The organism is Planococcus sp. MSAK28401 (assembly GCF_018283455.1).
GTDB lineage: Bacteria > Bacillota > Bacilli > Bacillales_A > Planococcaceae > Planococcus > Planococcus alpniumensis.
In genome coordinates, this window is the sequence record NZ_JAAMTH010000001.1 from 959502 (window position 1) to 1074844 (window position 115343).

The window sequence follows — 115343 nt, forward strand, 5'->3', positions numbered from 1 at the left end:
AGTGTCGCAAGACGTCAACGCGGTCATCTGGAATAAACTATTCGTCAATGCCGCCTTCAACTCCGTTACAGCGTTAACACGCCTAAAAAACGGGGATATCCTTAATACGCCAGAAGGAGAAGACTTGTTGCGTGCGGTCACGGCAGAAGCGGTGCTCGTCGCCCGTGCGGAAGGAGTGGATGCGGACGTAGAGGCGGTCGTTGAAGAATGCTTGAGAATGGGCCGGCAGGATATCGGCGGCAATAAATCATCGATGCTCATGGATATCTTGAAAAAACGCCAGACAGAAATCGATGTCATCAACGGCGGCATCGTAAAACTGGGGGAAAAGCACGGAATCGAAACGCCTGTCAATGCCGCCCTGTCCGGGTTGATCCGCATTATCGAGCAAAATTATAAGCTGCGCGTCGACGAGCCGAGCATACAAAAATAAGCCAATTGCCGTAATTTCGGCAATTGGCTTTTCCTGTTAAGGCAAGTATTTATTAATAATGGGCTGTATCCGGAAACCGAACAAGCCGGCGAAAACAGCGAGCAGCACGTCCTTTGGAAGAGGCACTGCCATCCACGCCCATGCCATGCCGTAAGTGAAGCCTTCCGGTGCGGCAAACCAGAGTTTATAAGCGGCGTACATCCAGTTGGTGCCGAACACGTAATTGACGGCTGTCGCTACAAGAGCGGCGAAAATAAATCCTTTTTTGGAAGGCATTTTTTCCGCGATCCAGCCTGCCACAAAAGCGGTGAAGATGTAAGACAGGATAAAGCCGAATGTTGGCGAGATCAATGTGTCCATCCCCCCTGAAAACTTGGCGAAGACCGGGACGCCGGCAAGGCCAATCGCAGCATAGACGATCATCGCCGCAGCGCCGAGACGCTTGCCGAGCAGGATGCCGGCGAGCACCGCGAAGAACGTCTGCAAAGTGATCGGTACGCCCCCGACGATCAGGAAGGAAGAAATATTGGCACCAATTGCCATGAGAGCAGCGAACATGGCGATGTGCACGAGTGTTAAGGTACGCGAATGATTGCTGGATCTGCTTACTGAAGTTGTCATGAAAAACCCTCCACTTACTATGTACTAAAATTGAGTATAGTGAATGGGTTATTTTAAGTCAACTTATTTTTAATAAAGGTTTACTTAAAAAGTTCTGTGTTTCTTTTCCAATTTTCCGTATGATGAAAAGAAATGAATAAATCCTCAAGAAAGCAGGCGAGCAAATGACAGAGTGGTGGAAGAAAGCAGTTGTATATCAAATTTATCCGAGAAGTTTCATGGATTCCAACGGTGACGGAATCGGTGACATCCAAGGAATCATCAGCAAACTGGATTATTTGGCGGAACTTGGGGTCGATGTGTTATGGCTATCGCCTGTCTACGATTCGCCGAATGATGACAATGGCTACGACATCCGCGATTACCAAAAGATCATGCAGGAGTTCGGGACGATGGACGATTTCGACCGCATGCTTGAAGGCGTTCACGAGCGTGGGATGCGCCTTGTCATGGATTTGGTCGTCAATCATACGTCTGACGAGCATAACTGGTTCACGGAGCGCCCTGACTATTACATCTGGAAAAACCAGCCGAACAATTGGCGCTCTTTCTTCAGTGGTTCGGCATGGCAATTCGATGAAAAGAGGCAGCAATACTATCTGCATCTGTTTTCTAAGAAACAGCCGGACTTGAACTGGGAAAATGAGGAGCTGCGAAGTGAAGTGTATCAGATGATGCGCTGGTGGCTCGATAAAGGGGTCGATGGTTTCCGCATGGACGTCATCAATATGATTTCCAAAGACCAGAATTTCCCGGACGGCATCAATGGCGATGGTACGCCACACTTCTTCAACGGCCCGCGTGTCCATGAATTTTTGCAGGAGATGAACGAAAAAGTATTGTCCGATTATGACATTGTCACAGTCGGGGAAATGCCAGGTGCCGCAACAGAAGATGCCAAGCTGTATACAGGCCCTTGGCGCAATGAATTGAACATGATTTTCACTTTCGAACATATGAACCTGGACCAAGGGCCAAGCGGAAAATGGGAACTCCAGCCGTTGCACCTCCCGGATTTGAAAGAAAACCTGGAAAAATGGCAAGTGGAGCTTTTCGAAAAAGGCTGGAACAGCTTGTATTGGAACAACCACGACCAGCCGCGCATCGTCTCACGATTTGGAAACGACGGAAAGTACCGGAAGCAATCGGCGAAGATGCTTGCCACGTGCCTTCATTTCCTGCAAGGGACACCGTATATTTATCAAGGGGAAGAACTGGGCATGACCAATGTAGCGTTTATGTCGATCGATGATTACCAGGATATCGAGACCTTGAATATGTATAAAGAAAAGCGGGCCCAAGGTGTTGCGGACGAGGAGCTTATGAAAGCGATTCACGCAAAAGGCCGTGATAATGCGAGAACGCCGATGCACTGGGACGCTTCTGAAAATGCAGGCTTTACCAAAGGACAGCCGTGGATTTCCGTTAACCCGAATTACACGGAAATCAATGCACAAGACCGGCATGAAGAAGATTCTGTCTTTAGCTATTACCAGAAATTGATTACGTTCCGAAAAGACTTGCCAGTCATCACAGAAGGCAATTTTGAATTGTTGTATCGGGAAGATGAAGAAATTTTTGCGTACACACGGAAAACGGCAGATGAGCAATTGACGGTTTACTGCAATTTTTCCGAAACGCCGCGCGAATTGCCGGTTCCAAAGGGCAGGGTGCTGATCGGCAATTACCCGCCTCAAGAACATCGAGATGCGATGCAGCTTAGAGCATATGAAGCTGTGTGCTTCTATGATAACGACAGCAAAATGAATGAATGAGTGTAAGGAAGGATGGAGAGAATGAGCACAGTAATCGGAGTAGACATTGGGGGAACGAAAATCCGCATGGGGGTTATCGATAGAGAAGGGCGGATACTCGCAGAGCGGCAAGTAAAAACGGAATTTCCGCTGTATCCTTATTTAGAGAATCAGGTGTTGCTATTTTTACAGGAGCATCCTGACGTGTCAGCAATCGGCATCGGGACGCACGGATTTGTCGACCCGCAAGCAGGGCGCATTGTTTTCGCGGGGGATATGCTGCCGGGCTGGACAGGTACAGAAGTAAAAGCACCGCTGGAACAAGCGTCAGGACGACATGTTGAAGTGGAGAACGATGCCAATTGCGCAGCGCTCGCTGAAGCTAAATTTGGTGCTGCACGGGGGCTTGGCCGAGTCGTCTGCATCACGCTCGGGACGGGGCTTGGCGGCGGCATCATCTGGGACGGCAAGCTGTTGAGCGGCGGGACGCACAGTGGGGCTGCGGAACTTGGCCATATGATTTTGTATCCGAACGGCGCACGCTGCGCTTGCGGCCGGCTTGGCTGCGCAGAGCAGTATGTATCTGGCACTGCCCTCGTCCGGCGAATACGTGAAGCGGGTCTATCGGTGACGCCGCCAGAATTATTCGAACTGGCTAAAACAGATGCCGTGGCGGAAAAGCTGGTCGCTGAATTTACCGAAGACTTGGCGATCTACATCAGCAGCTTACAGGCGATCTTCGATATGGACATGCTGATCATCGGCGGCGGTGTATCGGAATCGGCTGCGGCTTGGATCGATGAATTGAATCGCCATTTGGCGAATGTGCTGCTGAATCCATTGCCGGTGGAAGTGGCGCAATTCGAAAATGATTCCGGCATGCTGGGGGCAGCGTTGCTCGTTCTAGAACGGTAAGTCTGTCTATGGTGAAAAGTTTCCAAGGCCCTGCAAACAATTTCTAAGATGAAAAGCTTTCGTTGGGCAAATGGGACGCATGATGGGGATAGTAAATACAAGTTTCAAAAAAACAGTTGAAAAATTTAAAAAATAGATTGTGCAAACGTTTTCATTATGATAATCTGTTATTAATTATTAGTTGGAAACGCTTTCCAAAGAGTTTCCATTTTTTTTGCTCTATCGTGCAATCGTTTGCACAACAACTCAAAGGGGGAGTTCAAGTGAAGGAATTAAAGTTCAGCAAGGGGTTATTGGCATCTGTTTTATTGTCAGCGGGGGCACTTGCAGCATGCAGTTCAGGGGATGAAGGATCGACTGCAGAAGGCGGCGGTGAGCAAGTAACAGTAGATATTTTCCAATTTAAAGTGGAGTTCAAGGACCAGTTTGAAGATGTGGTTGCGCAATACGAAGAAGAAAATCCTGATGTCAATATCGAAATCACGACAGTCGGCGGTGGGGAAGATTATGGCGCTGCGCTTCGTTCCCGTTTCGCTTCAGGCAACGAACCAGCCATCTTCAACATTGGCGGGCCCCAAGACGTAGCGGATTGGAAAGATAATCTGGTCGACCTATCCGATACAGGCGCAGCGGATGCGGCGCTTGACGGCACGCTTGATGGGGTAAAGGTCGAATCGGAAGTGCTCGGATTGCCGTATAACCAGGAAGGCTACGGATTCATCTACAATACACGCTTGTTCGAGGAAGCAGGCATCGATGCTGCTTCGATTACGGATTATGCGAGCTTGGAAGAAGCGGTGAAGACGCTCGATTCGAAAAAAGACGAACTTGGCCTTGAATCTGTCTTTGCTCTTCCAGGAAAAGAGACGTGGGTAACGGGGCTTCATTTGTCGAACACTTTCCTCGCGCCTGAATTCGATAATAATGTCTTGACGGCATACGATGCAGATACAGTGGAATTCGAATACGGCGAAGGGTTCAAGAAAATTCTCGATTTGCAAAACGAGTATTCAAAACAGCCAACTGTTAGCCTCGACTACTCACAGCAAGTAGAAGAACTATTCTCTCTTGAACGTGTGGCGATCATCCAACAAGGAAACTGGGTGTATGGTTCGATTGCAGGAATTGACCAGGAACTTGCGGATTCAGGCGTCGGCATGATGCCGATTCCGGTTGAAGGCTTGGAAGATGGCGGGTTGCCGGTCGGCGTACCGATGTATTGGGGCGTCAACTCGAACCAAGATGAAGAAGTCGTAACAGCAGCAAAAGATTTCCTCGATTGGCTCTACACGTCCGATACTGGAAAAACAGCTGTTTTGGAAGACTTTAAATTCATCCCGGCATACGAAGGTTATGACACATCGAAAATTACCGATCCAATGTCCAAAGCGATTTACGATGCTTCAGAAGCCGGCGAAACAATTGGCTGGGTCTTCATGGGCTATCCGACTGGATGGGGTGAAGATGAACTCGGCGCTGGCATCCAGAAATACTTGAGCGATGAAGTGAGCTGGGACGAAGTGGTCGATTCAGCGAAAGCGGCATGGGAAACGAGCCGCGGAGAGTAATTTGTCCATCAAACCAGAGCAGCCATTGTGCTGCTTTGTTTTGTTTCGGGGCTTAACTAGAAAGAGAGGCTAAACTATGCGTACACGGGATTTATCCTATTGGTTATTTTTAGCGCCTGTATTGTTGGCGCTGGCACTTGTCGTTGTGGTACCGATGCTGCTCGGTTTATTCTATTCATTTACAGCGTGGAACGGCATCCAGACAGGCGAATTTGTCGGTTTTCAGAACTACCTGAACTTATTTACTGATGAGCGTTTTCTCGATTCGCTTTGGTTCACGACGAAATTCTCTGTCGTATCCGTCATTTTGATTAATTTTATCGGCCTGTCGCTCGCTTTGATCGTCACATCAAAAATCAAGACGAGCAGCTTGCTGCGCACGACCTTTTTCATGCCCAACTTGATCGGCGGATTGATTCTCGGATTTATCTGGCAGTTCATTTTCCTGAAAGTGTTTGCGAGCGTCGGCGAAGCAGTCGGCATGGAGAGCCTGCAGGCATGGCTGTCGACAACCGAAACCGGGTTTTGGGGCTTGGTCATTTTAATGAGCTGGCAGATGGCCGGGTATATCATGGTTATCTATATCGCTTATTTGGAAGGTTTGCCAAAAGAGTTGATCGAAGCGGCTGAAATCGACGGGGCATCGACTCCCCAGCGTTTTCGCTACATCATCTTTCCGCTTGTTGCCCCAGCCTTCACTGTCAGCATGTTCTTGACTTTGTCGAATACGTTCAAATTATACGACCAGAACTTGTCGCTGACAGCGGGCGGCCCGTACAATTCGACGGAAATGGTCGCCATGGAGATTTTCAAGACAGCGTTTGTGCAAAATGCGTTCGCTTATGCGCAGGCAAAAGCGATCATTTTCTTCCTGATCGTCGCTATTATTGCACTCGTTCAAGTGTATATCAATAAACGCCGGGAGGTCGAAATGTAATGCGCAACCGCTGGAATATAAAAGTTGAAGTGCTCGGCGTCGCACTGGCGATTCTATGGTTATTGCCTTTTTACTTAATGTTCGTCAATTCCTTCAAATCAAAAAAAGAAATTTTCCTCGACACGACGAGCCCTCCGGAAGCGTGGAGCTTCGATAACTACATCGTGGCATTTCAGGAACTCGACTTTCTCAGAACTTTGTTCAATTCTTTATTGATCACGGTCATCAGCGTGGTGCTCATCGTCTTGTTTTCAGCGATGGCTGCGTATGCGTTGTCCCGGGCGAAAAGCAAGATTTCCACATTCCTGTTTTTCCTTTTCGTCTCAGCGATGCTCATCCCGTTTCAATCGGTGATGATCCCGCTCGTCACGGTGTTCGGCCAATTTGATATGCTGAACCGCGGCGGACTGATTTTCATGTATATTGGTTTCGGTGCGAGCCTGTCGATTTTCCTGTATCATGGTGCTTTGAATAATGTACCGAAATCGCTCGATGAAGCGGCGAAAATTGACGGGGCAAACCGCTGGCAAGTGTTTTGGCATATCATTTTCCCGATCCTCAAGCCGATCACGGTCACGGTCGCCATACTCAATATCATCTGGATTTGGAACGATTACCTCCTGCCATCGCTTGTTATCAACACGACCGGCAGTGAAACGATTCCGCTGAAAATGTTCTTCTTCTTCGGCGAATACACGAAACAATGGCATTTGGCGCTTGCCGGACTTACGCTGGCGATCATTCCGGTCATCATCTTCTATTTCTTTGCACAGCGCTCAATCATCAAAGGTGTCTCGGACGGCGCTGTAAAATAAGGGGGCAATCGCAATGGCGATCACAATTAAAGATGTCGCGAAACTGGCGGAAGTCTCGCCGGCGACGGTTTCCCGGGTTATTGCGGATCATCCTAAGATCACCCCGAAAACAAAGCGCAAAGTACGAACAGCCATGGAAGAGCTCGGCTATTACCCGAATTTCCAGGCACGCAATTTGGTGGCGCAAAAAAGCAAGGCAATCGGTGTCATCATGGAAAATTCCACGACGCTTGCTTTCCAGAATCCGTTTTTTCCAGAAGTGTTGCGCGGCATTTCCGTCAGCGCCCATCAAAGCCAGTATGGCCTGTATCTATCGACCAGCGCGACCGAGCAGGAAATCTACGAAGAAGTGGTGGCGATGACACAAGGCAAACGCGTCGATGGCATTATCTTGCTGTATTCGAAAATCGATGATAAAGTCATGGATTACCTGCTGGCGAACGGTATTGCGTTTTCGGTGGTGGGCCGGCCGTACACGCGCCCGGACGCCATTTCCTATGTCGATAATGACAATGTCGCCATTTCGAAAGAAGTGGTGGACCACTTGATTTCACATGGCCACCGGGATATCTCATTCGTCGGCGGCGCCTCCGATTTTATCGTCTCATCTGACCGCTTGAGTGGTTACACACAAGCACTCGATCAAGCGGGGATCCCGTTCAATCCGGATTACGTGGTCACACAGGAAGAAATGGAAGGCCATGAGCAGGAGGCAATCCGGCATTTGATGGAACAAAAGAATCCGCCGACCGCCATCGTCACGCACGATGACTTGGTCGCCTATGAAGTGATCAGTTATTTGGAGGATTTGAATATTGCCGTACCGGCCGATGTATCGATTGTCGGGTTCAACAACCATACTTTGTCAAGCCATTTAAAGCCGCCGCTCAGTACGGTGGATATCTCGATTTTTGACCTTGGAATGGAAGCGGCAAATCTGGTATTGGAAAAAATAAACGATGACAATGCACCTCCCCGGAACATCGTCGTTCCGGCTACATTGATTGAAAGAGGGTCTTGTCAAAGTCTTTGAAAGGAAACGATTATGAACAAAACATGGTGGAAAGAAGCAGTGGCGTATCAAGTTTATCCACGCAGCTTCAATGACTCGAATGGAGACGGTATCGGGGATATCAACGGTGTCACGGAAAAACTGGATTATTTGAAGGAACTGGGGATCGACGTCATCTGGATTTGCCCGATGTACAAGTCACCCAATGATGATAATGGCTATGATATCAGCGATTACCAGGAAATCATGAATGAACTAGGGACGATGGAAGATTTCGACCGTTTGCTCGAAGAAGTACACGCGCGCGGGATGAAATTGATCATCGACCTGGTCATTAACCACACGAGCGATGAGCATCCATGGTTTTTGGAATCACGCTCGTCACTCGATAACCCAAAACGCGACTGGTATATTTGGCGCGATCGCCCAACAAACTGGGAGAGCATTTTCGGCGGCCCCGCATGGGAGCTCGACGAGAAGACGGGACAATATTATTTGCACATCTTCTCGAAAAAGCAGCCGGATTTGAACTGGGAAAACCCGGAAGTTCGCAAGGCCTTATACAAAATGGTCAATTGGTGGCTCGATAAAGGCATTGACGGTTTTCGCGTCGACGCGATCAGTCACATCAAGAAAGATTTCAGCGATTTGCCGATCGAAGAAGGCAAGCCCTGGGTCCCGGCATGGGAGAAAATGATGAACGTCGACGGGATTCAGCCGCTGCTTGCGGAATTGCGCGATGAAACATTTGCGAAATACGACATCATGACGGTCGGAGAAGCGAATGGCGTCTATGCGGAAGATATCGATGAATGGATCAGCGAAGAAGACGGCAAATTCGATATGGTGTTTCAATTCGAGGATTTGACGCTGTGGGACAGCGATGTCAAACAAGGAATTAACGTCAATGACTTGAAAACCGTCCTGACGCGCTGGCAAAAAGCAGTCGACGGCGTCGGCTGGAATGCGTTGTTCATCGAAAACCATGACAAGCCGCGTGTCGTCTCGACATGGGGCAATGACGGCGAATACTGGCGCGAAAGTGCAACAGCGCTCGCTTGCATGTATTTCTTCATGCAAGGGACGCCGTTCATTTATCAAGGCCAGGAAATAGGCATGACCAATGCGCCATTTGAGGAAATTCATCATTATGACGATGTCCATACGCATAATTTGTATTTCTATAATTTGGCGGAAGGCATGGAACATGATGCCATCATGACCTTATTGAAATCGACGAGCCGCGACCATTCTCGCACGCCGATGCAATGGCACGCGGGAGAGAATGCCGGATTTACGACAGGCTCTCCGTGGCTGCAGATGAACCCAAATTTTGAATGGCTCAATGTCGAGAGTCAAATGCAGGATCCGACTTCCGTTTTATCGTTTTATAAGCAAATGATTTTCCTGCGCAAAAACATGGACGTGCTAGTCTACGGCAGCTACGATTTGGCCGAGACCGATTGTGAGGATGTTTATGCTTATACCCGTACGCAAGGGGAAGAACAAGTGCTGATCCTTTCAAACCTAGGAAGCACGACATGCACTTGGCTGGAACCTGAAGGCGCAGAGCTGTTGCTCGCCAATTACGAGGACCGTGACTTGCATCAATTAAAGCCGTATGAAGCACGGGTGTATAAGCTCGCCTAACGGTTGTGCAACAGGAACATTTATTTTTCTATTGAAAAACGCTTTTCCCGATTGGCCAGAAGGCTGGTCGGGAAAAGCGTTTTTTTTAGAATCCTGGTTTTTTTAACAGCTTGAAGATATTGTTCTTGTATTCTTCGACGCCCGGTTGGTCGAACGGGTTGATGCCAAGAAGATACGCGCTGTACGCGCAGCTCAACATGTAGAAATACAGCAAATGGCCGATCTCGGATTCATCGATGCGGTCCACGGTCAAGCTCAATTGCGGTACGCCGCCGGACAAATGGGCATTTGACGTGCCTTTATGGGCGATATGGTTGAATTCTTGCAAGTACAAACCGGCAATGTAATTCAATTCGTCGCCGTCTTCAGGTGTTTCGAAAATCTCCAGATCTTCCTGTGCTTCTTTTACCAGCAGGAAGGTTTCGAACAGGTTGCGCTGCCCGTCTTGGATGAATTGGCCAAGCGAGTGCAAGTCAGTCGTGAAAACGACCGATGCCGGGAAGATGCCTTTTCCTTCTTTCCCTTCACTTTCACCGAATAATTGTTTCCACCATTCCTGGACGAACGACAGCTTCGGCTCGAAGATGGCGTTCACTTCTGTCGTATAACCTTGGACATACAGGTGATGGCGGATTGCCGCGTATTGCATCGCCGGGTTATGGTCAGGGCCTGCCTCCCGGTAAGTTGTTTCTGCCTCTTTTGCGCCGTCCAACAGCTTGCGGATTGAATGTCCGGCAGCAGCAATCGGCAATAGTCCGACCGCAGTGAAGACGGAGTAGCGACCGCCGACATCGTCAGGTACGACAAAACGTTCATAGCCTTTTGTTTCCGCTAATTGGCGAAGCGCTCCTTTTTCAGCATCGGTTGTCACGATGATCCGTTCGGCCGCGCCGTCGCCGTAGCGTTTTTCCATATACTCGCGCAGGAAACGGAACGCGATGGCCGGTTCTGTCGTTTTGCCGGATTTCGAGATGACGTTGACAACGACTTCCTTGCCTTCAAGGTGTGCAAGCAATTGCTTCAAATATTCACCGCTTACTTGATGGCCCGCAAACAGCACTTCCAATTGCTCGTCTTTCGGGAAATAAGATGAGAGTGCAGAAAGGACGGCTTTTGACCCTAGATAGGAACCGCCGATTCCGATGACGACCAAGACGTCAGCCTTTTCGCGGATTGCTTTGGCGGTGTCTTCGATTTTTGCCAGAAAATCCTCCGGCAAAGAAGAGGGCCAGTCAAGCCAGCCAAGGAAATCAGAGCCGGCTCCTTTTTTCGCGTACAGATCCTCCTGAATTTGCTGTAAACGGGTTTTCATTTTAAGATCTACTGCAGACTCGATCGCTTGTGAATATGTTAAGTTGATCATAAACATCCTCCTATTCTATGATTACTGATTTTACCATAGTGGGGGAAACGATAGCATATCTAGCAATAAAAACTGCAAAGCGTTGAAAGCGAGTGAATCGGGTTTGCTTCGGTGCCACTTATTGGTAAAATAAAGAGAAACTTCAATTAGCTTGGGTGTTTCACGCAGTTAATGAAGTCACAGTGGCTATTTTTTTCCGTCCTATTAATTTTCCATTTAGATAAATAGGGATTTTGGCCAAATCAAGAGCATAATTTAGAAAGCTACAGGAGGTCATGAAAATGAAACGATACATAGCAATAGCAGCGGGCGCTGGCGTACTCGCGATGGCAGGATGCCAGCCGCAGCCGACGCCGGAAGACCGATTGGGTGAATACGTCGGCCATTGGAATGAACAAGATTTCACAGCGATGTACGAAGACTATCTGACACAAGGATCGAAAGAAGCTTTTCCCCCTGAAGCGTTCGGGGAGCGGCAGCAGCAATTGATTGAAGACCTCGGCATCGAAAACCTTGAAGTCAGCTATACCGCGCAGGAAGATGCGGAATGGGACGAAGCGGAGCCGGCCGAGTTTCCGCTTACTATCACGATGGAGACGCTTGCCGGGCCGGTTGAATTTGACCAGACGGTGTCACTGATCCACGAAGAGCAGGAAAGTGGAGAGAATTGGTTTGTCGAATGGGACCCGTCATTGATCTTCGAGGATCTTGAAGAAGGCGATGAAGTCGCAGTGCGGACTGAAGCTGCTGAGCGCGGGGAGATTGTGGACCGTGAAGGGCGTGGTTTGGCTATCAATGGCACCGGCTATAATCTTGGCGTGGTGCCGGACCGGCTGGAAGGAGACAGCGATATAGCTGAGGCTGCTGAACTTCTTGGGTTGACGGTGGAATCGATTGAAGAAAGCCTGAACCAAAGTTGGGTTCAGCCGGATCAATTCGTGCCGCTGACAAAAGCGTCGAAATCGGCGGAACAATTGATCGCTGACGTGGAAGCGAGCGATGTCGTGACTTATCAGGAAACGGCGATGCGCGAATATCCTTACGGCGAAGCATTCGGCCACTTGACCGGCTATATCGGCTCGATTACAGCAGAGCAATTAGAAGAATTAAAAGGCCAAGGCTACGGAGCAAATGACCTGATCGGCCGCCAAGGGCTTGAACGCCGTCTCGAAGAACAGCTGCGCGGCCAGAGCGGCGCGCGCATCCTGATCCAAAAACAGGCAGAAGGGGCTGAAGATATCGTCCTTGCTGAACAGGAACCGACAGCTGGGGAGGATGTGGAACTGACCATCGATGCTGAATTGCAGACAGCTGTCTATGATTCGATGCAAGGGGAACCGGGAAGCGCTGCTGCAGTGTCGCCTGAAAACGGCGAAACTTTGGCGCTCATCAGCTCTCCGGGATTTGACCCGAATGAATTCATCGCAGGCATCAGCGGAGAGCGCTACACAGAATTGTCGGAAGATCCGTTGAATCCGCTGTTCACGCGTTTTGCCGCAAGTTATGCCCCGGGGTCGACCATCAAACCGGTGACGGCGGCCATCGGCATGGAAGCAGGAACACTTGACCCGCAGCAAGGGCTCGAGATCAATGGCCAGACTTGGCAAAAAGACAGCTCATGGGGCTCCTACCGTGTGTCCCGCCTGCATCCCGAAGCGCCCAATCCGATTGATTTGAACCGTGCGCTCGTTTACTCGGACAATATTTATTTTGCGAGACAGGCGCTTGAGATGGGAACAGAAACATTTATTGACGGGCTTACTGCCTATGGTTTCGGGGAGGAATTGCCGTTTGCCATCGAGTTGGAGAGTTCTCAAATCTCTAATGACGGCACTCTCGGGTCTGAAGGGCAATTGGCGGATACATCATTCGGCCAAGGGCAGATGCTTGCCAATATCCTGCATCTCGCCTCGGCTTACGAACCATTCCTCAATGGCGGCACGATTTATGAGCCGACGCTTTATGCTAGCGAAGAAGCTGGGCAAGTATGGAAAGAGGGCTTGATCAGTGAAGGCAATGCGGCTGTGCTTCAAGAAAATCTCCGCAATGTCGTCACGGACGGCTATGCCAAATCGGCCGATATCGATGCTGTGCCGATTGCCGGAAAAACCGGCACCGCTGAATTGAAAGGCGCTCTCGGTGAAGAAGGGCAAGAGAACGGGTTCTTCGTTTCTTATCACGCTGAAAAGCAGGACTTCATTTTGGCGATGATGATCGAATCAATCGAAGACGATGGCGGCAGCGATTACGTCGCCGGCTTTTCGGCCAACGCTATGGAACAGTATTACTTGAATAATTGACCGAAACCGTCCGCATATCGCGGGCGGTTTTTATTATGTGGGCAAAGAGGAATTTCATGGAAAAAGGCGTATACTATATAAAAAAACAACGGTTGTCAGCAGTCAATGTGAGCACATCAATTCCGCAATAGCAGGAAGAGGGGGATGAGCTTGAGAAAGACATGGTGGAAAGAAGCGGTGGTTTATCAGATTTACCCACGCAGTTTTTTTGATACAAACGGCGACGGGGTCGGGGACTTGAACGGCGTCCGGGTAAAACTCGATTATCTGCAGGAGCTCGGTGTCGATATGATTTGGCTATGCCCGGTCTACAAATCGCCGAATGTCGACAACGGGTATGACGTCAGCGATTATCAGGCGATCATGGATGAAATGGGGACGATGGATGATTTTGATCGTTTGCTTGAGGATATTCACTCGCGCGGCATGAAGATCATGATGGATTTGGTATTGAACCATACGAGCGACCAGCACCCATGGTTTCTGGAATCAAAATCATCGCTCGACAATCCCAAGCGCGATTGGTATGTCTGGCGCGATAAGCCGACGAACTGGGAAAGTATATTCGGCGGGCCGGCTTGGACCTATGACCCAAAAACCAGGCAATACTATTTTCATTTGTTTTCCAAAAGCCAAGTCGACTTAAATTGGGAAAATCCCGAATTACGGCGTGCGCTATACGATATGATTCTGTGGTGGCTCGATAAAGGGATCGACGGTTTCCGTGTAGATGCCATCAATCATTTGAAAAAAGATTATACGGATATGCCAAATCCGGATGGACTGAATTACGTGCCGGCGTGGGAGAAAATGACGAATGTCCAAGGAATTCAGGAACTTCTGGCAGAATTGCGGCGCGAAACCTTTGACCGCTATGATGTGGTGACCGTCGGTGAGGCGAACAGCATCAGAGCGCATGAGATCAACGAATGGATCAGTGAAGAAGAAGGCAAATTCAATATGATCTTCCATTTGGAGGCGCATGAAGAAGCGTGGGATGAAGAAAGTGTGGGAGTCGATGTCGACGATTTGCGGATCGTCCTCGATCGTTGGCAGCGCAGTGCACAAGGGATTGCCTGGAATTCCTTGTACTTGGAAAACCACGATCGCCCGCGCACCGTTTCGACCTGGGGCAATGACCGGGAGCATTGGCGGGAAAGCGCCACAGCACTTGGGTGCATGTATTTTTTCATGCAAGGCACGCCCTTCATTTACCAAGGGCAGGAAATCGGAATGACCAATGCGCCGTTCGACGATATCGATATGTACAGGGACATCGAGACGAAAAATATGTATCGCTATCATCGCCAAAAAGGAGTTTCGCACAAAGAGTTGATGAAGACCATCAAGAAAATCAGCCGGGATCATGCAAGGACGCCGATGCAATGGAATTTTGGCGCAAACGCCGGCTTTACAGGGGGCAAGCCGTGGATTCCGGTCAATCCGAATTTCAATTGGCTCAATGTAAAAGCGCAGCAGAAAGATTCGCAATCGGTGCTGTCTTTCTATAAGAAGATGCTGCAATTGCGAAAGAAGCATGAAACTTTGGTGTACGGCAGCACGCATTTGGCATTTCTGGAATGTCCATATGTTTATGCGTATACGAGGGAATACGGGGCAGCACGCTATTTGGTCATTTCACATCTCGATGACGATACCTGTTCTTGGTGGGAACCGGAGGAAGGTGAATTGCTATTGTCAAATTACGATCGTCACACACACGGCAAATTGCAGCCATATGAAGCGCGTGTCTATCTATTGAAGTAAAAGCCGCAGCGAGCGGCTTTTTCTATTGTTCTCATTTCAAGGTATATTGTTATGGGTTCATAGGCCTATTTTGGAGAGTGGCTCCTTTCGATGGTACGGATTTTCCCAATTACGCAATCCCTTGTTCTCTGCTAGATTTAAAGCATGGCAACAGCCGCAGGACAACAGGCGGGACGCCGCTTGCTGCAACGAGCCATGAAAATCTATTCGGAAAAGGGGATTCGAAAGATGAAAAAATCAGCAAAATTCATTACCACAGCTATGTTGGCAGCGACAATGCTCGTACCGGCAATGGGAGTTTCCGCAAACGAAGCTCCAGATGCACAAAAAGCGAACGCAAATGAGACGATCCGTGTACTCGTCGATATGCCAGGGAAAAGTGACCTGAAGAAGGCAAAAGACCAATACGGCGTCCAGTGGGATTTCAATAGCGAGGGTTTCACAACCGATATGACCGAAAAGCAATACGAAGCTTTGAAGAAAAATAAAAACGTAACCATCGAAAAAGTTCCGGAATATACAGTAGAAACAACAACGCTCGAACCGCAGGCGCGTTATCAAACTATGGCTGCCTCCCAGTCCACGCCTTGGGGCATTAAAGCAATTTATAACAATAGTTCCATTACCAAGACAACTGGCGGTTCAGGCATCAATATCGCAGTGCTGGACACGGGCGTCAACACAAGCCACCCGGATCTTGCGGCGAACGTTGAACAATGTAAAGACTTTACAGTCGGAACAAGCATCCGCAACGGTTCCTGCACAGATCGTCAAGGGCATGGCACTCACGTTGCCGGATCGGCACTTGCAAACGGCAATGGCGGTTTGTACGGTGTAGCACCGCAAGCAGATCTTTGGGGTTATAAAGTGCTTGGCGATGATGGATCTGGTTCTGCCGATAATATTGCAAAGGCAATCCGCCACGTAGCTGACCAAGCTTCAGCTTTGAACCAAAAAACCGTTATCAACATGTCTCTTGGTTCTTCAGCAGAAAGCAGCTTGATCACGAATGCAGTCAACTACGCATACAGTAAAGGCGTGCTTGTCATTGCCGCGGCCGGAAACGAAGGCCCTTACCAAGGATCAATCGGTTTCCCAGGCGCATTGCAAAATGCTGTAGCAGTAGCAGCTCTTGAAAACGTGCAGCAAAATGGAACGTATCGCGTAGCGGATTTCTCTTCACGCGGCTATAGCCAATACGCTGGCGATTATTCCATCGGGAAATATGATGTAGAAGTTTCTGCGCCAGGCGCAAGCATTTACTCTGCTTGGTACGACGGTGGTTATGCAACAATCAGTGGCACATCGATGGCATCTCCTCACGCAGCCGGCCTTGCAGCTAAAATCTGGGCAGCAAACCCGTCTGCAACACATACGCAAATCCGTGGAGACCTTCAAAACCGTGCATCAAATAACGATATTTTATCCGGCTATTATGCAGGATCTGGAGACGACTCTGCTTCTGGATTCGGATTCTACCGCCTGCCATAAGAGTTCGCCTGAAAACAAGCCCGGCTGCAACAGCCAGGCTTGTTTTTTTGTGTTAATATTTATATATTCTGACAAAGAAAGGTGAGTTTATGAACATCGGTTCTGTGATTAAATATTATCGGCTCAAGCACAACCTCACACAGTCACAGCTCGCTGATGGCATTTGTTCCATATCGCATTTGAGCAAGATCGAATCCAATACCTATACGCCGCACGAAGAAACTTATGAAGCGCTGCTTTTGAAAATGGGCGTGCAATTAAAAAAAGAGCTGGAACACCAGAAGCGGCTTGAACAGCAATTGGGGCGTTTTATTGATTGCTCGCTTTATTATGATCTTACTACTATGGGGGATATGTACGAGGAGCTGTTCCAAGTTGACAATTATGTCCAATCGACAGCTCTCGTCAATCAATATGAACTATACAAATTCCGTTATTATTTGCATGTGAAACAATATGAAAAAGCCAATGAGCAACAGAAGTTGCTTGATAAGTTAAAGTCTTCTTTTACAGCGCCTGAATTATGGATGAGCCAATTCTTTAAGGCTATTCAATTCAGTTCTCTTGGTCAATATAAGGAAGCAATGGCACTCATGGATGAGCTGGATCATGGATTTCATAGCATTCCCCAAAAGCTCGAAGGAGAATTCTATTATCAAAAATCCCGTATTTTATTATTATTTGATCGTTTAGCGCTCTCTGCGTACTATGCGGAGCTGGCGGTGCGTGCATATGAAAAAGACCACAACTATATTCGCCTTTTACACGCACAGTTATTATTGGCGATTAATTACACGAGGCGAAATTTGGTCACCCAAGCTATAAATTTATATGAAGTAATTAAACGCAATGCCAAATTAACCCATCAAGAAGAGCTTTATCAGACGGTCCTTTACAATTACGCTGAGCTTTTACAAGAAGAGAAGCAAAATGAGCAAGCGATAGAGTTGTTCGAGGAGTTGAAAAAAGCACTGAAACAAGGAAGTTATCTTTATAAAGCAGTAGTGGTCAATTTATTGGAGATAAAAGCTACAGGCAAGGATGAGAAAGCTGGACTAATTGCCCAATTGCGCGTACCAGGGACCTCCAAGGAAAAGGAATACTTCAATATATACAGCGACTACTTTGAAAAACAGGAATTTTCCCAACAAGACCTTTTGAACTATAAAGAAGATAAAATGTTTCCATTTTTCAAAAAATATGGTTACATTAAAGACACAAGACAGCTATCCCAAGATCTTGCTGCTTATTATAAGCAACAAGGGAATTGGGAAAAAGCGCATTATTATCAAACTCAGTTTTTGGAAAATGGTGGTGAGTAGACGTGCACAAAAAGAAAGTATTAGCCGGCTTAGCATTGGCCCTAGTTCTTGCAGTATCCACAGGCTTTCCGCAATCAGGTTCAATCGCTGAATCAGCGGGTGGGGCAGTAACAATTAACGGCCCGCAAGTATTGCCTCCTCTATAAGATGAAAAAGACCTGCCGGCATGGCGGGTCTTTCTTTTGCCTAATTGACAATGCATGAGCACCTATCTCATGGCATTTTCCTCATTCATCCCATGCGTTGTCATGTGAAGAGCCGCCGTCTTCGGGTAAACTAAACAAAAAGAAAGGCGGCGACACAATGTATAAAAAACAGCAATACGTTTTCAAGGATGGTCGCCCGGTCATGGCAACCATCCGAACCTATACTGAAGAAGATTTTACAGGCTTGATCGAAGTGCAGCGCGAAAGCTTTCCACCGCCTTTCCCACCGGATTTGCTATGGAACGAGCAGCAGCTCCAAAACCATATCGTGCTTTATCCTGAAGGCGCAATTTGCGTCGAAATCGATGGCGAAATCGCAGGTTCCATGACGGGGATGCTCACGAAATTCGATCCTGCGCACCCTACACATAAGTGGGAACAAATGACCGATTCGGGATCGATCGGAACGCATGACCCGGAAGGTGAATCACTGTATGTCGTCGACATCGGCATCAAGCCGAAATTTCGCAAACTGAAGCTGGGCAAGCTCTTGATGGAAGCGATGTATGAGCGCGTCGTTGCGGACAGGCTCGAGCGGCTCATTGGCGGCGGGCGGATGCCGGGGTATCATCGATATGCGAACGAACTGTCTGCTGAACAATACATCGAAAGAGTGCTGGCCGGTGAACTAAGGGATCCAGTTATCAGCTTCTTGCTCAGCTGTGGCCGCATGCCTGTAAACTTAATGCCTGGATATTTAGATGACGAAGAATCGCATGATTATGCGTTATTGATGGAATGGAAAAACCCTTTCATTCACTGATGCGTTAGAGTATTCTGACATTTCCTTTTTTGAAGTGCTTGTTTTTGCTATACTGGCAGAAACCAACTAGGCGCGGAGGGGATGACATGCAGTTGACCGTGCAAGATGTTTTGGATTATGAATTGCTGGAAGGAGCGGTCGTCCGCACTGCCAAAGAATATGCACAGACGCGGCCTGTGCACTGGGTGTCTGTCATGGAAATGCCAGTGGAGAATTTCGTGCGCCGCAATGAGCTGGTGTTGACGACTGCGATGGGATGCAAAAATGATGTGGAAATCTTCCGGGGGTTCGTTCAGGATATCATCGACTCTGGGGCAGCCGCACTCATGATCGCGATGGGGCGGCATGTCTATGAAATTCCAAAAGAGATCGCCCAACTGGCTGAAGAGCATGCATTCCTGCTCGTTGAACTGCCGTGGGAGCTGCGCTTTTCGACGGTCATTGAAGAAGTGATGATCGATTTGAACGATCTGCACCGTCAAGAGCGGCAGCGTTCGGAACAAGTGCAGCAGGATTTATTGAAACTAATTTTGGCGGATGCGGAATTGGAGAAAATCGCTGCCTATATCCGCCGCGAGCTTGACAGTGCACTGCTTATTACGGACGCCCACGGGGCCGTGCAAGCAGCCGCCGGTTTTTCGCGTGCCAAACTGGAAGAATGGGAACAGCAGGTCAGCGAAGGGGTTTTCCCTATTCGCCAAGCAGCCCCGAAAGGAAATCGCGACCCGATGATCCAGAAATTCCGCAGCGGCGAATTGGGCGGCCGAAAGCTCGTCCAAGTCCCGGTGCTCCAAGTATCAGAGGAAGCTCAAGCTTATCTATTCGTCGAACTGCCGGAAAATGCAGGCGATGGGCGTCTTGATGTCTTTTCGGTTCACGTCCTTGAGCATGCCGCAACGACGATTTCCTTATGGCGCTCAAGGCAAAATGCAGTCGAAGAGACAAAAGCGGCGCTGCGCATGGATTTCGTCCGCGAACTGGCTAACGGGGAATTCGTAACCAAAGAGCAGGCGGCCTCCCGTGCCCGCGCGCTCGGCTATGATCTGGAGCTCCCGCATATCGGACTGGCTGGCAGCCCGGAGAATTTGCGTGAATTATTTGGACGGCGAAAGCCGGATCACAGTTCGTATACTGAGTGGTCGAAAAGCATGATTGCTTATATTGAAGAAGAAATTCATTACGCGGCCCATGCCATGAGACGTACGGTGATGACCGGTTATGTAGATGGATATTTGATTATCTTCCTCGAAAAGCCGCCTGAAAGCGGACAGGAAAACCAGATCAATTTCCTGGATTTAATCGAGCGGCGGCTGGGGAATTTATTGCCGGAAGTCGTTTTATCTTGGGGCATAGGTGATTATGCGGAGGGATTCGAAGGGTTCAGCAGCAGTTTCCAGCATGCGAAAGCGGCGCTTGAAATCGGGCGCACGAAAAAAGGGCCGGGGCACCGGATGGATTACCGCGACACCCGGGCAGACCGGTTGCTGCTGCAATTGGCCAAAACCGAGGGGATGAAAGACATCATCCAGTCAACGATCCAGCCGCTTGTCGATTATGACCAGCAGCGGCAAATGGATCTGATCGGCACTTTTTCGGCCTATAACCATTATCAAGGAAATGTCAGCCAGACAGCACGCGCCTTGAACTTGCATCGCCAATCGCTGCTGTACCGCTTGCGCAAAATCGAGTCATTGACCGGCTTATCACTTGTCGACCCGGACGATTTGTTTCTATTGGAATTATGCGTCCGCACCTATCGCATCCGTGCCACTGAACCGAATAACGCTTGAATGAAAGCCTTCTGCTCAAGAAGGCTTTTTTTATGTGGAAAAATTGACTAAAGGGCAGCGGACATTTTCATACACTATGACGGATGCAGGAAAAGAAGGCAGGCAGGTATAGTGAACATAAGGTTAATTAATAGACTATTCCGACTTTTAATTCGTGAACCCAAGGAGGGGATTCCCCATGTCGTTTGGAACAGCAGAATATCAGGGGCGTATCAGAAAAACAAAGCAACAGATGGCGGAAAAAGGTATTGAAGTGCTGCTCATCACCGACCCTGCCAATATGAACTATTTATCGGGCTATGATGCTTGGTCGTTTTATGTCCATCAAATGCTCATTGTCATTGAAGATGAAGACCAGCCCTTGTGGGTCGGGCGGATCATGGATGCGAATGGCGCCAAGATTACAACGTGGCTTTATCACGACAATATCATTCCATACCCTGAGATTTACGTGCAATCACAAACGCACCACCCGATGGATTTCGTAGCGGAGATCCTGACGCAGATCGGGCAGGACCGGCGTTCAATCGGCGTCGAAATGGAGAATTATTATTTTACGGCAAAATGCTACGAACGCTTGCAAAAAGGATTGCCGAATGCCCGTTTCCAAGATGCAACGCTGCTGGTCAATTGGGTCCGGCTGGTGAAGTCGGATACCGAAATTGCCTATATGAAACGCGCAGCTCGTTTTTCGGAAAAAGCGATGGCAGCAGGAATCGAGATGATTGCAGAAGGCGTGCGGGAATGCGATGTGGCGGCACGCATACTTGAAGTTCAGGTAAAAGGCACGAAAGAACACGGCGGGGATTACCCGGCAATCATGCCGCTGTTGCCGACAGGGGAACGCACCGCCGCGCCTCATCTGACATGGACCGATAAACGCTATAAGCAAGGGGAATCGGTGACCGTGGAAATCGCGGGCTGCTATAAACGCTATCATTCACCGCTGGCACGCACCGTGTTTATCGGGACACCAGATGCAGAACTGCAGCATCTTGCAGAAGTGACGACAGAAGGCATCAACGAATGCCTCGCGATGATCAAGCCGGGCATTTATTTGGAAGAAATATGTGCGACGTGGACCAAAACGATTGCCCGCTATGGCTTTGAAAAAGAAGCGCGCATCGGCTATCCCGTAGGATTGAATTACCCGCCGGACTGGGGCGAGCATACCGCAAGCATCCGCATGGGCGACCGCACCATACTCGAGCCGAACATGGCCTTCCATATGATTCCAGCGATGTGGTTCGATGATTCCGGTTTTGAAGTGAGCGAAACCTTCCGCGTGACGGAATCGGGCTGTGAAACGCTGGCGAATATGCCGAGGGGCTTGTTCACGAAAGGCCATTTAATCGGCTATCAGGGCGGGGCATGATCATTGGCAATTAAAAACTGAAAGCATTAAAAAATTTGAGGAGTGAGTTCATGACAAACAAAAAAATCCATCAATCCACACAAGCGGTCTGGGGCGGAGAAAAAGATTATCTGGCACACGGGGCATCGCAAGTACCGGTCGTCTTGAGCGTCGCCTATACGTATGACGATATGGATGAATGGTACGACGTCGCGATCGGCAAGAAGAAAGGACATATTTACGGGCGTAATACGAACCCTACGGTCCAGGCATTCGAAGACAAAGTGAAATTGCTAGAAGGCGCAGAAGCGGCGACCAGCTTCTCGACCGGCATGGCGGCCATCAGCAATACGCTTGCGACCTTCCTCGTGCCGGGCGACCGCATCGTGTCGATCAAAGATACGTACGGCGGGACGAACAAGATTTTCACGGAATTCCTGCCGCGCCAACAGATTGACGTCGCGCTCGTCGATACCGGAGACCATGAGGCGATCGAAGCAGAACTCAAAAAAGGCTGCAAGATCCTTTATTTGGAGACGCCGACCAATCCGACTGTCAAAATCACGGACATTGCACGTATGGCAAAAGCAGGTCACGCAGTAGGCGCGCTGGTCATCATCGACAATACTTTCGGCACGCCGATCAATCAAAACCCATTAGAAGATGGTGTCGACCTCGTGTTGCACAGCGCGACCAAATTCCTCGGGGGACACGCGGATGCACTCGGCGGTGTATTGGTCGGATCACATGAACTGGTCGAACAGGTTTATCATTACCGCGAAATCAATGGCGCGACGATGGATCCGATGGCGGCCTATTTATTGCTCCGGGGCATGAAGACCTTGCATTTGCGCATCCGTGAACAAAGCAAGAATGCTATGGTTCTCGCCAAGTACCTACAGACAAAAGACATCGTCGAAGACGTCTTTTACCCAGGGCTCGAGACGCATCCGAACCACGATATCGCGAAACGCCAGATGAAAGGCTTCGGCGGCATGCTGAGCTTTTCCGTAAAAGGCGGCGTCGACACTGTGCGTGACCTGCTGCCGAAACTCGAATACGCGAACCGTGCCGCAAACTTAGGGGCGGTCGAAACGACAGTCGGCCCGGCACGTACGACGAGTCATGTAGAGTGCACGCCGGAAGAACGCGCCGCGATGGGCATCCCGGAAGGCTTGATCCGCGTCTCGTGCGGCATCGAGGAAATCGAAGACATCATTAACGATTTTGAGCAGGCATTCCAGCACGTCGAAACGGTGATGAACGTCTAATCAGAAAGCCGGGTGAACAACATGCAGGACAAAGATGAACTTCTGAATGCAGCGGAAAAGATGAGCGGAAAGTTCAGCGAATGGCGGCGGACGCTGCATCAATTTCCGGAGCTGAGCTTCCAGGAATTCGAGACAGCGGATTTTATCGCATCGGTTTTGGCGACGATCGATGGCATCACAGTCAACCGTGGAATCGGCGTGCAGACGAGCGTGATCGCAACGCTCGGAACCGGGCAGGAACCGATGATTGCGCTGCGTGCGGATATCGATGCCTTGCCGATCGACGAAGCGAATACATGCGCTTACCGGTCGAAAATCCCAGGGATCATGCACGCCTGCGGACACGATGCGCATGCCGCCATCTTGCTCGGAGCCGCTTCGCTTCTTGCGGACTACTTCCGGGACAAGCCATTGGGCGGAACAGTCAAGTTCATTTTCCAGCCCGCAGAAGAAATGATCGACGAAGAGTCCAGGTCAGGCTCACCGTATCTGTTGGAAGCGGGTGCTTATGACGGCGCGCAGCTGGCGATTGCGCTTCACATGTGCCCGTGGCTATCGGTTGGGGAAGTTCAAATGCACGACGGCATCAGCATGGCGAACGTCGATGTCTTTCATGGCTCGATCCTGGGAACTGGCGGCCATGGTGCGTATCCAGAACTCGGCAGCGACCCGACTTGGATGCTCGGCCTCATTTTGCAGGCGCTGCATGGCATCGTGCCGCGGAAAGTATCCGCACTCGAACCCGCGGTCGTCAGTGTCGGGCAAATCCATGCAGGAACTGCCAGCAATATCATCCCGCACGAAGTTCAAGTGGAAGGCACTGTGCGAAGCTATTCAGCCAGCACGCGTGATCTGCTCGAAATGGAAATCCGCGATGCATTCGCACTCGCGAAACATCTGGGCGGCGATTATTCCTTCCATTACCAGCGGGGAGAGCCTGCGTTAATCAATGATCGGCATGTGAATGAACAGATCACAAAAGCTATCCAAAAAACGGATCCATCTATAAAGTTCATTCATCAGGCGTTCGGCATGGGAGGCGAAGACTTCGCTTATGTCACGCAACAGCTGCCGGGGGCGATGTTTTTCCTCGGCTGTTCGCTGGATGACGGAATCGAGCGTGATTTGCATACGCCGCATTTCGATGTCGATGAGCGCAGCCTGCCGCTTGGAGCCGCCATATTAGCCAATGCGGTAATCGGCTTTTTCACGCAAACAGGTTGGCAAGGAGAACAGGAGGAGCAGCATGACACATAAACTGGCATTTATCGGATTCGGCGTCGTCGGCCAAGGGCTCGCGGAAATCCTGCAAAACAAACGGCAAAGCCTGAAGGAGCAGGAAGGTTTCGAGGCGAAAGTCGTCGCGATATCCGATTTCAAGAAAGGCTCGTTATACCATCCGGATGGGCTCGATCTCGAAGCGGTCTTGGACGCTGTACAAAAGACCGGAAGTTTGGAAAGCTACCCGAAAAAAGAAGGGCTCGTCACGGGCTGGAATAGCCTTGAGACGATTCGGCAATCGAACGCTGACACGGTGGTGGAAGTCTCCTATACCGACGTGAAAACCGGCCAGCCGGCAATCGACCATTGCCGCGCAGCTTTCCAAAGCGGCAAGAATGTCGTCATGACTAATAAAGGGCCGGTTGCGCTCGCGTATCAGGAGCTCTCGGCGTTGGCAAATAAGCACAATGTCTCCTGGGGCTTTGAAGGTACGGTCATGAGCGGGACGCCTGCCTTGCGGATGCCGAAACTAACGCTTGCCGGAAATGACATCACTGAAATCCGCGGCATCTTGAACGGCACGACCAATTTTATGCTCATGCGCATGGACGAAGGTGAGACTTATGAAGCAGCGCTCAAGGAAGCACAAAAGCTCGGCTATGCAGAAGCGGACCCGACGAGCGATGTCGAAGGGTTCGATGCGCGCTATAAGATTGCCATCCTTACGCAGCATGTCATGGGTATGCCTTTATCCGTCGAAGACATCGAATGCACAGGCATTTCGAAAATGACGCCGGAACTGATCGAACAAGCACGCGTTGAAGGCAAGCGCTGGAAGCTGATCGCTTCGGCAAAGAAAGAAAACGGGCTGGTTTCAGCGAAAGTCGCGGCGGAAAAAGTGCCGCTGGATGACCCCCTTGCTGGTGTTTCAGGAGCATTCAATGCCATCACTTACGAGACCGACCTGCTAGGGCCGGTCACCTTGAGCGGCGCAGGAGCAGGCAAAACAGAAACCGGCTTTTCCTTGCTCATCGACTTATTGACGATCGCGAAAGCCAGGAAAGCGGTGCGGTCATGAAAGGAGGAAGAATAGATGGCAACACATGTTGAAGGACGGAAAATGTTTTTGGCAGGTGAATGGGTAGACGGAAAACAATGGATCGATGTCATCGATCCTCAAGATAGCACGCTTGTCGACCGGGTGCCTGCCGCAACGAAGGAAGATATGGAGGCGTGCATCGAGGCAGCCAAATCAGGCGCACAAGTTGCTGCGCGGATGCCGGTCGTTGAACGCATGCAAATTATCGGGAAAGCAGCGGATTATATCGAAGCAAATGCAGAACACTATGCGCGCACCATCTCTAAAGAAAGCAGCAAGACCATTCGCGAAGCGCGAAAAGAAGTGGGCCGGGCAGTTGAAACTTTGCGCTTGAGTTCAGAAGAAGCGAGGCGCATCACCGGTGAAACGATTCCGTTCGACCAATCGCCCGGCGGAATCGGTAAAGTCGGCTATTATCGGCGCTTTCCGCTCGGCATCATCGGGGCAATCACACCGTTCAACGATCCGCTGAACCTGGTAGCGCATAAAGTCGGCCCAGCGATTGCATCGGGCAATGCCATCATCGTCAAACCGGCAACTGTCACGCCGCTCAGCGCGCTGTTATTGGCGCACGCCTTTTCGCACGCCGGGTTGCCGGAAAAAATACTTTCCGTCATTACCGGAAGAGGTGGGGAAATCGGAGATGTATTAGTCGAACATCCCGCCGTCCGGATGATCAGTTTTACCGGAGGCGTCGAGACCGGGCTTGCGATCACCAAAAAAGCAGGGCTGAAAAAAGTGGGCATGGAACTCGGATCGAATTCGCCGGTCATCGTCCTACAAGACGCCGATTTGGAAGATGCGGTGGCATCAAGCGCTTCCGGCGCGTTTTGGGCAGCTGGGCAAAACTGCCTCGGCGTACAGCGGGTCTATATCGAAGACCGCGTATTCGATTCGTTCAAAGAACAATTCGTCGAGCAAACTGAACGCTATATCGTTGGCGATAAGCAATCCGAAATGACGGATATGGGTCCTTTGATCACGGAAAAAGAAGCGCAGCGCGTCGAACGGCTGGTTGCGGAAGCGCTGGATAAAGGCGCCACACTCGAGACTGGCGGCGAACGGGACGGTGCATTTTATTCGCCGACTGTGCTCACGGATGTGCCAGAAGACTGTGCGCTCGCAGCAGAAGAAATCTTCGGCCCTGTCGTATTGCTCTATCGAGTGGCTGATTTGGATGAAGCGATCAAACGGGCAAATGCCGTCGATTATGGGCTGCAAGCCGGGATCTTTACGAAAAATCTCGATCACGCCCATCGTGCGATCGAAGAACTCGAAGTTGGCGGTGTCATGATCAACGACAGCAGCGATTTCCGCATCGATGCCATGCCGTTCGGCGGTGTTAAGCAATCAGGGCTTGGCAGAGAAGGCGTTAAATTCGCTATCCAGGAAATGACCGATACGAAAGTGGTCTGTTTTAAATTGGGATAGCTGAAGGACGAAGCGCATAGCAGATGAGCTATGTGCTTTTTAATTGTTATAGCGTACTAGGTAAAATTGGACCTTTAATAAGACAGAGAATAGGTGGAATGCTTTTATACCGTGTGAAAGCGGATACATATAGAATATCTGTGACGAATTGTAAAATATCATTATTAATTATCGTTTTATTCATTGAATTCTGAAAAATGTCCTCTATAATAAAGAGAAACTCAAATCAGCCGGAAAATTATTTCCTGGCTGTTGGCTAGTCACTCTTCCGGGCCGGTCAAATTCATTGAGTGCCCTGTGAATCCAAGGAGCAGATACATAGAAAAGAAAGGATAGGATACGTATGAAGAAGGATTTGCGCATCAAGAGTAAGGTTTTCAGCGAAGGACCGATGAAAGCCCCGAACCGGGCCATGCTGCGGGCGGTCGGAGTGACAGATGAAGGCTTCGAGCAGCCAATGGTCGGCATCGCGAGCACATGGAGCGAAGTCACGCCCTGTAATATACATATCGATGAATTGGCGAGAGCCGCGAAAAAAGGCGCTCAAGGAGCCGGGGCTGTCCCGTTTATCTTCAACACCATCACCGTTTCTGACGGAATTTCGATGGGCACGGAAGGCATGAAGTATTCACTATCGAGCCGCGACGTCATCGCGGATTCCATTGAAACTGTTGTCGGTGCGGAAAGCCTGGACGGGCTTGTGGCAATCGGCGGCTGCGATAAAAACATTCCCGGCTGTTTGATTGCCATCGCCAATTCCGAAGTGCCGGCCGTATTCGTCTACGGCGGCACCATCGCAGCAGGGCGCTATAATAGCCAGGATATCGACATCGTTTCCGTCTTCGAAGGCGTCGGCCAACATAATAACGGCACCATCGACGATGCGGCGCTGCGCAAAATCGAATGCAGTGCATGCCCTGGCGCAGGTTCATGCGGCGGCATGTATACGGCGAATACCATGGCGTCAGCAGCTGAAGCGATGGGCATGAGTTTGCCTGGAAGTTCTTCGAATCCGGCAGTGTCTGAGTACAAGGAAGCGGACTGTGAAGCTGCAGGTGCTGCAGTGCATAATCTGCTGGAGCTTGGCATCTATCCGAAAGACATCATGACCAAAGAAGCGTTCGAAAACGCCATCACGGTCGTCATGGCGCTTGGCGGATCTACCAATGCCATCCTTCACTTGCTTGCGATTGCACACGCTGCGGAAGTGGATTTGACGATCGATGACTTCAACCGCCTTCAAAAAACGGTTCCACATATTGCGGACCTGAAACCGAGCGGCAAATACGTCATGCAGGACCTCCACCGCGTAGGAGGCGTTCAAGCTGTCATGAAGGTGTTATTGGAAGCGGGCTATTTGCATGGCGATTGCATGACGGTCACCGGAAAAACTGTCGCACAAAACTTGCAGGAAGCACCGAGCCTGACAGAAGGGCAAGACGTCATCATGCCGTTCGACAATCCGAAACGAAAAGACGGCCCGTTGATCGTCCTGAAAGGCAATCTATCTCCGACAGGCGCCGTCGCCAAAGTGTCCGGCGTCAAAGTCAACCGCCACACAGGACCAGCCCGCGTCTTCGATAATGAAAAAGAAGCGACTGCAGCGGTCATGGCGAACGAAATCAACGATGGCGATGTCTTGGTCATCCGTTACGTTGGCCCGAAAGGCGGTCCGGGCATGCCGGAGATGCTGTCGATTTCAGCGATCCTCGTCGGAAAAGGCATGGGCGAATCCGTTGCGCTCCTGACCGATGGAAGGTTCTCGGGCGGCACGCACGGCCTGGTCGTCGGACACATCTCACCGGAAGCGCAGTCAGGCGGCCCGATTGCCTTGCTCAAAGAAGGTGATATGGTGACGATCGATTCGGATCTGCAGGAAATCTCCATGGACGTTTCCGAAGAAGAACTTGAAAAGCGCAGAAGCGAATGGGTCGCACCACCGCTTCACCGCAAAGGCGTTCTCGGCAAATACGCGCATAATGTTTCCTGTTCTTCCAAGGGAGCCGTCACGGATTATTTGAACCGATAATTGAAATCAGCAGCGCCGATCCGGGCATAGAACCGGATCGGCGCTGCTTTTAAATCATGCAGGAATTGGAAAAGGGCTGTCCTCAAATGAGAACAGCCCTTTGTTTATTAGGTAACAATCATGTGTTTTGACTTAAATATTAACCCGTAACGAACGGGGAATCATTTCCATTGAAAGTGTTTGCTTTCATTGCCGCGGTAATAGTTCCACTGGGTGCTTTAAACTTAAGCAACGTAAACCCTACCTTCTTTTACGTCCTTGCGATCCTGTAATCGCGCCAGTGTGAATAAGTATCTTCAAAAACATTGCGTAGAATGCCAGTCATCAAAATTTATATGTTACCTCGTAGTTAACTCTGAATACTATCTCATATTTTTGGGTATATGTCAATGATAGGGCCTATTCGTGAATTCATTATCTTATAAAATAAGAAATTTGATGTATAATGATAGTCATTACCGTGGAAGAAGGGGATTTTTGTGGAAACGCGTTATGCAGATGATAGCTTGGCATTACATACCGATTTATACCAAATCAATATGGCGGAAACCTATTGGGCGGATGGAATGCACGAACGGAAAGCGGTTTTTGAATTGTTTTTCCGGAAATTGCCATTCGGCAATGGTTATGCCACATTTGCGGGGCTTGAGCGAGTACTCGATTATTTAAAAAACTTCCATTTTTCGGAAAGTGATATTACATATTTACGAGATGAACTCGGTTATCAAGATGATTTCCTTGATTATTTAAAAGAAGTTCGCTTTACAGGAGATGTCTATTCAGTCGTCGAAGGCGAGCTTGTTTTTCAGAATGAACCGCTGATTCGCATCGAAGCGCCTCTTTTGGAAGCGCAATTGGTCGAGACGGCATTGCTTAATATCGTCAATTACCAAACCTTGATTGCCACCAAAGCGAGCCGCATCAAACAAGTCGTTGGCACAGAACGCGTCATGGAATTTGGCACACGTCGCGCACAGGAAATGGATGCAGCGATTTGGGGCACCCGTGCCGCATATATCGGCGGCTTGGAAGCGACGAGCAATACACGTGCCGCCAAATTATTTGGCATTCCAGCAGCCGGCACACATGCCCATTCCATGATTCAGGCCTATAAGGACGAATATGAGGCGTTCCATGCATATGCAAAGCGCCATCGTGAATGTGTCTTTTTGGTCGACACATACGATACCTTGAAGTCTGGCTTGCCCATCGCCATCCAAGTGGCGAAGGAGCTCGGGGACAAAATCAATTTCCGTGGCATCCGCCTAGACAGCGGCGATATCGCCTTTTTATCGAAAGCAGCACGTAAAATGCTCGATGAAGCAGGGTTCCCTGACACCGAAGTGGTCGTTTCCAACGATTTGGATGAATACACGATCCTCAACTTGAAAGCACAGGGAGCACGCGTCGATGCATGGGGAATCGGGACGAAGCTTATCACTGCCTATGACCAGCCGGCGCTAGGCGCGGTATATAAACTCGTCTCGATTGAAAACAGTGCAGGCGAAATGGAAGACACCATCAAGATTTCCGGCAATGCGGAAAAAGTGACGACGCCCGGGTTGAAAAACGTTTACCGGATTATAGATAGGGAAAATGGAAAATCAGAAGGTGATTACATCACGATGCACGACGAAAACCCGGCTTCTGAAGAACGTTTGAAAATGTTCCACCCAGTCCATACATTCGTCTCGAAGTTCGTCACCAACTTCGATGCCGTCAATATTCATCAACAAGTCATCAAAGCAGGCCAAGTCGTCTACGAAAACCCGCCGCTTGAGGAAATACAGAAGTATGCGGTAGGAACGCTCGATTTGCTTTGGGAAGAGTACAAACGGTCACTTAACCCGGAAGAATACCCGGTCGATTTAAGTGAAAAATGTTGGAACAATAAAATGCAGAATATCCAGGAAGTACGGGAATCGGTTCAGGAATTCACCAACAAATAAGGGGGATCCATATGTCGACATTACAACAGCAGATTATCAATGAATTGAAGGTAGCACCTTCCATTAATCCACAGGAAGAGATCAAGCGCACGGTCGAATTCCTCAAAGAATACTTAAAGCACCATTCATTCCTAAAAGGTTTTGTGCTCGGTATTTCCGGCGGGCAGGATTCGACGCTTGCCGGCAAACTGGCACAAATGGCCGTTGATGAACTGAATGAGGAAACAGGCGACCAAATTTATAGTTTTTACGGTGTGCGCCTGCCATACGGCGTCCAAGCCGATGAGCACGATGCTCAGGATGCCATCAAATTTATCCAGCCGACGAAAGTCTATACCATTAACATCAAAGAAGCTGTCGATGGCAGCGACCGCGCGCTAGAGGCGGAGGGCATCAAGCTGACCGATTTTGCAAAAGGCAACGAAAAAGCGCGTGAACGCATGAAAGCCCAATATTCGGTGGCGGCAATGCACAATGCGGTCGTGCTCGGTACTGACCATGCAGCTGAAGCGATTACCGGTTTCTATACGAAATATGGCGATGGTGCGGCTGATGTGGTGCCTTTGTTCCGGTTGAACAAGCGGCAAGGACGTGAAATGTTGAAGGCGCTCGGCTCACCGGAGCATTTGTATACGAAAGTACCGACAGCCGACTTGGAAGAAGATAAACCGGCCATTCCGGATGAAGTCGCGCTTGGCATCACTTACGAGCAGATCGACGATTATCTGGAAGGCAAGGAAATTGCCGATGATGCGCGTGAAAAACTGGAAGGCTATTACTTGAAAACCCAGCATAAACGCAATCTGCCGGTGACGATCTTCGATGACTTTTGGAAAAATAATTAAATAAGATCAGTGGGCGGGAAAAGCATGTGCTTTTCCCGTTTTTTTATTTTAAGCGGCAGTTCAAAGGAATCCGTTAAACCGGCCTGCCGTGATGGCTCAGTTGAGTTATCGCCTGGAATCCGATATGATGGCAGTAAGATTGTGATAATTCAAAACCTTTTTCACTTATATGGGAGGAACCGATATGAAAGCGACAGAACGATTAGGAAAAGTCATAGATAATATCGAAAAAGTGATTATCGGGAAACGTGAAATCGCCGAGTTGAGTTTGGTCGCTTTGTTATCGCACGGCCATGTTTTGCTTGAAGATGTTCCAGGTGTCGGTAAGACAATGCTTGTCCGGGCGCTGGCAAAATCAGTTGGAGCGGATTTCAAGCGCATCCAGTTCACCCCGGATTTGCTGCCTTCAGACGTAGTGGGTGTCTCCATCTACAACCCGAAAGACATGCAATTCCATTTCCGGCCAGGCCCAATCATGGGCAATATCGTCTTGGCGGATGAAATCAACCGAACGTCACCAAAAACGCAGTCCGCATTATTGGAAGCGATGGAAGAGGCGTCGGTCACGACAGATGGCGTGACGATGCAGATCCCTAAACCATTTTTCGTCATGGCGACACAAAACCCGATTGAATACGAAGGAACCTATCCATTGCCGGAAGCGCAATTGGACCGCTTTTTGCTAAGAGTGAAAATGGGTTATCCGACGCGGCAAGAAGAAATCGAAGTATTGACACGTTCCCAGTCGATTCCGCCAATCGAAGAACTTGAATCCGTGTTGACGCTGGAAGAATTGCTCAAATTGCAGGAGGAAGTGCGGACGATTCGTGTGGACGAGACGATTCGTACCTATATTGTAGAACTCGCGACCCAAACCCGCCGCGATCCTTATGTTTATCTTGGTGTCAGCCCGCGCGGCTCGATTGCCTTGATGAAGGCAGCTCAAGCCTATGCCATGCTCAAAGGGCGTGATTATGTCACTCCGGATGATATCCAATATTTAGCGAAATTCGTCTTTGGCCACCGTATTATGCTCCGTTCGGAAGCCCGCTATGACGGCATTACAGCCGAAGAACTGACAGAGCGCATCATTGCCAAGACGCGTGTTCCTGTACAAAGGCTTGTGAATCAATGAAGCGGGTCAAACAAATTTTAGGTTCTTCGGGCAGGATGATCTTTGTGCTCATCCTGCTTTTTTTGACTTTTTCGTTCGCCATGTTTCAAGGCGGTTTCGTCAGTTGGTTCATTTTCTACGTATCTGTGCCTTTCATTCTCTACTCTGTCTTGTTGTCGTTCTATCCGTTGCGGAATTTGCGCGCAGAACGGATAGTCCACACCCCACGAGTGCGGAATGGCCATCGCTTTTCGGCCACTGTCACCGTACGGCGGGCGTTCCCGTTTCCGTTGCTTTACACCGTCCTCGAAGAACAGTCGCAATCTGCACGGCTTAAAGTCCGTATGGCCGATGCAGGCCGTCAGCTGTTGCTCCCTGGGTTTCGCCGGGAATTTTCCTGGACTTATGAAATCGGGGAGATGCCAAGAGGCGAGCATGTTTTAGAAGGTGTCACGGTAGAAACCGCTGATTTTTTCGGATGGGTAAAAAAACGCCAGCTGTTGCCAGCACGACAGTCCATCTTGGTTTATCCGAATACTGTTGAAATGATGTACCGCCCGATTGGTTCCAGTTTTGACCAGGGCTCCATCGCAGCGCCATTTACCTTAGTGAAAGATACGACAATGGCGAGTGGGATCCGTGATTATCAGCCCGGAGATCGGGTCTCGTGGATACATTGGAAATCATTTGCGCGAACGCAGACGATGCGCACGAAAGAATTCGAAGACCGTCAATCGCAGGATTTATTCTTGCTTGATGACCGTTCCCCGTCCGAAAGCTTCGAAATTCAAGTCGAGCTGATCGCTTCGATTCTCACTTCTGTGGTGGCATCCCATGCCAGTGTCGCCTATTTATCCGCCGGCACGCCGCGAGCATTTTTCCCGCTGATCCAAAGCGATGAACAATTGCAGCGCGCACTCTATCATTTGGCGAAAGTCCAGGATGATTTGGACCGGCCGATCGAAGCAGTGGTCGGACAGGATCTGAAGCAAGTTCGCGTGTCGAGCCTGGTCTATGTAACAGGTTCGTTGTCCCGCGAAATGGTCGATGAAATCCGCCGAAACGTAACAAGCTTGAGCCAGTGTTTATGCCTGGTCGTAACAGAAGCAGGGCAGTCAATCACCCCGGAAGACGAAAAAAACCATCAATATGCAAGGTCCAAAGGGTTCCATGTGAAAGTTATCGGGCCAGAGAATTTCGCTTCGGCGTTTATGGAGGCGAACCGTTCATGACATCCATCAGAAAAAATAAAGTATTTATGGGCTTACTATATATCTTGGTGTTTTTCCTATTGTCTGAATGGCTGCGCCCTGTCATCGAATTAACCGAGACCGGACATCACGAGCTGTTTTTGGTATTTGTGGCATTGGGTCTCGTTATGGCGTTCTTCGACGTTCCGTGGTGGATCACCGGTCCCTTGAAGTTGTTCTATATTCTGTGGTTCATCGTCTATGTTTACACAGGAAATCTCTTCTTTACGGCAGAAAGCATACGGTTTGTCGTAGAGCAGGCGAGCATCAGCTTATCGGCGCTCTTCAGCCAAGATTGGCAAGCGACCACTGATGTATTTCGCACTGTCCTGTTTTTTGCGCTGTTATGGATGGCCATCTATCTTATCCATTATTGGGTCAGTTTCCGTCTGAGCATCTTCCTCTTCTATCTATTGACGGTCATTTTCGTTGCTGTTCTGGATACGTTCAGTCCTTATTCGGGTGATGCAGCGATTGTCCGCATCATGGTCATTGGTTTATTGCTGGCGGGTTTATTGCATTTGGCCAGATGGATGGAACGTCACGGAGCAGCGGCCAAGACGGATAAATTACTAGTTTTTTCGATCCCGTTATTATTGCTGTTGGTCGCTTCAACCGCACTTGCGTTCTATTTACCGAAAGCAGAGCCGATTTGGCCGGATCCTGTTCCGTACATTACCTCCTATTCCGGAAAAGGCGGTGTTGGTGAAGGAGGCGTCGGACGCATAGGCTACGGCGTCGATGATTCACAGCTTGGCGGCTCTTTCGAGTCTGATGATACCACCGTCTTCAGGGCGGAAGTCGAAGAAGGCCAGTACTGGAAAGTTGAAGTGAAAGACGTCTATACGACAAAAGGATGGGAGCTTTCTGAAGAAGATGCACAAGAACAGCTTTACCAAAACGGCGATGAAGTCGCGACAGACTTTCCCCCAACAGGGGAAGAGCGTTCTTCGGCACTCGTCGATATGCAGCTGCCATTCCCGTTCGTTCTCTATCCTTACGGCACTGCTTCTTTCTTAATGGAAGAAACACTGGATTATCGTTACGATCCAATTCAACAGCGTTTCGACACATTACAGGAGAATGCCGCTTTTGAACCAGATGTCTATGAAGTGTTCTATAGCGAACCTTCCTATAGCCTGACAGCATTGCGTGAAACAGATACAGAAGATCTGTCTGAACTACCTTCAGAGTACGATCGCTACTTGCAATTGCCTGACGAATTGCCTGAGCGGGTTGGGGAACTGGCACAAGAAATCGCCGCCGGGTCAGATACTGTTTATGGCCAGGCGCAGGCAGTCGAACGCTATTTTGGCACCAACGGGTTTGAATACAGCCAAAGCGGCATCGCTGTTCCCGAGGAAGACCAAGATTATGTTGATCAATTCCTTTTTGAAACGCAGCGTGGGTATTGCGATAATTTCTCAACTTCAATGGTCGTTTTGCTGCGTTCGCTCGATATTCCTGCGCGCTGGGTAAAAGGCTTCAATGAAGGGGAAGTCATTGATACAGTGGATGGCTACGATGTATACGAAGTTACCAATAACAACGCGCATTCTTGGGTAGAAGCTTATATGCCAGGCGTGGGCTGGATGATGTTCGAACCAACCATCGGCTTTACCGGTGCCTCATCGATTGATTTCGATTTGGAAATCGATACGTCCGAACCGGAAGAAGAGGAGATGCCGGACCGCCCTGAACCCGAACCCGAAGCACAGCCAGAACAATCGGACGGCGACGCAGGAACAAACGCCGGCCCGACGGTGGGTGAGCGTTTCCTTGCTTTTGTCTCCGAACAGGCTGGCAAGCTCATCGCAGCAACAATTGGTTTGCTGTTGCTCGCATTCATGCTCTTCAAGGTCCGTAAAAAATGGATGCCCAAAGTGCTGATTCCGTATTACCGCAGAAAAGTAGGGGACGCGGAAACCTTTGAAAAAGCCTATCTGCGGCTCTTGAAGCAGTTGGAACTTTATGGAATAAAACGGGCTCCGGGTCAAACCTTGCGTTCATACGCCGAATACGTCGATTCATTCTTTGGAACGAAAGAGATGACGGAGTTGACGGCAGCGTATGAAAAATCCGTTTACGGCGGGGACGCCCAATCCGTTGATTGGCCGAAACTGAAGGAAAGTTGGGAAAATTTAATCAATCGGACAAGCGGTTGATTTTGAAAACACTAGCCTGTACAATTGAGAAAATTATAGAATACAGTGCCCTCATATATGTCCGATGATACGGTTCGGATGTCTCTACCAAGTCACCGGAAATGACTTGACTATGAAGGCGGATGACGCATGCTTATTTGCATGCGCATTCGTCTTTTTAACGTAGAGGACAAGAACGCGAGGAGTGATTTTTCGCGTTCTTTTTTATATTGTGGCCTGAATCGAATAGAAGAGGTGAAGGATTTGCCAGTCAGCCCTATGTTAAAGGAACAGAAAAAAATCGTCGTCTTGGATTTCGGCAGCCAATACAACCAATTGATCACACGCCGCATCCGTGAAATCGGTGTCTATAGCGAACTCCACCCGCACACGATTACCGCGACTGAAATCAAGGAAATGAACGCAACGGGAATCATCTTCTCAGGCGGACCGAATTCCGTCTATGACGAAAATGCATTCTCCATCGATCCGGAAATTTTTGAAATGGGACTGCCGATACTAGGCATCTGCTACGGCATGCAATTGATGGCATTGCGTATGGAAGGGAAAGTCGAAAAAGCTTCTAACCGCGAATACGGCAAAGCCGAATTGACCTTGACGAAAGAAAGCTCCATTTTCAAAGATGTGCCAGAAGAACAAATCGTCTGGATGAGCCACGGCGACCTTGTCACAGCGGCACCTCCTGGATTTGATGTCATCGCTACAAGCCCTGGCTGCCCGATTGCAGCAATGGCAAACGAAGAGCGCAAACTGTATGGAGTCCAGTATCACCCGGAAGTACGCCACTCCGTTTACGGAAATGAAATGCTGCGCCAGTTCGTCTTCGATGTCTGCGGCATGAAAGACGAATGGTCGATGGAAAACTACATCGAATTGGAAATCGCGAAAATCCGTGAGCAAGTGGGCGACAAGAAAGTCCTTTGTGCACTAAGCGGCGGCGTCGATTCTTCTGTTGTTGCCGTCTTGATCCATAAAGCAATCGGCGATCAATTGACGTGCATGTTCGTAGACCACGGCCTGCTTCGCAAAGGGGAAGCTGAGAGCGTCATGAAAACCTTCGCCGACGGTTTCCATATGAACGTCATCAAGATCGATGCCCGCGAGCGCTTCATGAAAAAACTTGAAGGCATCAGCGACCCTGAACAAAAACGTAAAATCATCGGCAATGAATTCATCTATGTGTTCGACGATGAAGCAGAGAAACTGAAAGGCATGGACTTCCTTGCCCAAGGGACGCTCTATACAGATATTATCGAAAGCGGCACAACGACTGCCCAAACAATCAAATCCCACCACAACGTGGGCGGGTTGCCTGAAGACATGCAATTCGAATTGATCGAACCGCTCAACACCTTGTTCAAAGATGAAGTGCGTGCACTTGGCACTGAACTTGGCATGCCTGATGAAATCGTTTGGCGCCAGCCATTCCCGGGCCCAGGCCTTGGCATTCGTATTATGGGAGCGGTCACGGAAGAAAAACTCGAAATCGTCCGCGAATCGGATTGGATTTTGCGCGATGAAATCAAGAAAGCCGGCCTTGACCGCGACGTCTGGCAATACTTCACAGTGCTTCCGGATATCCGCAGCGTCGGCGTCATGGGCGATGCCCGCACATACGATTATGCAATCGGTATCCGCGCAGTTACTTCAATCGACGGCATGACATCCGACTGGGCGCGTATCCCATGGGATGTGCTCGAGAAAATCAGCGTTCGCCTCGTCAACGAAGTAGATCACATCAACCGTGTATTATACGATATTACGAGCAAGCCACCTGCAACTATCGAGTGGGAATAGAAACAAACGGCTGCTAATAGCAGCCGTTTTTCTATTTTACGAACTTTCAGTTAAAAAAATAGATAATTGTTCGTGTTTCACCTTGTTTTTCCATACCTATCGTGGTATTCTATAAATGAAATTAAATAAGCTTGTCGTATAAATTCAGGAATATGGCCTGAGAGTTTCTACCGGTTCACCGTAAATGATCCGACTACGATTTTTTGTCCGCCTTATAAAATAGGCGGACTCTCTGTTTTCGGACGGGGATAATCGGACGCATACGGCAAATCGCTGTATGCGTTTTTTTCGTAGACTTATACAAAAGCATACGGAGGAATTATGCATGAAGAAGTATTTTCAATTTGAAGAACTTGGAACAAACTATCGTCAGGAATTTATTGGCGGTTTAACTACATTCTTGGCAATGGCTTATATCTTGGTGGTCAACCCGTTGACGCTGACCATGGACTCGATTCCTGATTTGGATCCTGCCCTCCGAATGGATTACGGAGCAGTATTTATGGCAACGGCTTTAGCAGCCGCTATCGGCAGCCTGTTAATGGGAATCGTCGCTAAATACCCGCTTGCTCTAGCGCCGGGCATGGGGCTCAACGCTTTCTTCTCCTATACAGTTGTTCTTACGTACGGAGTGCCTTGGCAAACTGCCTTGACCGGCGTGTTGGTTTCAGGATTAATTTTTATTCTGCTGACTTTGTCAGGCATTCGCGAAACAATCATCAACGCCATCCCGGCTCAACTGAAATATGCAGTGGGTGCCGGCATCGGACTTTACATTACATTTATCGGTCTACAGAATGCGGGGATTGTTGTAGGAAATCCCGATACGCTTGTTGGGCTTGGTGATTTGACGACCGGTTCAGCTCTGCTCGCGATTTTCGGTTTGTTTGTCACAGTGATCATGATGGTTCGCGGAGTGAAGGGTGGAATTTTCTTCGGGATTTTAATCGCTGCTGTAGTCGGGATGATCTTCCAAGTAGTCAGCTTGCCGACGGCTATCATCGATTTGAATGTCCCAAGCCTCGCACCGACATTCGGTGTTGCGCTTGAACCGATCTTCAACGACCCAGGTTCATTGATGACCATTCAGTTCCTTGTCATCGTCCTAACATTTTTGTTTGTAGACTTTTTTGATACAGCTGGAACGTTGGTGGCAGTAGCGAATCAAGCGGGCTTAATGAAGGATAATAAATTGCCGCGCGCTGGAAAAGCTTTGCTTGCGGATTCAATTGCGACAGTGAGTGGAGCGATCTTCGGCACGTCAACAACAACTTCATACATCGAATCGACAGCCGGTGTAGCGGCTGGAGCGCGTTCCGGTTTTGCTTCAGTGGTTACAGGGATCCTTTTCTTGGTTGCGATTCTTTTTTACCCATTATTGTCAGTGATCACAAGTGCGGTGACAGCGCCTGCGTTGATAATCGTTGGAGTCTTGATGGTGTCGGCTCTTGGCCAGATTGAATGGGGTAAATTTGAAATCGCTGTTCCAGCATTTCTCACAATGATTGCAATGCCGCTTGGTTATAGTATCGCAACCGGCATCGCGATCGGATTCATCTTCTATCCAATCACGATGATGGTCGCGGGAAGAAGAAAAGAAATCCACCCTATCATGTATGGACTGTTTGTTATCTTTGTATTGTATTTTATATTTCTTGCTTAATAGAGAAGCTGTCGACTTATGTCGGCGGCTTTTTTATGTCTATAAGAAATCTTTCTTCTATATAGTAGGAAACCTATTTAAACGAATTGTTAATGATTGGTTCATTTATGATTATCTTTCTATTTACGTACATCATTATTAACGGTTGGAGGAGGAGGGAAGTATTTGTATGAAAGGAAGCGAACTCCTTTCAAAACTGTAATAATTTTTTAGTTGAATATTAAGAATATTACGTTATAATAAGAAGAGTAAAAGTTTCTCATAAAAGCTTGACGGGATTTTTCTAGCGTGCTATATTAGTCAAGTCGCCAAGAGAGGCGCACAACATGAACCTTGAAAACTGAACAGCAAAACGTCAATAATACAGCCGCGAGTGATCGCGGCACAACTACTGATCAGCTTCGGCAGATCAAGCGAATCGCGCGTCTTTTAGACGGCGATACGCCAGCAGTATTGAGCAATCAACTACTCTATAATGGAGAGTTTGATCCTGGCTCAGGACGAACGCTGGCGGCGTGCCTAATACATGCAAGTCGAGCGGAGATGTTGGAGCTTGCTCCAACATTTTAGCGGCGGACGGGTGAGTAACACGTGGGCAACCTGCCCTGCAGATCGGGATAACTCCGGGAAACCGGTGCTAATACCGAATAGTTTGCGGCCTCTCATGAGGCCACACGGAAAGACGGTTTCGGCTGTCACTGCAGGATGGGCCCGCGGCGCATTAGCTAGTTGGTGAGGTAACGGCTCACCAAGGCCACGATGCGTAGCCGACCTGAGAGGGTGATCGGCCACACTGGGACTGAGACACGGCCCAGACTCCTACGGGAGGCAGCAGTAGGGAATCTTCCGCAATGGACGAAAGTCTGACGGAGCAACGCCGCGTGAGTGAAGAAGGTTTTCGGATCGTAAAACTCTGTTGTGAGGGAAGAACAAGTACCAACTAACTACTGGTACCTTGACGGTACCTCACCAGAAAGCCACGGCTAACTACGTGCCAGCAGCCGCGGTAATACGTAGGTGGCAAGCGTTGTCCGGAATTATTGGGCGTAAAGCGCGCGCAGGCGGTCCTTTAAGTCTGATGTGAAAGCCCACGGCTCAACCGTGGAGGGTCATTGGAAACTGGGGGACTTGAGTGCAGAAGAGGAAAGTGGAATTCCACGTGTAGCGGTGAAATGCGTAGAGATGTGGAGGAACACCAGTGGCGAAGGCGACTTTCTGGTCTGTAACTGACGCTGAGGCGCGAAAGCGTGGGGAGCAAACAGGATTAGATACCCTGGTAGTCCACGCCGTAAACGATGAGTGCTAAGTGTTAGGGGGTTTCCGCCCCTTAGTGCTGCAGCTAACGCATTAAGCACTCCGCCTGGGGAGTACGGCCGCAAGGCTGAAACTCAAAGGAATTGACGGGGGCCCGCACAAGCGGTGGAGCATGTGGTTTAATTCGAAGCAACGCGAAGAACCTTACCAGGTCTTGACATCCCGCTGACCGCCTAGGAGACTAGGCTTTCCCTTCGGGGACAGCGGTGACAGGTGGTGCATGGTTGTCGTCAGCTCGTGTCGTGAGATGTTGGGTTAAGTCCCGCAACGAGCGCAACCCTTGATCTTAGTTGCCAGCATTCAGTTGGGCACTCTAAGGTGACTGCCGGTGACAAACCGGAGGAAGGTGGGGATGACGTCAAATCATCATGCCCCTTATGACCTGGGCTACACACGTGCTACAATGGACGGTACAAAGGGCTGCAAACCCGCGAGGGGGAGCCAATCCCAGAAAACCGTTCTCAGTTCGGATTGCAGGCTGCAACTCGCCTGCATGAAGCCGGAATCGCTAGTAATCGCGGATCAGCATGCCGCGGTGAATACGTTCCCGGGCCTTGTACACACCGCCCGTCACACCACGAGAGTTTGTAACACCCGAAGTCGGTGGGGTAACCCTTACGGGAGCCAGCCGCCGAAGGTGGGACAGATGATTGGGGTGAAGTCGTAACAAGGTAGCCGTATCGGAAGGTGCGGCTGGATCACCTCCTTTCTAAGGATTATATCGGAGCCGATTCTTAACGGATCGGGTTGACGTTTTGCGTTCAGTTTTGAAGGTTCACTCCTTGCGGAGCACTTTCAAACTTGTTCTTTGAAAACTGGATAGATCGACATTGATTAAGAAACAAGCATCAAGTAGCGTGATCGCTTTGCGATCAACTTATTTTTTTTGACCATTCAGTGGTTAAGTTAATAAGGGCGCACGGTGGATGCCTTGGCACTAGGAGCCGAAGAAGGACGGCACTAACACCGATATGCCTCGGGGAGCTGTAAGTGAGCTGTGATCCGGGGATTTCCGAATGGGGAAACCCACTGTTCGTAATGGAGCAGTATCCATGTGTGAATACATAGCACATGAGAAGGCAGACTCAGGGAACTGAAACATCTAAGTACCTGAAGGAAGAGAAAGCAAATGCGATTCCCCAAGTAGCGGCGAGCGAAACGGGATCAGCCCAAACCAGAAGGCTTGCCTTCTGGGGTTGTAGGACACTCTATACGGAGTTACAAAGGAACGGATTAAGCGAAGCGACCTGGAACGGTCCGCAAGACAGGGTAATAGCCCCGTAGCTGAAAGTTCGTTCCCTCCAGAGTGGATCCTGAGTACGGCGGAACACGAGAAATTCCGTCGGAATCCGGGAGGACCATCTCCCAAGGCTAAATACTCCCTAGTGACCGATAGTGAACCAGTACCGTGAGGGAAAGGTGAAAAGCACCCCGGAAGGGGAGTGAAATAGATCCTGAAACCGTGTGCCTACAAGTAGTTAGAGCCCGTTAATGGGTGATAGCGTGCCTTTTGTAGAATGAACCGGCGAGTTACGATTGCATGCAAGGTTAAGGTGAGAAGCCGGAGCCGCAGCGAAAGCGAGTCTGAATAGGGCGAGTGAGTATGCAGTTGTAGACCCGAAACCAGGTGATCTACCCATGTCCAGGGTGAAGGTAAGGTAACACTTACTGGAGGCCCGAACCCACGCACGTTGAAAAGTGCGGGGATGAGGTGTGGGTAGCGGAGAAATTCCAATCGAACCTGGAGATAGCTGGTTCTCTCCGAAATAGCTTTAGGGCTAGCCTCAAGAAGAGAATCCTGGAGGTAGAGCACTGTTTGGACTAGGGGCCCATCCCGGGTTACCGAATTCAGACAAACTCCGAATGCCAGTGATTTATGCTTGGGAGTCAGACTGCGAGTGATAAGATCCGTAGTCAAGAGGGAAACAGCCCAGACCACCAGCTAAGGTCCCCAAATATCCGTTAAGTGGAAAAGGATGTGGCGTTGCTTAGACAACCAGGATGTTGGCTTAGAAGCAGCCATCATTTAAAGAGTGCGTAATAGCTCACTGGTCGAGTGACACTGCGCCGAAAATGTACCGGGGCTAAACGGATTACCGAAGCTGTGGATGGACATCGTAGATGTCCGTGGTAGGAGAGCGTTCTAAGGGCGTTGAAGTCAGACCGGAAGGACTGGTGGAGCGCTTAGAAGTGAGAATGCCGGTATGAGTAACGAAAGACGGGTGAGAATCCCGTCCACCGAATGCCTAAGGTTTCCTGAGGAAGGCTCGTCCGCTCAGGGTTAGTCGGGACCTAAGTCGAGGCCGATAGGCGTAGACGATGGACAACAGGTTGATATTCCTGTACCACCTCCCCGCCGTTTGAGTAATGGGGGGACGCAGAAGGATAGGGTGAGCGTGCCGTTGGTTGTGCACGTCCAAGTTGTGAGATGAGAAACGAGGCAAATCCCGTTTCTATGTACATCAAGCAGTGATGGCAAGAGGTTTAACCTCAGAGTCCCTGATTTCACACTGCCAAGAAAAGCCTCTAGCGAGGCGGGAGGTGCCCGTACCGCAAACCGACACAGGTAGGCGAGAAGAGAATTCTAAGGTGAGCGAGTGAACTCTCGTTAAGGAACTCGGCAAAATGACCCCGTAACTTCGGGAGAAGGGGTGCTCTGGTAGGGTGTTACAGCCCGAGAGAGCCGCAGTGAATAGGCCCAGGCGACTGTTTAGCAAAAACACAGGTCTCTGCAAAACCGTAAGGTGACGTATAGGGGCTGACGCCTGCCCGGTGCTGGAAGGTTAAGGGGAGTGCTTAGCGCAAGCGAAGGTGCGAACCGAAGCCCCAGTAAACGGCGGCCGTAACTATAACGGTCCTAAGGTAGCGAAATTCCTTGTCGGGTAAGTTCCGACCCGCACGAAAGGCGTAACGATCTGGGCACTGTCTCAACGAGAGACTCGGTGAAATTATAGTACCTGTGAAGATGCAGGTTACCCGCGACAGGACGGAAAGACCCCGTGGAGCTTTACTGTAGCCTGATATTGAATTTTGGTGCAACTTGTACAGGATAGGTAGGAGCCAGAGAACCCGGAGCGCCAGCTTCGGGGGAGGCGTCGGTGGGATACTACCCTGGTTGTATTGAACTTCTAACCCACAAGCCTTAGCGGCTTGGGAGACAGTGTCAGGCGGGCAGTTTGACTGGGGCGGTCGCCTCCTAAAGAGTAACGGAGGCGCTCAAAGGTTCCCTCAGAATGGTTGGAAATCATTCGCAGAGTGTAAAGGCACAAGGGAGCTTGACTGCGAGACGGACAGGTCGAGCAGGGTCGAAAGACGGACTTAGTGATCCGGTGGTTCCGCATGGAAGGGCCATCGCTCAACGGATAAAAGCTACCCCGGGGATAACAGGCTTATCTCCCCCAAGAGTCCACATCGACGGGGAGGTTTGGCACCTCGATGTCGGCTCATCGCATCCTGGGGCTGTAGTCGGTCCCAAGGGTTGGGCTGTTCGCCCATTAAAGCGGTACGCGAGCTGGGTTCAGAACGTCGTGAGACAGTTCGGTCCCTATCCGTCGCGGGCGCAGGAAATTTGAGAGGAGCTGTCCTTAGTACGAGAGGACCGGGATGGACACACCGCTGGTGTACCAGTTGTTCTGCCAAGAGCATCGCTGGGTAGCTATGTGTGGCCGGGATAAGTGCTGAAAGCATCTAAGCACGAAGCCCCCCTCAAGATGAGATTTCCCATTGCGCAAGCAAGTAAGATCCCTCAAAGACGATGAGGTAGATAGGTTCGGGGTGGAAGCGTGGCGACACGTGCAGCTGACGAATACTAATCGATCGAGGACTTAACCAACAAACTGAAACGCACGTTTCCCACAATGTCGATTTATCCAGTTTTGAGCGAACAAGCTCAACATAGTCCAGTGATGATGGCAAAGAGGCCACACCCGTTCCCATCCCGAACACGGAAGTTAAGCTCTTTTGCGCCGATGGTAGTTGGGGGTTTCCCCCTGTGAGAGTAGGACGTTGCTGGGCAAGTAGAAAGGCCGTTACCGGTTCATTCCGGTAACGGCTTTTTTTTATGAAATCATTTTTATTTTTTTCTGAAACAAGTCCTATTCCCTCTTGCATTCGCACTTTGATTGACCTAATATGAAATTTAATTGCGAAGGAAAGGGTGCGGAAATTGGATATTAACCCATGGTTGATGGTTATAATAATATTTTCTATCAATATTGTCTATGTCACTTTCTTTACAGTGCGAATGATTATGACGTTGAAAGGCTTCCGTTATATGGCTGCGTTTGTCAGCATGATTGAAGTGGTTATCTATATAGTTGGACTAGGTCTTGTGCTGGATAATTTAGATCAAATTCAAAATTTGATTGCTTATGCAATTGGCTATGGCTCCGGAGTTGTTATCGGTTCCAAAATCGAGGAGAAAATGGCGCTCGGCTATATAACAGTTAATGTTATTAGTAACCATGAAAGTGATGAGCTTCCCCAGAAATTGCGTGAAAAAGGCTATGGAGTAACTGATTGGGAGGCAAATGGCAGAGATGGCGGACGTCAAGCCATGCAGATTTTGACTCCTCGGAAATGGGAGTTAAAATTATATAAAACAATTCAAGAGATCGATCCAAAAGCTTTTATTATAGCCTATGAACCGAAAACGATTCATGGTGGATTCTGGGTAAAACAAGTGAAAAGAGGTAGATTATTTAAATGAGTAAAAAGACAATCTGGTTCGAAGTACAGGAACACGAGACGATGGAAGACTGTCTGAACCGAATGAAAAAAGAGGGGTATATGGCTGTTGGCCGTAAAGAAGAGCCCTTATTTGAAGAAATTAATGGAGAGCCTGTACCTGTCCGCCAGATTATCAAGTTTAAAGGTAATAAAATCGAAAAATAGCAGATGATGGGTAATAAACACGAACGTTAAAAGGGAGGTATTGTTTATCGTTCGACTTTACCATTGACGCATATGAACCATCTTGTTATGATTAATAAGGAAACCCCATATATGCAGAGGAATTGGCTTCTGCGTCTCTACCAGGACACCGTAAATGTCCGGACTATGCGGGAAAGCAACTTATGGTACTTATAACGGAGGATGTGCTTTTTTATGCCATCACGTATGTTTTCGTTGAATCAAAGTCCTTAAGTAAACTGCTTTTCACGTCATGTGAGCAGTTTATTTGAGGGCTTTTTACTTTTGAAAGAGAGGTTATTGAATGAATCCGCGAATCGGCGTTATTATGGGAAGTTCGAGTGATTGGGAAACGATGAAACATGCATGCGAGGTTCTAGATGAACTGAAGATCGGCTATGAGAAAAAAGTGATATCAGCCCACCGGACGCCGGATTTGATGTTCAGCTATGCAGAGGAAGCACGCAGCAACGGTTTGCATGTAATCATTGCAGGAGCTGGCGGTGCTGCTCATTTGCCAGGAATGGTCGCGGCAAAAACTACTTTGCCGGTTATCGGGGTTCCTGTTCAGTCTAAGGCCTTGAATGGGATGGATTCATTATTGTCGATTGTTCAGATGCCTGGGGGGGTGCCTGTCGCGACGGTCGCGATCGGTAAAGCCGGTGCAATTAATGCGGGACTCCTGGCTGCCCAGATTCTTGGGACGGTCGATAAAGAAGCAGCGCAGGCTTTGGAAGAAAGACGCAAGCGGAGTGCGCAAGCTGTATTGGAAAGTTCAGGTGATCTGGTATGACAAGAACGATCTTACCTGGACAGACGATCGGTATTATCGGCGGCGGGCAGTTAGGCCGCATGATGGCGCTGGCAGCAAAGGAAGCAGGATTTAAGATTGCGGTTTTGGATCCAGGCATGGATTCGCCAACCGGGCAAGTTGCAGATATTCAAATCGTGGCCCCATTCAATGATTCAGAAGCGCTGGAAGAATTGGCAGAAGTGAGTGATGTCATCACTTATGAGTTCGAAAATATTGATGTGGACGGGCTCCGCCATTTAACCAAAATCGCTTATGTGCCTCAAGGGGCTGAGTTAATCGGCGTCACACAAAACCGGATTTTCGAGAAACAAGCCATTCGAGAAGCTGGCGTGCCGATAGCGCATTATATAGAAGCATCTACATTTGATGAATTAAAAGAGCGAATTAAAAATTTGGATTATCCTTTTGTCGTTAAAACGGCTAGAGGCGGATATGACGGCAAAGGCCAACAAATCGTGGGAAATGCGGAACAGTTACCAGAAGCGGAAGCCCTGTTCCAAAATGGGGATTGCGTGGCAGAAGCGTTTATTGATTTCACAATGGAAATATCCGTCGTTATCCAGCGTAATACTTTAGGTGAAACGGCCATATTGCCGATTGGGGAGAATATCCATAAAGATCATATATTGCATCAAACAATCGTCCCTGCACGAGTTAGTGAAGAGACGTTAACAAAAGCGAAAAAGGCGGCAGAAGCGATTGCTGAACATCTACAGATGGTCGGAACGCTTGCGGTGGAAATGTTCGTATTGCCGGATGGCGAAATCCTGGTCAACGAACTAGCGCCGCGTCCTCATAATTCAGGTCATTATTCAATTGAAGCGACGAACATTTCGCAATTCCATCAGCACATCCGCGCCATTTGCGGGTGGCCGTTAAGAGAACCGAAGCTTTGGAGTTCGGCTGTCATGGTCAATGTACTGGGCGAGCATGTAGCGCCGCTCACGACGAAAATTGCGCATTATCCGGACTGGTCGATTCATTTATACGGCAAGGACGAAGCAAAACACAAACGCAAAATGGGGCATGTGACCATTTTGACTAACGATATAAATCAAACACTTAACGAAATCGACGCATCTGGCATTTGGCCGGAATAATTGGAGGATATAGAATATGATCGCACGTTATACACGCCCGGAAATGGGTGCCATTTGGACAGAAGAAAACAAATACCAGGCTTGGTTGGAAGTTGAAATCCTCGCTTGTGAAGCTTGGGCAGAAATCGGCGATATCCCGAAAGAAGACGTGGCGAAAATCCGTGAGAATGCAGGATTTTCAGTCGACCGTATTCTAGAAATTGAAGAAGAAACGCGCCATGACGTTGTTGCTTTCACGCGTGCGGTTTCCGAAACGCTTGGGGAAGAACGCAAATGGGTGCATTACGGATTGACGTCAACAGATGTTGTCGATACGGCACTTTCTTATCTTTTGAAGCAGGCGAATGAAATCCTGCGCAAAGATTTGACGAACTTCATCGATATTTTAGCGGTGAAAGCGAAAGAGCATAAAATGACGGTCATGATGGGCCGTACACACGGTGTTCACGCAGAGCCGACGACATTCGGTTTGAAGTTGGCGCTTTGGCACGAGGAAATGAAGCGTAACCTGGAGCGTTTTGAAGCGGCAGCGAAATCGATCGAAACGGGCAAAATGTCTGGTGCGGTTGGAACGTACGCGAATATCGACCCGTTTGTTGAAGAATATGTATGCAAAAACTTAGGAATTGCTGCATCACGCATTTCCACACAAACTTTGCAGCGTGACCGCCATGCACAATACATGAGCACGCTTGCCTTGATCGCTTCATCCATCGAGAAATTTGCGACGGAAATCCGTGGTTTGCAAAAGTCCGAAACAAGAGAAGTCGAAGAGTTTTTCGCTAAAGGACAAAAGGGATCATCGGCAATGCCTCATAAACGCAACCCGATCGGTTCTGAAAATATGACAGGTCTTGCACGCCTCATTCGCGGCTATATGATGACGGCTTATGAAAACGTCTCATTATGGCACGAACGCGATATCTCACATTCATCTGCTGAACGCGTTATCTTGCCGGATGCAACGATTGCGTTGAACTATATGCTTAACCGTTTCGGCAATATCGTCAAAAACTTGACGGTGTTCCCGGAGAACATGAAGCGCAATATGGATTCGACTCTTGGATTGATTTATTCGCAGCGCGTACTGCTGACGTTGATCGATAAAGGGATGGCGCGTGAAGCGGCATATGATACGGTTCAGCCTTGTGCAATGGAAGCTTGGGAAACACAGACTTCTTTCCGTAAGGTAGTAGAAGCGAATGACACAATCACATCGCAGCTGACAAAAGAAGAGTTGGATGATTGCTTTGATTACAACCACCACTTGCAGCAAGTCGATATGATCTTCAACCGTCTCGAATTAAATTAAACGGAGGCATCAATCATGGAAAAAGCTCAGCTATTGTACGAAGGAAAAGCGAAACGCCTGTATAAAACGGACGAGCAAGGCATTCTTTGGGTGGAATATAAAGATTCCGCCACTGCATTCAACGGAGAGAAGAAAGAAGAGATTTCAGGCAAAGGACGCTTGAACAATCAAATCACCTCTTTGCTGTTTGAGAAATTGAAAGCAAACGGCATCGCTTCCCATTTTGTGAAGCAGTTGTCCGATAGCGAGCAATTGGTGCGTGAAGTGAGCATCGTACCTATCGAAGTTGTGGTCCGTAATATCGTCGCCGGCAGCATGGCGAAACGCCTTGGGCTCGATGAAGGCAAAGAGATCGAAAAGCCAGTCGTCGAGTTTTACTTGAAAGACGATGAGCTTGGCGATCCGCTGATTACGGATGATCATGTCGCCATGCTTCAGCTTGCGACAGAGCAGGAAGTGGCGGTCTTGAAAGATAATGCGCGGAAGATCAATGATGTATTGATCGGCTTTTTCCAGGAAATCGGTGTCGATTTGGTCGATTTCAAGATTGAATTTGGCCGTGATGAAAACGGTGAAATCCTGTTGGCAGATGAAATTTCACCCGATACGTGCCGCCTATGGGATAAGGAAACGAAACAGAAACTCGATAAAGACGTATTTCGCCGGAACCTCGGCAATTTGACGGATGCTTATGAACTCATTTTATCTCGACTGGGAGGACAAAACTGATGAAAAAAGTAAAAGTGTATGTGACATTGCGTGAAAGTGTACTCGACCCACAAGGATCTGCTGTGATGGGGTCGCTCCATAAAATGGGCTATGACGAGGTTCAGGATGTCCGGATCGGCAAATATTTGGAACTGGTCATTGGAGACAGTGAACGTGATGTAGATGCTTTGGTCGATGAATTGTGCAACCGGCTGCTTGCGAATACGGTGATTGAGGATTACAGGTACGAAATCGAGGAGGTTGTCTCGCAATGAAATTCGCAGTGATTGTTTTCCCAGGGTCGAATTGTGACTTAGACATGTATCACGCCATCAAGGATGAACTCGGAGAAGAAGCGGAATATGTCTGGCATGATACGCACGACTTAAGCGATTATGACGGAATTTTGCTTCCAGGAGGTTTCTCATACGGGGATTATTTACGCGCAGGAGCGATTGCCCGTTTTTCAGGTGTCATGGACGAAGTACGCAAAGCGGCGGAAGCCGGCAAACCGGTTCTCGGCATCTGCAACGGGTTCCAAATTCTAACGGAAGCAGGATTGCTTCCGGGAATGCTTATGCGAAATAAGAATTTGAAATTCACTTGCGGAACCGTCAGTTTGAAAGTCGAGAACGCCCATACTTTATTCACGAATGAATATAAAGAAGGCGAAGAAATCCGCATTCCGGTCGCACACGGGGAAGGCAATTATTATTGCGACGATGCGACGTACCAGCATTTGAAGGACAATAACCAAATCGTTTTCACATACGCAGAGGATTTCAACGGCAGCCGCAATAATATTGCGGGTATCATCAACGAACGCGGCAATGTGCTCGGCATGATGCCGCATCCGGAGCGCGCCGTTTCCGACTTGATCGGCGGAACGGACGGCTTGCCATTATTCAGATCAATCGTTAAACAGTGGAGGGAATCACATGTCAGTCACGCTTGAGCCGAACACACAGCAGATTAAAGAGCAGCAGCTTTATAAGCAAATGGGTTTATCGGATGCTGAATTCAAAATGGTCGAAGATATTCTCGGCAGAACGCCGAATTACACCGAGACAGGTTTGTTCTCTGTTATGTGGTCTGAACATTGTTCCTATAAAAACTCCAAACCGGTCCTATCGAAATTCCCCACCAAAGGCGATCATGTATTGCAAGGGCCAGGAGAAGGCGCAGGCATCGTCGATATCGGCGACGGCCAGGCAGCTGTATTCAAAATGGAATCCCATAACCATCCGTCTGCAATCGAACCTTACCAAGGAGCGGCAACAGGCGTCGGCGGCATCATCCGCGACGTTTTCTCGATGGGGGCTCGTCCGATCGCGCTGTTGAACTCCTTGCGTTTCGGGGAACTTGAAACACCGCGCGTCAAATATTTGTTCGAGGAAGTGGTCGCAGGCATCGCCGGTTACGGCAATTGCATCGGCATTCCGACGGTCGGAGGCGAAGTGCAGTTTGATGCATCGTATGATGGCAACCCGCTTGTCAATGCCATGTGCGTCGGCTTAATCGACCATAAAGATATCCAAAAAGGCGTCGCTAAAGGAACTGGCAACCCGGTCATGTACGTAGGCGCAAAAACAGGCCGCGACGGCATTCACGGTGCGACCTTCGCTTCAGAAGAGTTGACGGACGCATCCGATGAAAAACGCCCGGCTGTTCAAGTGGGTGACCCGTTCATGGAGAAATTGCTTCTTGAGGCATGCCTGGAACTCGTGAAATCCGATGCACTCATTGGCATACAGGATATGGGTGCTGCAGGACTCACTTCATCTTCAGCGGAAATGGCGTCAAAAGCCGGATCTGGAATCGAGATGGATTTGGATCATGTCCCGCAACGTGAAACTGGCATGACGGCTTATGAAATGATGCTATCGGAATCACAAGAACGCATGCTAATCGTCGTCAAACAAGGACGCGAGCCGGAAATCGTCGAGTTGTTTGAAAAATACGGTCTTGATGCCGTGACAGTCGGACGGGTAACGGACGATTCCACATTGCGCTTGAAGCATAAAGGTGAAATCGTTGCGGAAGTGCCGGTTGATGCACTGGCAGAAGATGCACCGGTCTATCATCAAAAATCAAGCGTGCCGGAATATTACCGCGAATTCCAAAGCTTGCCGAATGAAGAGCCGAAAGTGGAAGACCATCAGGCGACATTACTTTCGTTATTGAAGCAATCGACCATCGCATCGAAGGAATGGGTTTATAACCAATACGACCATCAAGTACGCACAAGCACGGTCGTCTCGCCTGGATCCGATGCAGCGGTCATCCGCGTGCGCGGAACAAATAAAGGCCTTGCGATGACAACGGATTGCAACTCACGCTATATTTACTTGGATCCGGAAACAGGCGGCAAGATCGCTGTCGCAGAAGCAGCAAGAAACGTCGTCGTCTCAGGCGGGCGCCCGCTTGCGATTACCGATTGCCTGAACTTCGGCAACCCGGAAAAGCCGGAGATTTTCTGGCAGCTTGAAAAAGCGGCTGACGGAATGTCGGCAGCTTGCCTTCAATTGAATGCACCTGTCATCGGCGGAAACGTCTCTTTATATAATGAAACAAACGGCACAGCGATTTACCCGACGCCGACAATCGGACTTGTCGGGCTGGTCGAAGATTTGAAACATGTGACGACACAAGATGCGAAAAAGCAAGGTGATTTCGTCTATCTTGTCGGAGGCAGCATGACGGAATTCGGCGGCAGTGAATTGCAGAAAATGGTAGAAGGCCGCATTTTCGGAAAAGCACCGTCTATCGATTTGGACATCGAAGCACAACGCCAATCTGCTATCCTTTCTGCCATTCAGCAAGGTTTGGTCCAGTCGGCTCACGACGTAGCGGAAGGCGGCGTCGCTGTTGCTTTGGCTGAGAAGACTTTCGGCAACGGGCTTGGCGTAGACGTAAGCCTTGCCGGTTCAAAAACTACGGCGTTATTCAGTGAAACACAATCTCGCTTTTTGCTCACGGTATCGCCTGAGCAAGCACAAGCATTCGAGGATACAGTAAAAGATGTACGGAAAATCGGTGAAGTCACGGGTGATCGCATGATCGTCAAAGGGGAAGACGGAGCCGTATGGATCGATGAATCGGTCGAAACGCTCCGCTCCGCCTGGAAAGGGGCTATACCATGCTTGCTGAAATCAGAGGCTTAAACGAAGAATGTGGGATTTTTGGCATTTGGGGTCATACCAACGCAGCGCAACTCACGTATTATGGGCTTCATGCTTTGCAGCACCGCGGCCAAGAAGGCGCAGGAATCGTTTCAACTGATGGAGAAGCTTTACGCGCATTGAAAGGCGAAGGCATGGTCAGTGAAGTATTCACTCCAGAAAAATTGGAGCAGATCACCGGCACTGCAGCCATCGGCCATGTCCGCTATGCAACAGCAGGGGGCAGTGGCATTGAAAATGTCCAGCCTTTGCTGTTCAATTCGACAACAGGCAGCCTGGCGATTTCGCATAACGGCAATTTGGTTAACGCGACGCAATTAAAAGGGCATTTGGAGCGTCAGGGAAGCATTTTCCAAACGACATCCGACACGGAAGTGCTCGCACACTTAATCAAGCGCAGCGGTTACGAAAGCTTTGAAGAAAAAGCGAAAAATGCCTTGTCTTTATTGAAAGGCGCATTTGCATGCTTGGTTTTGACGGAAGAGGCCATGTTTGTGGCGCTCGACCCGAATGGATTGCGTCCCTTATCCGTTGGGAAAATGGGGGATGCGTGGGTTGTAGCTTCTGAAACTTGCGCATTTGATATCGTCGGTGCAGAGTTTGTCCATTCTGTCGAACCGGGTGAATTCTTGATTGTCAATGATGATGGCATGCGCAAAGAACGTTTTGCGTATCCAGAAGAGCGCTCGATCTGTACGATGGAGTATGTTTATTTCTCCCGTCCGGACTCGGATATCGACGGCATCAATATCCATTCGGCGAGAAAACGGCTCGGCAAGCAATTGGCGAAAGAAGTTTATATCGAAGCGGACGTCGTCACGGGTGTGCCGGATTCCAGTATTTCCGCAGCGATCGGTTTTTCTGAGCAAAGCGGGATTCCGTACGAACTCGGGTTGATCAAAAACCGTTACGTAGGACGGACGTTCATCCAACCTTCACAGGAAATGCGCGAGCGCGGCGTCAAGATGAAGCTGTCTCCAGTGCGCCAAGTTGTCAACGGCAAACGCGTCGTCATGGTTGATGACTCAATTGTGCGCGGCACCACTTCCCGCCGCATCGTCGCTTTATTGAAAGAAGCAGGCGCGACGGAAGTTCACGTCGTCATCAGCTCGCCGCCAATCAAGAACCCTTGTTTTTACGGCATCGATATCAGCACATCCGGCGAATTGATCGCCGCGAACAATACAGTAGAAGAAATGCGTGAAATCATCGGTGCGGATTCGCTGACGTTTTTGTCGGTCGATGGCATGGTCCAAAACATCGGGCGTACCGATCCAGGATCGAAATGCGGCCATTGCTTGGCGTGTTTCACTGGCGAATATCCAACGAATATCTATCCGGATACCGTCTTGCCGCATGAAAAAGAAAAAGTGAAATAGGGGGAACCGAAGTGTCTAAAGCGTATGAAAAAGCAGGCGTCAATATCGAAGCGGGCTATGAAGCCGTCAAGCGGATGAAATCCCATGTCGAACGCACCGCACGTACAGGAATGCTGGGTGCGTTCGGCGGATTCGGCGGCATGTTCGATTTGTCCGAGCTGAATTTGAAACAACCGGTTCTCGTCTCCGGAACAGACGGTGTCGGCACGAAGCTGAAACTGGCTTTCATGGCGGATAAGCACGATACGATCGGTGTCGATTGCGTCGCGATGTGCGTCAACGATATCGTCGCACAAGGTGCGGAACCGTTGTTTTTCCTCGATTATATCGCTTGCGGCAAAGCGGTTCCTGAAAAGATCGAACAAATCGTCAAAGGCGTTGCGGATGGCTGCGTCGATGCAGGCGCGGCGTTGATCGGCGGAGAAACGGCTGAAATGCCGGGGCTTTACGATGAGAATGAATACGACATCGCCGGCTTTGCGGTCGGTGCTGCTGAAAAATCGGATATCGTCACCGGTGAGCGCATCCAAGCGGGCGATGTCTTGGTGGGGCTTGCTTCAAGCGGCATCCACTCAAACGGCTATTCGCTTGTCCGCCATATTTTATTGGGCGATGAGGAAGGTTCGTTGGACCAGAAAGTGGCGGGCTTTGAAGAGCTCGGCACACTCGAATCCTTACTGCTCGAGCCGACGAAAATCTACGCCAAGACCGTTCAATCAATCCGCAAACAAGCGGATGTCCACGGCATGGCGCATATCACGGGCGGCGGCTTTATCGAAAACTTGCCGCGCATGATGCCTGAGGGGCTAGGCGTTGAAATCGAACTTGGCTCTTGGCCGGTGCTTCCGGTGTTCGACCTGTTGAAAGTAAAAGGCGAACTGGCAGACCGTGATCTGTATTCGGTGTTCAATATGGGCATCGGATTTGCAGTGGCCGTTTCTGAAGCGGATGCACAACAAGCGATCCAGGCGGCTGAGGCAAGTGGCGACCTGGCGTATGTGATCGGCCGTGTGACGCAAATGGAAGGTGTCCGGTTCCAAGGCAGTCAGGACGGGACTTTACATGAAAAATAGAACAAAAATGGCCGTTTTCGCTTCTGGAAACGGCTCTAATTTTCAAGCGCTTTACGAAGCAACTCAAGACGGACGTCTCGATGCAGACATCGTTTTGGTCGTGGCGGATAAGCCGTCTGCGTTTGTGTTGGAACGGGCGAATCAGGCAGGAGTGCCGGCATTTTCGTTTATACCGCGTGATTATGCGTCCAAACAGGCATATGAATCGATGCTCGTGGAAAAATTGGATAGAGCGGGTGTCGAGTGGCTCGTGCTGGCCGGGTTTATGCGTTTGATCGGCCCGGTTTTGCTCGGGGCTTATGAAAACCGCATCGTCAATATCCACCCATCGGTACTGCCGGCGTTTCCGGGTAAAGACGCAATCGGCCAGACGCTGGAAGCTGGGGCAAAAGAGGCTGGAGTCACCGTGCATTTTGTCGACGAAGGCATGGACACGGGAGCGATCATCGCACAGCGCTCGTTTCCTGTAGACGACGCGGACCGTGAGACAGTAGAACGCAAAATCCATGAAATCGAGCACCAATTATACCCTGAGAGTTTGCAGCAATTATTCAGCCGGCAACAGTCGGTCTAGGAGGTCCATGAATGAAAAGAAGAGCATTGATGAGCGTATCGGACAAATCCGGCATTTTGGAGTTTGCCCGTGAACTAGTAAAAATGGATGTAGAAATCTTATCAACAGGCGGCACGCGCAAGCATTTGGAAGACAATGGCGTTCCGACGACGGCAGTGGACGAAGTGACCGGTTTCCCTGAGATTTTAGGTGGACGCGTGAAAACTTTGCATCCGCTGATCCATGGCGGTTTGCTCGCGAAACACGACGATAGCGAACACCAGCAGCAAATGAGCGATAACGGCATCGCACCGATCGAATTTGTCTGCGTCAATTTGTACCCATTCCGCGAAACGATTTCAAAACCGGATGTGACAGTTGATGATGCAATTGAAAACATCGATATCGGCGGCCCAACGATGCTGCGTTCGGCAGCGAAAAACCATGCTTACGTGACGGTCATCGTCGATTCCGGCGACTACGAAGCGGTGCTTGCAGAACTGCGCGAACAGCAAACAACGAGCCCAGAGCTGCGCCGGAAACTCGCAGCTAAAGTATTCCGCCATACCGCGGCGTATGATGCCTATATTTCCAACTATTTAACGGAACTGACGGATGGACAGTATCCGGAGCAGTTGACCCTTACATATGAATTGTCCCAAGCGCTGCGCTACGGGGAAAACCCGCACCAAAAAGCAGCGTTCTATAAGAGCGCGCTCGGTTCGGATTTCTCAATCGCACATGCCACGCAATTGCACGGCAAAGAGCTTTCCTATAACAATATCCAAGACGCCAATGCTGCGCTGCAGATCATCAAGGAATTCACTATGCCGGCAAGTGTCGCAGTGAAGCATATGAACCCGTGCGGCGTCGGGACCGGTGCTACTCTTTCCGAATCGTTCAAGAAAGCGTATGAAGCGGACTCGACATCGATCTTCGGGGGCATCGTCGCCTTGAACCGTGAAGTCGATCTTGAGACAGCAGAACAATTGTCGCAGATTTTCCTTGAGATCGTCATTGCGCCATCGTTCACGGAAGATGCACTTGCAGAACTCGGCAAAAAGAAAAACATCCGTTTGTTGACGGTGCCGTTTGAAACGAAACGCCGCGACAAATGGAATACGGTGACAGTCGAAGGCGGATTGCTCGTCCAGGAGCCGGATACATTCGGCTATGAAGATGCAGATATCCGTGTCGTGACGGAAAGACAACCGACAGAGCAAGAACTCGAAGCCTTGAAACTTGGCTGGAGCGTCGTCAAGCACGTTAAATCAAATGCCATTGTCGTGTGCGACGATTCGATGACGTTAGGCGTTGGTGCAGGACAGATGAACCGCGTTGGGGCAGCCGCCATTGCACTCGAGCAGGCAGCTGATAAAGCGCAAGGCGCAGCGATGGCGTCGGACGCTTTCTTCCCGATGTCTGACACGGTGGAAGCAGCAGCGAAAGCCGGCATTAAAGCGATTATCCAGCCGGGCGGTTCGAAAAAAGACCAGGAGTCGATCGATGCGGCGAATGCGCACGGCATCGCGATGGTCTTCACGGGCGTCCGCCATTTCAAACATTAATCGGAGGTGCACGGCTATGAACGTATTGGTCATCGGCAAAGGCGGGCGTGAACACGCGCTTGCCCATCAATTCGCCATCTCGCCATCGGTCGCGAAAGTTTATGTGGCGCCTGGCAATGACGGCATGGAACAGGACGCACAACTAGTTGACATCAACGAGACAGATTTCGAAGCTCTGGCAGCGTTCGCCAAGGACAATGATATCGCCTTTACATTCGTCGGGCCGGAACAGCCGCTTTCTGAAGGCATCGTCGATTTCTTTGAAGCACGAGGCTTGAAGATTTTTGGGCCGAACGAAGCGGCGGCGCGCATCGAGGGCAGCAAGGCGTTTGCCAAGGAATTGATGAAAAAATACGATATCCCGACCGCAACTTATGAAAGTTTTTCAAATACTGAAGCAGCTATAAAGTACGTCAAGCAGCAAGGTGCGCCGATTGTTATCAAAGCGGATGGGCTCGCAGCCGGAAAAGGCGTCGTCGTTGCGCAAAGTGAACAAGAAGCAATCGATGCCGTAAAGGATATGCTCGATGGCCAAAAATTCGGCGACTCGGGATCGACTGTCGTTATCGAGGAATTTTTGGACGGCGAGGAATTTTCCTTTATGTCCTTCGTCCAGGACGGCAAGATTTACCCGATGGTCATTTCGCAAGACCATAAGCGCGCGTTTGACGGCGATAAGGGGCCGAATACAGGCGGCATGGGTGCTTACTCGCCGGTGCCGCAAATTCCACAGTCAGTCGTGGATGAGACTTTCGCGAAAATCGTCCGTCCGACTGTAGAAGCGATGAGTAGCGAGGGGACACCGTTCAATGGTATTTTGTATGCCGGTATTATCTTGACGGCAAAGGGCCCGAAAGTCATCGAATTCAATGCGCGTTTCGGAGACCCGGAAACGCAAGTGGTCTTGCCGCGCCTGAAGACCGACCTCGGCGCCTTCATTTCAGCCATTCTAGACGGCGGAGAAATGGAGCTTGAGTGGGATGCTCGCCCTGTGCTGGGTGTCGTCATTGCAGCGGAGGGCTATCCGGGAACTGTGGAAAAAGGGGCGGCCTTGCCGGAGCTTGATGAATTGGCGGATGTAACTGTCACCCACGCCGGCACGAAGCGCTCTGAAGGCCGCTTCACGGCTAACGGCGGCCGTGTGCTGCTTGTCGCAGGCAGCGGAGAGACTTTGGAAGATGCCCAGTCCACCGTCTATCAAGCACTCGGAAAATTGGAGTGGGACGGTTTCTTTTACCGCACCGATATCGGTTGGCGTGCAATATAAGTGAATAATTGTTATAATAGAATGGCACAATTTCATCATGAAGCTGTGCCATTTATTTATGCGGCACCTTGCCGCAGAGGATTTTCAACAGCCCACTTTTACCTCTTTTTTTTAAACTCCAATTTTTACCCATCACTACCCCGGAACCAACAAAACCAGCAGGGCATTCAAACTCGGAAGGAGCAAAAATGATGAACTGGTATGAAAAACTGAATCAATATTTCCCAGTGGAGGAAATGAAATCGAAAGATCATATGGACACGTTGCTGAAGGAAAAAGGCAGTGTCTACTACAAAGATGAGGGCCCGTATCACGTCTTGATGTATGCGGAATTCCCAAGCTTCTCGTTCGTCGACTATTTATTCGTGTCGAAAGAATCGCGCGGCATGGGCATCGGCAAGAAAACTTTGCAAATGCTCAAGGATAAGGACAAGCCGATCATTTTGGAAGTCGAACCGGTCGATTACGAAGACACGGATTCTGAAAAACGCTTGCGTTTCTACGCTCGTGAAGGCTTCGAGCATGCCTCGTCAATCGGCTATTGCCGCCGTTCGCTGGCGACTGGCGAAGAAAACTCGATGGAAATTCTTTACTGGGCGCCAAATGGTGAAACCGAAGAAGAGATTTTCGAAGCGATGAAGAAAATGTATGAGGACATCCATACGTACAAAGACGAGCATTTTTACGGCGAGTCGTATGATCCGGTTTCTGATGTCTTGACGAGAAAAGAACAAGACCAGCAGGATATCCTGAAGCCTTTCAGCGATCCGGTCAATAAATAAACAAAAATCCACGTCTCAAAGACGTGGATTTTTTATGTCCGATTCCGCATAAGAGGGTTGCGTTTTCACGTCATTCTCTGTAAAAAAATGCATAATTATGCTAGTATACGATATATGGATATTGAATAGAGAGCAGGTGCCTTCGGATGGTAAACCCTTTATGGAGAAATACAGAAATACGGAAACAATTGAAGATTATGTCGAAAGAATTGTCCCCGGATCTTGTGCTGACGAATGCCACATATCTGCACGGGATATTTAAAAAATGGATGAATGGAAACATATGGATCAACGGAGACCGCATCATCTATGCAGGGCAAGACATGCCGAAGATCGATGATTCGACGGAAGTCGTAGATGTCAGCGGCAAGTGGATTGTGCCTGGCTATATCGAGCCGCATGTCCACCCGTATCAGCTTTACAACCCGCAGCAATTCGCTGATTATGCTGCACAAGGTGGAACTACCGGGTTTATCTCAGACAACTTGCCGTTATTTTTATCATTAGAAAACGAGAAAGCGTTTACATTGCTTGATCGCATGGCGGAGCTGCCGTTCACGTTTTATTGGTGGACGCGATTCGATTCGCAGACGGAACTTGTCGGGGAAGACCAAAAATTCACCTCGAAAGCAGTCGGCGAGTGGCTGGAGCGCCCGGATGTCATTCTTGGCGGTGAATTGACGGGCTGGCCGAAACTGTTGGCTGGCGATGACCAGATGCTTTATTGGATCCAAAAAGCGAAAATCAGCTTGAAAAAGATAGAAGGGCATTTCCCGGGAGCTTCCGAGAAGACTTTGGCGCGCATGAAGCTGCTGGGCGCTGACGGGGACCATGAAGCGATGACCGTCGATGAAGTGGAGATGCGCTTATTGCATGGCTACGGCGTGACGCTGCGCCATTCATCGATACGCCCGGATTTGCCGGAACTCTTGTCAGGGATTGTCGAACGGGAATTGAATGTGTTCGATAAATTGATGATGACAACAGACGGCTCGACGCCGGTGTTCCATAAAGACGGCGTGATGGATTTGTGCATCCAAATCGCGCTTGACGCCGGCGTTCCGGCGATTGATGCTTATATGATGGCTTCTTATAATGTGGCGCGCTACTACAATTTGACGAGCTTGCACGGCTTGATCGCAACGGGGCGCTATGCGAATTTGAATATCCTCGATTCGATCGATAGCCCGGTGCCGAGCGGCGTGATTTCTAAAGGAGTCTGGCTCAAGCGCGATGGCAAGAAAGTGCGTTCGCTCGATGATGTGGATTGGTCGGTGCTGCCGGAATTGGATCTCGACTTTGAATTGACCGATGACGATTTCCAATTTTCGATGCCGTTCGGTGTGGAGATGGTCAATGATGTCATCACCAAACCGTATTCCGTAAGCGTTGACACGAATGTCGAGCGTTTGTCAAAAGAACATGGCGAGAGCTTCCTGATGCTGATCGACCGCAACGGTAAATGGCGGGTCAATACTTTGATCAAAGGCTTCGCCACGGAAGTCGACGGATTTGCTTCATCTTATACAAATACAGGAGATATCGTGTTGATCGGTAAAAGCCGCAAAGATATGTGGCAAGCGTTCGAACGAGTGAAGCGTCTCAAGGGAGGCATTGTCTTGATTGAAGGCGGCGAGATAGTTTGCGAATTGCCGCTTCCTATTGGCGGCATCATGTCTGATTTGCCGATGGAGCCGTTGATGGAGCAGGAAACTGCTCTGAAGAAAGCGTTGAAAGAGCGCGGCTATGAACATGGCGACGCTGTCTATACTTTATTGTTCTTGATGGCGACGCATTTACCGTACGTCCGCATTACCCAAAAAGGGATTTATGACGTCATGAACAAAACCATTCTATTTCCGGCATTCATGAGGGGCCAGGGATGAAAAAATGGCTGATCTTGCTTGCTTTGCTGATCGTTGCAGCTGTCTTGGTTGTTTGGCTGGTCGGAAAGGAACAAGCGGGAGAGCCGGAAACGCCCGCAACTCCGGAGGCGCCAGAAACGCCTGAGGTGCCGGAAGAAGTGCTTACCACCGCCCCGTTTACCGGCATGCAAGGAAACGGTCCGTATGATAGCCGGGCGGTGATGGCGGTCATCAATAATCATCCAGCGGCGCGTCCGCAAACGGGCTTAGTGGAAGCTGATATAGTATTTGAATTAATTGCCGAATACAATATCACGCGGTTCTTGGCCTTGTATCAAAGCCAGTTTCCGGTGAACATCGGGCCGGTGCGCAGTGCGCGCGATTATTTTGTCGAACTGGCCGATGCGTACGATGCGTTTTTTATTGCGCATGGCTATAGCCCGGAAGCGAAGCAATTGCTCGATTCAGGAGTGGTCGACCATATCAATGGCATGCAGTATGATGGAACTTTGTTCAAGCGTTCATTGGACCGCGTGGCGCCGCACAATTCCTATATCAGCTATGAAAACGTAGAACTTGCGATGGAGATGACGGATGCTTCATCCAATTACAGCATGAAAGCACCTTATGCTTTCTCTGCACCGGGCAATAATGATAAACTAGAGGAACAAGCTGCTTCTATAGAAGTAAACTATGGCTGGGATCCGCTTTTTGCGAGCACTTATACTTACGATTCTGAGTCGCAGCTTTACAGCCGTTCATCGGGCGGTATCGCCACTGCAGATAAGGAAACTTCGCAGCGTATCGAAGTCGCCAATGTGCTGGTCATGGAGACAGTACACGAAACAATTGATGCCAAGGGCCGCCAGGAAATCGACCTGACTTCCGGCGGGCAGGCATTATTGTTCCGTGAAGGAAGCGTGCAGGAAATCACGTGGCGCGCAGAAAACGGCATGCTTGTGCCAGTCGACGAAAATGGGATAGCCGAATTGACGCAAGGAAAAACCTGGGTCCACATAATTCCAGATTCACCGGGAATTGGCCAGGCGGTTCAGTATAGCCCGTAGAAGCGGGATTAATTGAAGAGCAATGAAAGGACGTTGAATGTGCATGCAAGTTGATAAGATTAGAGGGCCGCAGACCGATCAATTGATCGAAGCGGTGCTGGCATTGGAAAACAAAGAACAAGCCTATCGATTTTTTGATGATTTGTGCACGATCAGTGAAATCCAATCATTATCGCAGCGCTTTGAAGTGGCGCATATGCTGCGCTTGAAAAAGACCTACGAAAAAATCAAAAACGAAACGGGCGCGAGCACAGCGACGATTTCCCGCGTGCGCCGCTGCTTGAATTACGGCAATGACGCGTACGAGGAAATGCTCGACGTGCTATATCCGGAAGAAAAACAAATTGAACTTCCAAAAGACTGACCGGCGAATGGCGCTGGTCGGTTTTTTTTATGCGCTAAATCCCTCATTTGTGGATGGGTGGGAACAGAGTGTTGGCGGATCTTTTGTTATAATGGAAAGATGAAAACAAAAGTACAGTTAGGAGAATACCTGTGGACTTTCAAACATGGCGGCATGTCTTTAAAATAGACCCTGCGAAAGAAATTTCAGATGGACATTTGGAACGAATTTGCGAATCCGGGACTGATGCCATCTTGATTGGCGGAAGTGATGATGTCACACTCGACAATGTCTTAGAATTGATGGCTCGTGTGCGCCGCTATTCGGTGCCGGTTGCGCTCGAAGTGTCAACGGTCGAATCGGTGACGCCGGGCTTCGATTATTATTTCATCCCGACAGTGCTCAACAGCAGCGACCCGAAATGGATCAAAGGGCTTCACCACGAGGCAATCCGTGAATACGGCGAGATCATGGACTGGACAGAGATCGTGCCGGAAGGCTATTGCATTTTGAATCCGGACTGCAAAGCGGCAAGCTTAACCGGGGCAGATGCATCCTTGACTGAAGAGGATGTGCTCGGATATGCGCGCATGGCGGAGCATTTTTTTCGGCTGCCGGTCTTTTATCTGGAATACAGCGGCATGTTCGGCGATCCTGAACTTGTCCGAAAAACCGCGTCGGTGCTGTCTGATACACGGCTATTTTATGGCGGCGGCATCGATTCAGCGGAGCGCGCCAAAGAAATGGCGGCCATCAGCGACACGATCGTTGTCGGCAATATCATATATGAAGATCTAAACAAAGCGCTTGCGACCGTCAAGGCAGTTGCGGAAACGGCTGAGCAATCGTTATAATAATAGGAACAAACGTTCGAGGTGGTGCACAATGGAATTAATCACAAAAAATCTGTTGCGGGGGATGAACCCCGAGCAGGAAGAAGCAGTCAAAACAACAGAAGGTCCGCTATTGATTATGGCCGGTGCGGGCTCTGGGAAAACACGTGTATTGACGCATCGGATTGCGTACTTGGTGCTGGAAAAACAAGTCTACCCGTCCAATATCCTGGCGATCACGTTCACCAATAAAGCGGCGCGCGAAATGCGCAACCGGATCGATGGCCTGCTTGGCCACGGAACAGGCGACCGCATGTGGGTGTCCACGTTCCACTCGATGTGCGTGCGCATCCTGCGCCGCAATATCGATCGCTTGGGCTTCTCGAAGAGCTTCTCGATTTTGGATACGACCGACCAATTGACAGTCATCAAAAATGTCCTGAAGCAGCAGAACCTGGACCCGAAAAAATACGAGCCGCGGACGATGCTGAACGCTATTTCGTCTTCGAAAAACGAATGCATCGATGCGGAAACCTTTGCAGCGAACGCCAACCAATTCAACCCGTATGAAAAAACGGTCGCGGAAGTGTTCACAGGCTACCAGAAGCGGCTCCAGAAAAATCAATCGCTCGATTTCGATGATTTGATCATGATGACATTGAGGCTCTTTGAGACGGTCCCGGATGTGCTGGAATATTATCAGGATAAATTCCACTACATCCATGTCGATGAATACCAGGATACGAACAACGCCCAGTACCAACTGGTGCAATTAATGGCGAAGAAATTCAAGAATATTTGCGTTGTCGGCGATTCCGACCAGTCGATTTACCGTTGGCGCGGGGCGGATATTACCAATATCCTGTCATTCGAGAAAGATTATCCGGACGCCAAAGTGATCATGCTCGAACAGAATTACCGTTCGACCAAACGCATTTTGAAGGCGGCAAATGACGTCATCCAGAAAAACACGAGCCGCTATCCGAAAGAATTGCGCACCGATAATGACGAAGGGCCGGCGATCACGCTCCATAAAGCGGGCGATGAGCGGCAGGAAGCCCAATACATCGTTCAGACCATCCAAAACCTCATGCAGGAAGAAGGATACAAAACCTCTGATTTCGCGATTCTTTACCGTACCAATGCGCAATCGCGTATTTTAGAGGAAATGTTCGTCAAATCGAATATGAGCTATACGATTGTCGGCGGCACGAAATTCTATGACCGCAAGGAAATCAAGGACTTGCTCGCGTATTTGCGCTTGATTGCCAATAACGAAGATGATCTGTCGCTCGCACGCATCATCAATGAACCAAAGCGAGGAATCGGCGCGACGTCATTCGAGAAAATGGCGCGCTTTGCGATTGAACAGGACCGCACCATCATGGATTCCTTGCAGGAGGCGGATTTCATGGGCTTGACGGCAAAAACCGCACAGACCGCGCTCGAATTCCGTGCGATGATCGCCGGATTCACCGAAATGCAGGAATTTTTATCGGTGACGGAATTGGTGGAAGAAGTGTTGAAGAAATCCGGCTATCGCCAAATGCTCCAAAACGACAAGACCATTGAAGGCGAAAGCCGCCTTGAAAACTTGGATGAATTCCTGACCGTGACGCAAGCGTTTGAAAAACAAAGCGATGATAAGTCACTAGTAGCGTTCCTGACCGATTTGGCTTTGATTGCGGACATCGATTCATTGGATGAGGAAGAAGAACAAGGCGACGGCCCGATCATCCTCATGACGATGCACGCAGCGAAAGGCCTGGAGTTCCCGGTCGTGTTTATCGCCGGGCTGGAAGAAAACGTCTTCCCGCATTCACGTTCGAATAATGACGAGGAAGAATTGGAAGAAGAACGGCGCTTGGCATATGTCGGCATCACGCGCGCCGAGAAACGGCTGTATTTGACGCATGCTTCGTCACGGACGATTTTCGGCAAGAGCAATTTCAATCTGCCGTCGCGCTTCATATCCGAAATTTCGGAAGAGCTGATCGAACAAACCATCGCCAATCACCGTGCAGGCGCAGCGACGAGCTATAAGCAGGCACCGAGACGAAAAGCGGTCATGAAGCCCTCTTACCAGCAATCCGGCGGCGACCGGCTGGGCTGGAAAACAGGCGACCGCGCGAAGCATAAAAAATGGGGCACCGGGACTGTCGTCAATGTCAAAGGCGACGGGGAACAAACGGAACTCGATATCGCCTTCCCGAGCCCGACAGGCATCAAACGGCTGCTTGCGAAATTTGCGCCGATCGAAAAAGAATGATCTGGAGGAACTCGAATGGACCGCATCAAAGCTGAAGAACGTGTAACCGAATTGAATGAATTGCTCCGCAACTATGGGCATGCCTATTATGTGCTCGACAAGCCAAGCGTGCCGGATGCCGTGTACGATCAATTGCTCAACGATTTGATCGAGCTGGAAACCCTTTACCCTGATTTGATTTTCCCGGACTCCCCAACGCAGCGGGTCGGCGGCACACCCTTGTCGAATTTCGAGAAAGTTCGACACGAGCGTCCGATGCTCAGCTTGTCGAACGTCTTCAATGAAGAAGATTTGCGTGATTTCGATAAACGCGTGCGCGGCGGTGCCGGGGACTCGGTCGAATATGTGTGCGAACTGAAAATTGACGGCCTGGCCGTTTCGCTTCATTACGAAAACGGCAAATTCGTGCGCGGCTTGACGCGCGGCGACGGCCGTGTCGGAGAAGACATTACGGTCAACCTCCGCACAGTCCGCTCGATACCGCTTAAATTAAAAGAGCCGGTATCGATCGAAGTGCGCGGCGAAGTGTTTATGCCGAAAAAATCCTTCCATGCACTTAACGAAGACCGCGAAGAGCGGGGCGAAGAATTATTCGCTAACCCGCGGAATGCTGCAGCTGGTTCTTTGCGCCAATTGGATTCGAAAATTGCCGCCAAGCGCAATTTGGATGTTTTCATCTATGGCATCGGCGGCGACGGGGAAACTTACGGCTTGAACAACCATGACGAGTCGCTTCAATATTTGACGGATCTCGGCTTTAAAACGAACGGCGAGCGGAAAGTTTGCCGCTCGGTGGAAGAAGTGCTGGCGTACATTGAACAATGGACAGATGGACGCAATAAGCTGAGCTATGAAATCGATGGCATCGTCATCAAAGTCAACCGCTTCTTGCATCAGCAAGACCTTGGGTTCACGGCGAAAAGCCCGAAATGGGCGACCGCCTATAAATTCCCGGCAGAAGAAGTGATGACGACCGTGCGTGATATCGAGTTGAGCATCGGCCGGACCGGCGTCGTCACCCCGACAGCTATTCTGGAACCGGTTGCTGTTGCCGGCACTACAGTGCAGCGTGCGTCACTCCATAATGAAGACTTGATCCGGGAGCGCGATATCCGCATCAATGATAAAGTCATCATCCGTAAAGCGGGCGACATCATTCCAGAAGTCGTCAAGGCGCTGATCGAAATGCGCTCTGGCGATGAACAGCCGTTTGAAATGCCGACCGAATGCCCTGCATGCGCAAGTGAACTGGTGCGCATTGAAGGAGAAGTGGCGCTGCGCTGCGTCAATCCGAAATGCCCGGCGCAAATCGTCGAAGGCATGATTCATTTCGTGTCGCGCAATGCCATGAATATTGACGGTCTCGGTGAGAAAGTGATTGAGCAATTATACCGTGAAGGGCTAATCCAGGATATTTCGGATCTTTACGCTTTGACGAAAGAGCAATTGTTAGAACTCGAGCGTATGGGCGATAAATCCGCCAGCAACTTGATCGAGGCGATAGAGGATTCGAAGAGCAATTCAATGGAACGCTTATTGTTCGGCCTTGGCATTCGCCACGTAGGCGAACGCGGGGCGCGCATCTTGTCTGAGCATTTCGGCTCGATGGATCAATTGAAGCAGGCAAACTTGGAAGAATTGATTGCCATCCACGAAATCGGCGACAAGATGGCAGATGCTGTTGTTACGTATTTTGAAAAAGAAGAAGTTTTGGCACTTGTGGAACGTTTGCGCGAGCGGGGCGTCAATTTATCCTATACGGGCACAATCGTCCGCGTAGAAGAAGGCGCCAATGCGTTTGCCGGCAAGAAAATTGTGCTGACCGGTAAGTTGGAAAACATGACGCGTCAGGAAGCCGGCGAACGGATCGAGGCACTCGGCGGCAAATTGAGCGGCAGCGTCAGCAAGAAAACCGATTTGCTGATTGCTGGCGAAGAAGCCGGATCCAAACTCGACAAAGCGCAGGATCTCGGTGTGGAAGTGTGGAATGAAGAACGCCTGCTTATGGAATTGAACGAATAAGGAGATTAGCATATGAAACGCATTTGGTGGATCCCGATCAGCATATTGTTGCTTTCGGGATGTGTCCCTTCCGGAAATGACGAGGCGGAAGTGATCAACACAGAAGAAGAAGAGGCGGAAACAGCGATCATCCCGAGCATGCAATTGGATGATCAATATTACCGGACGCTATTACCGTATAAGCAAAGTGCCACCCGCGGAAAAATCGTCAGCCGGCTGAATTCTCGCTACGATATCAAAGAAGCGGAGCACGGATTATTGCGCCTATCGCAGCAGCAGTTCTCACCGGATGATTATTATTTCCAGGAAGGCCAAAAAATCACCGATGAAGAAGCTTCGCTTTGGCTCCAGCGCAAAAGCAAAGATAATCCACAAGGGCTGAACCCAGAGGACGGCCGCAGCCAAGCGGAGACGGACGGGGGCGAACGCCCGCAACCGGAACTGCTGGCGCACATCCTTGAGCAAAATTACCTTGTCAAAACCGAGGAAGACAAAATCCGTCTCGGCGGGGTTTCCATCGGGCTTGCCATGAACACAGTTTATTATAGCTCGACGGACGATATCCCATACGAAGAATCGATTCCTCAAGATCAGATCGCTGAAGAAGGCAAACGGATGGCTGATGAAATCGTCAAGCGCTTAAGGGAGAAAGAAGGAATGGCGGATGTGCCGATCCTCGTCGCTTTATTCGCACAAAACAGCCGTAACGCGATGACACCCGGCACCTACTTCTCTTACGGCGCTGCCCCGAAAGGCGAGACGGAAGTGGCAAACTGGAATGATGTCGACGAAGAGTATGTCGTATTCCCGACTTCCGGGACGGACGAGCAATACCGGGATATCGATACGGCATTTCGCAATTTCAAGCAAGATGTCGAATTGTACTTCTCGAATTTCACGAGCGTCATCGGCAAAGGCTTCTATCAAAGCGGCCAATTGCAGGAGATGAAAATCGAAATCCCGATCCAGTTTTATGGCTCGGCTGAAGTGATCGGCTTTACGCAATATGTCACCGGCCTGATCTTGGATCATTTCCCGGACGATATCCAGATTGAAGTGAACGTCACGTCGACCAATGGCGCGGAAGCACTCATTTTACGGAAAGCCGGGGAAACGGAACCGGTTGTCCATATTTACGAGTAAGTGTGCAATTTAAAGGGGCAGCCAGTTGGCTGTCTCTATTCATTTTTTTAGAAAAATGGTATGATAGACCGTATGTTTATTGAATCCGGAGGTGTAAAAAATGGCGAAAATGACAAAAGAAGAAGTAATCGAAGTGGCCCACTTGGCGCGTTTGGCAATTACAGACGAGGAAGCTGTGCATTTTGCGGATCAATTGGAAGCGATCACCAATGCGATGGAATTGCTGAACGAATTGGATACGGAAAATGTAGAACCGACGACGCATGTATTGCCGCTAGTCAATGTGATGCGTGAAGACAAGTCGATTGAAGGCTTGCCGCGTGAATTGGTGATGAAAAACGTAAAAGAACATGAAGGCGGCCAAGTGCGTGTGCCGACGATTCTGGACTGATTGTGAGGAGGGAAAAAGATGAAGTTAGCTGATAAAACTGCAAAAGAATTGCAGGAGTTACTACATAGCAAAGAATTGACGATTGCGGATTTGACGCAAGCGACATTCAAGCGCATCAAGGAACTGGACCCGAAAGTCGATGCCTTCTTGGCTTTGAATGAAGAACAGGCAACAAAGCAAGCAGCTGAAATGGACCAAACGGATGCAGGTGAACGAGGTCCGCTTTTCGGCTTGCCGATCGGCGTGAAGGATAATATCGTCACGGAAGGATTGGAGACGACAGCATCAAGCTTGATCCTGAAAGGCTTCAACCCGATTTACAACGCGACGGTTGTGGATAAATTGCGCGAAGCAGGAATGGTCATCGTCGGGAAATTGAACATGGATGAATTCGCAATGGGTTCTTCCAATGAAAACTCTTACTATAAAAACACAAAAAACCCGTGGAACCTGGAAACCGTTCCTGGCGGTTCTTCAGGCGGCTCGGCTGCGGCTGTTGCAGCAGGTGAAGTTTCGTTCACACTCGGTTCCGATACTGGCGGATCGATCCGCCAACCGGCTGCGTTCTGCGGCGTCGTCGGCATGAAACCGACATACGGGCGCGTTTCTCGTTTCGGGTTGATTGCCTATGCGTCATCATTCGACCAGATCGGCCCAATCACCCGCACAGTCAAAGACAACGCCCTTCTTCTGAATGCCATTTCCGGCCACGATGAAAAAGACTCGACATCCGCCAATGTTGAAGTGCCTGACTTCACAGCGGCACTGACTGGCGATATCCAAGGCCTTCGCATCGGCGTGCCGAAAGAATATTTCGCAGAAGGCGTCAGCGAAGCATCGAAACAAGCCGTGAAAGATGCACTGAAAGTATTGGAAGAAAAAGGCGCAACATGGGAAGAGATTTCCTTGCCACATTCCAAATACGCGCTTTCCACTTATTACATCTTGGCTTCATCTGAAGCATCGTCCAACTTGTCCCGTTTCGACGGCATCCGTTACGGCTACCGTACGGAAAAAGCCGGCAGCCTGCTTGAGTTTTACATGAACACACGCTCTGAAGGCTTTGGCGACGAAGTGAAGCGCCGCATCATGCTCGGAACTTACGCACTCAGCTCGGGCTATTACGACGCTTACTATAAAAAAGCGCAAAAAGTGCGTACCTTGATCAAGCAGGATTTCGATAAAGCTTTCGAAAACTTCGATGTCATCGTCGGGCCGACAACGCCGACACCGGCATTCAAGATCGGTGAAATCATCGATGACCCGCTGACAATGTATGCGAACGATATCTTGACAATCCCTGTCAACTTGGCAGGCGTGCCAGCCATTTCAGTCCCATGCGGATTCGACAATGGCTTGCCGCTCGGCTTGCAGATCATCGGCAATTATTTCGATGAAGAAACCGTCTACCGCGTCGCGGATGCTTTTGAGCAGGCGACCGAGTTCCATAAAGAAACACCGCAAACATGGGAGGGAGCAGCACAATGAATTTCGAAACGATCATCGGGCTTGAAGTCCACGTCGAACTAAAGACGGAATCCAAAATGTTCTCGCCTTCCCCGGCTCATTTCGGTGCTGAACCGAATACCAACACAAACGTGATCGACCTTGGCTACCCTGGGGTATTGCCAGTCGTCAATAAAACGGCAGTCGATTGGGCGATGAAAGCGGCACTTGCGTTAAACTGTGAGATTACGCGCCACACCAAATTCGACCGTAAAAACTATTTCTATCCGGATAACCCGAAAGCCTACCAGATTTCCCAATTCGATCAGCCGATCGGCGAGCACGGATGGTTGGAAATTGAAGTGAATGGCGAGAAAAAACGCATCGGCATTACGCGCCTGCACATGGAAGAAGATGCCGGCAAACTGACGCATACCGGCAACGGCCATTCCCTTGTCGACTTTAACCGCCAAGGCACGCCATTGATCGAAATCGTCTCGGAGCCGGATATCCGCACGCCGGAAGAAGCGTATGCGTATTTGGAAAAAATCAAATCGATCATCCAGTACACAGGCGTTTCCGATGTGCGCATGGAAGAAGGCTCGCTGCGCTGCGACGCCAATATCTCCTTGCGTCCATACGGCCGTGATGAATTCGGCACGAAAACTGAGCTGAAGAACTTGAACTCGTTCAACTTCGTCAAAAAAGGCTTGGAGCACGAACAGATCCGCCAAGAGCAAGTATTGCTTGCAGGCGGCATCATCGAGCAGGAAACACGCCGCTATGATGAATCAACTGGCAAAACCTTGCTGATGCGCATCAAGGAAGGGTCGGATGATTACCGTTACTTCCCAGAACCGGATCTGGTTGATATCGTTATCGACGATGCATGGCTCGAGCGCGTGCGCGCAGAAATTCCGGAACTTCCGGATGCCCGCAAAGCCCGCTACGTATCAGAACTTGGCTTGTCGTCATATGACGCCATGGTATTGACTTTGCAGAAGCCGATTTCCGATTTCTTCGAAGCGACCGTCAAAGCCGGCGCTGATGCGAAACTGGCATCAAACTGGCTGATGGGCGAAGTGTCTGCTTACCTTAATGCTCAGAATAAAGAGCTTGAGGATACAGAACTTACGCCAGAGGGACTTGCCGGCATGATCAAATTGATCGGCGAAGGCACGATTTCTTCAAAAATCGCCAAGAAAGTCTTCAAGGAATTGATCGAAAAAGGCGGCGACCCGAACAAGATCGTCAAAGCGCAAGGCTTGGTGCAGATCTCGGACGAAAAGGTATTGCTCGAGTACGTCACCAATACTTTGGATGCCAACCCGCAGTCGATCGAAGATTACAAGAACGGGAAAGACCGCGCAATCGGCTTCCTCGTCGGGCAAATCATGAAAGCGACAAAAGGGCAGGCCAACCCGCCGCTCTTGAACAAAATCCTCCTCGAGGAAATCGCGAAACGTTAATCAGAAAAAGGATGGCTCAGTGAGCTATCCTTTTTTTGTGGTGTATTTTAGTGAATGCGATCCAAAAGTTAAATCTGGTAGTCGAAATGTTATTTCCTTGAGATTCCGCTCCAAGGGGCACGCTTGAGGCCTGCAGGATGCAGGTCATGCAGCTGATGCGACAGGACGTCGCGTTTTCAGCTGCCCGGGTACAGGGCGGGTGTTGAGCCAATGTGCCGCAAAGAACGCGGCACATTTGTCTCGCCAGCCCGCGCGGTCCCTCAGGCGTCGGCCCCTTTCCGCTTCATCTCTAAGTATAGTGGGGAAATGAAATTCAACTGTCACTGAAATTAGTATGAATAGTTTTGGACAGCTTTGTAATTGCGTAAAGAATAGCTAGTGAACCATCTTTTCCACTATCAACTCTAGCTAGGCGTCTTCACCAGCGGACGAATATAATAAAAAAAGACGCGTCCTCGCATGCAACATCCAATGAAATCTAAAAGCCGAACCGCGCACAAGGGCGAGCCGAAGCAATGAGGCAAGTGCTCTTCTTGGCTCATTGCAAGAGGCCAGCCCAAAGCGGGAGGCGACTGCTTCACGATGAAATAATCAACGGACATTTCATCTCACTATCAAGTCCAGCTAAGCGACGATACCAGCGGATGAAGACAATAAACAGTGACGCTTCTTCGCACGTAACATCCAATGAAATCTAAAAGCCGAACCGCGCACAAGGGCGAGCCGAAGCAATGAGGCAAGTGCTCTTCTTGGCTCATTGCAAGAGGCCAGCCCCAAGCGGGAGGCGACTGCTTCATGATGAAATAATCAACGGACAATACATCTCACTATCAAGTCCAGCCAAGCGACGATACCAGCGGATGAAGACAATAAACAGTGACGCTTCTTCGCACGTAACATCCAATGAAATCTAAAAGCCGAACCGCGCACATGGGTGAGCCGATGCAATAAGACAAGCGATCTTCTTGGCTTATTGCAAGAGGCCAGCCCAAAGCGGGAGGCGACTGTTTTACGATGAAATAATCAAAGAACGATTCATTTCACTATCAAGTCCAGCTAAGCGCACTTCTCGGCTCATTACGAAAGGCCAGCCCAAAGCAAGAGGCGGCTATCTCGTGATAAAATGTATAATGAATTATCCATCTCGCTCTCACGTCTAACTTACTGCTCCGCATTCTGCATTATAAAACAGCAACCGACTGCGAAATGTAGAGTTAATTTGGAACAATTCCACAGCTTTTTGCTTAAAAGTTTGCCGCAAAGGGAAAAGAACAGGTAAACTGTTTTGTAAGGAGACGTGATAGAATGATGACGGAACTGGAATATTTTGAGCATGCCATCTCACTGGAGAAATATATGGCGCAGATGGAATCCAATCAGGAAAAAACCTACACGATCTATGAGAAATTCGAGTTGCCGAATGATCCGGAATTTATCGATATGCTGAAACAGCAGCAATTGAACATCTTGGCGATTACCGAGGATTGGTGCGGCGATGCGATGATGGTCAATCCGATTCTCCGGAAATTGGCAGAAGCGGCGGATCTCGAAGTCCGCTGCGTTTACCGCGACGACAACCCCGAACTTATGGACCGTTATTTGACGAATGGCGGCAAGTCGATCCCGAAATACATTTTCCTATCCGAAAGCGGGGAAGTCAAAGGTTCGTGGGGGCCGCGTTCACCGAAAGTCCAGCAGATGGTCGATGAAAAGAGAGCGAAACTGCCGGAAAAAGAAGATCATCAATACGAGCTGCATTGGAAAACGGTAATCGGGGAGATATCCGACCGTTTCACGTCCGATCCGGAGCTCTGGCAAGATACGTATGAAGACATTCGCAAGAGCTTGCAGAAAAGTTTGGCTTAACCCTATACAGACAGCCGGCTGCAGAATGCCCGTCCGCGGGAACTTTCTGCAGCCCTGTCATGTCCTGTTTCTATAGAATGGTCCAGAAAGGCTGAATCCGATGAAACGAGCACGCATAATTTATAACCCGACATCCGGCAGGGAATTGTTCCGCCGCCACCTTCCGGAAGTGTTGGAAAAGATGGAAATCGCAGGATACGAAACGTCCTGCCATGCGACTACCTGTGAAGGGGACGCAGTGAAAGCGGCGGAATATGCAGTCGAGGGGAAATTTGATTTGGTGGTGGCAGTCGGCGGGGACGGGACACTCAATGAAGTCGTCTCCGGAATTGCCAAATACCCGGTACGCCCGAAAGTGGGCTTGATTCCGATGGGCACGACCAATGATTTTGCTCGAGCTGTGCGCATCCCACGCGACATCAACCGCGCTGTCGATATCATCATCAAAGGCGAATCGATCCCTGTCGATATCGGAGTTATGAACGATGACCGCTATTTCGTCAATATTGCAGGAGGCGGGCGTTTGACCGAATTGACGTATGAAGTCCCGAGCAAGCTCAAGACAGTACTCGGCCAATTGGCGTATTATTTGAAAGGCATCGAGATGATTCCTTCGATTCGCTCTTCCCGTGTCCGCATCGAATACGACGGTCAAGTGTTCGACGATAAAGCAATGATGTTTTTGATCGGCTTGACCAATTCCGTCGGCGGTTTTGAAAAACTGGCGCCGGATGCCAGCATCAACGACGGGAAATTCACCTTGCTCATCTTGAAGGAATTGAATATGGCGGAATTTATCCGTGTGGCATCCCTTGCGCTTCGCGGGGAGCATTTATCCGACCCGCATGTGTTGTATGTGAAAGCGAGCAAGATTTCCGTGACTTCCAATGAACGCGTATTGTTGAACCTTGATGGCGAGTTCGGCGGCATTTTGCCGGCTACTTTCGAAAACTTGGAGCGCCATATTGAAATGTTCGTGCCGCTGGAGTATATCAAAGAAAAAGACCGCAAATGAAAAAGCGATCCGCTCAACCCGAATGGGAATGAGTGGATCGCTTTTTTTGATAGATCAGTATTCCAGCAATTCGATCGCTTCGTCCTGGTCCGCCGCAAGCTTCGGCAAGCCTTCAATCGGCTCCCAGCGATACTGCACGATAAGGCCATTATCGCGCCCTTCGCTTTTGATGGTATGTTCGAATTCGTCGATTTTTTCACCGGTGTATTCAAAATGGAAGATGTTGCGCTCGTACGCTTTGTCTTTATGCGCCGGGTAGTAATTGTATTTGTGGATTTTCCCGACGAATTCCAGCACATCGCGCGGCAAGCCAGTTTCTTCTTTCACTTCGCGGTACAGGGCATCAATCAATAATTCGTCTTCCCCAATCGTTCCGCCTGGCACTTGCAATCCGACTTCGGGTTCGCCTTTGTACTCGAATACGAGCAATTCTCGGTTGTTTTCTTCACCTCTCGTAATATAGGCAAATACCTTTCTGCTTGTTTCCATATGAATCATCCTTTTCTTTTGTTCATTATAGAATACTAAAAATTCAGCAAAATTTCAATGGGGATGTTTTCCTTTTGTCACAGCTTATTCAAACATCGGGCAGAATCGGATGCCTCGCAGAAGTTTATGGGAGGGCCTTTGAGGTACAATAAAACATATAACGGGCTGTGCTTTGGCCCATGTAAAGGGGACGAGAAATTTGGGATTTGAAGATACGGCCTTAATGAGCCGGATACTGACCTTGATGACCCTATCTTTCCACATCATTTACGCGACGATCGGTGTAGGGGTCCCGCTCATGATCATGATCGCCCAATGGGTCGGGATCAGAAAAAAAGACGAACATTACATTCTCCTAGCACGGCGCTGGGCGAGAGGATTTGTTATCACGGTAGCGGTCGGGGTCGTGACCGGTACCGCAATCGGTCTGCAATTATCATTATTGTGGCCGAACTTTATGCAAATGGCAGGGAACGTCATTGCGCTTCCGCTGTTCATGGAAGTCTTCGCGTTTTTCTTTGAAGCGATTTTCCTCGGAATCTATTTGTATACGTGGGACCGTTTTGAAGACCAGCGCAAGCATTTTCTATTGCTGATTCCGGTTGCGCTCGGAGCGGCTGCTTCCTCTGTATTTATCACCATCGTCAATTCATTCATGAATGCGCCGCAAGGGTTTGATGTGTTGAACGGCGAGCTGGTCAATGTGAGCCCGTTGCTCGCGATGTTCAGTCCAGCCGTGCCGACAAAAGTCGCGCACGTCCTGTCGACAGCATTCATGACGAGCGCCTTTGTGTTGGCGTCGATCGCTGCCTTCCGTTTGCTGCGTGGGTCGAATCATATTTACCACAAAAAAGCATTGTTCCTGACAATGAAGCTCGCGCTGGTCTTTTCGGTTGCGACCGCCATCATCGGCGACTTTTCAGGGAAATACTTGGCTGAATACCAGCCAGAGAAACTGGCGGCTGCCGAATGGCATTTTGAAACGGGATCGGAAGCTGAACTGGTGTTGTTCGGTGTATTGGACGGCGAAGAGCCGAAATACGCAATCCGCATTCCATACGCGCTCAGCATTTTGGCGCACGGTGTACCAAGCGGTGAAGTCATCGGCTTGAATGATTTCCCGGAAGATGAAATTCCGCCGCTGTGGATCCATTACCTCTTCGATACGATGGTCACCCTCGGCATGTGGCTCGCGTTCTTCTCCTTCGTTTACGTCGTCGGAGCGTGGCGCGGCTGGTCCATTGTCACAAGGAAATGGTTCCGCTGGCTGACTGTACTGAGCGGGCCACTCGCGATGCTCGCGATACAGGCTGGCTGGTGGTTCACGGAAGTCGGCAGGCAGCCGTGGATCTTGCGCGGCTATATGAAGACCAGTGAAGGGGCAACGACAAGCGGGCAAGTCGATTTGATGATCGTATTGTTCGCCGGCCTCTATGTCATTCTCGGAATCGGAACGGTTGTCGTGTTGTCACGCATGTACAAACGCAACCCAGTCGAGAAAGAATTGGCACAACGTGAATCCGTAAAAGGCGGTGAAGAATAATGACACTCGAAATTATCGGGATTTCCGTTCTTTGGCTGTTTTTGTTCCTCTACGTCATCGTGGCGTCGATTGATTTCGGCGCCGGATTCTTTAACGCTTACAGTGCTTTTTCCGACAAACAGCATATTCTGACAGGCATCATTCAGCGCTATCTGTCGCCAGTATGGGAAGTGACGAACGTCTTTTTCGTGTTCTTCTTCGTCGGCATCATCGGGTTCTTCCCGCAGACAGCGTTCTATTACGGCACGACGCTTCTCGTGCCGGCAAGCATTGCGCTTATTTTGCTGGCAGTGCGTGGTTCGTATTATGCCTTCGCTACTTACGGCGCGAAGATCAACCACCGCGGTTATATCTATATGTACGGTTTATCCGGCCTAATGCTTCCGGCGGCACTGTCGCCGGTGCTGGCCATTTCAGAAGGCGGCTTTATGCGCCTGGAGGGCGGGCAGCCCTCTCTTGATTATTGGGCGCTGTTTACAAGCCCCTTGATGTGGAGCATCGTCGTCTTGAGCATTGCAGCGGTGCTGTATATTTCCGCCGTGTTCTTGACGTGGTATGCGTGGAAAGCAGGAGACGAGAAAGCGACGCAACTTGTCCGCAAGTATGCGCTGATTTGGGCCGGCCCGACAATCATCACTGCGACCGGCATCATTTTTGAACTTCGCGGGCACAACCCGGAACATTATGCGAGCTTGCTCGATCTATGGTGGATGTTCGCGCTGTCGTTCCTGTTGTTCCTGGGTACCGTGTTCTTGATCTGGAAAAAGCGCAATTACGGCTTGGCGTTCATCCTGCTCGTCGGCCAGTTCTTTACCGCGTTTTTTGCCTACGGGGCGTCGCATTACCCGTATTTGCTGTATCCGCACCTGACGATTTACGATAGCTTCACGAATGAATCGATGGCGATCGCCTTGATCATCGCCTTTATCGCAGGGCTGGGGCTATTGCTGCCGTCGCTTTATCTATTATTCCGCCTGTTCCTATTCGACAAAGATTACGTCAAAGGGAAATCGGATTATCATGCCTAAGGAGGCTGTGAAAGATGAATGATTTCTTCATTTTCTATGCGCCGTTTCTGGTGATCATCCTGGCGATTGCCGTCGGTTTCTGGATATCACTGAAAGATGGCCCGGTAACGAAAGAAAAAAAATAAAGCTGTGGCGGGAATTTCCCGCCACAGTTTTTTACTGCTTAAAAAGCGGATATGTTACAATAAGTCAATGTGAAATGGAGTGAACGTAATGAAACCAGTAACGAAAAATGACCGCTTGTCCGTCTATGTCGAAGACTTGACGCATGATGGTGCAGGCGTTGCCAAAGTGGACGGCTACCCGCTGTTCATCAAAGATGCTTTGCCCGGTGAGACCGTAACGGTGCATGTATTGAAAACATTGAAATCTTACGGCTTTGCGAAACTCATCTCGATCGAAGAGAAATCCGCAGACCGCATCGACGCACCTTGCCCGGTGTTTGAGATATGTGGCGGCTGCCAATTGCAGCACCTGTCCTACGAAGGCCAATTGAAATACAAAGAAAAAGTGGTGCGCGATGCGATGGCACGTCTCGGCAAATTGCCGGACGTGCCGGTCCATCCGGTCAAAGGCATGGACAATCCGTGGCGCTACCGCAACAAATCGCAAATTCCGTTCGGCCAAGAAGATGGCCGTGTCGTCGCTGGTTTTTACCAGCCGCGCTCACACCGTATTGCGGATACCGATATCTGCTTGATCCAGACACCGGAAGCGGATATTTTGATGGCGTCGCTCAAGCGTAATTTGCAGGATATGGGCATCGAGCCGTATGAAGAAAAGACGCATCGCGGCATGCTGCGCCACGTCGTCCTGCGAAAAGGGCGCGTGACGGGCGAATTGATGGTCGTGTTGGTGACGAAGAAGCAGAAATTCCCGCAAGCAGAGCGCGCCGTGGAAGCAATTCGTGCGGCATTGCCTGAGGTCACGTCAATCATGCAGAACGTCAATCCAGAAAAGACCAATGTCATTTTCGGGAATGAAACGATCAATCTATGGGGCAAAGACATCATCGAAGACCGGATCGGCGATGTACGCTTTGAGATCTCCGCGCGATCGTTCTATCAAGTCAACCCGGAACAGACGGAAGTACTATACGGGCAGGCGCTTGATTACGCGGGACTGACAGGAACGGAAACGGTGATCGATGCGTATTGTGGCATCGGCACGATTTCGCTGTTCCTTGCACAGCGCGCAAAATTCGTCATGGGTGTCGAGATCGTCCCGCAAGCGATCGAAGACGCCAAACGCAACGCCGATTTGAACGGCTTTACGAATACCTTATTTGAAGCAGGACCCGCCGAAGAAGTCATTCCGCGTTGGTACAAAGACGGCAAACAAGCGGATGTGCTTGTCGTCGATCCGCCGCGCAAAGGTTGCGACGAAGCGCTTCTTCAAACGATGCTCGAACAGAAGCCAGAGCGCATCGTTTACGTCTCCTGCAACCCGGCGACGCTGGCACGCGATTTGCGCATCTTGGAAGACGGCGGCTACCGGACGCAGGAAGTCCAGCCGGTCGATATGTTCCCGCAGACGACCCATGTCGAATGCGTCGCGTGGCTAACGAGAAGTTGATGGGCTTCCAATAAGAATGAATTATTGATTTATGGAAAATAATGAAATTTAATAGTCGACCCCCAATGATTGTTCTTTGAACAGTATTGGGGGTTTTATTATGGCAGAGGAAAACGAAACTGGGGACTTTAGGTGGAAGGAATATTTTACGTGACAGGGAAGTAGTCAGGCAATGATGGATAAAGCGCCAAAAAGGAATTGCGTATGCTTCAACGAAGGAGGGAACGGTATGAAAATCGGCATTATCGTGCATTCCCAGACCGGACATACCTTGCTTGTCGGTGAACGGCTTCGTGAAAAATTGCAAGGCGATGGACACGAAGTCAGTTTAATGAGGATGCAAAATCTCGAGAACGAAGAAGCGAAAAATCCAACAGATGTCCAATTGGATTCATTGCCGGAAACCAAAGGATATGATGCTTTGGTTTTTGGCGCATGGGTACAGGGCTTTACGCTATGTCCTGGATTTATAAAGTATGCGGAACAACTTCCGGATCTCAGCCAAACACCGGTATCTTGTTTCTTGACGCAGCAATTCCGCTATAAATGGATGGGTGGCAATAGGGCCATGTCCAAAATGACGACATCGCTTGAAGCAAAAGGGGCAGTGGTCAAATCGACCGCCATCATCAATTGGTCCAACAAAAAAAGGGATCAGCAAATCGAGGGATTGATGGAACGCTTCAGCAGCCAGTACAAAGTTTAGGCAATGGCAAGGGAGCATTTTAGGTAGCAAGAAAGGGAGCCGGAGATCATGTCAAAAACCCAATTTAAACGGCTGGTGGATGACGCGCAGTCACTGGAATTGTTCAGGGAGTTGAATGTTTTGTTTGCGGATGCATTTGAAGAGGACGAAACGTATCTCGGAAACCCGCCTTCCGATGGCTATCTCCAATCTTTATTGGCAAAAGAGCATGTCCTCGTTTGTGTTGTGTTGTCCGGCGGTGAACTTGCAGGCGGGCTTGTCGCCTATGTACTGGATAAATTCGAGCAGCAGCGGAAGGAAGTATACATTTATGATTTGGCAGTGGCCAGCAAATACCGCAGAAGAAAAGTCGCGACCGGGCTGATTCAGTTTGTCCAGGCGCAAGCGCAAGGTTTAGGCGCATGGGTTGTCTTTGTCCAAGCGGATCCTGTGGACACAGCTGCCGTGAAACTATATAGCTCGCTCGGCACGCGGGAAGATGTATTTCATTTTGATTTCAGCTTAGAGGAAAATGAATGATAACCATTTTAGTTGTTTAGTGCGCCGCGTTAAAGCAGGACAACAGACGCTAACCATGGAAGTAGATGTAGAGAGCTTTCAGGAGGAGGATTAGCGATGTACGAACAAAAAACGAAAGAGCACGAAGGCAGCGTTATTGAATTCATCGAGTCGATCGAAAAGCCGTCAAAAAAAGAAGATGCTTACCGGCTGCTGGAGATTTTTGAACAAGCGACCGGCCATCCAGCGAAAATGTGGGGTGACAGCATAATCGGTTTCGGTTCCTATCATTACCGCTACGCAACCGGTCATGAAGGCGATGCACCGCTCGCTGGATTTTCCCCGCGCAAAGCGAAAATTAGCTTATACCTGACAGGCTGCGCAGAAAAAGAGCCAGATGCGCTTGAGCGTCTGGGAAAATGTACAGCGGGCAAATCCTGCATCTACATCAATAAGCTGAGCGATATCGATCCGGAAGTGCTAAAAGAATTGATCCAAAATGCAGCAGCGTATTTGCAGGAGCGCTACCCTGATAAAGGGTGAGTTTAAATTTGTCGAAACCAGGGCGGCCCGAAAAATTATCGGCAGTTTTTCTTTTGGCAGGTTTTAGGCTGTGATCGTTTCGGGTATAGAAATAGTGATACTATCTGCAAGGAGAGAAGAAGCACGATGGAACACATACCCGAGTCGAAATTCGAAGACAAACGGTCGATGGTCATTGATGAGCTCGTTTCGAAGAATGTCTTCAAGATCAACGGCAGGCAGCTTTACGAACTGTCCTTATATGAACTGTTAAAGGAATACACCGATAAAAGCCTAAGCTCATGAGCTCAGGCTTTTTTAGATATCTACGGTCCTGGATGAAGGGCTTATTTTGCACCATGTGGGAGGAACAGGCATGCATCATCAAAAACTGGAAGACTACCGCAAAAACAAGCTTGACGAAATGACAATTGCTGAATTGCAAAAAGAAATGGAAACAGGCAATCTGACGTCGGAAGAACTCGTGCTGATGTATAAAGAAAATATTTCGCTGCGCGATAAAAATACCCACGCCGTGCTCGAGATCAACCCGAACGCCTTGCTCGCTGCCCAGGCGATGGATTTTGAGCGCGAGCATAAAGGGCCGCGCTCGAAATTGCACGGCATCCCTCTGCTCGTGAAAGACAATATGGACAGCGGCGATAAAATGCATACAAGCGCCGGTTCACTCGCCATGGCAGACCATTACGCGCTACGCGATGCGAAAGTGGTGGAAAAGCTGCGTGCGGCGGGGGCGATCATCCTTGGAAAAACGAATATGACCGAGTGGGCGAATTTCATGAGCGATAAAATGACCAATGGCTATAGCTCGCGCGGCGGCCAAGTGAAGAACCCGTACGGCCCTTTCGATGTTGGCGGGTCGAGTTCGGGGTCGGCGGCCGGAGTGGCTTCGAATTTGGCTTCCGCTGCGGTCGGGACGGAGACTTCCGGTTCGATCATCAACCCCGCGGCACAGAACAGCCTTGTTGGCATTAAGCCAACGATCGGCCTCATCAGCCGCGCAGGGATCATTCCTTTATCGCACACGCAAGACACTGCCGGGCCGCTTGCGCGTAAAGTGGAAGATGCAGTGGCGGTGTTCGCAGCTTTGATCGGGACAGACCCGGAAGACGAAATCACGCTGTTTGCCGAACAGTTCAAGGGCTATGATTGGCAGCAGCATTTGAAAAAGGACGGGTTGTCTGGCGTCGTACTCGGCGTGGACCGCCAATTGTTCAAAGATATCACGGCAGAGCAATCCGCCGCATTCGAACGGGCCATGGAACAGCTGCGCGCATGCGGAGCCGCCATCAAGGAAGTCGATCTTGGCGCCGATCAGGAAGATCTCGGTTTTGCGGTGCTGCTTCACGAATTCAAGTCAGACTTAAACGCTTATTTGGCGCGTTCGAATCCAGACCACCGGATCCGTTCAATGAGTGACATCATTTCATATAATGAAGAGCATGCGGAGCAGACGTTGAAATTCGGCCAGAATCTATTGGAGCAAGCCAATGGCATGAGCGGGAACTTGACGGAGAGGGAGTATGTCGAGGCGCTCGAACGCAACCGCTTCCTAGCAGCTGAACAAGGCATGAATAAGCGCCTCGGGCAAGCCGGAGCAGATGCGCTTATTCTGCCAAAGGATTTCGGCTGCAATATCGGGGCCGCTGCCGGATTCCCTTCGATCACCGTGCCAGCCGGCTTGACGGAATCAGGCGAACCGTTCGGCATCACGTTTGCCGGTCAGGCATTCGATGAACCGAAGTTAATTGAATATGCTTATACTTTTGAACAAGCAACAGCGGGGCGGAGGCGTCCCAACTAAAAAAATCCCCATCCTTGGAACGTTCTCCAGGGAAGGGGATTTTTCATTTGATTTGGCGCCATACCTGTTCCAAAAAAATCTGCAGTTCGGCATCGTCCGTGCTTTGGCCTAAAGTAGTCAGCACGCTATTGATAATCGCTTTGCGCGGATTTGGAACCGTTAGTTCATCGGCAAGGAACGCGATCAATTGCTGCAAGTCCGGATTTTTTTCAGCAGCGGCAAGCGCCTGCAATTGTTTGGCGCTGTCGGCTAAAGTCGGCAACTGACCGTTTTGCTCCAGCAGATGCTCAGATAAAAACCGCTTGCCGTCTTTCAATTGGTTCGCAACCGCTTGCTTCATGCGATGGACGATATAGACCGTCAGTTCATCAAGCGGCAGCTGCTGGCCGGTGCCGAGCCGCCAAACATGCATCAATTGCTGGAGCGCCCCATTGGCCGTCGCGGCATTCTCGAGAGCATAAGGACGCGCCTCTTCACCGAACATATCCACAATGCGGCTGCTCAGCCACTTGAGCTCTGCAATGTACTGGCTTTTCCCGAAAGCTTTCAATTCTTCGTCTTGTGAATAGAAGATGCTTTCGTACAAGGAGAATAGGTTCTTCTCATGATTCATGCGGATGCGAATCGCCAATTGCCTGGCGAACAGGTCCGTGTCGGATGGAGATTCCCCGAAAGCGGCGGCAATGCGTTGCGCACGGATATCTTCGCTGATCGACTCCATTAAAGCGATCAGGCATTCCGATTTCGACGTGAAGTAGTTATAGAAAGTGCCTTTGGAGATGCCGGCTTCATCCAGAATGTCCTGGATGGATGAAGCGTTATAGCCTTTCTGGATGAACAGGCGATGGGCGGCATGGATGATTTGCTGTTTTTTAGGATTCATAATATCCCCTTTTTGGACTGTTAGTATAAAAAAAGCATACCGCCAAAAGCTGGTGAAATCAATGTTTCAAACTTATTGTCTGTTCTCAGTACGTCTTTCTTGTAAAAATTATACCATGAGTATAAAATATGTCGATAGAGTATAATCAGCCGAATCAAGTCGGCGAGACGGAGGAAAGAAACATGAAAGAAACAACGAAACCACCTTATGCAATCATTGCCATTTTGTTCACTGGAGCATTTGTGGCGATTTTCAACCAAACCCTTTTGAATATTGCCCTTCCGGAAATCATGATCGATCTTCAAGTTGACGCTGCAACAGCCCAATGGCTCGTCACGGGTTATATGCTCGTCAACGGCATTCTGATTCCGGCGAGCGCTTATTTGATCCAACGCTATTCAAACCGGGCCATCTTCATTGTCGCGATGTCCTTATTCTCGCTCGGAACCTTGCTCGCGGGAGTGGCGCCGACCTTTGCTGTCCTATTGATCGGCCGCATGGTCCAGGCATCAGGCGCTGCACTCATGATGCCTTTATTGATGAATGTCATGCTCGCTGCGTTCCCGGTCGAAAAAAGAGGGCAAGCGATGGGCGTCTTCGGGATGGTCATGGTCGTCGCGCCGGCAATCGGCCCGACGCTCTCGGGCTTTATCGTCCAAACCTACTCCTGGAGAGTGTTGTTTTTCATCGTATTGCCGGTAGCCTTGATCCCGTTATTGCTTGGGATCTTCAAATTAAAAAACTTGACGTTCCAAAACCGCGAGCTATCGCTTGACCCATTGTCTCTTGTTTTATCAAGCCTAGGGTTCGGGGGATTGCTTTACGGATTCAGTTCGGCCGGCTCCCTCGGCTGGGAAAATCCAGCTGTCTATTTGACAATAGCGGTCGGCCTCCTGTCCTTAACAGCCTTTGCATTCCGCCAAATGAAGCTTAAAGAGCCGCTATTGGAACTGCGCGTCTATAAGCATCCGATGTTCGCATTGTCTTCGGTCATTTCAGTCACTTTGTCGATGGCAATGTTTTCGGCCATGATCCTCATGCCGATCTACATCCAGACCATTAAAGGCATCTCGCCAATCCAATCCGGTTTGATGATGCTGCCCGGCGCGCTCGTCATGGGGGTCATGTCCCCGATTACCGGACGCATTTTTGACCGATACGGTGCTAAAGTGCTGGCACTTCCTGGCTTGGCCCTTGTGGTCATCACCACCTATTTATTCAGCAATCTGACGCTTGATACAGGTTACTATGAAATCATGGCAATCTATACATTGCGCATGTTCGGCATTTCGATGGTCATGATGCCAGTCATGACCAATGGGCTCAACCAATTGCCGATGAAATCCTATCCGCACGGCACAGCCATCAACAATACCTTGCAGCAAGTTTCCGGCGCAATTGGTTCTGCGTTTCTCGTGACCTTGATGAATACGCGCACCGAAGCGACTGTCCAAGACCTGGTCGCTTCCGGCACAAGCCCGCAGGAAGCGACCATTCCTGCCATGCTTGAAGGCATCAATTTCTCGTTTACGGTATCGACTTATATCGCGCTCGCTGCGTTTCTGTTGGCGTTATTCATTAAAAAGCCCAACCAGAAAGCGACAGAAAGACAAAAAGAACGCGTCTATAAACAACGCTATGCAGATTGAAAAGAGGCAGTTCCTTTTAAAAAAGGAACCGCCTTTTCATTTGCCGAAAAAGGCGGCGGGGAGCCGAATATGGTACACTTAAGGCATCGAAAAGAAGGTGGAATGGCACATGAATTTTATAGAAGAATTAAGTCCTGTCTGGCAGGATAAATGGAAGCAAACCGGCTTTACCGAGGCGATGCCGATCCAGGAACAGATGATTCCGGAAATGCTCGCAGGAAATGACATCGTAGCGGAATCTCCGACTGGTTCAGGGAAAACGCTGGCATATCTTTTGCCGATTTTGGAACGCGTTAACCCGAAAAAACCAAATACGCAGGCGATGATTATCGCGCCTTCACAAGAGCTCGCGATGCAGATCGTCAACGTCTTGCGTGAGTGGACAACCGGGACGGATGTGACCGTCACGCCATTGATCGGCGGCGCCAATATCCAGCGTCAATTGGATAAATTGAAGAAGAAACCGACAATCGTCGTTGGCACACCTGGCCGCTTGAATGAACTGGTCAAGACGAAAAAACTCAAGATGCATGAAGTGCGCATCATGGTACTCGATGAAGGCGACCAATTGATGGCGCGTGAACACCGTGGCATCATGAAGGACCTCATTGAAAAAACGCAGCAAGATCGCCAGCTGGTGTTGGTATCAGCGACCATTACAGAGGAAATCGAATTGGTGGCGGAACGCTTGATGAAACATCCGACCCGGCTGCAAGTATCCGCCGAAGATTTGCCGAAGCAAGGCAAAGTGACGCATTCGTTCGTCAAAGTCGATGAACGCGACAAAACCGATTTGCTCCGCAGCCTGTCGCATATGGAAGGCATCAAGGGCTTGGCGTTCGTCAATAACTTGGACCAAGTGCTGATGAAGGAAAGCAAACTGAAATTCCGCGACGCAAAAATCGCGACTTTGCATTCCGAAATGAAAAAAGAAGAACGCAAGAAAGCATTGGACGATTTCCGCAAAGGCGACACGGCTGTCTTGATTGCGACCGAAGTGGCAGCGCGCGGACTTGATATTGACCAATTGACGCATGTGATTCACGTTGATGCACCCATGACTTTGGAGCAGTATTTGCACCGTTCCGGCAGAACCGGGCGTGCGGGAGCCGATGGTGAAGTATTGACGCTTCTGGCTTATGCGGATGAAAAGCATTATAAGAAACTGACGAAAGAATTGCCCAACAAGCCGGTGCAGAAAATCATGCATGGCGGCGAATTGGTGGAAGGCAACAGCAAAACCGTTTCAGAAAAGGGGAAAAAATAATGAGCTTTCAGGAAAAGTTAGCGCAATATGCGGAATTGACCGTCCGTTTTGGCGTCAATGTCCAGCCGGGGCAGGAGCTGTTGATTGCGACGACGACGGATACCGTGGAATTCACGCGCTTGGTGGTTGAGAAAGCCTATGAGGCTGGCGCTAAGCAAGTCCATATCGCGTTCTCTGACGAATCAGTTACACGAACGCATTACGAAATGGCACCGGACGCGGCGTTCCACGAATTTCCGGATTGGGTCGTCAAACAGCGCGACGCCATCATCGACCATAAAGGAGCATTCCTGTGGATCGATGCGGAAGACCCGGACTTACTGACCGGTATTCCGGCAAAACGCCTGAGCGATGCCCAGAAATCTGCAGGAAAAGCATTGGAACGCTACCGACAGGCTGTTGGATCCGATAAGATCGCTTGGTCGATCGTCGCGATCCCTTCTGAAAAATGGGCACAAAAAGTGTTTCCGGACGAAGAGGATCAGATGGCCGCTTTATGGCAAGCGATTTTCCAGACCGTGCGCATCGGAGACGGTGACGCAGTCGCATTATGGCAAGACCATATCGCCAACTTGGAACGGCGTGCAGCCGCATTGAACGAGCGGCGCTACCGGAAATTGCATTACCGTGCGCCAGGCACCGATTTGACGATCGGCTTGCCAGATGGCCATATTTGGATGAGCGGCGCTTCCCGCACACCGGACCATGTGCCGTTCATCGCCAATATGCCGACCGAGGAAGTCTATACCGTGCCGGCCAAACTGGAAGTCGAAGGCACCGTGCGCAACACGAAGCCGCTCGTCTATCAAGGCAATATCATCGATGGCTTCACTTTGGGCTTTGAAAACGGCCGTATCACAAAAGCGCAAGCGGAAGTCGGGCAAGAACTGCTGGATGAATTGATTTCAGCTGACGAAGGCGCAGCATATCTTGGGGAAGTGGCGCTTGTCCCGGTTGAATCGCCGATTTCGGCTTCCGGCATTTTGTTCTACAACACTTTATTCGACGAAAATGCATCAAACCATTTAGCGATCGGGGATTCCTACCCGACATGTCTCGAAGGCGGAAAAGACTTAGAGCGCGATCAATTGGAGAATTACGGATTGAATACATCGATCGTCCATGAAGATTTCATGATCGGCTCGAGCGAGATGGATATCGACGGTATTACGGAAGACGGCAAAACCGAAGCGATTTTCCGAAAAGGAAATTGGGCATTCTAACGAGGTGAGCAGATGAAGAAGACAGCAAGTGCGGTAGCGGCAGGGCTATTGCTTGCGGCAGCCGGAAATACGGTATATGCAGAGCCGCAAGTGCCGGCGGCTTATGTGGCGATCGGCGATTCACTGGCGGCAGGCCAGACGCCGAACCGGGCAATCGACAGCGGCTATGCGGATTTGATTGCACAGGAATTGACACGCAATCAGCCGCTTGCGTTCTATTCGAAAGACTTGGCTTTTCCTGGATTCACCACAAGTGATGTCTTGGAAAGCATCGAGTCGGATGAAGCAAAAGAGCTGCTGGGCTCAGCGAACATCATCACGGTTTCTGCCGGCGCGAATGATTTGCTGCGCCTTGTGCAAGCAAATGCCGCTGAAGGGGCTTTGAGCTTTGAGGAGATCCCGGCAGATTATGCGCTGAATGCGGCCCGTAAAAATGTGGAAAAGATCCTTTCTGAGCTGGAGGAGCTTGCGCCTTCAGCAGATGTCTACGTAATGGGCTATTATTTCGCTTATCCGCATGCACGGGATAGCCAAAAGCAAGGCACAGCGAAGCAGCTGGAGCTACTAAACGCTATTCTGAAACAGGAAGCGGAACAGGCAGGCGTAACATTTGTCGATGTAGCCGATCGTTTCGGTGAGGATGCGGTGGAACTCGTCCCGAATTCTGGAGACGTCCATCCGAACGTGGATGGCTACCAGGAGATGGCGAATGCATTCTTCGAGCATTACGGGGGAGAGTTGGAAGTAGAGGATGCAGAACTTCCTGAACCGGCGCCTGTAACGTTCGAAGAGATCCAGCAAATGCAGGAACAGGAAGAGCCGTCAGATGGAGCGGATGGGGCAGATGAAGAGCCCGCTTCTGAAGACGCTTCAGGTGACGATTCTGCCACCAAGCCTTCGGACGGCAAGACTCTGGATTATCTAGCGATCCGCCAGGCATTGCCGCTCATTTAAGAATATTGAACCCTATAAAAAAGGCCGGAGAAAATGGATCATTTTCTCCGGCCTTTTATCGTTCAGCGGCTTTTTCGTGAGTCGCTGCGGTTGCGCGTATCGTTTTCATTATTTACGTTATTCTTTTTTCGGTTGTTCATCACTTTACGGATGATCGGGTAAGCAATCGGCGCATATTTTATCGCAGATTTGACAATTCTTCCAATAGCCATATTTATCGCTCCATTCATTTTTTCGTATTGAGGTTTAATAAAGTTTTCCCGATTTCAGCCTTTATTAAACATCGGTGGGAGCGATGGCGTGCGCGATCAAAATATCCTTGTAGGAATGGACGCTTGAAATGGAGACGTATTCGGCGTTGCCGTGCCAGTCGTCTCCGCTCGGCCCGAATTCGATGGCGCCTTGTCCGCCGATTTTCTCGGCATAGTAACGGGTGTCGGCAGCACCGTGCTGGCCGAACAGCACCGGCTGTTCCGACAGCGTCGACTCGACGGCCTTCATCAAGGTCTGGATGTACGGATGGTCGTCCGTCGTCGTCAAAGCAGGGGTCGAGCCGCTCGCTTTGAATTCCATGTCGACATCGAGTGTTTCGGCCAGCTGTTCCATCTGGCGGACGATCTCGTCTTTGTCCTGCCCGGGCATGAAGCGGATATCGTAGGACATCTTGCAGATTTCCGGTACGACGTTATAGCGATCGCCTGCATTGATGATCGGCAAGTTGACGGAAGGTTGCTCATAGTAGTCCGTCGATTCTTTGCGGAACGGTAAATCTTTCATGCCGGCATGGAATTTCATCGCCGATTCGATGGCGTTGATGCCTTCCCACGGGCGTGAGCCGTGGGCAGGCTTACCTTTGAACGTCAAATCCATTCGAAGAATACCTTTCGATTGCAAACCGATCTTCAAATGGGTTGGCTCGCCGCAAATGACAAAATCGCCGTAATGGCCTTGATCGACCAGCCACTTCGACGTGTTGCGCCCGCCGATCTCTTCATCGGTGACGATGTGTAGATGCACTTCGCGCGGCAAGGCGGCAGCATCAAGGTCAACAAATGCCTGCATCATCGCGGCGACGCCTGCTTTCATGTCCGCCGAGCCGCGGCCATAAAGTTTGTCGCCTTCTTCGATTGGAGAGAACTGTTCTTTATGTCCCGGCACGACGTCGACATGGCCATTCCAGATGATCTTTTCTGCGCCTTGTCCTTTGGCTGCTGTCAGCATGAGGTAGCCGTCGTTATCATGGACTACGACTTCTTCACCTCGCTCTTTAAGCCATTCTGAACAGAACATCAAGGCTTCATTCGCCCCTTCTTTTGTATCGCTTTCGATTTTAATCAAACTCTTCAATAAATCAATCATTGACCCGGCAGTTTTCAAACTGCCTCCACCACCTTCCACAAAGTTTGCTAGTTCTTAACTACCCTAATCCGGTTGGCTGAAACGGCCTTGCAAGCCAAGTTTTCGTTGTGTACAATACACATAATAGCGGAATAATTGTATACACCACAAGGGGAGCTTTGGCTGAGAGTGAACGATTAAGTTCTTACCCTTCGAACCTGCAAGTTAATGCTTGCGCAGGGATGTGGATGGAAAACCGGCCCAAGCGGCGCCAGGATCTGTCCTGGCGCCGTTTTTGTTGTTCTGAAAAAACGGCCCTTCTGGTGATGTGCAAATCCAAAAGGAGGCAGTTTGAATGAGAAATAAACGCGTATTGTTAATGGTCGAAATTGCGATTTTTGCAGCTCTCGGCTTTGTATTGGATTTTATCGCCTTTCGCATGCCGCAAGGGGGATCGGTCAGCTTGGTCATGATTCCGATCGTGCTGATGGCTTTCCGGAGAGGCATCGCAGCCGGTGTCGTCACGGGGCTTCTAGTCGGCTTACTGCAGATTGTCACAGGTTTCATCTCGGTTGCGCCGCTGTCGTTTGGCTTTGTCGTCATGCAAGTCATTTTGGATTATTTGCTGGCATATGGCGTCGTCGGCTTGGCCGCAATGGTGCGCGGCCGTTACTTGGAAGCTGTGAAGGCGAAAAAGACCGGGAAAATCATTGTCATGGTCGCACTCGGTGTCTTGATCGGTTCATTTCTCCGCTATGTCATCCATGTTATTACGGGGATCTTGTTCTTCGGCATGTTTGCTGATGGCAACGTCTTCATCTATTCAGCGGTTTATAACGCTACCTATATGATTCCTGTTGCGATTGTCGCGGCGATTGTTTGCTCACTACTGTTTATCACAGCCCCGCGTTTGACACAGCCAGACGCATGATGAAAGCCGCCTATCGATAGGCGGTTTTTTTTAGATTGTTAAATCAATTGATTATGTTTAATTTGGGTATTTATGGTAAAATACCGAACGGTAGGAGAGGCGAGACCGGCTTATTCTATGTTATAATGCTCAAATAGAATAGTTTGAAAGAAGGGTCAGTATGATAGCGACTAATGAAAAAGATATTGAAGGATTGAAAAAAGCCGGACAGATGGTGGCGGAAATCCGCGAAACAATGAAAGCGGCCGTGAAGCCCGGCATCACGACGAAAGAACTCGATGAACTGGGCGGACGCCTGTTCAAAGAATGGGGCGGCGTCTCTGCTCCGAAATCGGAATATGATTTCCCGGGCTATACATGCATCAGCGTTAACGAAGAAGTGGCGCACGGCATTCCAGGAAAGCGCGTTATCAATGACGGCGATATTGTCAATATTGACGTGTCCGGATCATTTGGGGAGTATTTCGCGGACACCGGCATTTCATTCGTGGTCGGTGAAGGGCACGAAGCGAAAGAAAAGCTTTGCCAAGCGGCGGAATCCGCATTCGAACGTGCCATGATGAAAGTGAAAGCCGGTGCCAAGCTGAACCAGATCGGCAAGGCAGTCGAACGCGAAGCGAAAGACCAGGGCTTGTTCGTCATCAAGAACCTGACAGGTCATGGCGTCGGGAAATCGCTTCACGAAGCACCGCAATATATCCTTAATTATTACGATGCATGGGAAACGACGATCTTGAAAGAAGGCATGGTGCTCGCAGTCGAGCCGTTTATTTCCCAAAAGGCTGAACATATCATCGAATCAGGCGACGGCTGGACCTTCATCACGCCGGACCAATCGCTCGTCGCACAGATCGAACATACCGTACTCGTCACAAAAGGCGAACCGATCCTGCTGACGAAACTCGAAAAATAAAATCAGCGAATATAAAAAACAACCATCAGCCGATGGTTGTTTTTTTATGGCGTCATATCTGTTTTTGCCGGCTTCTTCTTGATTAACAGAATACCGGTCAGTAAAACGCCGCTCAAGAATAAAGCTGCCGTACTGACCAGCATCTCGTCCATGCCATGGCGGACGGCGATCGCGACGAACGCCCAGATGAATACTAAAGTCAGCGGGATGTCCGAATGGTGGAAGCGTATATGAAGTGCCAATGCGGTCGCTACGGTCAGCATGATGACCGTCCACAATTGATCGCTCAGCCCCCAGCCGCTCCAGCTGTAGAAAGTGAGGACATAGCTGATGTTGGCGATGGTCGCAACACTGATCCAGCCAAGATTGACCGAGACCGGCAAACGTTGCGTCAAGCCCCGTTCGTCGTTTCCGTATTCCAAGTACAAAGCGATCAGCGACAATAGATAGGCAATCATTGCAGCGATCGACCAAATAAAGAACTCATAATGCCAGCAAAGCAGCCAGGCGATATTGAAAACAGCGCTCAAGATGAAATACAATGAGACTTTTGCTGAAGGGTGCACTCCTTTTTTCAAGCGCAGCCAAAAGCCGATGATCCAGATAGCCAATAAAATATATATAACGGACCAGATGGAAAATGCATAACCGGCCGGCGTAAAGAGGACCGGCACACGGTCGGAGATTTCACCGGTAGTCTGACCGTTGATCGGCAGTATATTCGCCAAGGCATTCATGGTGACGACGGCGATAAATGCCAGCGTCATCAGCAGTACGCGAATCATATGAAATCCCTCCTCAAATATCAGTATAAACTCGCCAGCCCGCACGACCAACAAGAAAGTGCAGGAAGTTTTTGAAAAATGGCGATATCGTGAAAAGTACCAGGCGGTCGCCGTTCCCGTTCCATGAAGGGAGATGTTATACTTATTAATGTATTTTGAAAATTCGTGACCGCAGGGGGAAAAAAGATGACGAATACATATCCGGAAGTATGGGAGCTCGACAGTTTATTTTCAGGGGGAAGCGATTCAGCTGAATTAAGAACGCATCTGGAGGCAACAGGCAACAAGCTGGCCGATTTCGAACATGCCGCTGCTGCATTCGGTGTCCCGAAACAAACGGCCGACGCGAAGCAGGTGGCGACGTTCTTGGAAAAGACCAGTGATGTATCGGTGGACCTTCGCCAAGCCGGAGCGTTTATCGGCTGCTTGATGGCGCAAAACACCGAAGACAAACAAGCGGCATTGCTGCAAAGTGAACATGCATTTATGCGCTCGCGTTTCCAAAGTGCTTTCTTGAAATTCAAGCAGGCGCTCATGGAGACGGATCCGAATATCTGGTCAGAGCTACTTTCGACTGAAGACTTGAAGGAATTCGCCTTCATCTTGGACGAATGGCGCAAAGAAGCGAAACGGCTGTTATCTGAACAAGAGGAAGGGCTCATTACATCGCTCGGCATCGATGGCTATCACGCGTGGAGCGAATTATACGATCTGCTGATCGCCTCGATCTCGGTCCAAGTGGGTGTTGACGGTGAAGAGAAGACCTTGTCGGTGGGGCAGGCGAATAATTTGAGCTCCCACCAAGATGCAACCGTACGTAAGGAAGCTTATGACAAGCTGGAAGCGGCATGGGGCGAAAAAGAAGAGCTGTTTGCCAAGACTTTGAACTCGCTTGCGGGATTCCGGCTGCAGATGTATAAAAAACGCGGCGTCGACAATGTGCTGGAAGAGCCGCTGCAGATGAACCGCATGAAGCAGGAAACTTTGGATGTCATGTGGCAAGCCATCAGCGAACACAAACAGCCATTTGCGGATTACCTGTCGCGCAAGGCGCAATTGCTCGGCAAGGACCAGCTCGCTTGGTACGATGTCGACGCGCCAGTCGTGGAAAATTCCCAGTCGTTCGACTACGCACAAGGGTCGGAGTTCATCATCCGCCATTTCGGGAAATTCGGCCCGGAATTGGAGAAATTCTCCCGCCACGCGCTGGAAAACGGCTGGGTAGAAGCAGAAGACCGTGCGCATAAGATGCCGGGCGGCTTTTGCACATCGCTTCCGAAAAGCGGCGAATCGCGCATCTTCATGACCTATGGCGGATCGATGTCCAATGTCGCGACATTGGCCCATGAATTGGGGCACGCTTTCCATACGCATGCGCTGCAGCCGATGCATGACTTGAACCGCAGCTATGCGATGAACGTCGCTGAAACGGCATCGACTTTCGCGGAAATGATCGTAGCGGATGCAGCGGTCAAGAACGCTGTGACCAAAGAAGAGAAAATCTCTTTGTTGGAAGATAAGATCCAGCGCAGCGTGGCGTTTTTCATGAACATCCATGCCCGCTTCCTGTTCGAGACGAGATTTTATGAAGAGCGTAAAAACGGCGTGGTCCCGGCGAGCCGCTTGAACGAATTGATGGAACAGGCCCAAGAGGAAGCGTTTGCCGGCAGTTTATCGGAAGGGCATCCGCATTTTTGGGCATCCAAACTGCATTTCTATATCACCGATGTGCCGTTTTACAATTTCCCGTACACATTCGGCTACCTGTTCTCACTCAGCGTTTACGCGAAAGCGCTAGAGGAAGGACAAGGGTTCGAAGAAAAATATATGGCTTTGCTCCGTGACACAGCAATCATGAGTACAGAACAATTGGCGATGAAGCATCTCGGAGAGGACATTACCGAAAAAGGATTCTGGAAAAAAGGCATTGCCTTATGTACAAAAGATGTCGAGGAATTCATCAAATTGACTGCAGAAGAGGGATAAGATGAATCTGCTTTTTGAAGGGAAAACCTGTTATCTGCGCACACTTACCGTAGAAGACGCTGAAGACATGGTGCGGATCCTGGTGAAAAACCGTGATTATTGGGCGATTTATGAGCCGAGGCATCGCGATAGTTATTTCACGATCGCCGTACAGCGCGAGAAAATTCGGGAGTCGATCTACCAGGCGCGGGAAAATCGGGAATACAGTTTCGGGATTTTCTCACACGACGGCAATCAACTGATCGGCCATATATCCATTTACAGCATCAAGCGCTTGCCGTTCCTTAGCGCCTTGGTCGGCTACTCGATGGACGAAGAGTTTATCGGCCGCGGCATTGCGAGCGAAGCGGTCCGCTTGATTACGGCTTTCGGATTTGAGCAATTGCGCCTTCACCGCGTGGAAGCGTACGTTGCCCCGGATAACATCGGCTCGCTGCGCGTGCTCGAAAAAGCGGGGTTTGAACAGGAAGGGTTGCTCAAGCAATTTCTGTTCATCAACGGGGAATGGAAAGATCATTATTATTACGCATTGCTCGAACAGGATTTTTGAAAGGGCAAGGCCGCCTATCTGAGATGGTGGAAGGATATGCGGAGATGGTTTGAAAAATGATGAAGGGAGAGGGTGCCAGATGAATCCCGAGAAATTATTTGCCTATCACCAATGGGCAAGTCAAAAGGTACTGCAATTGGTGGAAGACTCAGGCGAAGAGTATTATACGAAAACGGGCCAGAATTCGTTTCCATCGATCCGTGAAACCGTTGCCCATGTCATAGGCGTCGAAAAGATGTGGTTCAAACGGATGAATGGGGTCAAGAGCCCGGAGTTCGAACATTTTGATGTAGATACGGTCGAGAAAGCGAAAAATGCCTTGTTATTGCTTCATGCGGAGATGGAATTGTATTTCGCCTCGCTGTCAGAAGAAAGCTGGCAAGAAGAGCTGGATTACCGCAATATGAAAGGCGACGAGTTCCGTCACAGCCGCGAAGAAATGCTTTTCACCGTGGTCAACCACGCGAGCTACCACCGAGGGCAGATCACTTCCTTATTGCGCCAGTTCGGAAAAGCCGGTATTCCGCTGGACTATATCTATTTCCAAAAAGAAAACCGCTGAGATTTCTCAGCGGTTTTTCCAGAGTGTTGAAGAAGTCTATAATCCGCTATGAATGAAAAAGGAAATCACCATTTCTACATTCAAAAATCAATGTGCTATCTGAGTATTTGGAGAAGCGTTCGCTCGACTCCAGTGGATCAGCGAGACGACCGAGACCCCGCAAGACGCGCAGCGGCTGAGGAGGCTTGGGCGCGAGCCCACGGAAAGCGAGCGATAAGCTTCGGAAAATACGACTTCTGACCTTTTTTCGACAAGCCGAAAAAAACCGCTGAGATTTCTCAGCGGTTTTCGTCTTTATTACCGTCGACGACGACGTCGAGTTTTCCGGTTTTCGGGTCGATGACGAGGCCATGGACAGGGACGGTTTTATCCATCAATGGGTGATGGCGGACCATGTCGACGCTGTGGCGCACGCTCTCCGTTACGTTATCAAAGCCTTTCAGCCATTCATCGAGATTGACGCCAGAGAATTTCATCTGTTCAATCGTGCTTTCCTCAATGCCGCGCTCTTTCATCTTTTCGATGATGCCTTCCGGTTTCACTTTGGCCATACCGCAGTCGTGGTGCCCGACAATATAGATCTCATCGGCCTTCAATTCGTACACCGCCACGAACAAGCTGCGCATGATGCCGCCAAACGGGTGGTTGATGACAGCGCCGGCGCTTTTGACGATTTTCACATCGCCGTTCTTGAAGTTCATCGCTTTTGGCAAGAGTTCAAGCAGGCGGGTATCCATGCAAGTCAAGATGACGATCCGCTTATCCGGGAGATTGGTGGTAATGAATTCCTCGTAGCGTTTTTCTTCTACAAACTTTTCGTTGTAATCCAAAATCTCATTCAATAAAGACATCGTTTTTCCTCCTTGATGGTGGTTTGGGATTTAACGCGACATTTTTTCGAGCTGGTCGATCATGCCGAGCGACCGGCCGGTGCCGATCGCAACGGATTCCAACGGGTCCGGCGCGATATGGACCGGGACGGAAATTTCTTGCGCCAGCCATTCCTGCAAGCCTTTCAACAAAGCGCCGCCGCCAGAAATGACGACACCCTGGTCGACCATATCGCCCGACAATTCAGCGGGGCAATTTTCCAAAGTGGCACGAATGCATTCCAAAATGGCCGACAAGGACTCGCTGAGCGCTTTTTGCATTTCGTCAGAACTCAACTCGATCGTTTTTGGCAATCCGCTCAATACGTCGCGGCCGCGGATATTCATTTTTTTCGGTTCGTGGGGAATCGGGGCGTAGCCGATTTCTTTTTTGATCGTTTCAGCCGTTTTCTCGCCGATTAATAGATTATAATGCTTGCGCACGTACTGAATGATGTCTTCATCCATCCGGTCGCCGGCGATCTTGATCGTATTGGAAGACACCACACCGCCAAATGAAATGATGGCGACTTCTGTTGTACCTCCTCCAATATCGACGATGACCGAAGCGACAGGTTCCGTGATCGGCAAGTCGGCGCCGATTGCTGCGGCAACTGTTTCTTCGATCAGGTGCACGGATTTTGCGCCGCTTTGTTTGACGGCGTCGTGGATGGCCCGGCGTTCAACAGCCGTTGCGCCGGACGGGGTACATACCATGACTTTCGGCTTTCTGAGAGAGCCGCCGAGTTGTTTCGCGGCTTTTTGCATGACCAGCTTCAAGAGCTCGCGGGTCACGTCAAAGTCGGCGATGACGCCTTCTTTCATCGGGCGCACAATGCGGATGGAATCAGGCGCTTTGCCGAGCATGGCTTTCGCTTCGGTGCCGATAGCAATGACAGCGCCGCTGCGGGCATCCAAGGCGACGATGGATGGTTCATTCAAGATGACGCCTTTTGACTTTGTATAGACGAGAATATTGGCGGTACCGAGATCGATCCCGATATCCGTTGCAGAAAACATGGATGAATTCCTCCTAATCGGTATAAACACTGCTTATTCAAATTTTATCACTTTTCTGTGAGATGTGATAGAGGGAGGAGAAACAGAAAAAAGCCCTGCCCCGCATATGCGAGGCAGAGCTTTTTTACTTAATGACGCTCTTTCGGAAGCGGATCGATATGCTCTGCATCATGGCTATGAAGCTCTTTGCCAAGGAAATGAAGCAGTGTGAAGAAGAACATGAAGATCACAGCCATGAATCCGAGGACAGCAGTAATACCGTAAAGCATAGTGATAACCCCTCTCTAAACTGTAATTATCATACTCAGTATACATGAAAACGCATGGAAAATTAAGTGTCGAATTATCGACCTTTAAAATGCCCAGTTGCCGCCTCGGAAGATCGGTTCGCGCGTGCCGTCTTCCAAAATGCCATCGATGTCCATATCGGCAGAGCCGACCATGAAATCGACGTGGGTGATGCTTTGGTTCAAGCCGTGTTCTTTCAATTCATCCGCTGACATCGTCTTGCCGCCTTCTAGGCAAAACGCATAGGCGCTGCCGATCGCGAAGTGGTTGGACGCATTTTCATCGAATAAAGTATTGAAGAACAAGATGCCGGAATCTGAAATCGGCGATTGGTGGGGCACTAATGCCACTTCGCCGAGGCGGTGGGAGCCTTCGTCCGTGGCGACCAATTCCTTGAGCACTTCTTCGCCTTGTTCAGCGGAGACATCGGTGATGCGGCCGCCTTCGAACGTGATTTTAAAGTTATCGATGATATTGCCGCCGTAGCTGAGCGGTTTGGTGCTCGAGACAAAGCCATTGACATCGTCTTTATGCGGGACCGTAAACACTTCTTCTGTCGGCATATTGGCCATGAAGGAATGGCCTTTTTCGTTGATGGAACCAGCGCCTGCCCATAGATGGCCTTTTGGCAGCGCGACTTCGAGGTCGGTGCCAGGTGCTTGGTAATGAAGCTTGGCGTATTTCTTATCGTTCAAATAATCTGCTTTGGTGTGGAGCGTGCGGTCATGCTCGAGCCAAGCTTCGATCGGGTCTTTCGTATCTGCACGGACAGCCTTAAAAATCGCTTCCCAAAGTGCTTCCACTTGCTCGTTTTCCGGAAGGTCCGGAAACACTTTCTTCGCCCATTGTGCAGACGGTGCTGCGAGGACACACCAGCTGATTTTATCGGATTGCACGTATTGGCGGTATTTACTCAGCGCTTGTCCGGTCGCTTTCTGGGACGCCGAAATGCGTTTAGAATCGATGCCTTTCAGCAAGTCCGGGCTTTGCGAAACGACACTGATGAACGCTGCGCCTTGCTCCGCCAATTGCTCGCGCTCCTGGACTTTCCATTCCGGAAATTCGGCAAAAGAATCTTCCGGTGCTTTCTCAAAGCGCGTGCGGGAAATCACATCGTCGCTCCAGTCCACAAATACTTGTCTTGCACCTTCTTCATAAGCTTTCTTTGAAATCAAGCGGACAAATGGTGCAGCGTCTATGGAAGCTGCAATATACAATTTTTGGTCAGGCTGGATATTGACGCCTACCTTTACCGCCAATTCAGCATAGCGGGATAATTTTTCATCAAATGTAGTCATTTCTAAAACACTCCTCTCATCCTTTCTATAGTAGCAATATTCAAACACGTAGCGCAATAGTCAGGTGCTTGAAAGAAAAACGAGTTGCATTTATAATTATAAAAGTTTAATATATAAACAAAAGTTTGAAAGGGAGGGAGCCAATGAATCGCAACGAACAGAAAATCCTGGAGCTGATTGAGCGCGATCCGTATTTGTCACAACAGGAAATGGCAGATGCGCTCGGGATTTCACGGCCTTCATTAGCCAATCTGATCTCCGGGCTTATCAAACAAGGCAGGATACTCGGCCGTGCATATGTCTTGCCTGAAGAGAATGCGGTCCTGTGCATCGGCGGGGCGAATGTGGACCGAAAATTCCATTTGAAAGCACCGTCTGTCCACGGTACCTCGAATCCGGCAACGGTGACGAGGAGTGTCGGAGGCGTCGCGCGCAATATCGCTGAAAACCTGGGCCGTCTTGGGCACGAAGTCCAATTGGTATCGGTTGCCGGAGATGATCCGGAATGGCGTTTCATCGAAGAAGTTTCTTCGCCTTATATGGATACTGCCATGACCAAAACGCTTTCACAAGGTGCGACGGGCAGCTATACTGCCGTGTTGGAACCCGACGGTGAAATGACTTTGGCTCTGGCGGATATGGACATCTACTCGGAATTGATTCCGAATTACCTGGAGCCGCATCGCAGCAAGTTGATGCGGGCGAAACTATTGGTAGCCGACTTGAACTGCCCAAAAGAAACCGTCAAGTACTTGCAGGATCTCGCAGCTTCTTCCGAAGTGCCGCTCGCCGTCATTCCTGTATCGGCCCCCAAGATGGATCGTCTAGATGAAGAGTTGAACGGTGTCTCGTTTCTGATCTTAAACCGCGACGAAGCAGCCCTCAGGCTCGGCATCTCCATCCATGATCAAGCCGGTTGGAAGCGCGCGGTCGAATTGCTTCTCGAACAAGGCGCCAAAACGGCGGTCGTGACTGGCGGAAAAGACGGCGCCATGGCGGGCGACGAAAATGGCGTGGAGTATTTCCCGGCAATCGAAACGCAGCAAGTAGAAGATGTCACAGGAGCTGGAGATGCGTTCTCAGGCGGCCTTCTTCACGCTCACCTATCCGGCTATGATTTTCGTAAAGCGGTGCAGATGGGCATGCTCAATGCAGCCAAAACGCTCGCAAGCAGCCAAACAGTACGTCCTGAATTAACGGAAACGGTGTTAACCAAAGAACTGGAGGAATTGAAATGACGAACATGATCAGCTACTCAACAGAAGTGCAGGAAGCCATCGAACAGAAAAAACCGATCGTCGCTTTAGAATCGACGATCATCTCCCACGGCATGCCATACCCGCAAAACGTAGAAACGGCGCGTGAAGTCGAGCAGATCGTCCGCGACCACGGAGCCATTCCGGCAACGATCGCGCTGATGGACGGGCAGATTAAAATCGGCTTGTCGGATAACGAGCTGGAACTTCTGGGCAATTCACCAGACGTTGCGAAAGTATCCCGCCGAGACATCGGCCAATTGCTCGCCACGAAAAAAATCGGTGCGACGACGGTTGCCGCGACGATGATCTGTGCAGAGCTTGCCGGCATCCGCGTCTTCGCGACCGGCGGCATCGGCGGAGTCCACCGCGGTGCGGAAGCGACGATGGATATTTCGGCTGACTTGGAAGAGTTGTCGAATACGGGCGTCGCTGTCGTCTGCGCAGGCGCGAAGTCGATTCTCGATATCGGGCTGACACTTGAATACCTCGAGACAAAAGGCGTTCCGGTCATCGGCTATCAAACAGACGAGATGCCGGCTTTCTATACACGCCATAGCGGCTTCCCATTGAGCTACGGTTCGCAAACGACTGAAGAGCTTGCAGCTATCCTAAAAGCGCAATGGTCGCTCGGGTTGACAGGCGGGGCGGTCATCGCCAACCCAATCCCACAAGAACATGCACTTGATAAAGACTTCATCGATAGCATCATCGAACAAGCAATGGCAGAAGTGAAAGCAAACGGCATCAACGGCAAAGACGTGACGCCATTCCTACTCGGCAAAGTAAAAGAATTGACCGAAGGCAAGAGTCTCGTTGCCAACATTGAACTCGTCAAGCACAATGCCAAAGTCGGAGCAGAACTCGCGGCTTCGTACAGCACACTTTAAGGACAATTTGTGAAAAAAAGACCCCTTGTGGGTCTTTTTTTATTGTTTGCAGGTTGTTCTGTTTTCAGGAACTCTTTTTCAGGGTAAGGAAAAATAAGGAGTTGAAGCTCATGAAAACGGATGTGTTTATCGGCGGAGGGGGAATAGGAGGGCTGACGCTCGCATTGAAATTGGCACGGCGCGGCTTCGATGTCGTACTTGCCGAACGCATGGCCGTGCGCTCTCCGACCTATAAAGGAGAGTTGCTGCAGCCGAAGAGCATGCAAGTATTCGACGGCCTTGATGTATACGATGCGATTTGCGATCGGTCCAATGAAATCAAAGTGCTCGATATGCTGGAACTCTCCAGTACCTTGAAAGTGAAAGACCAATCGTTTATGGATTATAGCGTATTGCCAGGAAAATACAATGCCGCTTATATGATCCATCATGAAGAGCTGAAGACCATTATCCGGAAAGCGGCTTGTGAATACGACAACTTCCATTACCTGAAAGGAACTGCCTGTAAGGGCTATACAGAAAACACCGCCATTCTCCAAAAAGGCACTGAAAAGTTTGAAGTGGAAGCCAAGTTTTTCTTTGGTGCGGAAGGGCGGTCGTCAGTGACGAGAAAAGCAATGGAAGTTGAAGTCAAGCAGACAACGTACAACCATCATTTCCTGACGGTGACGTTTCCGCGGGCTGAGAATTTCACAGATGGCAAAATCATCTCCACTTACAATCGTTTCCTTGGGCTATTCCCTCTTCCTGATGACCAAGTACGCAGCGTCTATTTGATTCCGCCAGGTGATTATAAGAGTTTGAAGGAAAAGCCGATCAGTCATTTCCATAAGCTTTATACCGATTTGGCGCCGGCAGTGGACGGATATGTTCAACGATTGACCGACTGGAAAAAAATCCAGCTGATGATTCCCGTCATGTATCATGCCCAATCCTATGTGAAAGGCAATAAAGCGATTATCGGAGATGCGGCACATGCCGTCCATCCGATGGCCGGGGAAGGCATGAACATGGCGATACAGGATGCTGATGTGCTCGGTGAATTGGCTGCGGATATGCTGGCTGAGGAAAAAAACGATACCACCAACCTGAAATGGTATGAAAAAGTGCGCTACCGCCGTGCAGACCATGTCATCCAGCTAAGCCATTTGGCGGCGCTCGCCTATTCATTCCCGTATCGCCCAGTCAGTTATTTGCGCCAACGGACTTTTGAGCGCATGGAAGAAGATCCGATTCTTCACTTCAAGCAGATGCTCAACGTTTCAGGGCTTGGATTATGGAAAGAGAACGTCCGGGACCGCTTTATCCAAGGCGGATTCATGCCGGTACGCGCGAAGGAATTGGCAGAAGGCACGAAAGAACTGAAATACTACAAACCGGAAGACGACTACCCGTGGAAAGTGGAGGGACTTATATGATCGATATAATGAAGATGGTAAAAGCAAGAACGTATATGAAACGCAATGAGCCCTTCCTGTACAGCTGGCATGCTTATGTCGGCTATGAACTGGACCTATTTAAGGCATTCGAACGACCGGTTACACAATTTGATGTAGCCGATGCTTTAGAACTCGATGAGCAGCTACTTGCGCAATGGGTAGCAATCGGGGTCTCGATTGGCTATTTAAAGGAAAGTGGACGCAACCGCTACCAAATAAAGAGCCGTTGGAAATTACCGAAATCCAAAGGCAATAATTCATCAGGTGTATTGCTGAAGGAAATGATGGAACTGCATATCCCGACGCTTTTGGAGTACCCGAAAATGATGCGCAACCAAAGCCGTCTTCACTTTGATGAGGATGAGCACGCATCGACTGTCGCAGAAACAAGCCGCTTGCTTGAAGTATTGGCGTATCCGAAAATGGCCAAACGATTGAAGGAAAAAGACTGCCGCCGCGTTCTTGATATCGGCTGCGGGGAAGGCGGCTACATAAAGAAATTGGGCCAGCGATTCCCAACGACTCAATTTACGGGAATCGAAATCAGCGAGGAAGTCGTCGAAAAGGCGAAAGAACTGACAGCGGATCAAAAAAATGTCTCTATTGAACAGGCAGATCTGTGGAATTACAAGCCCGAATCCCCGCAGGATATGGTCATGCTCAATAACGTATTGCATTATATCCCGCTCGAAAAGCGCCAGGCCTTGTTTAAGGAAATCAGCAGCTGGATCGCACCAGGCGGCATTTTCTCTGTTGTTACCCCAATTGCCGGCGGTCCGGACAGCCCGCCATTCGCCAATGTCTTCAATAGCTTCTTCTCATCATTCGACAATCTTTACCGACTGCCGAAAAGGGAAGAACTCATCGAATGGGGAGAAGAATCAAACCTGGAATTTCTCAGCCTCCGCACTGTCATCAAAGAAGGCGGCTGGTACATCGTGCAATATGAAAAGAAAAGCGAGAGCGCCCGTTAAGCTTCGACAGGCATAAGACGAGTTTCCGAAGCGGCGCTCTTTGCCGCACAGGAAAATTGACTTATGACCCGAGAAGCTGGGCGATCGAGCTGGACAAAGAAAAGCTGAGACAGCCATGTAGACCCGACAAGCACAAGACGGTTTGCTGAAGCGGCGTTACTTGCCGCGTAAGCAAAATGGCTTGTGACCTCGAGGGTCTGGCTGTCGAAGCTAGCCAAAAAGAAAAGCTGAAGTGGCCGTTTTGACTCGACAGGCGTAAGCCGAGTCCCCGAAGCGGCGTTTTTCAGCCGCACAGGGGAATTGGCTTACGACCCGAGAGTCAGGCCATTGAAGCTAGACAATAAGAAAAGCTGAAGCAGCCGTTTTTAGGAAGCTAACCTAAGGACGCGACGTCCTGTCGCAACGATTAGCTGACCCACATCCTGTGGCCCCTCAACAGGCATAAGGCGAGTTTCCGAAGCAAAGCACAAAAAAACCCTGAAGCGTTGAGCTTCAGGGTTTTTTTATTTGCGTAATGAGCCGAGTTCAGAGGCAATGGCCTGCATTTCATTCGGGCTGAAATTATCGCGGTTTTTGACCATCTCGTAAATTTCACGCAAGTCTTCGTATTCGGAAGTGTTGAAATGCTCGGCTTTCATTGCATCCACATTGACCATACGCAGTTTCGTTTTTATTTCTTCAATCATAAAATCGACGTTCTCAGGTGATTGTTTGGATAAATCCATGATCCATTCCTGCCTTTCGGGTGGGTATGCTTTATCATTTCATTATTCAAATAGAATGTCAATTGCCAGAACGTGCTTGTTCTTTCTCTTCCTTGATCTTCGCCGTGATTTTCTTCGTCTCGTAAACGATGACGCCGGAAAGTCCGAGAAGGCCGATCAAGTTCGGGAAAGCCATCAAGCCGTTCATGACATCGGAGAATGTCCAGACGACATCAAGCGAAACGGTTGCGCCGACAAAGACCATCGCGACGAAAGCGATGCGGTAGACAATCAACAAGCTTGGGTTCTTGAACAAGTACTGGAAACATTTCTCGCCGTAGTACGACCAGCCGATGATCGTCGAAGAAGCGAAGAAGATCAAGCCGATTGCTACGATGATCGGGCCGGCACCGCCAAGGAACTGCTCGAATGCAGCAGTAGTCAGCGCAGCACCTTCAAGGCTGTCATCCAAATACAAGCCGGACATGACGATTGTGATTCCTGTAATCGAACAGATGATCAGGGTATCGAACAATACTTGCGTCATCGATACCAAAGCCTGGCGACCAGGCATATCGGTTTTTGCTGCAGCTGCCGCGATTGGGGCAGATCCAAGGCCCGCTTCGTTGGAGAAGACGCCTCGTGCGACACCGTAGCGGATCGCAGCACCGATGGCACCGCCGACGGCCGCTTCACCTGTGAAAGCGGCGCTGAAGATCGTGCCGATGGCTGCAGGAATGAGATCCATATTGAGGATCATGATGATGATTCCTGCAATGATATAGAATAAGGCCATGAATGGAACAAAAAATGCGGTAACTTTACCAATTGTCTTAATCCCGCCGATGATGACGACGGCTGCAAAAATTGTCAAGATGATGCCAGTGATCCAAGTCGGCACAGAGAACGTATCGCGCACGACGGAAGCAACAGAGTTGGATTGTGTACCGTTTCCGATGCCGAACGCTGCAATCGAGCCGAATATCGCAAACAGCACAGCGAGCCATTTCTGTTTCAATCCGTGCTCGAGGTAATACATCGGCCCGCCAGCCATTTGGCCTCTTGAATCAACGATGCGGTATTTGACAGCCAAAACTGCCTCGCCGTATTTGGTGGCCATCCCGAAGAATGCAGAGAACCACATCCAGAAGACAGCCCCTGGCCCACCAAGAATAACTGCAGTTGCAACTCCGACAATATTCCCTGTCCCGACTGTCGCAGCCATTGCTGTCGACAAAGCTTGGAAATGGGAAATATCCCCTTCTGCATCTTTATCCGGGTTTTTACTAAATGTCAGCTTCAGTGCATATGGCAACAGGCGCAATTGTAAAAGGCCTAGTCGCACAGTCAGGAAAATACCTGTACCAACCAGGAGAATCAAGAGCGGCGGTCCCCATACATAACCGCTGATTGTGCCTAGAAATTCTGTTAATCCCTCCATTTTTCTCCCCCTTTTCAATTCTCTTTTATTTAGGAAAAATTCCTCCTGTAGAGTTAATATTCCGAAAGTTTAATAATATAGTCAAGTTATTTTTAAAAAATAATTTGTGAAGTGTTTAGATTCTAGAGGAACAGGGAAAAATTCGAAGTATGATAGAAACTATAATTTATACTAGGAGGAATTTGGAATGAGCCAAAACAAATTAATGACAGGATTATTAATAGGGGCGGCAGTCGGCGTACTTGTATCGCTTCTTGACCGGAATACCCGTGAGGATGTTATGGACAAATCAAAAAAAGCAAGCGAAAACGCGAAGTACTATGCGAACAATAAAGATGAATTAAAATCAGCATTCAAAGAGCAGGCAGAGCGTGCGCAAAATCTTTATGCCCGCATCTCGGAAGACGCTGCTTATGTTGGCGGTAAAGTGGAACAAGTGAAAAAGCTTGTCCCTGAAGTGAAAGAAGTAGCACAGGATGCAAGAGGCGCAGTGATGGAAACGAAAGAAGCGGTAATCGATACCAAAGAAGATGTTATGTCAGCGGTTAAAGAAGACAACCCGTCACCGAGTTCTTCACTGACGGATGATTCTTCTTCTACAAACGACTCTTCATCAAGCAATAATAACTCTCAGAACCAGAACCGCAACTAAAGGACAGGTTCATGGCAATACAAAAAAAAGGCGGCCAGTCCCAAGTGCGTAAACCGAAATACGACGTGCTGACTGGCCGTGGATTTATAAAAGAATTAGGGAAACGGATTAAAGACGTCGATGTGCAGGGACTCGGAGCGCAATTGGCGTTTTTTTTCCTATTATCGATTTTTCCGCTGTTGATTTTTCTCGTCACTTTGCTCCCATATTTGAATTTGCCGAGGGAGGAAGTCTTCCTGTTCATGGAAGATGTCATTCCAGCAGAGGTGTATGTGCTGATCGAGCAGACCTTGAATGAAATCTTGACCAATCAAAACGGCGGCTTGCTATCATTCGGTGTGCTCGCGACAATCTGGTCAGCGAGCCTGGGCATGGATGCATTGATCAAATCCTTGAATGCTACATATAGAGTCAAGGAAAGCAGGCCGTTGTTAATGGCAAGAGGCATGTCGATTTTAATGACCATTCTGTTGATCATCATGTTAGTAGTAGCGTTGGCGCTGCCGATATTCGGCCGCCAGATCGGCCTGTTCTTTTTCGCGTTCCTCGGTCTTGAGGAAGGGTTCCTGGAATTATGGGGAATGATCCGTTTCACCATTCCAGCCTTGATTACATTTATTGTATGCGCCGTGATCTATTGGCTTGCGCCGAATGTCCGGATCAGTTTCTGGACAGTGCTGCCGGGAGCGGCTTTTGCATCGCTCGGCTGGCTATTACTGTCATTTTTGTTCTCCATCTACATTAATAATTTTGGCAATTTCTCAGCCACTTACGGAAGTATCGGCGGGATTATCCTGCTGTTGCTGTGGCTTTACCTTTCCGCGATGCTATTGATCATCGGCGGGCAAATCAATGCCGTCATGCAAGGAAGGCGGCAATCCAGAAAACGGCTGCATAAAAAGAAGACGGCAATCCCCAGTAAATGAGGGAGAGCCGTCTTTTTTCGTGGAATTTCAGACGTTGCGGTTGAGCATTCGCAATCCGTTCAAGATGACCAGGATGGTGCTGCCTTCATGTCCGATGACGCCAAGCGGCAAAGAAATCGCCTGAAAAAAATTCGACAAGATGAGCACCAGGATGACAGCGACAGAGAAAAAGATATTCTGTTTGACGATGCGCTGCATTTTTCGAGCCAGACGGATCGAATAGGAAATGCGGGATAAATCATTTTTCATCAAAATAACGTCCGCGGTTTCTAGAGCAATATCGGTTCCTTCACCCATGGCGATGCCGGTCGTGGCCGTCGCAAGCGCTGGAGCCTCGTTAATGCCGTCTCCCGTCATCGCTACATATTTGTATTTAGCTAATAATTTTTTCAAGTGCTGCACTTTATCGCCAGGCAGGCATTCGGCGATGTATTCATCGACCCCGGTTTCTTCCGCAATGGCTTTTGCGGTTTTTCGGTTATCCCCCGTCAGCATGATGCAATAAATGCCGCGGTCCTGAAGTTCCGCGATGGTGGATTTGGTAATGTCGCGGACAGTATCCTTAAGCGCCATGGCAGCGAGTATGCCATGCCCGTCCCTTACAAAAGTGACGGTTTTTCCTTGATTCGCCAGGTTTTCAAGAATACCGCCCTCGAAAGCGTAAGCTTCTTGTTCGCCAACAAAGCCTGGCTTACCAATCAGGATTTCATCGCCATTGAATTGCGTTTTCAATCCGTTTCCGGGCACATCCACGACTTGCAGATTGCGCAGCGGCTCGAATCCTTGCTGAATGACAAAATCGGTCATCGCTTTTGCAAGCGGGTGGTTGGATTGAGATTCAATTCCTGCGACCAGCGCCATCACTTGTTCGCGATCTGCACCTTGGCGGATGATGAAATCAGTCACTTCGGGTTTGCCGCGAGTCAATGTGCCGGTTTTATCGAATGCGATGGCTTTAATGACGCTTAAATTCTCCAGATGCGCTCCGCCTTTAAAGATCACACCGCTCTTGGCGCCGTTGGAGATGGCGGCAAGCGTGGCGGGCATAATGGAAGCGACCAATGCGCATGGGGATGCTACCACAAGCAGCACCATGGCCCGGTAGAAGGTTTCATTCCAGCTCCAGCCGAAAAGGAAATGCGGCAGGAACAGCATGAGCACGAAGACGATCAAGACAATTTTGACATAACGACCTTCGAAGCGTTCGATAAATTGTTGGGAAGGGGACTTCTCGCTTTCAGCGGATTGCACGAGCTCGATGATTTTTTGGAACATCGTTTCAGAACTTGGTTTGGTCATGACCATGGTAATCGAGCCGGACAAATTGACGGTGCCTGCAAACAAATTGTCGTGTTGGTATTTGGATACCGGAATCGCTTCGCCGCTGATGGCGGATTCGTCGACAGCGGTTTGGCCGGAATGGACTTCGCCGTCGACAGGAATGCGCTCGCCGGGCCGGACAGCGACGAGGTCTCCTGTGTTCAATTCACCGACCGGAACACGCACTGTCTCGCCGGATTCTTTCAATAGCCAGGCTTCATCCGGCTGCATCTCCATAAGGGCAGACAGTTCTTTGCGGCTTTTGTTCATTGTATAAGTTTCGAGTGCACCGCTTAACGCAAAGATGAAGATCAGGATGGCGCCTTCTGTCCAGTAGCCGATGATGGATGCGCCGACAGCTGCCAGGATCATCAGGAATTCGACATTCAATTGTTTGTCTTCGATGGTTTTTTTGATGCCGTATTTGGCTTTTGCATAGCCGCCGATCACAAATGCCAGCAAATAGATGGCGACGGAAGGAAGAGCGATATCCTGCAATTCCAGGATATAGGCGATGATGATCAGGATCCCTGATAACACCGCAGCGATCAATTCTATATGAGGCCGAACTTTACTCCACATACGCACTCCTCCATCAAATGTTCGGGTATCGGTAATTACTGTCAGTTTACCATATGGTGCTGTGGATAGAGTGTAGATTCCGCTTATAGTGTGTCAATTCGAAATATTGTTGTGGCAAGACAGCAGAAAAAAGCCCTGGAGCTTCGATCGAAGCTTCAAGGCTTGGGGATTATTCGTTTTCAGTAGAAGGACGGTTTTTGAACTGTTGCATTTTGCTGTCCAGATCGTCGACCATGGCAATCAGCCGGTCAATATCTTCGAGCTCCGTGCTTTCCGGTTCGATGGCATCTAACACATCGAGGAACATGCTGAGCCTTTGTTTCATATAAGTTACTTGCTGTTCCTTATCAGTAATGGATTTTCCCATTGATTCCACCTCGTTTCCATTGTATATAGTAGCCGATAACTAACGGAATATCAATAGTACAGAAAAAACGCAGAAATAATAAAATTTATTAATTGAATATTTACACTATTCGATTAATGTGATATAGTGGTATCAATCCTTTACGAGGGGAGGACAAGACGGATCACCGAACTATAAAAGAACGCGATAGGAAAGAGGAGGCGATTCGAGCATTTAGGTGGCTTCACCGAAAGTGCGATTATGGAAACGAACTGTAAACATAAAACATAAAGGCTCAGCCCGCAATCTGCTATGCAGAAACGGACTGAGCCTTTTATGCGTTTAAATCAATTCGTACGTCTCTATAATTTCAATTGTATCTTCGACAGAACGGACCATCGAGCAGTTTTTACGCGTCAATTCCATAACGCGCGGCATTTTCGCTTCGTTGATATCGCCTTTGATGCGGAAATGCAGATGGACTTTTGAAACGCGGTCCGCTTCTTCCTCGATACGGACAATTTCCTTCACTTCCACTTCGATGTCTTCTGCCGGCATCCGTTGCTTATCGAGTACTTTGCGGATGATCCCTGCGCTGCAGATGGCCAATGAAGAGACCAGTAATTGATAAGGGCGGAATCCGTACTCTTCATTGGTCGATACATGGAGCTCGCCAAAAGGCAAATGCCCGGTAAATCCGTGTTCATTCATGGAAAATTTCATCTTGTATCTCCTCCTTATGTTAAAATTGTAGCGGAAACTTCCAAAAATAGAAAAGAACGTGCTCGTTCGGGGAGGCATTATGAAATATTTCTTATCAAGCGAACGCGCCCGCTTTTGGATCTTGGTCGCTATTGTGTCGATATCAGGCTTTTCGCAAGGCATGTTATTGCCGCTCATTGCCGTCATTTTCGAGCAGGATGGCGTGTCATCTACGCTAAACGGCCTCAGTGCGACAGGATTATACATAGGCATTATCGCTGTTGCGCCGTTTATGGAGCCGCAGCTCAGAAAGTTCGGGTTTAAACCGCTTATTCTCGTCGGTGGGGCGATGGTGATCCTCGCTTTGCTTTCGTTTCCGTTATGGAAAAGCGTCTTGTTTTGGTTTATTTTGCGCATTTTGATCGGCATAGGGGATCAGGCGCTGCATTTTTCGACGCAAACCTGGATCACCAGCACTTCGCCTCACCACAAGCTGGGGCGCAACATCGCGATTTACGGCATGTCGTTCAGTGTCGGCTTTGGTGCAGGCCCGCTCTTTGTGCCGCTCGTCAAAGTGTTCGAAGCCTTGCCGTTCATCATTTCCGGTGTTCTCTGCTTGATTGCCTGGTCGCTGGTGTTTTTCCTGCGCAATGATTTTCCGGAGCATTCTGCCAGTTCCATGGGTGCCAAAGGAACCTTACAGCGCTTTCGGATGGCTCTCGTCATCGGCTGGGTCGCCTTTTTGCCCCCACTCGGCTATGGTTTTTTGGAAGCATCACTGAGCGCGATCTATCCGGTCTATGCTTTGCGCCAATCATTCGATATCAGTATGGTCTCCTATATTCTCGCTGCCTTTTCCATCGGGGCGATTGCGACGCAATTGCCGCTCGGTGAACTCAGTGACCGCATCGGACGGAAAAAGGTATTGATGATTGCGCTAAGCGGCGGGGGGATGGCGTTTTTGGTGGCGACGTTCTTTGAGTCGAACGCTTGGCTCACGCTCGCTTTGTTTGTGGTGGCGGGCATGTTTGTCGGCTCGACATTCTCGCTCGGCATTTCCTATATGACCGACTTGATGCCAAAAGAATTGCTGCCGACGGGAAATTTATTGTGCGGCGTGGCATTCAGTGTCGGGAGTTTGATCGGCCCGGCAGCAGGGGGCTTGTTCCTTGAAGTCACCGAGCAGTTGAGTTTCCTGCTGTTGATCACCGGGATCCTATTGACCTTGTTCACCATCATCGCTTTTAAAGGGCCGCGCAAGCATATGGCCTAAATTCTGAATTTAATATTGTGCTGTCAAAGTTTAGGAGCAGGTGCATCCTAAACTTTTTTAGTTCCATGAAAAAAGCCACAGGCACCGTATTCAACGGTTTAGCCTGTGGCTTGAATTATGTCAGCGTTTTGGAATCTTTGTTTGCATGCAGCGCCATTTCAATGAAGAACCTAATTTCTTTATCAAATTGACTGAAATGCTCACGCTTGAGCTGGAACTTATTGGTGTACTTAATTTTATTGCGCTGTTCTTCAGGGAGCAAGTGGTTGATCCATAATTCGGCTAATGCCGATGGTTCGCGGGAGGTGAGCGCAAGCAGTTCTGCACCAATCTTTTCCCGCTGGCCAGGCCCACCGCTGCAAATGGTAATAAATGAGTAATCGGTTAAATCATCTTTCGACTTTTTGATAAAGGTCCGCATCGGCGCCGCAATTTTTCCTGCCCAAATCGGTGCCAGCAAAATCACTGGGCTGTATTCTCTCAGGTCAAAATCCAGTGGCGCCAAACGGGAGTCGCGCTTGATGAGAAAATCCATCAAGATCGATAAATCTTTCCGTTTCTTTTTTTCCTTGATTTCGCGCAACTCGCAACCGATCCGGCTTTGCAGTTCTATCGCTAGCTTTTGATTGTTTTCGGAATGGGAGTAATAGACGATTAACGGCTTCATGGCGATTCCTCCTGGTTAACTGATTTCACCTAGGCTTTGGCAGTGGATGCCTTCAAAACGTAATGGCCGGCTAAAAATCAAACGCAATGTGGAGTCAAGTTTATACGAAGCGCGAATCAAAGAGCGGGAAACTTTTTATTTCAAGCTCAATAAGCACACCGCTTCCACTTGCGAAGTCTGCGGGAACATATCGATCGGCTGGATGTATTCGACGCGGTAGACCTTCGTCAATTGCTGCAAGTCTTTCGCGAGTGTCGAAGGGTTGCATGACGTGTAGACAAAACGTTTCGGTTTTACTTTCAAGATGGTTTTCAATAGCGAGTCCGCAAGCCCGGTGCGCGGCGGGTCTACTGTTAATACATCCGGCACATAGCCTTCCTTGCGCCAGGTTTCGAGCCATTTTTCTGCTGTGCCCGTCACGTAAGTCGCTTGATGGCCTTGTTTTTTGGCGTTGGCTTTTGCATCGGCAATGCTTTCCGGAATGGTATCCATGCCGCGGATTTCACGGGCGGAATCCGCCAGCCACAGGCCGATTGTGCCAACGCCGCAATAGGCATCGACGACGGATTCCTTGCCGGTCAATTTCGCTGCACGTTTGATTTCATCGTAGAGCTCCACGGTCTGTTCCGGATTCAATTGGAAAAATGCGCGGGCAGACAAGTCGAACGATAATTCGCCGAGTTCTTCGTGAATGGTCGGTTTGCCGAACAAAGTACGCGTCGCTTCGCCGAATACGAGTGACGTTTTCTCGGCATTGACGTTTTGCACGATGGATACCAGGTTCGGGTCGATTGCGCTCAAGCGTTCGACGAGCACTTTCTCTTTCGGGATGTCTTTGCGAGTCGTGATGAGTACAAGCTGGATTTCGCCCGTCTTGACTGCCGTACGGACAGCAATCGTCCGGACCAGCCCTTTCATCGATTTGCCGTCGTAGATGGATAAGTTCAATTCTTCGATGATGCGCTTCGCGGCATTGGTAATTTTCACCGTGTCCGGATGCTGGACGAGGCATTGTTCGATATCGAGCAGCTGCTGGGAGCCTTCCGCAAACAAGCCGGCCATTACTTTGCCGTCTTTCTTGCGCGTCTGGAACTGGCTCTTATTGCGGTAATGCCACGGGTCGTCCATGCCAATCGTCTCTCGCACTTGGATGTCCGTCCCGCGTAAATAACGGTCGAGCGATTGCAGCACCAGGTCGCGTTTTTCGACGAGCTGCTGGCTATAGGATAAATGCTGCAATTGGCAGCCGCCGCATGTTTCGAAAATCGGGCACGGCGGCGTCTGGCGGTGGGGGGAAGCTTTACGGATCTTCAATATCCGCGCTTGTGCGAAATTATGTTTCACGATGGTCACTTGCGCGGTGACTTCTTCACCTGGCAGCGCCCCGGGGACAAAGACGACATTGCGCTTGAAAAAGCCGACGCCTTCTCCGTTGATGCCGAGCTTTTTAATGGTTAAGGGGAATTTCTGCCCCATTTCAATGATTGGTTTTTCAGTCATGCAGGTCACGTCCTTCAGTTGGTCATCCCTTCATTATACGCTTATTTGTATATGTCAGCCAGTGCTTCCGGCAAATTCGGGAACTCGAACTTAAAACCGTGTTCGAGAAGGACGGTCGGAAGTGCCCGCTGGCCTTCCAGCACGAGCCTGCTTTTATCGCCGAGCGCTGCTTTCAACGCAAATGAGGGGGCGGGGATCCAATGCGGCCTGCCGAGCGCCCGCCCTATTTCCTTGCCGAATGCTTTCATGCGCTGGGGGTTCGGTGCGGCCACATTGAAGGGGCCTGTGAGCTCTTTATGTTCGATGGCGAAAAGCACGGCGCGCGCTGCATCGCGGACGTGAATCCAGGACAGCCATTGCCTGCCGGTACCAACTGTGCCGC

98 protein-coding genes, 3 rRNA genes and 4 riboswitches (2 of these 105 cut by a window edge) are annotated in these 115343 nt (G+C 49.7%); of the genes, 82 read left to right on the forward strand and 19 right to left on the reverse strand.

The features are described 5' to 3' along the window. Positions 1-433 carry the 3' end of a ketopantoate reductase family protein gene (locus G3255_RS04895; RefSeq protein ID WP_211653552.1) on the forward strand. The gene continues 524 nt to the left of window position 1, outside the view, so the window shows 433 of its 957 coding nt (coding positions 525-957); the start codon falls outside the window, past its left edge; the stop codon is at positions 431-433. 36 nt (positions 434-469) lie between these two features. Here G3255_RS04895 and G3255_RS04900 read toward each other — a convergent pair whose 3' ends face one another. After that, positions 470-1054, reverse strand: a complete 585-nt coding sequence (locus G3255_RS04900; protein WP_211653553.1) for a biotin transporter BioY — start codon at positions 1052-1054, stop codon at positions 470-472. A gap of 164 nt (positions 1055-1218) precedes the next feature. Here G3255_RS04900 and G3255_RS04905 point away from each other — a divergent pair, with 164 nt between their 5' ends. The 7 genes from G3255_RS04905 to G3255_RS04935 all read left to right on the forward strand — a co-directional run bounded on the left by G3255_RS04905 (position 1219) and on the right by G3255_RS04935 (position 9705). Then, positions 1219-2829 (forward strand): glycoside hydrolase family 13 protein, encoded by a 1611-nt coding sequence (locus tag G3255_RS04905; protein WP_211653554.1) that lies wholly within the window; start codon positions 1219-1221, stop codon positions 2827-2829. 21 nt (positions 2830-2850) lie between these two features. Next, a complete protein-coding gene (locus tag G3255_RS04910; RefSeq protein ID WP_211653555.1) occupies positions 2851-3723 on the forward strand; it encodes an ROK family protein in 873 nt (290 codons plus the stop codon). 263 nt (positions 3724-3986) lie between these two features. After that, positions 3987-5291 carry an ABC transporter substrate-binding protein gene (locus G3255_RS04915; RefSeq protein ID WP_211653556.1) on the forward strand — a complete coding sequence of 435 codons (1305 nt, stop codon included), beginning with the start codon at positions 3987-3989 and terminating at the stop codon, positions 5289-5291. 76 nt (positions 5292-5367) lie between these two features. Next, on the forward strand, positions 5368-6228 hold the full coding sequence (locus G3255_RS04920; RefSeq protein WP_211653557.1) for a carbohydrate ABC transporter permease: 861 nt from the start codon (positions 5368-5370) through the stop codon (positions 6226-6228). Next, the gene (locus tag G3255_RS04925) at positions 6228-7043 is read left to right on the forward strand and encodes a carbohydrate ABC transporter permease (protein ID WP_211653558.1); all 816 of its coding nucleotides are present in this window, start codon (positions 6228-6230) and stop codon (positions 7041-7043) included. The genes G3255_RS04920 and G3255_RS04925 overlap by 1 nt, the downstream gene beginning before the upstream one ends. A 13-nt stretch (positions 7044-7056) precedes the next feature. Continuing rightward, positions 7057-8076: a LacI family DNA-binding transcriptional regulator gene (locus tag G3255_RS04930; protein WP_211653559.1), complete on the forward strand. Its 1020-nt coding sequence runs from the start codon at positions 7057-7059 to the stop codon at positions 8074-8076. 12 nt (positions 8077-8088) lie between these two features. Then, the gene (locus G3255_RS04935) at positions 8089-9705 is read left to right on the forward strand and encodes a glycoside hydrolase family 13 protein (protein WP_211653560.1); all 1617 of its coding nucleotides are present in this window, start codon (positions 8089-8091) and stop codon (positions 9703-9705) included. An 85-nt stretch (positions 9706-9790) separates the two neighbouring features. Here the strand turns inward: G3255_RS04935 and G3255_RS04940 are convergent, their stop codons facing one another. Next, positions 9791-11074 (reverse strand): glucose-6-phosphate isomerase, encoded by a 1284-nt coding sequence (locus tag G3255_RS04940; protein ID WP_211653561.1) that lies wholly within the window; start codon positions 11072-11074, stop codon positions 9791-9793. 275 nt (positions 11075-11349) lie between these two features. Here G3255_RS04940 and G3255_RS04945 point away from each other — a divergent pair, with 275 nt between their 5' ends. The 49 genes from G3255_RS04945 to G3255_RS05185 all read left to right on the forward strand — a co-directional run bounded on the left by G3255_RS04945 (position 11350) and on the right by G3255_RS05185 (position 75587). Continuing rightward, on the forward strand, positions 11350-13368 hold the full coding sequence (locus tag G3255_RS04945; RefSeq protein ID WP_249222065.1) for a penicillin-binding transpeptidase domain-containing protein: 2019 nt from the start codon (positions 11350-11352) through the stop codon (positions 13366-13368). 144 nt (positions 13369-13512) lie between these two features. Beyond that, positions 13513-15135 carry an alpha-glucosidase gene (locus tag G3255_RS04950; RefSeq protein WP_211653563.1) on the forward strand — a complete coding sequence of 541 codons (1623 nt, stop codon included), beginning with the start codon at positions 13513-13515 and terminating at the stop codon, positions 15133-15135. A gap of 228 nt (positions 15136-15363) precedes the next feature. Continuing rightward, positions 15364-16626, forward strand: a complete 1263-nt coding sequence (locus G3255_RS04955) for a S8 family peptidase (RefSeq protein WP_211653564.1) — start codon at positions 15364-15366, stop codon at positions 16624-16626. An 89-nt stretch (positions 16627-16715) separates the two neighbouring features. Beyond that, complete coding sequence (locus G3255_RS04960; protein WP_211653565.1) at positions 16716-17948, forward strand: helix-turn-helix domain-containing protein; 1233 nt, start codon at positions 16716-16718, stop codon at positions 17946-17948. A gap of 303 nt (positions 17949-18251) precedes the next feature. Next, a complete protein-coding gene (locus G3255_RS04965; RefSeq protein WP_211653566.1) occupies positions 18252-18917 on the forward strand; it encodes a GNAT family N-acetyltransferase in 666 nt (221 codons plus the stop codon). Positions 18918-19003: 86 nt separating this feature from the next. Further along, entirely contained in the window at positions 19004-20707 is a 1704-nt protein-coding gene (locus G3255_RS04970) for a PucR family transcriptional regulator (RefSeq protein WP_211653567.1), read from the forward strand. 178 nt (positions 20708-20885) lie between these two features. After that, complete coding sequence (locus tag G3255_RS04975; protein WP_211653568.1) at positions 20886-22082, forward strand: M24 family metallopeptidase; 1197 nt, start codon at positions 20886-20888, stop codon at positions 22080-22082. A 50-nt stretch (positions 22083-22132) separates the two neighbouring features. Continuing rightward, positions 22133-23332, forward strand: a complete 1200-nt coding sequence (locus G3255_RS04980; protein ID WP_211653569.1) for a cystathionine gamma-synthase family protein — start codon at positions 22133-22135, stop codon at positions 23330-23332. 21 nt (positions 23333-23353) lie between these two features. Next, positions 23354-24589, forward strand: a complete 1236-nt coding sequence (locus tag G3255_RS04985; RefSeq protein ID WP_211653570.1) for a M20 metallopeptidase family protein — start codon at positions 23354-23356, stop codon at positions 24587-24589. Next, entirely contained in the window at positions 24579-25631 is a 1053-nt protein-coding gene (locus G3255_RS04990; protein WP_211653571.1) for a homoserine dehydrogenase, read from the forward strand. Before G3255_RS04985 ends, G3255_RS04990 begins: the two co-directional genes overlap by 11 nt. 15 nt (positions 25632-25646) lie before the next feature. Next, positions 25647-27083: an aldehyde dehydrogenase family protein gene (locus G3255_RS04995; protein ID WP_211653572.1), complete on the forward strand. Its 1437-nt coding sequence runs from the start codon at positions 25647-25649 to the stop codon at positions 27081-27083. Positions 27084-27426: 343 nt separating this feature from the next. Further along, positions 27427-29112: a dihydroxy-acid dehydratase gene (gene ilvD, locus G3255_RS05000; protein WP_211653573.1), complete on the forward strand. Its 1686-nt coding sequence runs from the start codon at positions 27427-27429 to the stop codon at positions 29110-29112. Between the two features lie 479 nt (positions 29113-29591). Continuing rightward, a complete protein-coding gene (locus G3255_RS05005) occupies positions 29592-31061 on the forward strand; it encodes a nicotinate phosphoribosyltransferase (protein ID WP_211653574.1) in 1470 nt (489 codons plus the stop codon). Between the two features lie 11 nt (positions 31062-31072). Next, a complete protein-coding gene (gene nadE, locus G3255_RS05010; RefSeq protein ID WP_211653575.1) occupies positions 31073-31906 on the forward strand; it encodes an NAD(+) synthase in 834 nt (277 codons plus the stop codon). A 184-nt stretch (positions 31907-32090) separates the two neighbouring features. Further along, positions 32091-33041, forward strand: coding sequence for an AAA family ATPase (locus tag G3255_RS05015; RefSeq protein ID WP_211653576.1), 951 nt, complete (start codon positions 32091-32093; stop codon positions 33039-33041). A 35-nt stretch (positions 33042-33076) separates the two neighbouring features. Then, the gene (locus G3255_RS05020; protein WP_249222230.1) at positions 33077-34252 is read left to right on the forward strand and encodes a DUF58 domain-containing protein; all 1176 of its coding nucleotides are present in this window, start codon (positions 33077-33079) and stop codon (positions 34250-34252) included. Continuing rightward, positions 34249-36435, forward strand: coding sequence for a transglutaminase TgpA family protein (locus tag G3255_RS05025; protein ID WP_211653578.1), 2187 nt, complete (start codon positions 34249-34251; stop codon positions 36433-36435). Before G3255_RS05020 ends, G3255_RS05025 begins: the two co-directional genes overlap by 4 nt. A 31-nt stretch (positions 36436-36466) precedes the next feature. Then, a riboswitch (purine riboswitch) is annotated at positions 36467-36568 on the forward strand. A 125-nt stretch (positions 36569-36693) separates the two neighbouring features. Continuing rightward, entirely contained in the window at positions 36694-38232 is a 1539-nt protein-coding gene (gene guaA, locus G3255_RS05030; protein ID WP_211655767.1) for a glutamine-hydrolyzing GMP synthase, read from the forward strand. Between the two features lie 114 nt (positions 38233-38346). After that, positions 38347-38448, forward strand: a riboswitch (purine riboswitch). Positions 38449-38557: 109 nt separating this feature from the next. Beyond that, positions 38558-39895, forward strand: coding sequence for an NCS2 family permease (locus G3255_RS05035; protein WP_211653579.1), 1338 nt, complete (start codon positions 38558-38560; stop codon positions 39893-39895). Between the two features lie 472 nt (positions 39896-40367). Next, a 16S ribosomal RNA gene (locus G3255_RS05040) occupies positions 40368-41918 on the forward strand. A gap of 190 nt (positions 41919-42108) precedes the next feature. Continuing rightward, positions 42109-45041 (forward strand): 23S ribosomal RNA (locus G3255_RS05045). A 66-nt stretch (positions 45042-45107) separates the two neighbouring features. Further along, positions 45108-45223 (forward strand): 5S ribosomal RNA (rrf, locus tag G3255_RS05050). Together the 16S, 23S and 5S rRNA genes form the textbook arrangement of a ribosomal RNA operon. A 172-nt stretch (positions 45224-45395) precedes the next feature. Then, positions 45396-45917, forward strand: a complete 522-nt coding sequence (locus G3255_RS05055; RefSeq protein WP_211655768.1) for a DUF2179 domain-containing protein — start codon at positions 45396-45398, stop codon at positions 45915-45917. Beyond that, the gene (locus G3255_RS05060) at positions 45914-46102 is read left to right on the forward strand and encodes an NETI motif-containing protein (RefSeq protein WP_211653580.1); all 189 of its coding nucleotides are present in this window, start codon (positions 45914-45916) and stop codon (positions 46100-46102) included. The genes G3255_RS05055 and G3255_RS05060 overlap by 4 nt, the downstream gene beginning before the upstream one ends. An 85-nt stretch (positions 46103-46187) precedes the next feature. Further along, a riboswitch (purine riboswitch) is annotated at positions 46188-46288 on the forward strand. A gap of 136 nt (positions 46289-46424) precedes the next feature. Next, positions 46425-46913, forward strand: coding sequence for a 5-(carboxyamino)imidazole ribonucleotide mutase (gene purE / locus G3255_RS05065; RefSeq protein ID WP_211653581.1), 489 nt, complete (start codon positions 46425-46427; stop codon positions 46911-46913). Beyond that, positions 46910-48034, forward strand: coding sequence for a 5-(carboxyamino)imidazole ribonucleotide synthase (purK, locus tag G3255_RS05070; RefSeq protein ID WP_211653582.1), 1125 nt, complete (start codon positions 46910-46912; stop codon positions 48032-48034). The genes purE and purK overlap by 4 nt, the downstream gene beginning before the upstream one ends. 16 nt (positions 48035-48050) lie before the next feature. Next, a complete protein-coding gene (purB, locus tag G3255_RS05075) occupies positions 48051-49346 on the forward strand; it encodes an adenylosuccinate lyase (protein WP_121301268.1) in 1296 nt (431 codons plus the stop codon). A 15-nt stretch (positions 49347-49361) separates the two neighbouring features. Beyond that, entirely contained in the window at positions 49362-50075 is a 714-nt protein-coding gene (gene purC, locus G3255_RS05080) for a phosphoribosylaminoimidazolesuccinocarboxamide synthase (protein WP_211653583.1), read from the forward strand. Then, on the forward strand, positions 50075-50329 hold the full coding sequence (purS, locus tag G3255_RS05085) for a phosphoribosylformylglycinamidine synthase subunit PurS (protein ID WP_101189854.1): 255 nt from the start codon (positions 50075-50077) through the stop codon (positions 50327-50329). The genes purC and purS overlap by 1 nt, the downstream gene beginning before the upstream one ends. After that, positions 50326-51009: a phosphoribosylformylglycinamidine synthase subunit PurQ gene (purQ, locus tag G3255_RS05090; protein WP_211653584.1), complete on the forward strand. Its 684-nt coding sequence runs from the start codon at positions 50326-50328 to the stop codon at positions 51007-51009. Before purS ends, purQ begins: the two co-directional genes overlap by 4 nt. Continuing rightward, entirely contained in the window at positions 50993-53218 is a 2226-nt protein-coding gene (purL, locus tag G3255_RS05095; RefSeq protein ID WP_211653585.1) for a phosphoribosylformylglycinamidine synthase subunit PurL, read from the forward strand. The genes purQ and purL overlap by 17 nt, the downstream gene beginning before the upstream one ends. Continuing rightward, complete coding sequence (purF, locus tag G3255_RS05100) at positions 53194-54615, forward strand: amidophosphoribosyltransferase (protein WP_211653586.1); 1422 nt, start codon at positions 53194-53196, stop codon at positions 54613-54615. The genes purL and purF overlap by 25 nt, the downstream gene beginning before the upstream one ends. An 11-nt stretch (positions 54616-54626) precedes the next feature. After that, positions 54627-55688, forward strand: a complete 1062-nt coding sequence (purM, locus tag G3255_RS05105; RefSeq protein ID WP_211653587.1) for a phosphoribosylformylglycinamidine cyclo-ligase — start codon at positions 54627-54629, stop codon at positions 55686-55688. Next, complete coding sequence (purN, locus tag G3255_RS05110) at positions 55678-56262, forward strand: phosphoribosylglycinamide formyltransferase (protein ID WP_211653588.1); 585 nt, start codon at positions 55678-55680, stop codon at positions 56260-56262. The genes purM and purN overlap by 11 nt, the downstream gene beginning before the upstream one ends. A gap of 11 nt (positions 56263-56273) precedes the next feature. Beyond that, entirely contained in the window at positions 56274-57809 is a 1536-nt protein-coding gene (gene purH / locus G3255_RS05115; RefSeq protein WP_211653589.1) for a bifunctional phosphoribosylaminoimidazolecarboxamide formyltransferase/IMP cyclohydrolase, read from the forward strand. A 16-nt stretch (positions 57810-57825) separates the two neighbouring features. After that, positions 57826-59076 carry a phosphoribosylamine--glycine ligase gene (purD, locus tag G3255_RS05120; protein ID WP_211653590.1) on the forward strand — a complete coding sequence of 417 codons (1251 nt, stop codon included), beginning with the start codon at positions 57826-57828 and terminating at the stop codon, positions 59074-59076. Positions 59077-59267: 191 nt separating this feature from the next. Then, the gene (locus G3255_RS05125; protein ID WP_211655769.1) at positions 59268-59858 is read left to right on the forward strand and encodes a GNAT family N-acetyltransferase; all 591 of its coding nucleotides are present in this window, start codon (positions 59268-59270) and stop codon (positions 59856-59858) included. Positions 59859-60004: 146 nt separating this feature from the next. Further along, positions 60005-61744, forward strand: coding sequence for an adenine deaminase C-terminal domain-containing protein (locus tag G3255_RS05130; RefSeq protein WP_211653591.1), 1740 nt, complete (start codon positions 60005-60007; stop codon positions 61742-61744). After that, positions 61741-62790, forward strand: coding sequence for a DUF3048 domain-containing protein (locus G3255_RS05135; protein WP_211653592.1), 1050 nt, complete (start codon positions 61741-61743; stop codon positions 62788-62790). The genes G3255_RS05130 and G3255_RS05135 overlap by 4 nt, the downstream gene beginning before the upstream one ends. A gap of 43 nt (positions 62791-62833) precedes the next feature. Continuing rightward, complete coding sequence (locus G3255_RS05140) at positions 62834-63154, forward strand: YerC/YecD family TrpR-related protein (protein ID WP_068489075.1); 321 nt, start codon at positions 62834-62836, stop codon at positions 63152-63154. A gap of 131 nt (positions 63155-63285) precedes the next feature. After that, on the forward strand, positions 63286-63987 hold the full coding sequence (pcrB, locus tag G3255_RS05145) for a heptaprenylglyceryl phosphate synthase (protein WP_211653593.1): 702 nt from the start codon (positions 63286-63288) through the stop codon (positions 63985-63987). Between the two features lie 31 nt (positions 63988-64018). Beyond that, a complete protein-coding gene (gene pcrA / locus G3255_RS05150) occupies positions 64019-66235 on the forward strand; it encodes a DNA helicase PcrA (protein ID WP_211653594.1) in 2217 nt (738 codons plus the stop codon). Positions 66236-66250: 15 nt separating this feature from the next. Next, positions 66251-68257 (forward strand): NAD-dependent DNA ligase LigA, encoded by a 2007-nt coding sequence (gene ligA / locus G3255_RS05155; RefSeq protein ID WP_211653595.1) that lies wholly within the window; start codon positions 66251-66253, stop codon positions 68255-68257. Between the two features lie 12 nt (positions 68258-68269). Beyond that, positions 68270-69400 (forward strand): CamS family sex pheromone protein, encoded by a 1131-nt coding sequence (locus tag G3255_RS05160; protein WP_211653596.1) that lies wholly within the window; start codon positions 68270-68272, stop codon positions 69398-69400. Positions 69401-69500: 100 nt separating this feature from the next. Next, positions 69501-69791, forward strand: a complete 291-nt coding sequence (gatC, locus tag G3255_RS05165; protein ID WP_058381395.1) for an Asp-tRNA(Asn)/Glu-tRNA(Gln) amidotransferase subunit GatC — start codon at positions 69501-69503, stop codon at positions 69789-69791. Positions 69792-69809: 18 nt separating this feature from the next. Further along, positions 69810-71279, forward strand: a complete 1470-nt coding sequence (gatA, locus tag G3255_RS05170) for an Asp-tRNA(Asn)/Glu-tRNA(Gln) amidotransferase subunit GatA (RefSeq protein ID WP_211653597.1) — start codon at positions 69810-69812, stop codon at positions 71277-71279. After that, complete coding sequence (gatB, locus tag G3255_RS05175) at positions 71276-72706, forward strand: Asp-tRNA(Asn)/Glu-tRNA(Gln) amidotransferase subunit GatB (protein WP_211653598.1); 1431 nt, start codon at positions 71276-71278, stop codon at positions 72704-72706. The genes gatA and gatB overlap by 4 nt, the downstream gene beginning before the upstream one ends. Positions 72707-74011: 1305 nt before the next feature. After that, positions 74012-74572: a thioredoxin family protein gene (locus tag G3255_RS05180; RefSeq protein WP_211653599.1), complete on the forward strand. Its 561-nt coding sequence runs from the start codon at positions 74012-74014 to the stop codon at positions 74570-74572. Positions 74573-74672: 100 nt separating this feature from the next. Next, positions 74673-75587 (forward strand): diacylglycerol kinase, encoded by a 915-nt coding sequence (locus G3255_RS05185; protein ID WP_211653600.1) that lies wholly within the window; start codon positions 74673-74675, stop codon positions 75585-75587. Between the two features lie 54 nt (positions 75588-75641). Here G3255_RS05185 and G3255_RS05190 read toward each other — a convergent pair whose 3' ends face one another. Beyond that, positions 75642-76076 (reverse strand): NUDIX hydrolase, encoded by a 435-nt coding sequence (locus G3255_RS05190; RefSeq protein ID WP_101189869.1) that lies wholly within the window; start codon positions 76074-76076, stop codon positions 75642-75644. A 199-nt stretch (positions 76077-76275) separates the two neighbouring features. Between G3255_RS05190 and G3255_RS05195 the strand changes: the two genes are divergently transcribed. The 9 genes from G3255_RS05195 to G3255_RS05230 all read left to right on the forward strand — a co-directional run bounded on the left by G3255_RS05195 (position 76276) and on the right by G3255_RS05230 (position 83773). Beyond that, positions 76276-77619 carry a cytochrome ubiquinol oxidase subunit I gene (locus tag G3255_RS05195; RefSeq protein WP_211653601.1) on the forward strand — a complete coding sequence of 448 codons (1344 nt, stop codon included), beginning with the start codon at positions 76276-76278 and terminating at the stop codon, positions 77617-77619. After that, positions 77619-78647: a cytochrome d ubiquinol oxidase subunit II gene (locus G3255_RS05200; RefSeq protein ID WP_211653602.1), complete on the forward strand. Its 1029-nt coding sequence runs from the start codon at positions 77619-77621 to the stop codon at positions 78645-78647. Before G3255_RS05195 ends, G3255_RS05200 begins: the two co-directional genes overlap by 1 nt. A 14-nt stretch (positions 78648-78661) precedes the next feature. Then, positions 78662-78772: a cytochrome bd oxidase small subunit CydS family protein gene (gene cydS / locus G3255_RS20375; protein ID WP_425281635.1), complete on the forward strand. Its 111-nt coding sequence runs from the start codon at positions 78662-78664 to the stop codon at positions 78770-78772. 88 nt (positions 78773-78860) lie between these two features. Then, on the forward strand, positions 78861-80222 hold the full coding sequence (rlmD, locus tag G3255_RS05205; RefSeq protein WP_211653603.1) for a 23S rRNA (uracil(1939)-C(5))-methyltransferase RlmD: 1362 nt from the start codon (positions 78861-78863) through the stop codon (positions 80220-80222). Between the two features lie 229 nt (positions 80223-80451). Beyond that, a complete protein-coding gene (locus G3255_RS05210; protein ID WP_211653604.1) occupies positions 80452-80928 on the forward strand; it encodes a flavodoxin family protein in 477 nt (158 codons plus the stop codon). A gap of 48 nt (positions 80929-80976) precedes the next feature. After that, complete coding sequence (locus tag G3255_RS05215; RefSeq protein WP_211653605.1) at positions 80977-81447, forward strand: GNAT family N-acetyltransferase; 471 nt, start codon at positions 80977-80979, stop codon at positions 81445-81447. A 96-nt stretch (positions 81448-81543) separates the two neighbouring features. Further along, on the forward strand, positions 81544-81969 hold the full coding sequence (locus G3255_RS05220) for a DUF1801 domain-containing protein (RefSeq protein ID WP_211653606.1): 426 nt from the start codon (positions 81544-81546) through the stop codon (positions 81967-81969). A 126-nt stretch (positions 81970-82095) separates the two neighbouring features. Continuing rightward, on the forward strand, positions 82096-82254 hold the full coding sequence (gene fbpA, locus G3255_RS05225; protein WP_083509116.1) for a Fur-regulated basic protein FbpA: 159 nt from the start codon (positions 82096-82098) through the stop codon (positions 82252-82254). Between the two features lie 70 nt (positions 82255-82324). Beyond that, on the forward strand, positions 82325-83773 hold the full coding sequence (locus G3255_RS05230) for an amidase family protein (protein WP_211653607.1): 1449 nt from the start codon (positions 82325-82327) through the stop codon (positions 83771-83773). Between the two features lie 43 nt (positions 83774-83816). Here the strand turns inward: G3255_RS05230 and G3255_RS05235 are convergent, their stop codons facing one another. Continuing rightward, positions 83817-84656 carry a TetR/AcrR family transcriptional regulator gene (locus G3255_RS05235; RefSeq protein ID WP_211653608.1) on the reverse strand — a complete coding sequence of 280 codons (840 nt, stop codon included), beginning with the start codon at positions 84654-84656 and terminating at the stop codon, positions 83817-83819. 182 nt (positions 84657-84838) lie between these two features. Between G3255_RS05235 and G3255_RS05240 the strand changes: the two genes are divergently transcribed. The 4 genes from G3255_RS05240 (at position 84839) to G3255_RS05255 (ending at position 89749) form a co-directional block, all read left to right on the forward strand. Continuing rightward, the gene (locus tag G3255_RS05240) at positions 84839-86305 is read left to right on the forward strand and encodes an MDR family MFS transporter (RefSeq protein ID WP_211653609.1); all 1467 of its coding nucleotides are present in this window, start codon (positions 84839-84841) and stop codon (positions 86303-86305) included. Positions 86306-86414: 109 nt separating this feature from the next. Further along, positions 86415-87572, forward strand: a complete 1158-nt coding sequence (locus tag G3255_RS05245) for a DEAD/DEAH box helicase (protein ID WP_211653610.1) — start codon at positions 86415-86417, stop codon at positions 87570-87572. Continuing rightward, positions 87572-88795 (forward strand): aminopeptidase, encoded by a 1224-nt coding sequence (locus G3255_RS05250; RefSeq protein WP_211653611.1) that lies wholly within the window; start codon positions 87572-87574, stop codon positions 88793-88795. The genes G3255_RS05245 and G3255_RS05250 overlap by 1 nt, the downstream gene beginning before the upstream one ends. A gap of 12 nt (positions 88796-88807) precedes the next feature. Further along, complete coding sequence (locus G3255_RS05255) at positions 88808-89749, forward strand: SGNH/GDSL hydrolase family protein (protein WP_211653612.1); 942 nt, start codon at positions 88808-88810, stop codon at positions 89747-89749. Positions 89750-89811: 62 nt separating this feature from the next. Here G3255_RS05255 and yxzF read toward each other — a convergent pair whose 3' ends face one another. Further along, positions 89812-89961 carry a small protein YxzF gene (gene yxzF, locus G3255_RS05260; protein ID WP_211653613.1) on the reverse strand — a complete coding sequence of 50 codons (150 nt, stop codon included), beginning with the start codon at positions 89959-89961 and terminating at the stop codon, positions 89812-89814. 64 nt (positions 89962-90025) lie between these two features. After that, positions 90026-91108, reverse strand: a complete 1083-nt coding sequence (locus G3255_RS05265; protein ID WP_211655770.1) for a M20 family metallopeptidase — start codon at positions 91106-91108, stop codon at positions 90026-90028. 139 nt (positions 91109-91247) lie between these two features. Continuing rightward, positions 91248-91347: riboswitch (TPP riboswitch) on the forward strand. Between the two features lie 95 nt (positions 91348-91442). On the opposite strand from G3255_RS05265, the gene thiT reads away from it, so the two are divergent. Both thiT and map read left to right on the forward strand, forming a co-directional pair. Further along, the gene (thiT, locus tag G3255_RS05270) at positions 91443-92018 is read left to right on the forward strand and encodes an energy-coupled thiamine transporter ThiT (protein WP_211653614.1); all 576 of its coding nucleotides are present in this window, start codon (positions 91443-91445) and stop codon (positions 92016-92018) included. A 160-nt stretch (positions 92019-92178) separates the two neighbouring features. After that, positions 92179-92931 (forward strand): type I methionyl aminopeptidase, encoded by a 753-nt coding sequence (gene map, locus G3255_RS05275; protein WP_211653615.1) that lies wholly within the window; start codon positions 92179-92181, stop codon positions 92929-92931. Between the two features lie 44 nt (positions 92932-92975). On the opposite strand, the gene G3255_RS05280 is transcribed toward map, so the two are convergent. Further along, the gene (locus tag G3255_RS05280; protein WP_211653616.1) at positions 92976-93716 is read right to left on the reverse strand and encodes a TspO-related membrane protein; all 741 of its coding nucleotides are present in this window, start codon (positions 93714-93716) and stop codon (positions 92976-92978) included. A gap of 186 nt (positions 93717-93902) precedes the next feature. Here G3255_RS05280 and G3255_RS05285 point away from each other — a divergent pair, with 186 nt between their 5' ends. The 3 genes from G3255_RS05285 to G3255_RS05295 all read left to right on the forward strand — a co-directional run bounded on the left by G3255_RS05285 (position 93903) and on the right by G3255_RS05295 (position 96814). Continuing rightward, on the forward strand, positions 93903-95702 hold the full coding sequence (locus G3255_RS05285) for a M3 family oligoendopeptidase (protein ID WP_211653617.1): 1800 nt from the start codon (positions 93903-93905) through the stop codon (positions 95700-95702). A gap of 1 nt (position 95703) precedes the next feature. Beyond that, on the forward strand, positions 95704-96252 hold the full coding sequence (locus tag G3255_RS05290; RefSeq protein WP_211653618.1) for a GNAT family N-acetyltransferase: 549 nt from the start codon (positions 95704-95706) through the stop codon (positions 96250-96252). Between the two features lie 79 nt (positions 96253-96331). Next, complete coding sequence (locus tag G3255_RS05295) at positions 96332-96814, forward strand: DinB family protein (RefSeq protein WP_211653619.1); 483 nt, start codon at positions 96332-96334, stop codon at positions 96812-96814. Positions 96815-97092: 278 nt separating this feature from the next. Here the strand turns inward: G3255_RS05295 and G3255_RS05300 are convergent, their stop codons facing one another. The 4 genes from G3255_RS05300 to G3255_RS05315 all read right to left on the reverse strand — a co-directional run bounded on the left by G3255_RS05300 (position 97093) and on the right by G3255_RS05315 (position 100289). After that, a complete protein-coding gene (locus G3255_RS05300) occupies positions 97093-97665 on the reverse strand; it encodes a beta-class carbonic anhydrase (protein WP_211653620.1) in 573 nt (190 codons plus the stop codon). Positions 97666-97695: 30 nt separating this feature from the next. After that, the gene (gene mreBH / locus G3255_RS05305; RefSeq protein WP_058381370.1) at positions 97696-98703 is read right to left on the reverse strand and encodes a rod-share determining protein MreBH; all 1008 of its coding nucleotides are present in this window, start codon (positions 98701-98703) and stop codon (positions 97696-97698) included. Positions 98704-98831: 128 nt separating this feature from the next. Continuing rightward, a complete protein-coding gene (locus G3255_RS05310) occupies positions 98832-98972 on the reverse strand; it encodes a hypothetical protein (protein WP_167358028.1) in 141 nt (46 codons plus the stop codon). 84 nt (positions 98973-99056) lie between these two features. Then, positions 99057-100289: an aminopeptidase gene (locus tag G3255_RS05315; protein WP_211653621.1), complete on the reverse strand. Its 1233-nt coding sequence runs from the start codon at positions 100287-100289 to the stop codon at positions 99057-99059. 143 nt (positions 100290-100432) lie between these two features. Here G3255_RS05315 and G3255_RS05320 point away from each other — a divergent pair, with 143 nt between their 5' ends. The 4 genes from G3255_RS05320 (at position 100433) to G3255_RS05335 (ending at position 104848) form a co-directional block, all read left to right on the forward strand. After that, the gene (locus tag G3255_RS05320; protein WP_211653622.1) at positions 100433-101527 is read left to right on the forward strand and encodes a carbohydrate kinase; all 1095 of its coding nucleotides are present in this window, start codon (positions 100433-100435) and stop codon (positions 101525-101527) included. Then, positions 101524-102435 (forward strand): pseudouridine-5'-phosphate glycosidase, encoded by a 912-nt coding sequence (locus tag G3255_RS05325; protein ID WP_211653623.1) that lies wholly within the window; start codon positions 101524-101526, stop codon positions 102433-102435. The genes G3255_RS05320 and G3255_RS05325 overlap by 4 nt, the downstream gene beginning before the upstream one ends. Before the next feature lie 110 nt (positions 102436-102545). Continuing rightward, entirely contained in the window at positions 102546-103853 is a 1308-nt protein-coding gene (locus tag G3255_RS05330) for an FAD-dependent oxidoreductase (protein ID WP_211653624.1), read from the forward strand. Next, on the forward strand, positions 103850-104848 hold the full coding sequence (locus G3255_RS05335) for a class I SAM-dependent methyltransferase (RefSeq protein WP_211653625.1): 999 nt from the start codon (positions 103850-103852) through the stop codon (positions 104846-104848). The genes G3255_RS05330 and G3255_RS05335 overlap by 4 nt, the downstream gene beginning before the upstream one ends. A gap of 503 nt (positions 104849-105351) precedes the next feature. Here the strand turns inward: G3255_RS05335 and G3255_RS05340 are convergent. Together G3255_RS05340 and G3255_RS05345 are read right to left on the reverse strand one after the other, a co-directional pair. Continuing rightward, positions 105352-105573, reverse strand: coding sequence for a DUF1128 domain-containing protein (locus G3255_RS05340; protein WP_058381364.1), 222 nt, complete (start codon positions 105571-105573; stop codon positions 105352-105354). A gap of 58 nt (positions 105574-105631) precedes the next feature. Beyond that, entirely contained in the window at positions 105632-106993 is a 1362-nt protein-coding gene (locus tag G3255_RS05345; protein WP_211653626.1) for an alanine/glycine:cation symporter family protein, read from the reverse strand. Between the two features lie 187 nt (positions 106994-107180). On the opposite strand from G3255_RS05345, the gene G3255_RS05350 reads away from it, so the two are divergent. Beyond that, positions 107181-107645, forward strand: coding sequence for a YtxH domain-containing protein (locus tag G3255_RS05350; RefSeq protein ID WP_211653627.1), 465 nt, complete (start codon positions 107181-107183; stop codon positions 107643-107645). A gap of 11 nt (positions 107646-107656) precedes the next feature. Next, on the forward strand, positions 107657-108571 hold the full coding sequence (locus G3255_RS05355) for a YihY/virulence factor BrkB family protein (RefSeq protein ID WP_211653628.1): 915 nt from the start codon (positions 107657-107659) through the stop codon (positions 108569-108571). Between the two features lie 27 nt (positions 108572-108598). Here the strand turns inward: G3255_RS05355 and G3255_RS05360 are convergent, their stop codons facing one another. The 3 genes from G3255_RS05360 to G3255_RS05370 all read right to left on the reverse strand — a co-directional run bounded on the left by G3255_RS05360 (position 108599) and on the right by G3255_RS05370 (position 111542). After that, the gene (locus tag G3255_RS05360; protein WP_211653629.1) at positions 108599-110473 is read right to left on the reverse strand and encodes a heavy metal translocating P-type ATPase; all 1875 of its coding nucleotides are present in this window, start codon (positions 110471-110473) and stop codon (positions 108599-108601) included. 169 nt (positions 110474-110642) lie between these two features. Beyond that, the gene (locus G3255_RS05365) at positions 110643-110840 is read right to left on the reverse strand and encodes an SE1561 family protein (protein WP_211653630.1); all 198 of its coding nucleotides are present in this window, start codon (positions 110838-110840) and stop codon (positions 110643-110645) included. A 321-nt stretch (positions 110841-111161) separates the two neighbouring features. Next, complete coding sequence (locus G3255_RS05370; RefSeq protein WP_211653631.1) at positions 111162-111542, reverse strand: OsmC family protein; 381 nt, start codon at positions 111540-111542, stop codon at positions 111162-111164. 79 nt (positions 111543-111621) lie between these two features. Here G3255_RS05370 and G3255_RS05375 point away from each other — a divergent pair, with 79 nt between their 5' ends. Then, positions 111622-112794 (forward strand): MFS transporter, encoded by a 1173-nt coding sequence (locus tag G3255_RS05375; RefSeq protein ID WP_211653632.1) that lies wholly within the window; start codon positions 111622-111624, stop codon positions 112792-112794. Positions 112795-112909: 115 nt separating this feature from the next. On the opposite strand, the gene G3255_RS05380 is transcribed toward G3255_RS05375, so the two are convergent. From G3255_RS05380 to G3255_RS05390, 3 genes are all read right to left on the reverse strand, one after another. After that, entirely contained in the window at positions 112910-113461 is a 552-nt protein-coding gene (locus tag G3255_RS05380; protein WP_211653633.1) for a flavodoxin family protein, read from the reverse strand. A 135-nt stretch (positions 113462-113596) separates the two neighbouring features. Then, positions 113597-114961, reverse strand: coding sequence for a 23S rRNA (uracil(1939)-C(5))-methyltransferase RlmD (gene rlmD / locus G3255_RS05385; RefSeq protein WP_211653634.1), 1365 nt, complete (start codon positions 114959-114961; stop codon positions 113597-113599). Between the two features lie 41 nt (positions 114962-115002). Further along, positions 115003-115343, reverse strand: partial view of a TIGR01777 family oxidoreductase gene (locus G3255_RS05390; protein ID WP_211653635.1) — the final stretch only. It continues 559 nt past the right edge of the window; 341 of the gene's 900 nt are visible here — the last part of the coding sequence; the start codon falls outside the window, past its right edge — the gene reads right to left on this strand; its stop codon occupies positions 115003-115005.

Coding starts and splice junctions, on each gene's coding strand:
- G3255_RS04900 (WP_211653553.1), bottom strand. CDS start 1,054: ATGACAACTTCAGTAAGCAGATCCAGCAATCATTCGCGTACCTTAACA.
- G3255_RS04905 (WP_211653554.1), top strand. CDS start 1,219: ATGACAGAGTGGTGGAAGAAAGCAGTTGTATATCAAATTTATCCGAGA.
- G3255_RS04910 (WP_211653555.1), top strand. CDS start 2,851: ATGAGCACAGTAATCGGAGTAGACATTGGGGGAACGAAAATCCGCATG.
- G3255_RS04920 (WP_211653557.1), top strand. CDS start 5,368: ATGCGTACACGGGATTTATCCTATTGGTTATTTTTAGCGCCTGTATTG.
- G3255_RS04925 (WP_211653558.1), top strand. CDS start 6,228: ATGCGCAACCGCTGGAATATAAAAGTTGAAGTGCTCGGCGTCGCACTG.
- G3255_RS04930 (WP_211653559.1), top strand. CDS start 7,057: ATGGCGATCACAATTAAAGATGTCGCGAAACTGGCGGAAGTCTCGCCG.
- G3255_RS04935 (WP_211653560.1), top strand. CDS start 8,089: ATGAACAAAACATGGTGGAAAGAAGCAGTGGCGTATCAAGTTTATCCA.
- G3255_RS04940 (WP_211653561.1), bottom strand. CDS start 11,074: ATGTTTATGATCAACTTAACATATTCACAAGCGATCGAGTCTGCAGTA.
- G3255_RS04945 (WP_249222065.1), top strand. CDS start 11,350: ATGAAACGATACATAGCAATAGCAGCGGGCGCTGGCGTACTCGCGATG.
- G3255_RS04950 (WP_211653563.1), top strand. CDS start 13,513: ATGAGCTTGAGAAAGACATGGTGGAAAGAAGCGGTGGTTTATCAGATT.
- G3255_RS04955 (WP_211653564.1), top strand. CDS start 15,364: ATGAAAAAATCAGCAAAATTCATTACCACAGCTATGTTGGCAGCGACA.
- G3255_RS04960 (WP_211653565.1), top strand. CDS start 16,716: ATGAACATCGGTTCTGTGATTAAATATTATCGGCTCAAGCACAACCTC.
- G3255_RS04965 (WP_211653566.1), top strand. CDS start 18,252: ATGTATAAAAAACAGCAATACGTTTTCAAGGATGGTCGCCCGGTCATG.
- G3255_RS04970 (WP_211653567.1), top strand. CDS start 19,004: ATGCAGTTGACCGTGCAAGATGTTTTGGATTATGAATTGCTGGAAGGA.
- G3255_RS04975 (WP_211653568.1), top strand. CDS start 20,886: ATGTCGTTTGGAACAGCAGAATATCAGGGGCGTATCAGAAAAACAAAG.
- G3255_RS04980 (WP_211653569.1), top strand. CDS start 22,133: ATGACAAACAAAAAAATCCATCAATCCACACAAGCGGTCTGGGGCGGA.
- G3255_RS04985 (WP_211653570.1), top strand. CDS start 23,354: ATGCAGGACAAAGATGAACTTCTGAATGCAGCGGAAAAGATGAGCGGA.
- G3255_RS04990 (WP_211653571.1), top strand. CDS start 24,579: ATGACACATAAACTGGCATTTATCGGATTCGGCGTCGTCGGCCAAGGG.
- G3255_RS04995 (WP_211653572.1), top strand. CDS start 25,647: ATGGCAACACATGTTGAAGGACGGAAAATGTTTTTGGCAGGTGAATGG.
- ilvD (WP_211653573.1), top strand. CDS start 27,427: ATGAAGAAGGATTTGCGCATCAAGAGTAAGGTTTTCAGCGAAGGACCG.
- nadE (WP_211653575.1), top strand. CDS start 31,073: ATGTCGACATTACAACAGCAGATTATCAATGAATTGAAGGTAGCACCT.
- G3255_RS05015 (WP_211653576.1), top strand. CDS start 32,091: ATGAAAGCGACAGAACGATTAGGAAAAGTCATAGATAATATCGAAAAA.
- G3255_RS05020 (WP_249222230.1), top strand. CDS start 33,077: ATGATCTTTGTGCTCATCCTGCTTTTTTTGACTTTTTCGTTCGCCATG.
- G3255_RS05025 (WP_211653578.1), top strand. CDS start 34,249: ATGACATCCATCAGAAAAAATAAAGTATTTATGGGCTTACTATATATC.
- guaA (WP_211655767.1), top strand. CDS start 36,694: ATGTTAAAGGAACAGAAAAAAATCGTCGTCTTGGATTTCGGCAGCCAA.
- G3255_RS05035 (WP_211653579.1), top strand. CDS start 38,558: ATGAAGAAGTATTTTCAATTTGAAGAACTTGGAACAAACTATCGTCAG.
- G3255_RS05055 (WP_211655768.1), top strand. CDS start 45,396: ATGGTTATAATAATATTTTCTATCAATATTGTCTATGTCACTTTCTTT.
- G3255_RS05060 (WP_211653580.1), top strand. CDS start 45,914: ATGAGTAAAAAGACAATCTGGTTCGAAGTACAGGAACACGAGACGATG.
- purE (WP_211653581.1), top strand. CDS start 46,425: ATGAATCCGCGAATCGGCGTTATTATGGGAAGTTCGAGTGATTGGGAA.
- purK (WP_211653582.1), top strand. CDS start 46,910: ATGACAAGAACGATCTTACCTGGACAGACGATCGGTATTATCGGCGGC.
- purB (WP_121301268.1), top strand. CDS start 48,051: ATGATCGCACGTTATACACGCCCGGAAATGGGTGCCATTTGGACAGAA.
- purC (WP_211653583.1), top strand. CDS start 49,362: ATGGAAAAAGCTCAGCTATTGTACGAAGGAAAAGCGAAACGCCTGTAT.
- purS (WP_101189854.1), top strand. CDS start 50,075: ATGAAAAAAGTAAAAGTGTATGTGACATTGCGTGAAAGTGTACTCGAC.
- purQ (WP_211653584.1), top strand. CDS start 50,326: ATGAAATTCGCAGTGATTGTTTTCCCAGGGTCGAATTGTGACTTAGAC.
- purL (WP_211653585.1), top strand. CDS start 50,993: ATGTCAGTCACGCTTGAGCCGAACACACAGCAGATTAAAGAGCAGCAG.
- purF (WP_211653586.1), top strand. CDS start 53,194: ATGCTTGCTGAAATCAGAGGCTTAAACGAAGAATGTGGGATTTTTGGC.
- purN (WP_211653588.1), top strand. CDS start 55,678: ATGAAAAATAGAACAAAAATGGCCGTTTTCGCTTCTGGAAACGGCTCT.
- purH (WP_211653589.1), top strand. CDS start 56,274: ATGAAAAGAAGAGCATTGATGAGCGTATCGGACAAATCCGGCATTTTG.
- purD (WP_211653590.1), top strand. CDS start 57,826: ATGAACGTATTGGTCATCGGCAAAGGCGGGCGTGAACACGCGCTTGCC.
- G3255_RS05125 (WP_211655769.1), top strand. CDS start 59,268: ATGAACTGGTATGAAAAACTGAATCAATATTTCCCAGTGGAGGAAATG.
- G3255_RS05130 (WP_211653591.1), top strand. CDS start 60,005: ATGGTAAACCCTTTATGGAGAAATACAGAAATACGGAAACAATTGAAG.
- G3255_RS05135 (WP_211653592.1), top strand. CDS start 61,741: ATGAAAAAATGGCTGATCTTGCTTGCTTTGCTGATCGTTGCAGCTGTC.
- G3255_RS05140 (WP_068489075.1), top strand. CDS start 62,834: ATGCAAGTTGATAAGATTAGAGGGCCGCAGACCGATCAATTGATCGAA.
- pcrA (WP_211653594.1), top strand. CDS start 64,019: ATGGAATTAATCACAAAAAATCTGTTGCGGGGGATGAACCCCGAGCAG.
- ligA (WP_211653595.1), top strand. CDS start 66,251: ATGGACCGCATCAAAGCTGAAGAACGTGTAACCGAATTGAATGAATTG.
- G3255_RS05160 (WP_211653596.1), top strand. CDS start 68,270: ATGAAACGCATTTGGTGGATCCCGATCAGCATATTGTTGCTTTCGGGA.
- gatC (WP_058381395.1), top strand. CDS start 69,501: ATGGCGAAAATGACAAAAGAAGAAGTAATCGAAGTGGCCCACTTGGCG.
- gatA (WP_211653597.1), top strand. CDS start 69,810: ATGAAGTTAGCTGATAAAACTGCAAAAGAATTGCAGGAGTTACTACAT.
- gatB (WP_211653598.1), top strand. CDS start 71,276: ATGAATTTCGAAACGATCATCGGGCTTGAAGTCCACGTCGAACTAAAG.
- G3255_RS05180 (WP_211653599.1), top strand. CDS start 74,012: ATGATGACGGAACTGGAATATTTTGAGCATGCCATCTCACTGGAGAAA.
- G3255_RS05185 (WP_211653600.1), top strand. CDS start 74,673: ATGAAACGAGCACGCATAATTTATAACCCGACATCCGGCAGGGAATTG.
- G3255_RS05190 (WP_101189869.1), bottom strand. CDS start 76,076: ATGGAAACAAGCAGAAAGGTATTTGCCTATATTACGAGAGGTGAAGAA.
- G3255_RS05200 (WP_211653602.1), top strand. CDS start 77,619: ATGACACTCGAAATTATCGGGATTTCCGTTCTTTGGCTGTTTTTGTTC.
- cydS (WP_425281635.1), top strand. CDS start 78,662: ATGAATGATTTCTTCATTTTCTATGCGCCGTTTCTGGTGATCATCCTG.
- rlmD (WP_211653603.1), top strand. CDS start 78,861: ATGAAACCAGTAACGAAAAATGACCGCTTGTCCGTCTATGTCGAAGAC.
- G3255_RS05210 (WP_211653604.1), top strand. CDS start 80,452: ATGAAAATCGGCATTATCGTGCATTCCCAGACCGGACATACCTTGCTT.
- G3255_RS05215 (WP_211653605.1), top strand. CDS start 80,977: ATGTCAAAAACCCAATTTAAACGGCTGGTGGATGACGCGCAGTCACTG.
- G3255_RS05220 (WP_211653606.1), top strand. CDS start 81,544: ATGTACGAACAAAAAACGAAAGAGCACGAAGGCAGCGTTATTGAATTC.
- fbpA (WP_083509116.1), top strand. CDS start 82,096: ATGGAACACATACCCGAGTCGAAATTCGAAGACAAACGGTCGATGGTC.
- G3255_RS05230 (WP_211653607.1), top strand. CDS start 82,325: ATGCATCATCAAAAACTGGAAGACTACCGCAAAAACAAGCTTGACGAA.
- G3255_RS05235 (WP_211653608.1), bottom strand. CDS start 84,656: ATGAATCCTAAAAAACAGCAAATCATCCATGCCGCCCATCGCCTGTTC.
- G3255_RS05240 (WP_211653609.1), top strand. CDS start 84,839: ATGAAAGAAACAACGAAACCACCTTATGCAATCATTGCCATTTTGTTC.
- G3255_RS05245 (WP_211653610.1), top strand. CDS start 86,415: ATGAATTTTATAGAAGAATTAAGTCCTGTCTGGCAGGATAAATGGAAG.
- G3255_RS05250 (WP_211653611.1), top strand. CDS start 87,572: ATGAGCTTTCAGGAAAAGTTAGCGCAATATGCGGAATTGACCGTCCGT.
- G3255_RS05255 (WP_211653612.1), top strand. CDS start 88,808: ATGAAGAAGACAGCAAGTGCGGTAGCGGCAGGGCTATTGCTTGCGGCA.
- yxzF (WP_211653613.1), bottom strand. CDS start 89,961: ATGGCTATTGGAAGAATTGTCAAATCTGCGATAAAATATGCGCCGATT.
- G3255_RS05265 (WP_211655770.1), bottom strand. CDS start 91,108: ATGATTGATTTATTGAAGAGTTTGATTAAAATCGAAAGCGATACAAAA.
- thiT (WP_211653614.1), top strand. CDS start 91,443: ATGAGAAATAAACGCGTATTGTTAATGGTCGAAATTGCGATTTTTGCA.
- map (WP_211653615.1), top strand. CDS start 92,179: ATGATAGCGACTAATGAAAAAGATATTGAAGGATTGAAAAAAGCCGGA.
- G3255_RS05280 (WP_211653616.1), bottom strand. CDS start 93,716: ATGATTCGCGTACTGCTGATGACGCTGGCATTTATCGCCGTCGTCACC.
- G3255_RS05285 (WP_211653617.1), top strand. CDS start 93,903: ATGACGAATACATATCCGGAAGTATGGGAGCTCGACAGTTTATTTTCA.
- G3255_RS05290 (WP_211653618.1), top strand. CDS start 95,704: ATGAATCTGCTTTTTGAAGGGAAAACCTGTTATCTGCGCACACTTACC.
- G3255_RS05295 (WP_211653619.1), top strand. CDS start 96,332: ATGAATCCCGAGAAATTATTTGCCTATCACCAATGGGCAAGTCAAAAG.
- G3255_RS05300 (WP_211653620.1), bottom strand. CDS start 97,665: ATGTCTTTATTGAATGAGATTTTGGATTACAACGAAAAGTTTGTAGAA.
- mreBH (WP_058381370.1), bottom strand. CDS start 98,703: ATGTTTTCTGCAACGGATATCGGGATCGATCTCGGTACCGCCAATATT.
- G3255_RS05310 (WP_167358028.1), bottom strand. CDS start 98,972: ATGCTTTACGGTATTACTGCTGTCCTCGGATTCATGGCTGTGATCTTC.
- G3255_RS05315 (WP_211653621.1), bottom strand. CDS start 100,289: ATGACTACATTTGATGAAAAATTATCCCGCTATGCTGAATTGGCGGTA.
- G3255_RS05320 (WP_211653622.1), top strand. CDS start 100,433: ATGAATCGCAACGAACAGAAAATCCTGGAGCTGATTGAGCGCGATCCG.
- G3255_RS05325 (WP_211653623.1), top strand. CDS start 101,524: ATGACGAACATGATCAGCTACTCAACAGAAGTGCAGGAAGCCATCGAA.
- G3255_RS05330 (WP_211653624.1), top strand. CDS start 102,546: ATGAAAACGGATGTGTTTATCGGCGGAGGGGGAATAGGAGGGCTGACG.
- G3255_RS05335 (WP_211653625.1), top strand. CDS start 103,850: ATGATCGATATAATGAAGATGGTAAAAGCAAGAACGTATATGAAACGC.
- G3255_RS05340 (WP_058381364.1), bottom strand. CDS start 105,573: ATGGATTTATCCAAACAATCACCTGAGAACGTCGATTTTATGATTGAA.
- G3255_RS05345 (WP_211653626.1), bottom strand. CDS start 106,993: ATGGAGGGATTAACAGAATTTCTAGGCACAATCAGCGGTTATGTATGG.
- G3255_RS05350 (WP_211653627.1), top strand. CDS start 107,181: ATGAGCCAAAACAAATTAATGACAGGATTATTAATAGGGGCGGCAGTC.
- G3255_RS05355 (WP_211653628.1), top strand. CDS start 107,657: ATGGCAATACAAAAAAAAGGCGGCCAGTCCCAAGTGCGTAAACCGAAA.
- G3255_RS05360 (WP_211653629.1), bottom strand. CDS start 110,473: ATGTGGAGTAAAGTTCGGCCTCATATAGAATTGATCGCTGCGGTGTTA.
- G3255_RS05365 (WP_211653630.1), bottom strand. CDS start 110,840: ATGGGAAAATCCATTACTGATAAGGAACAGCAAGTAACTTATATGAAA.
- G3255_RS05370 (WP_211653631.1), bottom strand. CDS start 111,542: ATGAAATTTTCCATGAATGAACACGGATTTACCGGGCATTTGCCTTTT.
- G3255_RS05375 (WP_211653632.1), top strand. CDS start 111,622: ATGAAATATTTCTTATCAAGCGAACGCGCCCGCTTTTGGATCTTGGTC.
- G3255_RS05380 (WP_211653633.1), bottom strand. CDS start 113,461: ATGAAGCCGTTAATCGTCTATTACTCCCATTCCGAAAACAATCAAAAG.
- rlmD (WP_211653634.1), bottom strand. CDS start 114,961: ATGACTGAAAAACCAATCATTGAAATGGGGCAGAAATTCCCCTTAACC.